Raw genomic sequence first — 115343 nt, 5'->3', positions numbered from 1 at the left:
ATACCCGACAGTGCCGCATCAACCTGTTCCGGAGTCGGCTCGGGGATGGACTCCTCGCTCCACTGCGGCGCATCCGGCACAACGCTGCCTGGCGTAGGCAGGGGCATCGGCGGCAACTCGGGCGGCTCACCGACGGTGTCCAGCACCGACTCAGGCGCAGCCTCGACCTCGATCACCGGTACTGACGGCTCGTTCCAGGGCAAGTCCTTTTCTGGCACGGCAGGCGCCTTGGGAGGCTCCACAGCCGCAGGAGAGATCACGGGCTCTGCAACCTCGACAACCGGCGTGGGCGCAACAGCAGGCGCAATGACTACTGGCGCAACAGGTGTTGCAGCCGCCAGGGTTTGGGCGGAATCAACTGTGGCCTGGCTGATCCCCACTGGCTTTAGCGGCTGACTCGGCGCATTGCCGGTATCTGCCGGGCGGAAGGCCAGCATTCGCAGCATGACCATTTCAAAGCCACCACGCGGGTCTGGCGCCAGCGGCAAATCACGCCGGCCAATCAGGCCCATCTGGTAATAAAACTGGACGTCTTCGGCCGGCAGCGCCTTGGCCAGGGCCAGCACGCGATCGCGGTCGCCGTGACCATTGTCGACGCCATCGGGTAACGCCTGGGCAATGGCAACCCGGTGAAATACGTTAAGAATTTCGGACAGCACGCCACTCCAGTCCGGACCCTGCTCGGCCAGATGACGCACAGCCTCAAGCAGCGCCCGGGCATCGCCTTCGATCAAGGCGTGCAGCAAGTCAAATACCTGACCGTGGTCGAGGGTACCGAGCATGGCGCGCACATCGCCAGCCAGGACCTTGCCTTCGCCAAATGCAATGGCCTGATCGGTCAGGCTCATGGCATCGCGCATCGAACCATCGGCTGCACGACCCAACAGCCACAGCGCGTCGTCTTCAAATGGCACGTTTTCAGCACTGAGCACGTGGGTCAAATGCTCAACCACACGCTCGGGCGTCATGTTTTTCAGGGAAAACTGCAGGCAGCGCGACAGGATCGTGGCCGGCAATTTTTGCGGATCAGTGGTCGCCAGAATGAATTTTACGTAGGGCGGCGGTTCTTCAAGGGTCTTGAGCAGCGCATTGAACGAATGGCTGGAAAGCATGTGCACTTCGTCGATCAGGTAGACCTTGAAGCGCCCACGGCTTGGTGCGTACTGCACGTTGTCGAGCAGTTCACGGGTGTCCTCCACCTTGGTACGGCTGGCGGCGTCGATTTCGATCAGGTCGACAAAACGCCCTTCATCGATTTCGCGACACACCGAGCACTCGCCGCAGGGAGTCGACGTAATACCTGTTTCACAGTTCAGGCATTTGGCGATGATCCGCGCGATGGTGGTCTTGCCGACGCCACGGGTACCGGTAAACAGGTAGGCATGGTGCAGGCGCTGACTGTCCAGGGCATTGATCAGAGCCTTGAGCACATGGGTCTGGCCGACCATTTCGCGGAACGAGCGCGGACGCCATTTACGTGCAAGAACCTGATAACTCATTGATAACCGTCGCGTCTGAAAAGCGGAAGGGGCTAATGCTAGCGGAGCAAGGGCAAAATTGCATCCGATGAGCACTTTTAACTGCTCGCAGTCTCTGCGCAACAGGTTTTACCCACACACGGCAACGCGCCGACAATTCAGCAGAAGGCCTGAAGACAGGATCACACGATTGGGATTTTGACTAAAACCCTGCAGAACTGAGGATTTTTAAAATGGAGGCAACCCCACCAGCCACACCCCGGCACACAATGTTCCCGCTGTGGCTGCTCTTATGGCAACTGCTCAGAGGGCATGAAGACACGTTAGGGTGATCGTTGTAGCCCTTGATTTACGGGGGATTCAGGCTTTTGAGGTTGCTTCCAATCACCCGTACCAACACGTCACACGGGCAGTCAAACATCCGGGGTGCAGTCAGCATTGTTCCACTCGACTGTTCCACTTTGGTGTTCCACTTATGGCCTACATCGTCCGCCGCAACTCCGTTTACTACATGAATCTTCGGCTGCCCAAGCATCTATTCCCTAATCGCCACACCCTACGCTTCAGCCTCAACCTGCGTGAGCGTCAGTCCGCGTTATTCACTGCAAGCCACATTGCTCAAAAGGTGCACGAGCATTTGCTGGAACATCCCCTAGCAGACCTTCAGACGCTCCGTACACTGTGTACTGGGTGGCTAGTGTCTCGAGCGGTTAGTTCATTAGCTTATTCTTCATCACACTCAGCTTTGCCATATGTACCGAGCTGATGATGGCCGCTGCGGTCTTTGTCCACTTGAACGGCTTGGCTGAATGCTCGTTATGAGCAGTAATGAACTGGCGGATCGCGACTTTCAGATCAGTAACACTGGTGAAGACACCTCGATACAGTGCGCGTCTCTCCAGCTGTGAAAACCAGCCTTCCACCGCGTTTAGCCAGGACGCACTGGTCGGCGTGAAGTGCAGCTTGAAGCGCGGATGTTTTTCCAGCCAGGCCTTGATCGCTGGGGTTTTGTGGGTCGAACTGTTATCCAGGATCACATGGAGATCCAACTCGGCAGGCGTGTTCTTATCAATCTGCCGGAGGAAATCCAGGAACTCCTTGGCCCGGTGCCGCTGGGTAATCCGGCCCATTACTTCACCGGTCATGATGTCGAACGCGGCGTACAAGCTCGCCGTGCCATGGCGCTTGTAATCATGGGTTCGCCGCTCGATCTGCCCAGGCCGAAGTTGCAGCATTGGCTGAGTACGATCCAACGCCTGGATCTGAGTTTTCTCGTCAACCGACAGCACCATGGCGTTGTCCGGAGGGCTCAGGTACAGCCCGACCACATCGATGACCTTCTCAGCGAAGTGCGGATCGTTGCTGATCTTGAATGTCTTCAGTCGGTGCGGCTTGAGATCCGACGCAGCCCATATCTGCCGGACTTGCCAGGTGGTAACGCGAGCGTACTTGGCCATCAACCGGACGCTCCAGTGCGTTGCTTCCTTGGGAACCCGGTGCGTTGTCAGGGTCAGGATTTCTTTGACTTTCTCAGCACCCAGCTTCAAAGGCTGACCGCTACGCGGCAGGTCGTTCAGGCCGTCGATGCCCGACGCCAGATAACGCTTTCGCCACTTGAACACGGTCGGTGTCGTGATCAGTAATTGCCCACAGATGGCAATGGGCGTCACCCCTTCATTGAGCAAAAGCAGTATCCGCGCCCGCTGAGCAAGGCTCTGCTCCAGCGTACTCATGCGCAGCCAACCTTGAAGCGTAAGAACGTCGGCGGGCTGCAGTGCAAAGGGAGCAATTGGACGAGGCATGCCTGGAACCATCTCGGGGCGAGGGGTGCACAGTATATCGTGGTACGTTAGAAAATAAACTAACCGCTCACGACACTAGAGCATTACCAAGCAACTTCACATATGACTTGCTAATGTTAAACATCCACTACTCTTCCATGAAATAAATTCAAATAAACTCTAACGAAATGAGCCCCAATATGAATTTACTATATAGCAACATCTCTAAACAGCGTCAATCCGCATGCGCGCATAAACACCAAATTCGTACCACAGGACACTTATCACTTAGACCAAAACATGCAACTATAGTAGCGCCAACATTTAGCAAGATTCATAACCAAGTAGTCACGTAACTATGAATGAAAGGAAGAAGAAACGGGGTTGGCTGTGGGCGTTCAAAAAAATAAAATCATACAACTTCTCAACCCCAAGGGCATGCTATCTTGCTACTCTATACTCTATAAAGGGTGATACCGGCGTATTCGGACTCAAAAACAGTTATACGCGATTTAGATTGCGACGCTAACACAAAAACCAGATAAATTATAAATGGACCTGCATCATGGATGATAAAAACCCTCCACTGGTAATAGCAATCGCTAGTGGCAAAGGAGGCACAGGAAAAAGCACTTTATCAATAAGTCTAGCTATGGCACTGGCCGACCTAGGAAGAAGAGTTGCAGTACTAGATGCAAACTTTGAACTTCCAAGCATTGCAACACTTTTGAATATTTCTCCGACCTACACCATCACAGACTTAATCGAGGGGCGCCAATCAATTCGAGAAGTGATTTGTAATGGTCCACAAGGGATAAATCTAATTCTCGGCAGCAGCCTACCTAAACCAACGAGAAAATTATCGTCTGCTCATCACTACGGTATAGTTAACGCTTTTGATACCATTTCGAAAGAGTTAGATATCCTTATCGTTGACACCGCGCCAGGAATCAACAGCGCATCTCTCAACTTTATACGAGCATCACAAGAAGTGTTGATAGTCACCACCAGCGAACCGACATCCATCGCTAGTGCAAACACGCTCATAAATATCTTACACAAAAGTTACAACTTGCAAAAATTTAGAATTATTATAAATCGAGTCTTTGACACCTACGAAGGGCCTAAGGCGTTTAAAACCCTCGAAAAATTAAACTTTAACAATATCGAAATATTTTTAAGCTACGCTGGACATATTCACGAGCATAAGTCCGCAAGAATTGCAGCCAGCAAAGGTCAAGCCATATATAAAATGTTTCCTAAGGAAACTCTGAAAAAGACTTCCATCTCTGGTGAAATACACGCCTCACACGAACTGAACGGCTGAGCCCCGATGAAACAGATGTCCTTCGCCGATGCCGAGTACGCCGGCAAACGTAAGCAGACCCGCCGCGAGCGTTTCCTGATCGAGATGGATCAGGTCGTGCCCTGGAAGGGTTTGATTGCCTTGATCGAGCCGCATTATCCGAAGGGCGACGGTGGTCGTCCGGCGTATCCGTTGATGGCCATGCTGCGGGTTCATCTGATGCAGAACTGGTTCGGCTACAGCGATCCGGCGATGGAAGAAGCACTTTACGAGACGACGATTTTGCGCCAGTTTTCGGGGCTGCATCTGGATCGGATTCCTGACGAAACCACGATCCTTAACTTCCGACGTCTGTTGGAAAAACATGAGCTGGCCGGCGGGATTTTGCAGGTCATCAACGGCTATCTGGGCGACCGTGGTTTGATGCTGCGCCAAGGTACGGTGGTCGATGCGACGATCATTCATGCGCCAAGTTCGACCAAGAACAAGGACGGTAAGCGCGATCCCGAAATGCACCAGACGAAGAAAGGAAATCAGTATTTCTTCGGGATGAAAGCGCATATCGGCGTTGATGCCGAATCCGGCTTAGTGCATAGCCTGGTGGGCACGGCGGCCAATGTGGCGGACGTGACGCAGGTCGATCAGTTGCTGCATGGCGAGGAGTCTTACGTGTCTGGCGATGCCGGTTACACCGGCGTGGACAAGCGTCCTGAGCATCAGAATCGCAAGATGATCTGGTCGATTGCGGCGCGGCCCAGCAGCTACAAAAAGCACGGAAAACAGAGTTTGATCGGTAGTCTGCGGCGCAAGATCGAATACGCCAAGGCCCAAGTACGCGCCAAGGTTGAACATCCGTTTCGGGTCATCAAGCGTCAGTTTGGCTATACGAAAGTGCGCTTTCGCGGCCTGATGAAAAACACCGCGCAACAGGCCACGCTATTTGCCCTGTCGAACCTGTGGATGATGCGAAAACGGCTGCTGGCTGCGGGAGAGGTGCGCCTGTAATGCGGGAAAAGCGCCTTGAAAAGGCGTTGTTCAAGGGTGAAACGATGAGTTAAGAACAGGAAAGGTCTGATTTCTGACCAAGCCAGCGTTTTTTGAACCTCAACCAAGGAGGGCATCAAAAATCGCTGACTACTTCAGACCTTCCCTAAGTCAGAATTCTCACACGACATTAAAAAATTGTCTCAAGCTATTGAAACTTGGCCTATCAGAATAAACCCACGCGGACATATTGAGTTCTTTATGGAAGAACTCATTGGGAAAGCATCTAAAATTCCAGCTACGGATGAGAAGCCCACACTTAATGGGCCCATCACTTGACTCACTTACAGATTATTCTATCATCTTAAATCATGTAAAATTTTCATGGTGAAACGAAATGACATGGACATTTACAGACCGCTACAACCCAACCAGAAAAATCACTATAGATGCCGAATTCCCCGCACTCCTACAAATGCTAGAAGCAACTTTTTTCGATTTTAGATACCATAACAGTCTAAGCACATCAGCACAAAAAGAATTCATATCAAAAAAAGGTGTTACATTCGCAAAGATTATTTACATCCACACTCAAATCAGCTATTGCTTAGGAACCCATAGTTGCCAAGAAGACTTCTTCTACAATTACTATTGCAAAACAGTGAAAAAGCTATTTGTTGATGTTCACCCTATGTTTGCAATGAAAAAATACGCTGAATATATTTCATTAATTAGAAACGACAATGAAATAATCATGAGAAGACTTAGCGATCATACTGAAGACAATCTCAGTGATGATAAATAAGTATATGAGACATTCACCATAGAACCTCGACAGATATCAAAAGACGTTTAATCCAATAAACATACCAACGAGATAGTCCTTTTCGCTGCGACTCCATTTGGGCTCCTACTCTTAAGTCTAGATTTGGGGGTTTCCTGATTTTCACCTCGCCCTGGTATCACCTCATTACACGTAGGCTTCATGTCTAATCCGTGTCACGGGCAGCTGTCACCGGTAGAGCTTGAAAGGCGCTACACAGCGATCTTGGAGAATACTTAGAAAACCCGGGGCGATTCAAACATATCCAAATCTGGATCACCCAATCTCATAAACCTCAAAACCATAGAATCCAGCGATAACGGTTGCGTGCAAGGTAAGCGCTCCATGAACCCCACATTCAAAGTCACCACCTGTCCCAGGCGCGGCGCCTCATATTTCTCTACCTGTGGCACATAAATAGCTCGCTTACCATTTTGCTGGCATAAGAATGCCAATGTTTGGCTATTTTAGTGGCACGAAAATGTCAAAGTTTGGTTATTTCAGTGGCACAAAAATGCCAAGGCCAGGTATTTCAGCTGGTACAAAAGATCGGCCCCATTTCTGTGGCATTTAAATGCCATTCAAATGCCGCATAAATGCCACGAAAATCCAGAAGTACGCCCTATCTGTGCTCATGTGAGCCATTTTTGACCTGTACCGGGGGTAGGACTATTTTTGTACCGGGGGTAGGATTTTCTGTTTTTACAGGGCTTTGGAGGCCCAAAAAACGTCCCGAATCTATTACGTGCATGGTGGATTTGGCGGTACAGCAAAGGATATCGAAAGGTCTTGATAGCATACGATCCAACCACCCACGATAGGGTCAGGCTTAACGTCGTATCTCTGGCGAACAGTTCCACGGCAGCAGTGCTTCATAGTCCGCCACCGACTGCGCATGTGGTAACTGCTCCAGTACGTGGCGTAGCCACGTATAGGGCTCCTGGCCGTTGACCTTGGCGGTCTCCACCAGACTGTATATCTGAGCACTGGCGGTAGCGCCTTTGGGCGTGTCGCTGAACAGCCACGCCTTACGACCGATAACGAACGGTTTTATCGCCCTTTCGGCCGCATTGTTGTCGATAGGTAAAAAACCGGTTTCCACGTAGCGCTCCAGCCGGCTCCAGTTGCTGGCCAGGTAGTTCACTGCCTTGCCCAGAACACTTTGAGGGGTGACCTGAGGCTGCGTTTTTTCCAGCCAGCCTTTCAACTGGGCCAGGATCGGCAGGCTCTTTTTCTGACGGACAATAAAACGCTGCTCATCACTGGCGTCCTTGAGTTCACGCTCGATGCCGTACAACTTGTTAATCATCGTCAGTGCAATATCGGCGCGACCTGTCTTGCCTTTGGGCTGCACTTTTTGCGCGTCGACGAACTTGCGCCGCGCATGGGCCATGCACGCCAGCCGCTCCACACCCGGCTGCAACGCCAACGCGTTATATCCCGCGTAATCGTCGGTCATCACGTAACCACGATAACTTTCCAGCAGACGCAACGGCACGTCCTGCGCACGGCTGGAGGTGTAGTCGAACAGCACGACTTTTCGGTCTGGCGGCCCGCTGGCCTGCACCCACATCCAGGATTGGCTGGTAGGGTCTCGATCCGGTTCTTTCAGTACCTGAACACGGGTTTCATCGCAGTGGATGACCGGGCTTTCCAGCAACCGGTCGCGCATCAAATTCAGCAACGGTTGTAAGTGCTCGCTGCACTGGATAACCCAGCGAGCGAGAGTCTGACGCGGGATATCGATACCATGCCGGCTCAGAACCGTTTCGAAACGATGCAGGGGTAAGCCATCGACGTACTTCGTGGTCAGCAGCATGGCCAGAACGCTTGGACTGGCCATGCTCTTTTCGATCAGTTGAGCCGGCTTGTCGGCGGTGACCGGTGACGTTTCGCAGCCACGGCAACCGTAAACCTTGCGGATATGTTTGATGACCCGGATCTGCATCGGCACGATATCCAGCTGTTCGCTGATTTCTTCGCTGATCACGTGCTTGCGGCAACCGCAGGCACAGGTCAGTTCGTGCTCGGGCAGTTCGTGGATGACTTCGATGCGCGGTAGATCAGCTGACAGTGGCTTGCGTTTGCCACGACGTGGGGTCGGAGCAACCACTTCTTCGTCAGCGTCGCCGATTGAAGGCATCGGCTCGCTTTCGGGCTCGTTGAATAACGCGAGTTGTGGGGTGTTGGGTTCAACGGTCTGCTCGGATTTACGCCCGAATAAACGGTCGCGCAGCAACTTGATCTGTTCTTTTAGATCGACGATATGAGTCTGGTATGCCTCAGCCGTTACCTGCTGACGGCTGAGTGCCTCAAGCAACATTTGCTTGAGCAGAATAGGGTCATCAGGGAGGTCTTCGGGCATCAAATTCATGCCCGGATTATACCTGTTAAGCGACGAATCTTGGCGTTAAAACCTTGTGAGGACGGTTGCGCCAGAGATCAAATCCATCCAATAGCCAGTTCAGTTCCTGAACGGTCAGCACGATAGCCTCGTCCACCTCATCAGGTGAGATTTTAAAACGCTCGGACTCCAGACGCTTGAGCCAAAGGCAGAAGCCGTTGCGCTCCCAGTACAACACTTTGACGCGGTTACGGTGGCGATTCAGGAAAACAAAGAGCACGGGGTCAAACACCGCGACCTTGATATCCAGTTCGACCAGCGCAGCCAGGCCATCGATGGACTTTCTAAAGTCTACCGGCTTTGGATAGAGGTACACTTTTTCAACGCTGGCATTGGGACGCATCATGGTGATTGGCTCCTGTTGGAAATAGGGAGCACAGCATCGGCCGTCAGCTATCCGCTTGGAATGTGGGGTTCATGGAGCGGATACGAAGCATCACGTTGATGATGCAAGAAGAAGGTGAGCAAATTGGACGGTTTAAGGTACGCAGGCTGATGCGTGAGCTGGAGTTGGTCAGCAAGCAGCCAGGATCACACGCCTATAAAAAGGCGACAGTCGAGCGGCCGGATATCCCAAATATATTGAACCGAGAATTTGATGTCGAAGCGCCCAACCAGGTCTGGTGCGGCGACATCACCTACATCTGGGCACAGGGGAAATGGCACTACCTTGCGGTTGTCATGGATCTTTACGCTCGCCGAGTGGTGGGCTGGGCGTTATCAGAAAAGCCGGATGCAGACTTGGTGATCAAGGCGTTGGATGTGGCTTACGAGCAGCGTGGCAAGCCGCAAGGCCTGCTATTTCACTCAGACCAGGGATCCCAATATGGCAGCCGCAACTTTCGCCAGCGGCTGTGGCGTTATCGCATGCGTCAGAGTATGAGCCGCCGAGGAAACTGCTGGGATAATGCGCCGATGGAGCGGGTTTTTCGCAGCTTGAAAACAGAGTGGATACCAACCACTGGCTACATGACCGGCCACCAAGCTCAGAGAGATATTAGCCAGTACCTGATGCATCACTACAACTGGATCCGACCTCATCAATTTAACGATGGATTGGCCCCAGCGAAAACGGAAGAAAAACTCAAAACCGTGTCCGGGATGAGTTGACCACTACACACGCTGGCGCAATGAGGCTAAAAAATTGAGGGGACTCACTCTTCTACCCCCAGAATCAGGTATTGATCAGATGATCTAAGGTAAGCGTCCGAACTACACCGCCTTGCAACTCAAACCTTAATCCGTTTAAGCCACTGATTCACGCGCTCGCACTCAAATGCCGCCGGATCAAAAACATCGCCATGCCATTCAACCATGTCGTCATGCTCTGGATGATTGGGGTTGCCCATGGCCTCCAGAAAGTCCTCATAACCAGGCCCGCCACCCACGTCTTCCGGTGGGCAAGCATTGGCGCCATCGATGCAGTACGGCACCTGAGGACACGCAACCGCCGGTAACGTCTTTTCGACCTTGATACTGTGATGCCAACTGTCACCAAAGTCGTAGAGATAATTAAATGTCCGCTTTCCGCTCAGCGCCTTGATCAGCGTTTTACGGGCTTCAGGGTTTACCGTCGGCCCCCAACCATCAGGGTCGGGCATGCCGTAATTCTCACCGGCAATTTCAAACTCATGCAGATGGCTATCACTCCAGCCCATCACGACCTGGATGACATGGTGCAGTTTGCCCAAGGTGATGTTTTCAGGCACCGCGAACCGACGCCAGATCGTCGGAGTGATCCACTTCAGCTCAATGTGCAGCAGCAACAGGTCGGGGGCGGGTTTGGGTAAACGGACAGTTTTAACCATGGATCAGGCAGCCTCGCAGAATTCAGTCAGTGTGAGAGAAACGTTCCAGGGCAGCAGTTCGTCGACCCGATTGATTGGGTAGTCGGCGATGCGCTCCAGCACGTGTGTCAAATAGGCTTGCGGGTTCAGGTCGTTGAGCTTGGCCGAACCCACCAGGCTGTAAATCGCAGCCGCTCGTTCTCCGCCGGCATCGGAACCGGCAAACAGGTAGTTTTTGCGGCCCAGCGCGACGGCGCGCAGCGCCCGTTCGGCGGCGTTGTTGTCGATTTCGATTCGGCCGTCATCGCAGTAGCGCGTTAAAGCCTGCCACCGGTTGAGGGCATAGAGGATTGCACCGCCCAATGTCGATTTTTTCGACAGTTGAGCCAGCGTCTGGTTAAGCCACGCGTGCAGGTGCTCCAGCAGTGGACTCGCCCGACTTTGCCGAACCGTTTTTCTATGATCTGGCGGTTGTCCGCGGATCTCGCTTTCGATGGCATACAGGGCCGCAATCCGTTGCAGCGCCTCACTGGCAAGTGGTGAAGCCTGGTCTTTGTAGACATCGTAAAACTTGCGGCGGGCGTGAGCCCAGCAGGCGGCTTCCTGAATGCTGCCTGCAGCATACAGCTGAGCGAAACCGGCGTAGCCGTCAGCCTGCAAGATCCCGCTGAAGCTCTTGAGATGAGCACGGGGATGTTGCCCCTTGCGATCCGGCGAGTAGGCAAACCAGACCGCCGCCGGTGTCGTGTAACCGGCAGGTCGGTCGTCCCGCACGTATGTCCATAGGCGAGCCGTTTTGGTTTTGCCGTTGCCCGGCGCAAGTACACCAATCGGCGTGTCGTCGGCATGAACTTTATGGCCGCTCATGACATGACGCTCAAGGGTGTTGATCAGCGGCCTGAGCAATTGACTGCTCTGGCCGACCCAGTCGGCCAGAGTTGAGCGCTCCAGATCCACGCCCTCACGGGCGTAGATCTCGGATTGCCGATACAGCGGCAAATGGTCAACAAACTTGGAGACCAGCACGTGGGCCAGTAGCCCAGGGCCTGCAAGGCCTCGGGCTATCGGGCGACTCGGTGCCGGCACCTGAGCGATGTGCTCGCAGCAGCGGCAAACCCACTTGGGGCGAACATGGCGGATCACTTTGAAACGCGCTGGGACGTACTCCAGCACCTCAGACACATCCTCCCCCAAATGGCGAAGTTTCCCACCGCAACCGGAGCATTGCGATTCGGGCTGATGGACGTGAATTTCGCGAGGCAGGTGTTCAGGCAACGGCTTGCGCCGAGAGACGACGCGAGGGGGCGGTTCGATTGGTGGTGTCAGTTCAGTCTGGCTGACTTGCAACTCTTCAAGGCTCAACTGGAGTTGGTCGATCATGGCGTCCAGTTGCTCGGAACTGCGACCGAACTGCATACGACGCAGCTTGGCGATCATCATTTTCAAGCGCTCAATCTCTGCCCGCTGGGCAGAGACCAGAGCCTTCAAGGCTTGAAGATCGTTAGGCAAAGAGTCGGTCGCGAGCGTCATGACCGAATGTTACTTGGGATTTTTTCAGCGTGGCAAGTCAGACCGCGAGGATGGGTGCTGTACGAATTGGCCTGCGCCAATCAATGCCTTCCAACAGCATCGACAACTGCGCAGCCGTCAGCGACACGCTGCCGCTGGTTGCTTGCGGCCAGACAAAGCGTCCTTGTTCCAACCGTTTGCAAAACAGACACAACCCGTCGCCGTCCCACCATAGCAATTTGATCCGGTCACCGCGCCGTCCGCGAAAAGCAAAGATCTGACCGGAGAACGGATCGGCTTCAAGCTGAGTCTGCACCAGTGCGGCTAAACCGTCGAAGCCACGGCGCATGTCCGTGACGCCGGCAGCGATCCAGATGCGGGTTCCAGCGGGCGGAGCAATCATCGCAGTAACTGCTGCAAGATGAGTTGCAGGGTCTGCGGGTCAGGCGTGCCAGTGATGCGCAGCTTGGCTTTTCCCGCCTCAACAACGATCACGGAATGACACTCAGGCGGTGACTGAATGACTTGCGGTAAATCTATTGGCGCCTCGATCACCTGGACAGGCAAAAGCGTTGCACTCTGGCTGGCCGGGCCGAACAAGCCCTCTTGATATTGCTGCCGCCAGCGAAAGACCAGGTTGGCATTGACGTCATGCTCACGAGCGATCAACGACACGGAGGCGCCAGGCTGGAACGTGGCTTCGACAACTTTGCGTTTGAACTCTGGCGGGAAGTTGGGGCGACGACCGGGTCGACGGGCTGGGGCAATGATATCCAAGATAGTGTCCACTAAAAAATGGTGTCCACTATCTTGGCCAATTCGGAGGGCTGTCAGCAGAGGGTGCTGGCCGGACGGTTACGATCTAAGATCATTGGACGAAAATTATCCTCTCCAGCAGGAGGCATTTCGAGAACATTAAAATGTATAGATACGTATCCAATTAAGAACCTCCTTGAAGTACGTTCCAAGCGCGGCCCCAAGAACTAGAGTAACCACCCAAAGCAAAGCTGAAACTATCTTTCGAGCCGTTTTACCCTTCTCAGATTGCGTCTCTAATTCTCGTCGCAGGACGGCTTCCATTTCAGATCTGAACGCGGAAAACTGTTCTTTTCCCGTCTTGGCAAGCTCTTCATACTTAGTTGCCAGTTGCTTCTTCTGTTCGATCTCACGCAATACAGCATCTAGGTGTTGCGTTTGGGTTCCAAGCTCAATTTGAAGCTGTGTTATAATATTGCTGGCATGTGAAATATGATCTAACGCCTCCTCCACGCGCTCCCGCGCCACGCGTTCATCGTTTGGTTCCGGGAGAAAATCAGTGAAGTACCTTCCTACTGCATGCTTTGATACCAGACGGATTTGTTCTTGAGTGAATAGTCGCCCAGTTAATATTCGGATTATTTCCGTAGTAATTAATTGTATTATATCTAGAAACATGCTTATCACCTCTTCAAATGAAAATAATGACAGCCCAACAACCATCCAAGTCGACTAAGCAATACTGCACGCAATCTCTCCATCCGGCCATGAACGGTCAGTCGAGACCCATCTAAAGCGGATAAAAATACTCCTAACTAATTATTTTGGGGCGTAAATTACCCTGAGCCAAAGCGCAGCATTAGGATTATCAGGAAATCTCCCTTCACTCAAATCCCGCACTACGAGCTTCGTACCAACAGGGAGGGTAACTTTCGTATCGTCGAATTCGTCAACAACTCTTTTCATGATGGGAGAAATGAGCTTTAGAGAGGTTCCCTTCTTTTTGAAATCGACAATATAAACCTTGCGAGAAACTTTAAGACTTATGGAGTCTCCTATTTCGACAAAGCTTCTCACCCCTCTTTGACCTGTATTTTCAATCAATACATAGGGCCCTTCAATGAAAGTGCCTTTTGCTATATTAAAGTAGCCCGCAAAAATCCAGCCTGTATCTCCTGGTAACGGCGGTGGTGTTTTTTCAAGCAAAGCAGTCTCGTTTGTATGAGGCGTATGCGTGGTGACATAGGTCCAGGACGCAATCCCAGCTAAAGTGATGGTCCCACCCATGACTATAAGAGCAACAATAACTTGATAGGCGTGCTTTTTCGTTAGGATAGGGAAAAGATTTTTTGCAAGGATATCTCTGCCAAGATAAAAAAAAGCACTAATCGCAAGCCCTGCCGGCGCTGCAATTTGTCCAAACGTCTTGAGTGATTCAAAGTCTACCGTTGCGGACATGACATGGTTCCCTCCTCTTAACCCAGCCATAACAGGGTAACTAGACCGTGGGCCAACCGAGATTGAGAATAGTCCAGGCATACCCGAAATCTAGGCAAAAAAAAAACAAACCTCTGGGGAAGGGGGCGAATCGGACTTTAATCAAAATGTGACTAAAGCGATGTGATTTGAAAAAATCGAGTGTGCCTGCCTCCGAGCAGCGCCTTTCCACCGACCCCTATGGGTCGAATGTAGCCCTCATCGAAGGGCCGCTTCTGGCCGATAGCTACATTTTTCGCGAAGGGCAGCAATCGACTCCAAAAGCGGATAGCTGAATATCTGGACGCTCACGCAAGGGATAAGGCCGTAAGATGTGTGCTTCATTTGCCGATAAGGAAATCGCCATGGCACCGAATGCCCTAAGCATTGCCGAGAAGCAGGACACGGCGAAGTCTCGAGAGTCGATTGCAGCTCGTCATTTTCGCGAACCCGAACGCCTTACAAGACCTTTTGCCAGAACATTGCCGCCCCCATCTGCGGATCAAGCTCATATCCCGCAAAATCCATTTTGCGATATGCTGCCTGGGCCGCGACGTTGCCTTCTAGTACTTCAAGGGTCAGTTTGCAGCAGCCTCGCTGACGGGCAATTTTTTCTACCTCGGCCAGCATCTTCTGTGAGATGCCCTTACCGCGAAAAACTTCTAGTACCACCACGTCGTGTATGTTCACCAGAGGCCGGCAGGCAAACGTAGAAAACCCTTCAAAGCAGTTGACCAAACCAACCGGCTCGCCTGCGACAAAGGCCAGTACGCTGAACGCGTGAGGACGCTTACTCATTTCCACTGCTAGGTTTTCGCGCACTTCAGCCGCCAAGCCCTGGCCGCCGCCCATGACATCACGAGCGTATTGATCCAGTAGAAAAGCCAGGGAATTGGCGTGTAAAGGGTTGCTGTAGCTTGCTTGCAGAACCAGTACTTCGGGTGCATACCTATCCATGACCTCGACCATCCCTTCCAAAAAACGGCCTAATGCTTAGCCGAAAAGCTCATGACTTTAAGCGATGTGGTGACTTTCAGAAAGCAGTGGTTGCTCGGTTAAGAAACCTGCAAGCAAATTTCCTAGCGAACGGCTCAAGCCCTTAAAGAGGGCTCATCTATGGACAAAAAAGAACGCCGTCCTGGAACCACTGGATATTCCCGTCAGCGCAGTGGCGGCGATCCGCGCGGTCATCCTTCCCGCAGTCGTAGCGAAGGGTCATCGGATCCACCCGGCGCGCGAAGTGCCCTGGCATGTGGTGATCTTCTCGCTCGGCATGTAGTTCCCGAAGGGCAGCTTAGGGTCGGCAACGGCCCGTCGTTACCTCCCGGACCTGACTTCCTCTACTCTATTTCTGCCTACTGTAGAGTCTCTTCTGAACTGCAGGCGACTCCTGATAAATGGTGCAGTCGTCTTCTGAAAATGACATCAGGGGCGATCCAACCCGTTATTTCGCAGCCAAGAAGCAAATAAAGGACATGGTCAGAGCACTGAACAGCACTATCCCGAGTACCGTATAAGGGGGAAGGGCTAGCAATGAACCTAAGGTGATTGCCAGCGCAGCGCATCCCATCTGCATGAAGCCCAGCAGTGCTGAGGCGACCCCTGCTTGTTTACTGAACGGGTGCAGCGCTATCGCAGTGCCGAGAGGATTAAATAAGCCCATCCCGAACAGGAAAATGCTCAGCCCGAAGCAGAAAAACTTGAAGTCCGATGGCCCCAATAGCAGGGTCACGCTTCCAATCAGTGCTACCAATAGGCCCATGCGGGCAGCGGTCGTCTGACTCCAGCGTTTAGCCAAGCGCGGAGCCAGTATGCCTGATGCAAAAACGATAACTACAGTGGACGCAAAAAACAGTCCGAACTCCATGGTGGTCAATTTAAACCCGGTAAGTAGAATTGCCGGAGCCATTGAGAAAAATGCGTAGAGTGAGCCAATCACCAGGCTCACAGCAATCGCTGGTGCCATCAGTCTTCGGTCACCCAGCAATGCAGCATAGTTACGGGCGACAGCCGACATAGATAGAGGTGAGCGCCTGTCCGGTAAATGAGTCTCCCCCAAGCGCAGGCTGTAATACACAGCCAACACCAAGGCGACCATCGCAATGACAACGAACGTAGCTCGCCACCCTAGGGCTCCATTTAGTGCGCCTCCGAGCAGCGGAGAGAAACCTGGCGCTGCAGCCATTGCCACCATTGTCAACGATAGCGCCCGAGCCAGCTCTTGCCCGTCGAAGAGGTCACGTGCGATGGCACGTGAGAGCACTGCGGTCGCGCACACCCCTAGTGCCTGGATCACTCGGCCGACGATGAGATAGGGCAGAGAGTTGGCCATGGCGCATACCAAGCTGCCGACCATAAATATGACCAATCCAGACAGAATCAATCGCTGCCGTCCGAAGCGATCTGACAGCGGGCCAACGACTAGCTGTCCAATCCCGAAAACCATGAAAAAACTGCTCAACGTTCCACTCAGCTTGTCAATCGACGTACCAAGGTCTTTGGCCATGTCGGGGAAGGTCGGCAATATGATGTTGGTTGCCAGGGCGCCCATCGCAGCAAGTGCAGCCAGCAGGAACACCACGCTCGTCTGGAACGTCGTGGAATTCGATACAGGGCTCGAGGCAGAGGATGGTATAGGGGATGCCTGTGGCATTTGCTCGCCGCTCATGAGCTCAAGGACTCAAGCGACGGATAGTCGGTGTAGCCTTCAGCGCCGCCGCCATAGAAGGTTGCACGGTTGTAAGTGTTCAAAGGCGCTCCGCGACGAACTCGTTCGGGCAAGTCAGGATTGGCGATAAACATACGCCCAAAGGCAACTGCATCGGCTCGACCTGAGGTGATCGCACTATTTGCTGTCTCTGGCGTGTAGTTTCCCGCCGCGATTGGCCCAGCGCCCGAAGGCCAGGAAGAAACTGGTCAGCGTCGCGCTCAGCTCCAGGACCGAGACGCGAAGGTACTCGCCCATCGCGGGAAACGCGGGAAACGCGGGAAGGACGATATTGGTGGCCAATGCCCCCAGGGCTGCCAGCAAGAACAGCACGCCCGCCGTGAGGCGAACGGCGTGCTTGTGATGATGCGCGTGTTACGTTGGTCCTGCTCATCTGCTCATCTGCTCGACGCTTCGAGCGCTGGATAGTCCACATAGCCTTCGGCCCCGCCGCCGTAGAAGGTGGCTCGGGCGTAGGCGTTGAGGTCGGCGCCCTGGCGCGCTCGCTCGGGGAGGTCCGGGTTGGCGATGAACAGCCGCCCGAATGCAATAGCGTCCGCCCGGCCCGCTTCGATTGCTGCAGCCGCAGTGTCGGGGCTGTAGTTCCCCGCCGCGATCAGGACATTCGGCCAATGCGGGCGGAATAGCTCCGATGCGAAGGGCACATTCTGATGATCGACTTCGGCCTGGCCCGCACCGCTGGCGCGTGGCTCGATCAGGTGCAGGTAGGCGAGGTCCAGGCGGGCGAGGCTTTCGATTAGGTAGGTGTACAGTGGCAACGGGGCATCCTCACCGCTGGTATTGGCCACGCCGAACGGCGACAGCCGGATGCCGACACGGTCGGCGCCGAAGACCGCGGAGACCGCAGCGGCAACCTCCAGTACGATGCGGCAGCGATTTTCAATCGACCCGCCATAGGCATCAGTTCGCTGATTGCTCCGGCTCTGTAGGAACTGCTCCAGTAGGTAGCCGTTGGCCGCGTGGATCTCCACGCCGTCGAAGCCGGCCTGCCGCGCGTTACGCGCCGCCTGGGCGTAGTCCTCGACCACCGAGGCGATCTCCGCCGTTTCCAATGCTCTGGGCATCTCAAACGGCGCCCGGTCGAATGTGGCGGTGAACGCATTGCCGGAGGCGACGATGTCGGACGGGGCCACCGGCAATTGGCCGCCCAGGAGTGACGAGTGGGAGATGCGGCCGACATGCCAGAGTTGCAGAAAAATCAAGCCGCCTTGGGAATGAACCGCTTCCGTGACCGCCGTCCACCCTTCGATCTGAGCCTGGCTGTGGATGCCGGGTGTGGCCGGCATCCCCTGGCCGGTGAGCGAGATCTGCGAGCCCTCCGTAATGATCAGCCCACCCCGTGAGGCGCGCTGACGGTAGTACTCCACGTTCAGCGCATGGGGGATATTACCCGGCTGAGCCGCGCGCATGCGGGTCAGTGGTGCCATTACTACGCGATGCTTCAAATCCAGGGATCCGAGGCGCAAAGGAAGAAACAGTTTCTGTGTCATTTAGTAATCCTTGAAAAGTTATGCAGATAGTGATCACTCACCCGATTGCCCGTCAGGATTGCTATCAAGGCATTCGATAAATGTATCGAGTAAATCGTGCAACGCAGCGACACGCTCAACTCCCAACCGTTCGTTGAGTGCCGTTTGTGCCGTTTTCCACGCCCGCTGTCCTTCGGCTTGTTTCGTACGCCCCGCCTCGGTCGCCTCGACCAGGCGGCTCCGAGCATCCTTGCCTGCGCCGATCTCCAACAACCCCTGCGCAGCCAGCGGCTGCAGGTTGCGCGTCAACGTCGAGGCATCCATCTGCATGCGCCTGGCCAGATCCCCTGGCTGGATGGGGCCTATCCTGACCACGTACGACAGCAGTGCGTACTGCGTGTTCTTGAGCCCCGTCTCGGCGACATAGTGATCGTAGTGACGCGTCACCATGCGTGTGAGCTGGCGAAGCTTCAGATTGGTGCAACCCTGTGGCTTTATGATGTTCTTCATGCGCTATATTGTACTTGCAAATATTGCATATACAATTATGTTCGAGGAAGGAGTAGCCGATGGATGTCGATCAGGTTGTGGCGCGTTGGGAGGCGGACGAAGCGCGTGTCCGCACGCGGTTGAGTGCGCCCGGCGCTGAGCCAAAAGCACAGGTCTTTGGTCGCTCGGGCATGGAGATGTTTGAGGCGATCTTCTCCGGTGAGCTGCCAGCAGCGCCAATCGGCGACACGCTCGACTTCGTGCCGATTCACATGGAACCAGGTGCTGCGGTCTTCCAGGGCCGACCGCAGCGCCGGCACTACAACCCACTGGGCACCGTACATGGTGGTTGGTTCGCCACGCTGCTCGACTCCGCTGTCGGCTGTGCGGTGCATTCAACGCTGCCCGCTGGCAAAGGCTTCACCACCTTGGAGCTCAAAGTGAACATGGTTCGCTCCCTGAATGATGGGGTGCCGCTGGTACGCGCCGAAGGCAAGGTGATCCACGCGGGGCGGCAAGTGGCGACGGCCGAGGGCCGCATCGTCGGCCCGGACGGCAAGCTGTATGCGCATGCGACCACGACATGCCTGATCTTCGAGCATTCCGCGGCAGGTTGAGCGGACAAGGCTGATTCGGTTGGGCACTCTTGCATCTCGAGCCCAACCTGACAGGCGAAGCGCTTAGCTATTTCTTCCGTTTTCTCTATCGCCCCCGTATAGGTGTAACGGCTTGCAACGAAAACAGCCGTGCTCGCAATCAGCGCAATTTTCGGCTCAGATTAACTGCAACTGACGGAGCGCCCCGGCTCACATTAGCTGCGAGCGTCTTCTACTGCGTCTGCACACTTAGCTATCTTGCAACGTGCCGTATTAACCACCCGCATCGGAAAATGGACTTACTACCGACGCAACGAGGAGGCGATTGATGATTTTGCGGCTAGGTTGACCATCGAATTGTAATTTATAACCTTTCATTTCGTTATTTCGCGTAATTAGAAAATACAAGGAAACCCCTATGAGCAGCAAAGCAATCTTCGTCCAACCCGGTGGCGGCTATGAAAAGGTTGTCGTTGGCAGCAGCGAAGTCCGAGCCGCAGCGCATGGCGAAATCACCGTGCGCCTTCGCGCCAACTCGCTCAACTACCACGACTTCGCGGTGGTCAGTGGTATGTGGGGCCCTAGCGAAAAACGCATCCCCATGGCCGATGGTGCAGGTGAAGTCATTGCTATCGGCCCAGATGTCACTGAATTCAAGGTGGGTAACTCGGTCGTCAGCACCTTCTTCCCGGAGTGGATCAGCGGTGCACCACTGGTTGAGGGCTTTGTTAGCGTGCCAGGTGATGGCATTGACGGCTACGCTCGTGAGCAAGTGACGGCCAAAGCCACATCGTTCACCCTCGCGCCGACTGGATACAGCCACGCTGAAGCTTCGACGCTTACCACCGCCGGCCTTACTGCATGGCGCGCCCTGATGGCCGATGACTCACTCAAGCCGGGCGACACCGTGCTCGTTCAAGGCACTGGTGGCGTTTCAATTTTTGCCCTGCAGTTCGCTAAAATGGCCGGTGCTACCGTCATCGCTACCTCTTCAAGCGACGAAAAACTTGAACGTCTGAAAGCGCTAGGCGCTGATCATGTGATCAATTACCGCAAAGACCTTAACTGGGGCGAAACTGCACGCGCTCTAACGGGTGGCCGTGGTGTTGACCACATCATCGAAGTCGGCGGCCCTGCGACGCTTGAGCAATCGATGATTGCAATTCGGGTTGCTGGTCACATCTCCGTCATCGGGATATTGAGTGGCGTAAGCGGCGCAATGAATTTTGTACCGGCACTGATCAAGCAAGTGCGTCTGCAGGGTGTGTTGGTGGGTAGCCGCAGCCAGCAGCTAGACATGATTCGAGCCATCAATTCTAATGGCATGCGCCCGATTATTGATCGTCATTTCCCTTTGAGCGAGATTGTCGAAGCGTTCAAGTATCAGGAAACCAACCAGCATTTTGGCAAAATTTGCCTGCATATCTAAGCACGCATGAATGGGCATGATCCGTATGCCTATCTCAAAGATGTGCCGACACTGCTGCCGACGCAGCGGGCGAGTTAGATTGGGCCATTGCTGTCTGTCGCAACCGGCAGCAATTGGCCGATTTCTGCCTATCGCCACCGGCAGTAATGGGCGTTCTCTGTCGGTCATTGCCCCGAGACTTATTGGTCAAATGCAATGCAAATAGCTGGTCAGTCGCAATGCAAAAAGGTGGTTAAGACCATGCAGTTACTCACCGCGAATGTCCAGTTGAGTACACCTCAAGCGGGCGTCAGGTGGTTCACTGGCACCGCGTCAGACTAGGCCGCTTTCTGCATTTTCTGACGCTATGGCGTGCACCTCTACGACCTCAACCTGACAGAAAGAGCGCTTAGCGTACGAAAATTTCCGTTTTCTCTATTCGCCCCATTGAGAATGCGCAGGCCTGGGGGGGGGGGCGGCGGTGAGTGTGGTGATGGTAGTGGCATTGTGGCGTTGTTTGCGAGTGCGGTAGTTCCAAACCCCACAAAAGCCATTACTTGGCTATCACGCATAAGCGTAATAACAATTTATTCCATATTTCTGAAATACGAATTGGATAAAAGAAGTTTGATGTAGGTAAAATCCCGCCTTCTCGAATCACACCCGGGCCAAATGGCCCATTGTCCTTAGGGAAAAAAGGCACAACTTATGCGTATCCTAATTACCGGCGGCGCCGGCTTTATCGGTTCGGCGCTCGTTCGCCATCTGATTGAAAACACCGAGCACGAAGTTCTAAACCTCGACAAGCTGACTTACGCCGGCAACCTGGAATCGCTGAGCTCCATCGCCTCCAATAGCCGTTATGAGTTCGTGCAAGCCGACATTGTCGATCAGGCGAGCGTGAGTGCCTTGCTGGCGCGTTTCCAACCGCACGCCATCATGCACTTGGCAGCCGAGTCTCATGTTGACCGCTCCATCGACGGCCCTTCGGATTTCATCCAAACCAATATCGTCGGCACCTACAGCCTGCTGGAAGCCACCCGTGCCTACTGGCAGGGCCTGGAGCCAGCTGCTCGCGAAGCCTTCCGCTTCCACCATATTTCGACTGACGAAGTGTACGGCGACCTGCACGGCGTCGATGACCTGTTCACCGAAACCACCCCGTACGCGCCAAGCTCGCCGTACTCAGCCAGCAAGGCGGCCTCGGACCACCTGGTTCGCGCCTGGCAGCGCACCTACGGCCTGCCAGTGCTGATCACCAACTGCTCGAACAACTACGGGCCGTTCCACTTCCCTGAGAAGTTGATCCCGCTGGTCATCCTCAATGCCTTGGCCGGCAAGCCGCTGCCGGTATACGGCAATGGCCTGCAAGTGCGTGACTGGCTTTTTGTTGAAGACCACGCCCGCGCGTTGTTCAAAGTAGTGACCGAAGGTGTGGTGGGTGAGACCTACAACATTGGCGGCCATAACGAGCAGAAAAACATCGACGTAGTTCGCGGCATCTGCGCACTGCTTGAAGAGCTGGCGCCAGAGCGCCCAGCCGGCGTTGCAAACTATGCCGACTTGATCACTTTTGTAAAAGATCGCCCGGGCCACGACCAGCGCTACGCCATCGACGCCAGCAAGATCGAGCGCGAGCTGGGCTGGGTACCGGAAGAAACCTTCGAGACCGGCCTGCGCAAGACCGTGCAGTGGTACCTCGATAACCTGGAGTGGTGCGGCCGCGTCCAGGATGGCAGCTATCAGGGCGAACGCCTGGGCAACACCGACCATAAGGATTTGATTGCATGACTAAAGGTATCGTTCTAGCCGGGGGCTCAGGCACCCGTTTGCACCCCATCACCCTGGGCGTCTCCAAGCAGCTGCTGCCGGTGTATGACAAACCGATGATCTACTACCCGATCTCGGTACTGATGCTGGCCGGCATTCGCGACATCCTGCTGATCTCTACCCCAGTAGACTTGCCGCAATATCGTCAGCTGTTGGGCGACGGCAGCCAGTTCGGCGTCAACATCAGCTACGCCGTGCAGCCTTCCCCGGACGGCCTGGCGCAAGCGTTCCTGATCGGCGAAGAGTTTATCGGCAACGACCCTGTCTGCCTGATCCTTGGCGACAACATCTTCCACGGCCAGGCTTTTAGCAGCCAGCTCAAGCGCGCTATAGCCCAACCCAAGGGCGCTACCGTGTTCGGCTACTGGGTGAAAGACCCTGAGCGCTTCGGCGTGGTTGACTTCGATGACCAGGGCCGAGCCTTGTCCATTGAAGAAAAACCGGCAAAGCCAAAATCCCATTACGCAGTGACCGGGCTGTATTTCTACGACAACGATGTCGTTCAGATCGCCAAGGATGTCCAGCCATCGCCACGCGGCGAGCTGGAAATTACCGACGTCAACAATGCCTACCTCAAGCGCGGCGACCTGCAGGTCGAGCGTTTTGGTCGCGGCTTTGCCTGGCTCGATACCGGCACCCATGACAGCCTGCTGGAAGCCTCCCAATACGTGCAGACCATCGAGCACCGTCAAGGCTTGAAAGTCGCCTGCCTGGAAGAAATCGCCTACCACAACGGTTGGATCAGCCACGAGCTGCTGCTTGAGCGTGCAAAAGCGTTCGGCAAGACGGGCTATGGCCAGTACCTGTTCGCGATTGCCGAGGAAAGCAAATGAATGTCATCGAGACATCACTCCCGGGCGTGATGATTATCGAGCCGAAGGTATTCGGTGACGATCGTGGCTTCTTCTATGAAAGCTTCAATGCCAAGGCGTTTGCCGAGGCCACCGGCGTAAAAACCGAGTTCGTGCAGGACAACCATTCACGCTCCGCCCACGGCGTGCTGCGTGGCCTGCATTACCAGATTGAAAACCCACAAGGCAAACTCGTTCGCGTCACTGTGGGTGAAGTCTTGGACGTGGCCGTCGACCTGCGTAAAAGCTCGCCGACGTTCGGCCAATGGACCAGCGTGCGGTTGTCTGCCGAGAACAAGCGCCAGCTGTGGGTGCCGGAAGGGTTTGGCCATGGTTTTGTGGTGCTCAGTGAGTCGGCTGAGTTCCTGTACAAAACCACGAACTATTACACCCCGAGCGCCGAACGCTGCGTGCGTTGGAACGACCCAGACCTGGCGATCGACTGGGAATTTGAAGGCCAGCCGCTGCTGTCCGGCAAAGACCAGGCTGGCAGCCTGCTGAAAGAGGCCAGCCTGTTCCCATGAGCCGACCCCTGAACATCCTGATCAGCGGCCGCCATGGCCAGGTCGCGCAGGAGCTGCAAAAGCAGCTCGGCGACCTAGGCACCCTACATGTGCTGGGTCGCGACCAACTCGACCTTGCCCACCCGGAACGCATTCGCGAGCAGGTCCGTGCCATCAAGCCGGACCTGATCATCATCGCCGCCGCCCACACCGCCGTGGACCAGGCCGAAAGCGAGCCAGAACTGGCCTTCACCATCAATGCCACCGCACCAGGCATCTTCGCTGAAGAAGCCAAGGCGCTGGGCGTGCCGTTGATCCACTACTCCACCGACTACGTGTTCGATGGCAGCAAGGACGGGGCCTACACCGAAGACGACCCAACCAACCCGTTGGGCGTTTACGGGGCGAGCAAACTGGCCGGTGAAAAAGCAATTGCCGCGACAGGCTGCGACCACCTGATCCTGCGCACCAGCTGGGTGTACTCGCTGCACGGCCGTAACTTCTTGCTGACCATGCAGCGCCTGCTGCAAGAGAAGCCAGAGCTGCGCATCGTCGCCGACCAGATCGGTGCGCCGACCTGGGCCGGTGCCATCGTGCAGAGCACCCGCCAACTGATCGAGCGTTGGCGTGATGGCCAGGCAGGCGCGTGGGGTACCTACCACCTGACGGCACAAGGCGAGACCTCCTGGTTTGGTTTTGCCCTCGCCATTGGCGAGCAGTTGAAAGCCCAGGGCAAGCCCTGCGCGCAGCTGTTGCCGATTCCGTCGAGTGATTACCCAACGCCCGCCCAGCGGCCGTTGAACTCACGCCTGGACTGCAGCCGCCTGCAACGGGAATGGCAAGTGAGCCAGGCTGACTGGCACACCGCACTGCTCGAGTGCCTACACGGCTAGAATCACGGCCGGGACACCCGTAGCCGCTGCCGTAGGCTGCGATGCGGCCCGATGGGGCGCCAGTGCGGTCACGCGAATCTGCGCCCGCTTCGCGGTCGATCGCAGCCTATCGGCAGCGGCTACAAATAATCCCCTACCTTCTTCACCAACCCCGCTCTCAAGGGGTTGGCGATGATGTAGCGGGCAACGGTTTTCAAATTTTCTTCCTTACGCAACGCGTGATCATGAAACCCTTTCTGCCAAATGGGGCCGGTCCGCCCGAAATGGCGATTCAGGCCCAGGGTTGAACGCGACTTCATGCGGCCAATGACCCGTGACAGGTCATTAGTTTGAAGCTCAATCAGCCAATGGATATGGTCAGGCATGACAACCCAACAGAGAGACCTGGCTTCGCCCTCCTTTTGAGCCTGTTTGAAGGTATTGATTAGGGGTAGAGCATCGGACCATTCCTGGAAAAAGGCCTGGCGGCCTAGGGTGGTGACCGTGATGTGGTAAATGCGGTTTATGCCTGAGAATCGGCCGAAGCGCAGATTTTTGGCATGGTGTGGGGTGGGCATTCCTTTGCCTCCTTGGGTTTAAAGAGGGAAAGGTATCCGAGGATAAGTAGAGGCAGGCGTGTGGTAATGCAGCAGTATGTGTCCGTGCCTGAGGTAATTGGATGGACTCGCCCAAGCCGAGGCGTCAATGCGCCACGGTGGCAGTCTAAACAGCCAACGACAGCGAGGGCGAGTCCATGAAAAAGCATACTTCGATTGATCAATCATTGTCTTCTGCCGATTTGTCGGCCTGCACTACCGTGGCGGTCGACCTGGCCAAGCATGTTTTCCAGCTTGCCGGCGAAGACGCCCTCGGCAAGGTGCATTACGAGCAGCGGATCAAGTCGCGCGAGGCGTTCTACGAGTTTCTCCGCCAGCTGCCGCCTCATGTCGTGGTCTTGATGGAAACCGGCCCGGGCGCTCAAGCCTGGGCCCGGCAGCTGCAGGATCAAGGCAATCTGGCGCGCATCCTGCCTGCCGGTCTGGTGGCCAAGCATCGCAGCGGCCCTAAAAATGATCGCAACGATGCGCTGGCAATCCTGCGCGCCGGTCGCGACGAAAAGATCTGCGCAGTGCCGGTCAAAACTGTCGCGGCGCTGGCCATGCAGGCATTGCATCGTGCCCGTCAAGGCTACGTGCGTCGCCGCACCGCCGTGAGCAATCAGATGCGTGGCCTGCTGCTCGAACACGGGATTGCGCTGGCACAGGGCGACGTTGCGATCAGCCAGAAAATCCCGCGGATATTGGAGGATGCCACCCAGCCGGTGCCTGCCATGTTGCGTGAGCTGATCGATGAACTGTTGGCCGAGTGGCGCCATTTGGGCGAGCGCATCAACGTCCTGACGGGACGCCTGGAAGTGGCCGCGAACGCCGACAAGACAGCCAAACGGTTGATGACCGTGCGCGGCATCGGCCCAATCACCGCTACGGCGCTGGTGGCCAAGGAAACCAAGCCTGAGCGCTTTGGTGATGCTCGAATGTTCGCCGCGTACTTCGGCATGGTCCCTGATCAGCACAGCAGTGGGAATACGGTTCTGCTGGGGGATATGACCAAGCGAGGCGATAGCTATTTGCGCAGCCTGATGATCCAGGGTGCCCACGCGGTATTGCAGCAGTTGCGACCTGATTCGCAACATCCCGACGACCGCCGTTTGTTGCGCTGGATGAGCCGACTGGGCCGCAAGGACGCAGCGATCAGGTTGGCCAATCGCAACCTGCGCATCGTCTGGGTGCTTTTACAGAATGACCAGACTTATCGTCGCCAGCCCGCCGATGGCCAGCAAGCGACGATGAGCCACTGATCCACCGAGTTCTGCCACCGAGGTACCTACTGACCAACCTGTTGCTAAAAAAACATTGACCCCTGGTAAGACCGGCGTGGATGGATGCCTAAGCTCCTACTGGCCTTCGAGGCCTGACTGTAATCGGCATGCCACGAGCTCTTCCAATTTTGACCAGAAGCCGACGACGGCTTCCTCGAATAGGCCTAATACATAGATGCAACGGGGCGGCAGTTTTTTTGAAAGCGGGTAGACAGTGGGGGCGAGTCCATACATAGGAGCTGGCTTTAGCCGCGATGGGCGCACTGCGGTTTGCCTGATACACCGCATCGTCTGCATCGCAGGTAAACCTGAACCGGTCAAGAGATTTTGGACACCCGTTTAGGTCTTCGCTTTCCGGTCAGCATTGCAACCGAACGAGGGCAGGCTTTGCGGTGGTCAAGTTTTTCCGGACACCTCAATCGGTGATTGTCAGGCAGCCTGCCGCTCATATTGATTAGGCGGCAGGTAACCCAGTGTCGAGTGCAATCGCCCCTCGTTGTAGAACCTCACGATGTAGTCCGTGATGTCCTTGATTGCTTCGCCATGGTTGGCGTAATCCTTCCTCCAGGTGCGCTCCATTTTCAGGTTCAGGAAGAAGCGCTCCATCACCGCATTGTCCCAGCAGTTACCCTTTCGACTCATGCTGCAACGCCTGATAGACCGCACCTGCGTATTGGCTGCCTCGATCCGAATGGGCAATCAGACCAGGTTCAGGCTGCCTCTGCGCGATGGCCAGTTGCATCGCGCTGATCACCAACTCGGCCCGCATATGCGGTGCCATTGCCCAGCCCACGATCTTGCGCGAGAACAGGTCCATGACCGCTGCCAGGTACACCCAACCGCTTCGTGTGCGGATATAGGTGATGTCCGAGACCCATGACTGGTTGATCGCCTCGGGGTTGAACTGGCGGTTGAGTAGATTTTCAGCCACCGGCAAGTTGTGATTACTGTTGGTCGTGTGAACGAACTTGCGCTTCCAGATCGGGCGTAAACCCTGTTGTTTCATGAGACGACGAACCTTGAATCGACCGATGGACATGCCCTCACTGCGCAGCGCGCTCAGCAAGCGACGACTGCCATAGCAGTGCTCTGTTGACTCGAATAGGGTCTTGAGTCTGGCCACTGCCGGGCCGGGCAGGCAGGCTTGTACCACTTCAACTACCGCTTCGACCAATGGGTGTTCCTGCCGGTGGTGCATGGCTACACCTACGTCACCCCAGAACTCCTGCGCAAAGGCGTCAGCAACTTCTTCAACAACCTGGGCGACGTCACCAACCTGCTCAACAGCCTGCTGCAGCTCAAGGGCCAACGCTCGCTGGACATCACCGCCCGGCTGCTGCTCAACACCACCGTCGGCGTCGCCGGCCTGTGGGACCCTGCCGCGAAGATGGGCATCCCGCGCCAAACCGAAGACTTCGGCCAAACCCTGGGCTTTTACGGTTTGCCAGGTGGCCCCTATTTAATGCTGCCAATTTTGGGCCCCTCCAACCTGCGCGACACCGGTGGCTTGGCGGTCGACTTCAGCGCAGAATCGGCCATCAACTTCTTGAACGTATCGGACGTGAGCACCGACCACCCGGAAGTCTGGGTATTGCGCGCCATCGACCGGCGCTACAGCACCACGTTCAAATACGGGCAAACGAACTCGCCGTTTGAATATGAAAAAGTGCGTTACGTGTATACCGAAGCGCGTAAACTGCAAATCGCCGAGTAAAACCCGGCGATCAAAAAATGCAATAACGCCTTGGCGCGCGACAATAGTATGGCGCCAGGTTTAATAACGATATATCTCGCCGCTATATAGGAGCCTTATGAGCTCCTAAGCCTTTAATATCAAGGCCTCCAGCAAAAATACCATCTGAAGCAGCCCACCCTTAAATAGCTGCCAACTCCCTATACTTTGTGACTATATAAAAAAGTAATTATCCCTAGAGCCATTCGTTCTAACGGAAAAATCTTTAATCTTCTTAAGTGATAACAACGGGCCATTTCAGCCCGCCGAGAGAGTGCTCTCTACTCCCCCCGCAAACCTACTCCAGACAAGACGGTGAAGCTCATGACGAAGATCATGGCAATCGTATTTCTAGGAGCGTTAACAGCAGGATGCAACGGCATTGTAAAACCCGAACTCATGGGTAGCGATGCTTACTTCCAGGTCCATTCAGGCTTCCCCCTTCCATACGTCTTCTTGGCTTCGGCCGTGCAGTGGAACGAAGACTACGCCGTCACGGCCAGCCACGTCCCCTTGCTCCCCAATGTGCAACACACCTGCAGCACCGGCTGCGACCTGGTATTTTTCAAGCACAAAGCCAATGGCTACCTCCCCCACTGGCGAGCCCCCAAAACCGGCGAACGCATCACCGCCGAAGGCGCCAGTCCGTACCTTACCAGCGCCAGTGGCCAAGGCCGGGTGTATTCCACGCCCTTCTTCAACACCAACGACAACAGCGGCGACCGCTACGCCATCCACGACGCGCCGCTAATCAAAGGCATGTCCGGTGGCCCGGTCATAGCCGCAGACGGCAGCGTGGTCGGCATCAACATCGGCTACCACAGCATCACCCCAGAAGAACAAGCCAAACACCCCGGCATCAAGGACGCACAGCGCATCAGCGTGTTCCTACCGTATGCCGTCATCCAACGCGAATGGGTGATCCTGCAAGCGAAGCTACACCCACCGGAAGCCCCGAAATACGTCAATTCATGCCCGGATTATACCCAACTACGCGACAAATCGCGGGGCCAAAACTTGATGCGGACGGTTGCGCCACAGATCAAAACCATCGAGTAACCAGTTCAGTTCCTGAACCGTTAGCACAATGGCCTCGTCGGTCACATCGGGGGATGTTTTGAAGCGCTCAGCCTCGAGGCGTTTGAGCCAAAGACAGAAGCCGTTTCGCTCCCAATACAACACCTTGACCCGGTTACGGGTTTTGTTGAGGAAAACGAAAAGCACCGGGTCGAACACCGCGACTTTAATATCCAGCTCGACTAGGAGTCTGTCGGACTTTCCGCGAAAACCCTGAAAATGAGCAAAAAACAACCATAAAATTGAGTACTACGTGAATTCTACGGCATCAAGCTTCTGTGACTTGCTTAGAAATCACGTAGCGTCGCCTGATTTTTCTAAGCCCGACAGGCTCCTAGGGCGGTCAGCCCGTCGATGGATTTTCGGAAGTCCACGGGCTTGGGGTAGAGGTAGACTTTTTCAACTTTGGCGTCGGGACGCATCATGGTGGCTGGCTCCTGAAAGGGATCGGGAGCGCAACATCAGGCTTCTATTAGCAGCTTTGAATGTGGGGTTCGTGGTGCGCTTACCACGGATACGCAAGAGGGCATTGTTGTGGAGATCAGCCAGCGGGGCGTGGCTATCGATGGCAAGGCAAGGAAGGTCGCAATTGTTCGTGAGGGGAATGTACTGAGGCATAGTTGGCTCTCCGCTATGAATGGGTTTTATCCATTTAAAACGAGTCGCCAAACTCGGTCGCCATGCGGGCGACCGACAAAATATAAACCGCCCGTTTCTGCTCGATCAAGCATCGAAACATAGCGACACAAGACAATCGGCTAGAGCTTTCCTATGCCCCGAAGCGGTAAGCTGAACTGATGTTGGCGGTGTAACAGGTTCAACAGCAACACCACCCGCTCATCTCCGTCCATGCGCAGGTAGATAGCCTGCAGGTCGGCAAACGGCCCCTCGACAATCTGCACGGCCTGACCACTCACCAGCTGCAACTCAATTTCACCCGCTTGGGCTTCCTGCAGCCGCAACTGCTCGATCAAGGCATCCGCCACCGCCAGTGGCTGATTACCAAACGCTACCACCCACAGTACCCCGCGAGTAGAACGCAAAGGTCCCCAATTATCCTGATCATCCAAGTGAATAAACAGATAGCCCGGAAACAACGATTCTCTGACCACCGAACGCTTACCTTGGGCAACGCGCTCACGCAGATACTGAGGCCGGAAACAGCTGTACCCCTGCCTAACCAGATTTTCTTCCGCGCGTTCTTCCTGCCGGGACTTGCACTGAATTAAATACCAAACCTTGGCTGTAGATTCCATTTCCTTACTTCCGCCCCAACATTTCAATACTACATACGCCTTGTATCCATCGGCGTACAGCTACATTTTTTGCGAGGCCGGAGTATATCAGCGACACATTTTTTTGCCAGATCGGCATATTCTTGTAACTTTCAAATCAACTGAACAGCCTAACAAAACAGCAACTTATTGACGCCAAATACACTATTTAGATCCAAAGAGAATAGCCCGTAATCAATCTGGCATATGCCAGTCCAAAAAGACTACATTCGGAAACCGCGTCCTGATCACCAACCAGCGCCACCTCGCCACTCGTCGAAAATAAAAAATGCCTCGTTAACGCGCCCTTCCCCTTTGCGTTGCACCACAAGGTGGCGACTCACACTGACCCGAAATCGCTAGTGGGCTGAGCGGTTAATCCATTAATTTATTTTTTATCACGCTCAGCTTTGCTTTATGCACCGAACTAATGATGGCCTCAGCCGTTTTATTCCACTTGAACGGCTTGGCTGAGTGCTCGTTGTGAGCCTCGATAAATTGACGGATAGCCGCCTTTATGTCGGCGACGCTGGTGAAGGCACCCCGGTACAGCGCTCGTCTTTCCAGTTGTGCAAACCAGCCTTCCACGGCGTTGAGCCAAGACGCACTGGTCGGTGTGAAGTGCAATTTCCAGCCACTGATTGATTGCAGCCGTTTTGTGGGTTGAACTGTTATCCAGAATCACATGCAGATCCAGCCCAGCGGGTGTGCTGCGCTCAATCTGTTGCAGGAAAGCCAGAAACTCCTTGGCTCGATGGCGCTGGGTAATCCGTCCGATGACTTGGCCGGTCATGATGTCGAAAGCCGCGTACAGACTCGCCGTACCATGGCGCTTATAATCATGAGTCCGACGTTCTATGTGACTTGGGCGCAGCGGCAACATCGGCTGAGTGCGATCCAACGCCTGGATCTGGGTTTTCTCGTCAACCGATAGCACCAGAGCGTTATCCGGCGGGTTCAGATAGAGCCCAATCACGTCGACCACCTTGTCAGCGAAGTGAGGATCGTTGCTGATTTTGAAGGTCTTCAGGCGATGGGGTTTGAGGTCGGAAGCCGCCCAGACCTGGCGAACCTGCCACGTGGTGACCCGCGCATACTTGGCCATCAAACGAACGCTCCAGTGAGTGGCCTCCTTGGGGACGCGCTGGGTCGTCAGCGTGAGAATTTCGTTGATTTTTTCCGGCCCAAGCTTGAGTGGCTGACCGCTGCGTGGCAGATCTTTCAGCCCTTCGATTCCAGCTTCCAGATAGCGTTTTCGCCACTTGAATACCGTCGGTGGTGTGACCTGCAACTGGTCACTGACGGCTTTGGGCGTCATTCCATCAGCCAGCAGAAGCAGGATGCGAGCCCGCTCGGCAAGGGCCTGTCTCAAGGTACTCATCCTCATCCAACCTTGCAGGGTAATGAGATCAGAAGGCGTTAAAGCGAAGGGAGAAGCTGGCCGAGACATGCGTATAACCAATCCATGAAATTGGGTGCACAGTATATCGTCGCTTGTAGGGAAATGAATTAACCGCTCAGGACATTAGCGTGAAACAGACCGTGAGAATCAAGAATAGTTCGCTTTTCCTGCAGCCCTCTACCCAGATAGGTTGGCGCAAAAATAAAGGTCAGCCTGTGATCTAAAGCAACAAAACACACAACCGTGGAGATTCCCTACAAGATGGCAAAATAGTGGCGTTTTTCACTACCCCAAAAGCTTTCAAGAAGGTGAAAGCCCCCGCAACTTCGGGCTTTCGAGCTTGACACTCTTGTCACAGAACCTTACATTCCCACGCTTCTCACTTTCACCGATGACTCCGCACAAGGAAGGTCGCTTTGTTCCAAAGGGTATTGATCGTGTGCATTGGTAACATCTGCCGTAGCCCTACGGCAGAGCACCTGCTGCGTGGCGCAATCCTCAAAGCCAAGCCTGATTCTGACATTCAGATCAGCTCTGCTGGCTTGGGAGCCCTCGTCGACCACGCCCTTGAACCGACCGCCCAGGAAGTCCTCCAGGAGCGCGGCCACCCGCCGATGGACCATAAGGCTCGCCAGCTACGATCTGCACTGGTCAGCGAATCCGATCTTATTCTTGTCATGGAACAGCGCCATATTGAAGGCGTGCTGCGGATCGCTCCTGAAGCCAGGGGTAAGGTTCTGCTCCTGGGCAAGTGGCAAGACAACCGTGAAATCGACGACCCGTATAAACGAGGCAAGCCTGCATTCGTTCATGCTTATGCGTTGATCGAAGAAGCTGTAAACGCCTGGGCCCAACGTCTCGCACGTTGAGAGCCACTTTCTCGAATTGCAGTACAGATAAAGAAAATCGACTTATGCAGCAAGCGGCTGTAATACACTCAACTGATAGTGATAAGGAAGACCAGATAGACCTGTTTGGGATATTTGGTACCGTAATGGATCATAAATGGCTTGTCGTTGGTATCACCAGCACTTTTACAGCCATTGGTTTAGCTTATGCCTTGCTTGCAACGCCTGTGTATCAAGCTAATGCGATGCTCCAAGTAGAAGCAAAGAAAAGTGACATGTTAGGCTTTTCAGATGTCAATAGCATTCTTGGCAAAGAGTCGCCCTCAACAACTGAAATTGAACTTATAAAATCTCGGGCGATTATCGGAAAAGCCGTAGATAATTTAAGCCTAGATATTACAGCTGAACCTAATAAATTCCCAATAATTGGTGACTTCATATATCGCCGATTCAAACCTAAAACTTCAAATGAGATCGCCGAACCGCTATTTGGCATGCATAGTTATGCGTGGGGCGGGGAAAAAATTGAAATATTTCAGTTAGACTTGCCAAAAAACCTATTGGGCGAAGAATTAACCCTAGTCACAGGCGTCAATGGTAAGTTTAGTTTGCTTGATAGCAAGCAATCGCTCCTGCTTGAGGGTAAAGCTAGTGAAGAAATAGACGAAAACAATATAAAACTACAAATCTCATCTCTTATTGCCAACCCAGGGACTAGATTCACTATTACTCGCAGCCCTAGACTCACTAGCATATTGGAATATCAAAAAAATCTGGATGTTTCTGAACGTGGTAAAGAATCAGGGATCATCGGACTAGCGCTAGAAAGCTCAGAACCAAATCTCGCAATAAAAACTTTAAATGAAATTGCAAAACTCTATGTTAGACAGAATGTTGAGCGTACATCAGCAGAAGCGGCTCAGAGCCTTGAATTTCTGAAAGAGCAGCTACCTCAAGTTCGCAGGGATTTAGAGAAAGCTGAAACCGCTCTCAATAAATACCAAACACAGAGCAAATCCGTAGATATTAGCCTAGAGACTAAAGCAATCCTTGATCAGATTGTTGCTTTGGATACGAGTATTTCTGAGCTTAAACTTAAGCAAGCTGAAATGGATCGAAAATTTACTCGCCAACACCCGGCTTATAGGGCACTACTTACACAGATTAATGAACTGAGCAGCAAACAAGCCGGACTTGCCAAAAAGGTTGAGGGGCTTCCATCAACGCAACAAGAGTTGCTGAGCTTGACACGAGATGTACAAGTTAGCACTGAAATTTACACCCAACTACTAAATAAATCGCAAGAACTCGACGTAATGCGAGCGGGTACCGTTGGTAATGTACGACTTATTGATGTTGCGGACGTAGATCAATCAAAACCAATAAAGCCTAAAAAAGCCTTGATTGTTGTGATCGCCACGTTACTGGGCGCTTTGTTCGCAGTAATTTTGGTTTTTATCCGTAAAAGCCTAAATAGAGGCTTAGAAAACCCCGAAGCTATTGAACAGATGGGGCTGCCTGTATATGCGTCTATTCCTTACAGCTCACTGCAAAAATCGCAAGGCGATAAAAACGAAAGCGGGCGGGGGAGAGCAGTACGAGCCGCTCCGTTACTCGCTATAAGCCACCCTACAGATTTGGCTGTGGAAGCCATTCGGAGCCTTCGTACTAGCTTACACTTTGCGATGCTTGAGGCGACTAATAATCGTCTCATGATCTCGGGCCCGAGCCCTCATGTAGGTAAATCTTTTGTTTCAGCCAACCTGGCCGCAGTTATTGCACAAACTGGTCAGCGCGTTTTGCTGGTTGATGTAGACATGAGAAAAGGGTACCTGCATAAAGTTTTAGGCGGTATTGTCGAAAACGGCTTATCTGATCTATTAATAAATCATTGCGATCTTAATAAAGCCATACAAAAGACTGGGATTGAAGGATTCGATTTTATTTCACGAGGCAAAATTCCACCCAATCCGTCTGAGCTACTGATGCATGAAAATTTCAGTAAATTTCTCGATCAAATTGGTAATCTCTATGATTTGGTAATTCTTGATACTCCTCCACTTCTCGCAGTTACAGACGCTGCGATTGTTGGCCGTCAATCTGGAACCAACCTAATTGTAACTCGTTTCGGCCTCAGTCCAGCGCGAGAAATTGAGCTGACAATGCGGCGATTTGCTCAAAACGGAATTGATCTGAAAGGAGCAATTTTCAATGGCGTGGAGAAACGTGCGTCCGCCAAGTACGGATATGGTGGGTATGGATATTATCAATATGAATATAAATCTGACCAAGCATAATATATTTTTCTAAACACAACACCGACCATGAATAGGATGTGTTTTGTATTTTTCATGAACCGGTATTTTAGACAATAATACGATATGGCGCGAATAGCGCTGGCACAATAATAGCAGGACCCTAAGAAATAAGCGTTCTCACCGTCACGGGAGCCATATCATTATAGTGAATTCGTCCTCAAGAATTAGACGCCTAATCTTGGGGCGGTAGCGTGCCTATTGTTAAAACAAAGGCAAAAAGCACCAATGCAATTGGCAGCTGGCGTCATCCCACTTGTTTTTATAATCAGTTTTGCGCATATGATCATTGACTTAATCCAGGATGCATAATGAGCAAAGGAAATGCTGTAAAAGCGATACTATTATTATGGACGGGGACAATATTTGGAGCAGTTTGCGCTTTTTTAACTCAAGTGATAGCGGCTAGAGCACTTGGCCCAGAGGGTTATGGCGAGCTTTCAGCCGGCATTGCGACAGTAACATTGATATCACCATTAGCCGCATTCGGAATTCAAGGTCTATTATTAAAAATATTTGGTGAAGAAGGTATTTTTGGAAAACGCTGGCTAAAAATTTCTTTTAGACTTTTCTCCATAAGCACAGCAACTACAGCCTTAATAGTTTTGGCATGGTCAAATTTAGGCCCTCACACCACCACGACCTCCAGTCTGTTAAACGTACTGATGGTGCATGTGCTTGGCATTGCAGTAGTCGAGATGGTTAGTGCCAAATATCTCCTGGAAGAAAAGCACAAGCTATTATCTCTCTGGCAAACACTACCAAACCTCTTAAGGCTTATTCTTGTCAGTACAGTGCTATTTAGCGCCGGTAACAATATTGATCCTTTCTACATAGCATGCTGCTATGCCGCAGTATCTGCGCTTATAGTTATAGTCAGCATACGGCCATTAGGTCAGCTATATAAAGGCGATATCGCGCTCCCATATACGCCCTCAAATTTCATCGTTCCCACACCTGCCACCTTTGGTAACTTCTTTAAAAATTGCTTCCCATTTGGAGCTGCGGGTATACTATTCTTAATATACTTCCAAAGTGACATTGCACTTTTAAAATATTTAGTAGGGAATCATTCTGCCGGAATATACAATACCGCATTTACGATCTTGGGAGCGATCTATTTACTACCAAATGTAATCTACGGCAAATATCTTTTACCTAAACTACATCGTTGGGCCAACCATGACAGGACGACCCTCTATAGGGTATACAAGCAGGGAAATAAGATAATGCTCAGCTTGGGGGCACTGTCAGCAGCAAGCCTTTTACTAGTTGCGCCTTTCGCGATACCTATTGTATTCGGCCAAGAGTATAAAACCTCAGTAACTATTGTAATGATCCTTGCTTTCTGCATTCCTTTCCGTTTTCTTTCCACAAGTGTTGGCTCTGTACTTACTACAAACAACCAAATGTCACATAAAGTAAAATGCATGTCCGTAGTAGCCGGTATAAATATTTTACTTAACTTAATTCTTATTCCTTCGTATCAGGAAGCTGGCGCAGCTTATTCAACCTTGGCGTGCGAAGCAATATTACTTATACTTTACTATACCTCAGTAAAAAAACGCGTTTTTTATACTGAACAACAAGAGATTAAACCATGAAACAGATTTATTTGACAGGCGGCTGGGGCTATGGAAATAAAGGAGATAATGCGATACTTGAGGCCATGCTAAAAACCTTAGACTCAAAGCTTAAAACCCATAGTGTACTACTAACATCATACTCCCCTAAAGAAACATTAAAGCAACACAAAATTACAGCAACGCCATCTATTCACAACTTGCTTCACAAGCGGAACCCACTAGCATTATTTCATAATTTTTCTGTCTGGCTTTGGCGAAAAAGCAACCATCGCATACTACTATCACCTCAATTAAAAAAACACTTGTCTGACATGGGAAAATCCGATCTGGTTGTACTAGGCGGAGGTGGATATTTTAATGACGCATGGAGAAGCAAGCTTTCATCTATTTATGTAGAAATAGAGATGGCAGAAGCTGCTAAAACACCAATTATGGTCTATGGACAAACTGTCGGTCCGTTCGACTCAAATTCTATTCAGGGCAAACTTTCGAAAAAGCTTTCATCTTTTTCGAAAATCGCCTATCGCGATATTCAATCTCTTCAAATATTGGAAAAATCACTGGCTAATAAAAACAACTTTGTTTTTACGGCAGACGAAGCAAATTTACTAGAGACATGCGACTACGAGCATTTAAACCGAAAAACCAAAAACAAGATATTGGTCGGTGTAATGACACAAAAATATAGACCTCACTTGGGCGTATATGGCCCCTCACCAACAGGAAAAATAAAAACGTCTGACGAGTATGTGAAGCAGCTAACATTGTCATTAACAAAACTAAGCCAACAAGTTAAAGATATCGAATTCTTATTTATTCCGAGCACAACCTGGGATGAGGAGACTTGTAAAGTTGTATTTAATAACTTAATCACCAATGGCTGCGTGGCCACGTTGATTTCAGACCCAAAAGCAGATGAATTTATTGGGGCATGCCAGTCAGTTGACCTGATGATTAGCACAAATATGCATCCGATAATAATCGCGAGCACTGCGTGCAAGCCCAGCATCGCAATCTCATATCATTACAAGCTTGATGATTATATGAATTCGGTGGGTTTGAGTGAATATACTGTTCGGATTGATGACTTTACTGCTGAAGAACTTTTTAAGAAGAGCGTAGATGCACTCGCACAAACAGAAGTTCTGGCTGAGGTAGTACGCAAAAATCACGCAATTGTAAAAAGCCGTGCCAATAAAAACATTGAAGCAGTAAAAGAAATATTAAACACTGCCCCCTCCCTCAGCTAAGAGCAATTGCTTTGACTTACATCATAGTATTGAACTGGAATGGGGCCAAGGACACTATTTGCTGCCTGAGTAGCCTACTGGCATTAGAACGTACTAAAAACTTCCGCATAGTTATATGTGACAATTTCTCTACTGATAACTCTTACAATACAATTAGAGATTGGCTGTGTAACCCTGGAAATGCGTTATCACAAAATCACTCGCTGGTAGAGCTAACAAAAAACGAAGCTGAAGCTTACCTAGATGATCGCAAAAAAAACGATATATTTCTGATTCAGACTGGTAACAACCTAGGCTTTGCGGGCGGCAACAATGTAGGTATCAGGTTTGCACAAAGACAGGCAAACATGGAATATGTCTGGGTTCTTAATAATGATACGGAAGTCAAACCAAACAGCCTAGTAGAATTAGTCAAAAAATGTTCGGAAGATCCCACGATTGGCCTATGCGGCTCCCGACTGATATACGCACATGATCATAAAAAAATGCAAGGCTTAGGCGGAATATATAACTCTTGGCTTTGTACCACTAAGCACTATGCCGCATATGAGCCTAGCGATTCGCTAATAGATGAGCGTTTTGCCGAAAGCCAGATTGATTACATTATTGGCGCATCGATACTAATGACTAAGGCCTTCATTGAAAAAGTAGGAATCTTCTGCGAAGACTATTTCTTATACTATGAAGAACTTGACCTTTGCTTCAGAGGGCAAACACATTTCAAAATTGGTATTGCTAGCAATAGCCATGTAATTCACAAAGAAGGTGCGAGCACGAACTCTGGAAAAAGCGAAATATCCGAATATTACAAAATAAGAAACAGACTGTTATTTACTAAAAAATTCAACAAACACAAACTACCTATAGTCTGGTCCAGCTTGATTTTAGTGTCACTTATAAGGCTTTATAGGAAGCAGCCAGAAAAAGCAAAAAATATAATAAGAATAATGTTTTCCTCCACATCAAGAAAACATCATAGTCATGTATGAGCTAGCTGTATATTTCGTTTAGAAGAAATCAAATAACGTTTACAGAACTAGATTAGGTTAATTGAGTTTTTTATTTACACAACAGAGCTGATTAAAAATCTAAGGGCAATGAATATGAGTGTTAACGTTCTACCTATAATAATGGCTGGAGGAACAGGCTCCCGCCTATGGCCACTATCGCGGGAACAAAATCCAAAGCAGTTCATTCAGCTTGGTGACGCTAACCATTCAATGTTGCAGGCAACTATTGAACGATTAGAAGGATTGAATACTCGTACTCCTCGTTTGATTTGCAACGAAAGTCATCGCTTTATTGTTGCTGAGCAATTACGGCAAATGCAAATTGACGACTCCGACATATTGTTAGAGCCAATTGGTCGTAATACTGCACCTGCAATTACGCTGGCAGCACTTCAAGCCGTCAACGACAATGATGACCCCATACTACTAGTACTTGCTGCCGATCATTTAATTCAAGAAGCTAATAAATTTACAAACTGTATAGAAAGTGCCATACCTTTTGCAGTCGCCGGGAAGTTAGTCACATTTGGCATAACGCCTACACATGCCGAAACGGGCTATGGCTATATTGAAAAAGGTGTGTCTGTAGGTTCTGAAGGTCACCAAGTCAGTCGCTTCATTGAAAAACCAAATCAAATACTCGCTAAGGAACTTGTAGATAGCAAAAACTATCTTTGGAACAGCGGTATGTTTATGTTCCGAGCGAGCCGCTATCTACAAGAAATAAAAAAATTCCGACCCGATATATTAGATTCATGTAAAAAGTCTCTAGCCGGTGGATCTAAGGATATGTATTTTACCCGACTAGACGAATCAGCTTTTTTCGATTGCCCAGCAGACTCAATAGATTTTGCTGTAATGGAAAAAACTGAAGACGCAGTGGTTGTTGAGTTCAACGCAGGCTGGAGCGATATCGGTTCATGGTCCGCCCTGTGGGATGTAAGCGATAAAGACAGTTCAGGTAACGTTATAAAAGGTGACGTAATCGCAAGTAGCTCGAAAAACAATTATATTCACTCTGATAGTAGACTAATTGCAACATTAGGTATTGAAAATTTAATTATAGTTGAAACAAAGGATTCGATTTTAATTGCGCATAAAGATCACTCACAAAATGTGAAAGCCATAGTTTCTCACCTTAAAGATCACGAGCGAACCGAGCATGTGAACCATCGTGAAGTATATCGTCCATGGGGCATGTACGACTCAATTGATAATGGTCATCGCTATCAAGTTAAACGGATAACAGTAAAACCTGGGGCGAAGCTATCCGTGCAAATGCACCATCATCGTGCTGAACATTGGATTGTTGTAAGTGGCACGGCGAAAGTCACAAATGGAGAAAAAACATATTTAGTGACTGAAAACCAATCAACGTACATCCCTATCGGCCAAGTTCATGCTCTGGAGAACCCAGGCAAAATACCTTTAGAACTTATAGAAATACAATCAGGCGCTTATTTAGGTGAAGATGACATAGTTCGCCTTGAAGATAAGTACGGTAGAATAAAACCAACTGACCCAGCAAAATAAATGTCCAGCCTAGAACTTACATACAGGTCAAGCCTACTTTTAATATGCTGGCTTGCACTACTATATCTTTACTTGCTAGCTTCGAAACGTGAAAAATCCTTCCTCAATATTTTGACACCATTTGTTTTGGTGTTTTCAATCAGGAACTATTTCCTCGAAGGGTGGCGACTGTTCAGAACAGAACCGTGGGGCAGCGATACTTCTTTCACCATGGTCGTGCTTACGAGCACCATCCAAGCAGCTGCGCTCATAATAGGCTTTATGGTAATACGCAAAGATCTATCGTTACGCTTTTTTCAAATTAAAAAGGCAAGTAAAAGCTACTGGCTCGAATCTCTAATTTTTCTTGCGCTAGCTATTTTTGCATTTCTACCAATATATCGTGAATTTGGTCTGCTCGTTATTTTGGACCCTAGAGCCGTTTACATTCAAACTCGAACTGGCTGGGGACTTTCGTACTTTCTTTCAAGTTTTTTTGTATACTTTTCTTTGCTGTTTACACTATTTTCCATAACACCCAAAAAAACAAATATCGCCCTAGTCATATGTTTTTATAGTATTTTGCTATTCGCTCTAGGCTCCAAAGGGAAAATTCTAGGTGCGTGGATGATGGTATTTTTTTGGTATTTAAAAACATTCCAGCCTCGTTTTTCCGCAAAAATATCCTTGGTGGTGCTTGCTGCCTCTTTGCCTTTAGCTGCAATATTCATCAGCACCTTTACAACCGGGGAAAGTAATAATCAGGGAGGAACGCTAACAAAAATTGATTATGCATCATTATACTCCGACTACAATAAGAACGAAGCTCTTGTACTTGATGACAATTTTGACATTGAGTTCGGTAGAATTTTCTTCGAGGATTATGTCGTTTCAAAAATCCCTAGAACTTTGTATCCAGAAAAGCCAAAAGACTTTGGGCAATTCTCGCTGGCAAAAAAATATTATCCTGATTGGTTTTATGGTGATACAGGTTCCCCATCCTTTGGCAAAGCTTCTTATTTTGTAGATTTCGGTTACCTTGCAATATTGATAATACCTTTAGTGTCATTTTTATCAGGCTGCGTCCTATCTCTGCTTTGGAATAACTCGAAAGTAACAAAAGACCCTTATAACTTTTCACTATTCCTACTTTCAAATGGTGTAGCTTTTCTAGCCGCTGGCGCAGGATCTTTTACGATTGAAACACTGATCATTATCACTATTCTTTTTTATATGAGATACCATTACATATCAAAGCCCAAGTTAGCAGCGCTTCGCACTTCAACTCCAGCCTGACCTCCAGTTGTTGGCGGAGTTAAACCTTTTACGGATTGGCATATATGAATAATCGCGAACCCATCATCATCAATCTTGCTCGTTTAGGCAGAAACGGAACCGGAATGTGGCAGTACTCCTTAAAGTTTGTAGAGTGCGTGCATCAAGCAGGCTTGTTAAAAGCTATTATTTGCGAAAAAGAAATATCAAAACACTTTTCACAATATAACTGCGACTTTATTTTCACCCCCGCATGGGTGGCCAATACAAAAAAGATTTCAAAGCTTCGTCCAGTCGTTTGGTTTTTCTATAGTTGGCTTCTAGCACTCAAGATAAAAAAAAGGTTTCCGGGCCATTCTGTAGTTTCAACCACACACCACATCCTTCCTTTAATAAACAACCAAACAGCTACAATACATGACCTCCGCCCATATCATTACCCTGACTCTACTCTTCAAAAAATATATTTCAGGCTGCTATTGCCAAGCGCAGTTCGTAGATGCGAGAAAATAATAACAGTTTCCGAAGCCGTTAAATCCCAAATTGCTGACACCTTAAATTATCCAAAACACAGTATAAGCGTCGTTCCTAATACTGTAGATAGCTCAGAGTTTTATCCAGACTCATCGAATAGAAAAGCATCGTATTTTTTGGCTGTCGGGGCAAACTGGCCACATAAAAATATAGATTCTTTTTTGACTCATCACCAAACATGGCGTGACTCGGCTGAGTTAATTATTGTTTGCGGAAAGACTGGATACTACGACAAGCTTCGTACGATAGTAGAAAGTAATAACCTAAACGAAAAAGTTAAATTTCTTCATGACATTAGCTTTAATGAGCTTAAAATCTTGTATGCCAACGCCTCAGCATTAATATACCCCTCAATTGACGAAGGCTTTGGCATTCCTCCGATCGAGGCTATGGCAAGCGGTACGCCTGCAATTGTGAGTGAGCTTCCTGTTTTCCGCGAAGTTCTCGGTGACAGTGCTATTTATGTTGATCCCCAAAACAGCTCTAGCTGGGAACAGGCACTTTTAACGTTAAGTACGAAAAGAGAAAAGTATGTAGAGTTAGGGCTTAAGAGAGCTCAGCACTACTCATTAAACAACATGGTTAACTCTGTAAAGCGTGCATTCGAACATAAACTTCGCGCAGAAAAAACGGACATCCATAAGGGGGCAGCATGAAATCAGCAGTTATTTTCGGTGGCACGGGGTTTATCGGTATATTTTTCGCAAAATTCTTACTCGACAACACCAAAATAGAAAATGTTTACTTACTTGATCACGAACTTATAGATAACAAAACCAGCGTTTTTAGAAAAAATTTGATCTCATCGGACGCTAGAATAATTCAAATTAAGTGCGACGTCCGCCTAGCCATCGATTGGACTCCACCCGAACAGATTGATCTCATCGCTAATTTTGCTGCGGTGCATAGGGAACCGGGGCACGAAGATTATGAATATTACGAAACAAATTTACTTGGCGCCGAGCACGTGTGTTCATGGGCTGAGCAAAATAAGTGCCCAAAAATAATCTTTACTAGTTCGATCTCACCGTACGGCCCGAGCGAGGAAATTAGAACTGAGCAATCGTTGCCAGTTCCTGCAACTGCTTACGGTGGTTCAAAATTAGCTGCCGAAAAAATCCACCAAACGTGGCAAGCGCGAGACAGTTCCCAACGTCGTTTAGTAATAGTCCGTCCAGGAGTAGTTTTCGGCCCTGGCGAGGGGGGTAACGTTTCCCGCCTTATAAAGGCTGTACTGAAGCGTTATTTCTTCTATATGGGAAACCGTAGAACACGCAAAGCGGGCGTATACGTCAAAGAGTTATGCAACGCCATTTGGTGGGTGCTGCAGCAACAGGAAACAAATGGTGAACGTGTCAGCCTATTCAATATGTCGATGAACCCTGGCCCATCAATTGAGGAATATGTAAATGCCGTCTGTACTGTGGCGAATATTAAACGCAATATTCCGGGCGTCCCCTTCAGCCTTTTACACTCAGCGGCATATATAATTGATTCCGCAGCCAAACCACTAGGTATTAAGCATCCCTTTAGCCCTATACGTATTCGTAAGCTTGTACGCTCAAACAACATTCTTCCTATGTATTTGTCGGACAATGGATATCCATTTATTTATACCTTGGAAAGCGCACTATCTGACTGGAAAAAAAGCTGTCCAGAAGAGTGGCAATAGGAGCAAAAGAGAATGTCCGTTTTAGATATGTCGTCCCTAAACCGCATCGCTTGCATCGTACCAACCTATAACGGCCATGACGATTTAGCTCGTCTGCTGGACTCACTGGACAAACAGAGCGCCACGTTTGATCTATTAGTGGTGGACTCAAGTTCAAAAGACGGAACCAACGAGCTAGCGCAGAAGCGCGTCCGTAACCTCTCGACCATTCCTAGTAGCCAGTTCAATCATGGTGGCACTCGGCAAATGGTAGTCAACCAAAATCCTGATTATGATATTTATGTATTCATGACGCAGGACGCATATCTGGACGATCACGATGCTATCGCACGTTTGATCGCCCCATTTTGCGATAAACGTATTGGGGCCGTGTGCGGTCGACAACTTGCGCACTTGAATGCAAACCCCTTAGCGCAACATGCTAGGCTTTTCAATTACCCAGATAGCTCCCAAATAAAAACAATTTCCGATGCGCCATTTCTTGGTTTGAAAACTGCTTTCATGTCCAACTCCTTTGCGGCCTATCGTGCCGACGCTTTACTAGAAGTAGGAGGTTTTCCAGAGCATGTAATTTTTGCTGAAGACATGTACACAACTGCCAAGATGTTATTGTCTGGTTGGAAGGTAGCCTATGCCGGAGATGCCAGCTGCCGACATTCGCATAATTATACTTTGACAGAAGAATTTCGTCGCTATTTCGATATGGGCGTCTTTCATGCGCGAGAGCCATGGATTCGAGAGCGTTTCGGGAGCGCCGGAGGTGAAGGCCTTCGATACGTTAAATCAGAGCTCCGTTTTCTAGGAACAGCGCGATTTTACCTTTGGCCTTCTGCTATTTTACGTAACGCCTTAAAATTACTAGCGTACAAGATAGGTCAGAAAGAAGAGCGCATTTCTATCAGCATCAAGAAAAAGCTCGGAATGTACAAAGGCTATTGGGATAGCCCTTTTAGAAGAAAGTGCTGACTAGCATTTCTATCATCAATGTTTTTTGTGCTCTTATATGGTGGAGTTCTCTCCAACATGCAAAGCACAGACACCAAATGACGGCAAACTATCTTATACAAACAATCCAAATTTCAAGACCTCGTAGCAAGTTTGCCGCTTTGCTTTTACTTGATTACTTCTTGTTGCGGACATCGGGATAAGCCTCCTTAATATCTCGCTCAGATAAGAAAGCTCATATATCCAGAGGCCGCAGGAACCTGGATATATCAATAGTCTTTAGGCAAAACGAAATACACATTACAAACCCTATTTACTTTAAAGCCCCCCCTTTTACAAAGGCACTATCAACGCACAGATAAGACTTTGACATTAAATTTAGATGCGCCGAGCAATCCTCTCCAGATGGTCTAAATAAAGCTTCTATATCAGGGACAAGTTATTGATGACAGCAATGTAGTATTGATGCTGGGGGAGCGATATTTTTACGGTCAATGCTTCAGCCCCATCCACTAGAAGGCGGCCTATGTAAATCTGGCGACACCGTTTCTTGCTATCACACAACCGATCCGAAGCGGTTCGATGTAATTTAATTCGATCAAAGCGAAAAGCCATCACCATAGAAAACAGCCGAAATCTAATTTCGCAGTTACTATGCATATACTATTACGACAAGAATTTTAGAGAACTTTCCAAAAGAGCGAAGCGCTCACCTCATGGCGCACTGAAGATCACTTTTATCAATAATGGCTATCTCAAATATGGCGACTTGAATGTGAGTCTGCTAGGCCGAAGTTTTGCTTAGTTTGATATTAGCACCCATGATTCGCTTACGGAGACTGGCCCCATTGTGTAAACCACTATGGCGCGCCAACACTCATTTGGATAGCATAAGTAAAGTCAAAATATCGACAATGCCTAGCTTTTCTTGGCTCAGCTAATTACTTGAGACAATTAAGTCTGGGCTGTTTTCCCTTGCGAAATCCTCCCCTAGTCCCTTACCATTCCTCATATCTACGAATCAAAAATCCACACAAAAGGACTTTCACATGAACAAGCTTCTCGCTTCAGCTCTGATGGTCGCCCTCAGCGCCTCCGCAATTGCTGCCGAAGCCCCAGCCACGTCGTCTGCCCCAGAAAACACAGCAGCTGAAACCTCGCTAACCACCGCTACCGAAACCGGACTGATCGGCGGCGTGAGCACTGCCGTTGTCGTAGGTGCAGCCGTAGCTGTGGTTGCCGGTGGCCTTGCCCTATCAAACAGCGGCGGCGGTGGCAGCGGCTCGGGCGGCACCACCGGTACTACTGGCACCACCGGTACCACCGGCACCACTGGTACTACCAACTAAATCTCACTGAAGATTTAGCTCCCCTCAACCACCCAGAATCGTCTGGGTGGTTTTGTTTCGATCAGTATTTTCAAAGCGTCGTCCCATCATGATTCGTAGCACTTCACTTGCGCTGCTTGCGGGCTTTGCCCTGCAAGGCTGTATGTTTTCACCTGGCCAAAATATGGACACCAGTCAACTCGTGCGGGACGGTTCGCCTGAGAGCAGCCGAGTGGAGTTGATCCCGATTACGCCAAAGCTCATCGCTCAAAACGTTGCCACTCAGGTTAAATCCTCCGTGCCAGCAGAGCTTTTAAGCTATAAACCAGGCGCCTACCGCATTGGCGCCAACGACGTGCTGTATATCACCGTCTGGGATCACCCTGAGCTGACCGCTCCTTCTGGTGCCCAGCAGCAGATCGATGCGAACGGGCGCTTGGTTCGTCCAGATGGCACCCTGTTCTATCCTTATGTAGGCAACATCCAAGCTGCAGGCAAAACCATTGAAGAATTGCGCAAGCAGATCTCCGACAGCCTGGCTCAGTTTATTGAAAGCCCGCAGGTCGACCTCAACGTGTTGCGCTTCGCCAGCCAGAAGGTTGTTGTCACCGGCGCAGTACTCAAAGCGGGCCAACAGCCTGTCACCACGTCGCCACTGAGTGTTCTAGAAGCCATTGGTACCGCTGGCGCTGACCCGTTGAACGCTGATCTTTCTGGCTTGGTGTTGACTCGCAATGGTCGGGACTATGTTTTGGACCTGGACGCATTGAACAGCCAAAACTCGCAGCTGCAGGACGTGTACCTTCAAGGCGACGATCAGCTGTTCCTTCCGTACAACGACCGCAAGAAGGTCTACCTGATGGGCGAAGTCAACGCACCTCGCGCTGTCACCTTCAAAATGAGCCGGCTGAATCTGGCTGACGCTGTCGGTACGGTTGGCGGTCTTAATCAGACCACCTCCAACGGTAATGCGCTTTACGTGATTCGTGGCGCTGAAAACCTGGAGACAGAACCCGCCAAGGTCTTCCAATTGGACGCAGAGTCACCAACAGCCTTTGCACTGGCGACTCGCTTTGACCTCCAGCCTCAGGACATCGTCTACGTTGGCCCAGCTGGCGTCACTCGCTGGAACCGCTTGATCAGCCAACTGTTACCTTCGGCCAGCATTTTGGGTACCGGTGCTGCTTCGGTTAACAATCTTAGCGAAACCAGCTCTCGATAAGGCCAAGTCGACTCGTGAAAATCTTGCGTAACCTTGCACTGCTGGCGCTGCCAGCGGTGCTGTCTGGCTGTAGCCCGCTGATGTCGGCCTCCATCGATACCTTCAAAGCGTCCTTCCAAGGGGCTAAATCAATCGACCTGACACAAGCTCAAGTCGACGCTCTGCCCTACGCGCAAATCCAGGTCACGACACCTTCCAGTGAAGGTGTTATGGCGCTTGCGCGCCAGCGCGGTGAGTTGGAGTTCTGGATCGCTTCGGGCAAGCAAACCCTTCTGATACGCAACGGCTTTGTAGTCCGCAGTATTGGTTTGCTGGGTGGCACAGACGGCACACGCTTCGACGGCGAATCTCCGTTCAAACGCGGTTTGCATCAGTTACCAGACGACTACACCAGCACCCGCTGGATTGACCTGTATGAAGGCCAACGTACCGGGCTACCTGTTCACAGTCGTTTTGTTCGCAAGTCGCTGGAAACCGTAGAGATCCTGGATAAAAAGTACGAACTCCTGCGCGTTGATGAGCGCATGAAAATCCCGGACCTGGGCTACAGCGCCACGAATCGCTACTGGGTTGACCCATCCAATGGCGTCATCCAGATAAGCGTGCAACACCTCAGTCCGGATCTTACTTTGAGAGTCATGCGCTTGCCTAAAACCCGGGGGGTTACCCGGTGAGAATCAAAGACTTTATGTGGGCAGGCGTGTTGCTTGTCGCACCGATGCTCAGCCACGCTGCAGTCACCGTGAGCGGCGATGTGCTAAAGCCTGGTCAGTACGAAATGGCTGCAGATGCTCGCCTACTCGATGTTGTTCTCCCTTCCCGCCCTAACGCTGAGAGCTATTGGCTCGCCGCGACCTGGCTGCACAAACCAGAGCTGGAGAAACAACAACGCCTTAAGGTTGGCGTGCTGTTTGACCTGAAGATGGTCGAGCGTGGTGCATTGCTGGACGGTAAAGCGAGTCGGGCTGCGCTTGCCGCCCGCCTATTTGACGAGGTTAGCCGGCTGCCGGTGACCGGTCGCAAGGTCGCCGTGTTGGACCCCATCGCCCTGGAAATTTCGTTTGCCCGTAACTATCCGCTGGCCGATGGCGATCAGTTGATCTACCCCGCTCGCCCCAGCACAGTCGAAGTGCTCGGCGCAATAGGGGAACCTTGTGAGCTTGCGTTTCGACCCATGCTGCAAGCTCGTGATTACCTGGAAAGCTGCACCGTGCTCAAGGATGCAGAAGGCGATTACCTCTGGCTTATCCAACCCAACGGTGAAGTCCAGCGCATCGGTAATGGCGGCTGGAACCGTGAAGACGGCGCTATCGTTGCCGCGGGCAGCAAGATTTTGGTCCCCGTCAAAACCAGCGACATTGATCCGCCTACGCCTGACTTGAACCAGCAATTGGCCGAGTTTCTTGCCACCCAACCGTTGGCGGAGATGGCCCGGTGAAGTTTCGTATTGCTGCTGTACTGATTGTTCCCTGCGGTTTGGCTCATGCAGAGCCGCAGTACACCCAAAGTGATTTTGGTGGTGTAGGTCTTTTGCAAACGCCTACGGCGCGCATGGCGCCCGCGGGTGAGTTGAGCTTTAACGCCAACCGTACCGACCCCTATAGCCGATACAGTTTTTCGTTGCAGCCGTTTGAGTGGCTCGAAGGTTCTTTCCGCTATACGTCGGTCAGCAACCGTGACTACGGCCCTTCTTCGCTCAGCGGTAGCCAAAGCTATAAGGACAAGGCGGTCGACGTCAAAGCCAGGCTATGGCAAGAGAGCCATTGGCTACCTCAGGTAGCGCTCGGCTTCCGCGACATCGGGGGTACCGGCCTTTTCTCCAGCGAATATTTTGTTGCCAACAAACGCTATAAAGAGCTCGACTTCAGCTTGGGCCTTGCCTGGGGCTATATCGGTAATCGCGGTGATTTGGAAAACCCGCTGGGTTACCTCGACGATCGTTTTGATACCCGCCCACCTCCGACCGGAACGGGTGAGGCCAACACCGACAGCTATTTCAGAGGCTCCCCTGCTCTATTTGGCGGTGTGACTTACCAAACTCCTTGGAAGCCCCTGAGCCTCAAGCTTGAGTACGAAGGCAACGACTACCAGAATGAGCCGCAGAACAACAATCAGATCCAGGATTCGCCGGTCAACTTTGGCGCGGTGTTCAAGGTGGGCGACTCGGTTGATCTGAGCGCCGCTTGGGAACGCGGCAACACAGCGATGTTTGGTATCACCATCCATACCAACTTCGTTAGCCGAAAAGCCCCAGCCAAAACCTTCGACCCGCCCGCAGAACCTCTGCCCGCCCAGGCACCGACTACTGCGCCCGACCAAGTGGACTGGGCTGATGTTTCTTCGCGCTTGAAGAAAAACGCCGGCTACAACGTCGAGCGCATCACCCAAAAAGGCGACGAACTCCTCGTCTACGGCGAGCAAACCAAGTACTACTACCCCGCTAAAGGCGTGGGTCGTGCCAGCCGTATCCTTGACAACTGCGTGAACGACGACATCAAGTGGTTCACCGTGGTCGAGGACAAATACGACATGGCCGTCGAAGAAATCAGCGTGCCTCGTGAGCAGTTCCGTGCCGTGGTCAACAACGACATGGACCTGAAAGACCTGCACCGCACCACCGAAATCAATCGACCAGTGCCGCACATCGAAACCACGCTCTACACCCAAAAGCGCGACGCCTTCGACGGCGGTTTTGGCTTGGGCTACAAGCAGAACATCGGTGGCCCGGACGGCTTCATCATGTACCAAGTGTCGGCTGACTACGGTGCGGAATATCGCTTCACGCCCAAAACCTGGCTCAGTGGCAGCGCAAGCCTCAACTTGCTGAATAACTTCGATAAATTCCAATACGACGCCCCTAGTAAAATGGAACGCGTGCGTACTGACTTGCGTAAGTACGTAACAACTTCCGATATTACTATGCCATCACTCCAGTTGAACCATGCAGAACGTTTGGATCAAGATTGGTATGGAATGGTATATGGTGGCTATTTAGAATCAATGTTTGCTGGCGTCGGTAGCGAAGTTCTTTATCGCCCCATGGGCCAACGCTGGTCCGTCGGCGCAGACTTGAACTATGTTCGCCAGCGCGACTTTGATCAGGGCTTTGGCTTGCGGGATTACAAGACAGTTACCGGCCATATCACTACTTATGCTGACTTGGGCTATGACATTACCAGCGCCGTCAGCGTCGGTCGTTACCTGGCCGAGGACTGGGGCACCACCATCGACCTGTCTCGCCTGTTCAACAATGGCGTTCGGTTCGGTGCCTGGGTCACCCGCACCACCGCTTCGGCTGAGGAATATGGTGAAGGTAGCTTCGACAAAGGCATCTACATCTCGATCCCATTCGACGAAGTGCTCTCTGTTTCGACCCTGCGCCGTGCCAACATGGTATGGGCACCGCTGACGCGTGACGGTGGCGCTCGCCTGAGTCGCCAGTACAGCCTGCAGAACTTGACGGACGGGCGTTACACCGATTTGTTCTACACCAACTTCGAGAAGATTACCGAGTGATAAACCTATTCAAACGGATATCTGAACTTCCATTCTGGATGCGTTCGGCCATTTTTATCGTTGTGAGTATGGTGCTTTTGGATGCGGGCTTACGCCCGCAACCCATTCCTCAGGTTTTTGATCAGGAAGATAAGCTCCACCATTTGTTGGGGTTTATGGCGTTGTCGTTCACCTGTGTGCTGGCCTTTCCCAGGATTCGTTTGCGCTGGGTCGCCTTGGGCTGCCTGGTCATCGGTATTTCCATAGAAGCCGCGCAGGGGGTGATGCCGCTGCGCACGGCCTCTCCCTACGACATGCTCGCCAACAGCGCGGGTGTTTTGTTGGGCCTCCTGACTGCTTGGCGGATGGTGCGATAGAGTCCTCATATTTGAGAAGTCTTCTTGAATATTCAGGTGACGCCATTAGTTCGTCGCGGTATAGTCCGTGTCACAAAAAGAAACGACCTTTAGGAATCGCAGAGTTTTTACTCTCGCTGGCCTCCCGGCCGGTTAATTCCTGCCTCTGGACTTCTGCCCCATCAATAGCGCAAATCTATTGCGTTGCGAGGAGTTGCCCGGCGCCCTAAAATTTCTGTTTAGACATTTTTTTGACGAGTTTTGGCAACAAGTTTCTGACACTCGCTAATACATTGATTGGCAAACGCCAACTGAGGCCTATTTCGTGGCCCGTTCCAAACGGAGCGCCCGATATATAGCGGTTGGTCATCGGAAGATAACGAAAGGGATTTCGCCATGGTTCACGTTCGTGTAAATCGTCATCGCGTCCACAAAGGGCTGACCTTCTGGACGCAATGGGCCTTAGCTAATGCCATGACCACCGGGCTGCTGTTTGTGCTGGCCTACAACCAGGATGGCCAGATTGACTCGTCCTACCGGGTGTTGGCGGTGCTCACGCTGCTCGGCTCGGTGCCGGCGTACTCGATGATGCAGGTGTATCACAAGCGCTTGGGCAATTTGACTGGCCTGGCGCGTTTGCTGTGTGGGTGGCTCATAACCCTGGGCGGCATGGCGGTGATCGGCTTTGTCAGCAAGACCAGCGATACGTTCTCCCGTGAAGTGGTGCTGTTATGGGCTGCCCTCGGTTATGTGCTGCAGGCGTTGCTGTACATTCCGATGCACTGGCTGGCGCGCTACTACAGCAACCGTATCAGCAACCGTCAGAAGATTTTGATCGTTGGCACCAACGAGTTGGCCGTCAACCTGGCCGACAAGCTTGCCAAGGTTCAGTACGCGCCGCTGGTAGGCTTGGTGGGGTCGAGCACTGATGAGATCGCCTTCAGCAACACTCACCGGATCGTTGGCCAGCTGGAAGAGCTGCGTGAGCTGATTGCCACCCATAGCATCAGCCGCTTGTATATCGCCCTGTCCCTCAAGAATGCCGAGAAGATAGAAGAGCTGTACATCGACCTGCTCGACTCCAGTGTGGATGTGGTGTGGATTCCAGACTTCAACAGTTTGACCCTGCTGAACCACTCGGTCAGTGAGGTCGATGGCCTGGCGGCGATTCACTTAAACGAGAGCCCGTTGACCAGTTACCCGACTGCGGCCTTGAGCAAGGCTGTGCTGGACCGCGCCATTGCGCTGGTGACGATCGTGACGATCAGCCCGGTGTTGTTGGCGATTGCAACGGCGATCAAGTTCACGTCCGAAGGGCCGGTGTTGTTCAAGCAGAAGCGCACGGGCTGGAACGGTAAGGTGATCAAGGTTTGGAAATTCCGTTCGATGTATGTGCATGACGACACCAAGGTGACCCAGGCCAGCCGTACGGACTCACGCATTACCCCGGTGGGGCGTTTTATTCGCCGCACCTCGCTGGATGAGTTGCCGCAGTTCTTCAACGTGCTGCAGGGGCATATGGCGCTGGTAGGGCCGCGGCCGCATGCGGTGGCGCATAACAACTACTACTCGGACAAGATCATCGCCTATATGGCCCGCCATCGAATCAAGCCGGGGATTACCGGGTTGGCCCAGGTCAGCGGCTGCCGGGGTGAGACTGAGACGATCGAGAAGATGCAGAAGCGGGTTGAGATGGATCTGGACTACATCAACAACTGGTCGTTGTGGTTGGATTTCAAGATTTTGTTTAAGACGCCGTTTACGTTGTTGTCGAAGGATATTTATTAAGGGCTTGGCGTTAGGTAGCGTTGAGGCTTTGATTCGCGGGCAAGCCCGCTGTCATTTTCAGAAGACGACTGCACCATTTATCAGGAGTCGCCTGCACTGTTGACGCCGACGCCGAATTGACCCTCGCGAGATGTCACTGACCCAGTCCGACTCCTCGCGTAACAATGCCTATGCTGGATTTGTGCGGTTTTTTGGAGGTGTCAGTCTTGCGTCGGCACGTAGGTCAATTCGGCGTCGGCGTCACCATGGGTATCAGGTCACCAGTTGGCGTAGGTCAGCTCCAGAACGGCCGCTGGTCCCAGTTGAGCGAAAATCCCATGACCGTTGGAGTCAGTCCAGCCTTGACAAACGCTGCTGTCGGGTATGCAGCTATCAAAACCTTGAACCGGCGTTTCCAGTCCGAAGTGGGATCGATTTCATTGAGTAGAGCAGCGAGGGTCACGGCCTTGGCCATCAACCGCCCGCGGTCGTTGTTAGGCGGATATTCAGCGGCGATACGTGTAGCGTAGATGGGAGTGTCCACCAGACTGTTGGCGTTCCATAGTCTGTTGTGATGAGCACAGCTATTCCGCAGGAGGTTGATGCTCTTAAACCAGCTGACTAAAACTTTCTCGTCATAGGTGAAATATGCGGCGATTTTTTTTCGGTGGTCAATATGAAGACTTGAGAACAGCAGCGACACATCGCCAAAGGTAACGGCTTCCAGGATCGCCCAAATTGGCGGCGTTGAAGGAGAATTGTAGTTATCGTAGTAGTGGCTGATGGGGAGGTTTTTCGTCCTCAATCCAAGAACAGTTCTCATGAAAGCGCGATGTGACTCAGACTTCTCAAAATGCACGCTATCCAAGTAAAAGTGAGGGCCTGCTGCGGGATCTGGGGCTAGGGCATTAATGATGGCCGCACGAATGGCAACCTCAATGCGCTCTATCGCGTCGAGGCAAAGAATACGGAGCGTACGGTCGAAGTCGTATAGCGCCAAGATGTCATCAAAGATGACTCCTTGATAAAACGATTTGGTCTGATGGTCCTGGAGAGGACGCATGTAAATCAATAGTCGATAATAACCAATAAGGTTCAGTGATCTCAGCGCTTTGGCTTGATCGTGTGCCGGAACTGTTAATCCTTTAGCAATGAGATGACTCAGTAGATCTTGAGCCGTTTTTGCTGGTTTTGTATACGGTGTAGGGGCATGAGGCATACGAGCATCCGGCTCACTTTTCGACAGGCAAAAATAAACCCCCTGGTGCGCAGTACGGAACGAGTCCGCCGGAGGCGTGGGGGTTATGCTTAGGACGGAGTCTACCCATAGCTGATTACCCAGTCAATCTCTAGAGGCATACAAAACTATTGATACGATTATCGTTAGGCTTTTTCAGGTAGTGAACCGAGCATGACGCACATCCCGCGCATCCAGGTCACCACGAAGCATGGGACGGCGGCGGCGCATCCGTATCCCCGACGGGGCCCTGCAGGCGCTCGGTCTGGTTGTCGGCGATAGCGCTTAATCTAGACTTTTCCCGAAACCTGTCCGAATTTCACCAATCAGCAACTAGTTGTCGTATCCCTAAGCACGGTGCGCTTATAGCGTCTTGTCTCTTTCACGCAATGTGGCATTTGCGGGGATGCTACTCGACGAAACTGCCGGGCGCCCGCTGCATTGGGGCACGCACATTTCAGCGAGGAGCGCGACCATATGAAATGAAAGCAACTAGCGAACCTGGCGCCAGTGGCCCTGTAGATGAAAGGTGAGAAAAAATACTCTTCGCTGCCTTCACTGTGGCTCTTTAGGCTGTTTTCTAATGCTTTCTACCAGCGCTGCCTGCAGCGCCTGGTGCTGCTCAACCAGTTGCCGGTTGTGTTGTTCCAGCCGGATCAGCGATTGCTCCATCGCTTGCAAGCGACGTAAGCGCTCCATGAACCCCACATTCAAAGTCACCACCTGTCCCAGGCGCGGCGCCTCATATTTCTCTACCTGTGGCACATAAATAGCTCGCTTACCATTTTGCTGGCATAAGAATGCCAATGTTTGGCTATTTTAGTGGCACGAAAATGTCAAAGTTTGGTTATTTCAGTGGCACAAAAATGCCAAGGCCAGGTATTTCAGCTGGTACAAAAGATCGGCCCCATTTCTGTGGCATTTAAATGCCATTCAAATGCCGCATAAATGCCACGAAAATCCAGAAGTACGCCCTATCTGTGCTCATGTGAGCCATTTTTGACCTGTACCGGGGGTAGGACTATTTTTGTACCGGGGGTAGGATTTTCTGTTTTTACAGGGCTTTGGAGGCCCAAAAAACGTCCCGAATCTATTACGTGCATGGTGGATTTGGCGGTACAGCAAAGGATATCGAAAGGTCTTGATAGCATACGATCCAACCACCCACGATAGGGTCAGGCTTAACGTCGTATCTCTGGCGAACAGTTCCACGGCAGCAGTGCTTCATAGTCCGCCACCGACTGCGCATGTGGTAACTGCTCCAGTACGTGGCGTAGCCACGTATAGGGCTCCTGGCCGTTGACCTTGGCGGTCTCCACCAGACTGTATATCTGAGCACTGGCGGTAGCGCCTTTGGGCGTGTCGCTGAACAGCCACGCCTTACGACCGATAACGAACGGTTTTATCGCCCTTTCGGCCGCATTGTTGTCGATAGGTAAAAAACCGGTTTCCACGTAGCGCTCCAGCCGGCTCCAGTTGCTGGCCAGGTAGTTCACTGCCTTGCCCAGAACACTTTGAGGGGTGACCTGAGGCTGCGTTTTTTCCAGCCAGCCTTTCAACTGGGCCAGGATCGGCAGGCTCTTTTTCTGACGGACAATAAAACGCTGCTCATCACTGGCGTCCTTGAGTTCACGCTCGATGCCGTACAACTTGTTAATCATCGTCAGTGCAATATCGGCGCGACCTGTCTTGCCTTTGGGCTGCACTTTTTGCGCGTCGACGAACTTGCGCCGCGCATGGGCCATGCACGCCAGCCGCTCCACACCCGGCTGCAACGCCAACGCGTTATATCCCGCGTAATCGTCGGTCATCACGTAACCACGATAACTTTCCAGCAGACGCAACGGCACGTCCTGCGCACGGCTGGAGGTGTAGTCGAACAGCACGACTTTTCGGTCTGGCGGCCCGCTGGCCTGCACCCACATCCAGGATTGGCTGGTAGGGTCTCGATCCGGTTCTTTCAGTACCTGAACACGGGTTTCATCGCAGTGGATGACCGGGCTTTCCAGCAACCGGTCGCGCATCAAATTCAGCAACGGTTGTAAGTGCTCGCTGCACTGGATAACCCAGCGAGCGAGAGTCTGACGCGGGATATCGATACCATGCCGGCTCAGAACCGTTTCGAAACGATGCAGGGGTAAGCCATCGACGTACTTCGTGGTCAGCAGCATGGCCAGAACGCTTGGACTGGCCATGCTCTTTTCGATCAGTTGAGCCGGCTTGTCGGCGGTGACCGGTGACGTTTCGCAGCCACGGCAACCGTAAACCTTGCGGATATGTTTGATGACCCGGATCTGCATCGGCACGATATCCAGCTGTTCGCTGATTTCTTCGCTGATCACGTGCTTGCGGCAACCGCAGGCACAGGTCAGTTCGTGCTCGGGCAGTTCGTGGATGACTTCGATGCGCGGTAGATCAGCTGACAGTGGCTTGCGTTTGCCACGACGTGGGGTCGGAGCAACCACTTCTTCGTCAGCGTCGCCGATTGAAGGCATCGGCTCGCTTTCGGGCTCGTTGAATAACGCGAGTTGTGGGGTGTTGGGTTCAACGGTCTGCTCGGATTTACGCCCGAATAAACGGTCGCGCAGCAACTTGATCTGTTCTTTTAGATCGACGATATGAGTCTGGTATGCCTCAGCCGTTACCTGCTGACGGCTGAGTGCCTCAAGCAACATTTGCTTGAGCAGAATAGGGTCATCAGGGAGGTCTTCGGGCATCAAATTCATGCCCGGATTATACCTGTTAAGCGACGAATCTTGGCGTTAAAACCTTGTGAGGACGGTTGCGCCAGAGATCAAATCCATCCAATAGCCAGTTCAGTTCCTGAACGGTCAGCACGATAGCCTCGTCCACCTCATCAGGTGAGATTTTAAAACGCTCGGACTCCAGACGCTTGAGCCAAAGGCAGAAGCCGTTGCGCTCCCAGTACAACACTTTGACGCGGTTACGGTGGCGATTCAGGAAAACAAAGAGCACGGGGTCAAACACCGCGACCTTGATATCCAGTTCGACCAGCGCAGCCAGGCCATCGATGGACTTTCTAAAGTCTACCGGCTTTGGATAGAGGTACACTTTTTCAACGCTGGCATTGGGACGCATCATGGTGATTGGCTCCTGTTGGAAATAGGGAGCACAGCATCGGCCGTCAGCTATCCGCTTGGAATGTGGGGTTCATGGAGCGGATACCGTGCAAGGCTGTACGTGCGCCTCTATGACGTACACCCCACTCGCTCAATTCAGTGATGGCAAAACGTCTCATACGTGCTCACAGCAGCTCACTAAGAGCTGATTCTTCCGCGCTATTGGCTTTTCGGTCAGGTTGGTCGCTTGCCAGACCTACTGGTCAAGTTTTGAGCAAAAAAAAAGAGCCGATCCGTAGATCAGGGCTTTTTATCGGTCTATCTTGAAAAATATTTGCTACATATTTTTTAAACCGATCATCGTAAATGATTGATTTATGATGTTTTTAAATGATGGGGGAGAGATAGCGATGCCAACCCTAGGATCCACAAAGGCATAACGGACACTCACCAATGACACGCAATCTAAACAGTTGTGATGGCGAGAGAAAAATGAGCAAGGTAAGATTGCCAGCACTGTGCACCACTTAGGTGTACCTAAACGCTGTCACACTTCGAGATTTTTGACGCGAAAATCCTTGTAAAATCAAGGACTTAGAGAATGGAGGCAACCCCACCAGCCACACCCCGGCACACAATGTTCCCGCTGTGGCTGCTTCCTTCCGGATCTGACCAGGTTCACGGGTAATCGTTGCGGGGGGACCGATAGGGTCACCATAACAACATCCGCCTAGCAGCGAACGGCGCCATTGTACCTGTCTGAGAAAAACTTACAACCGCTGCTGCAATAATAAAAAAATGAATGGGTTCAAGTACTTGGATTCGGGTTGAAACACAGCCTCTCCCCCGGGGCCGATCGTTTTGCGGGAGCGGGCTTGCTCGCTCCCACAACACCCCATACCCAACTACTGGATCGAAATCCCCTTCCCGGCCAGAAACGCCACAAAGGCTTCTTCATCCAGCACCTTGAGCCCAAGTTCATTGGCCTTGACCAGCTTGGAGCCCGCTCCCGGACCCGCAACCACGCAATGGGTCTTGCCGGAAACCGAACCCGAGACCTTGGCCCCAAGGCTTTCCAGCTTGTCCTTGGCAATGTCCCGGCTCATCAATTCCAGCGAGCCGGTCAGCACCCAGGTCTGACCCGCCAGCGGCAAGCCTTCCACGGCCTTTTTCTCGCTTTGCCAGTGCATGCCGAAATCCCGCAGCTGCGCTTCGACTTCGAGGGCCAGACGGGCATTTTCAGGGTGATCGAAAAACTCACGCACGGCCTTGGCTTGCTTTTCAGGTAATGCCTGACGCATATCGAGCCAGTCCGCATTGATCACGCCTTCGAGCGAGCCAAATTTCTCGGCCAGCTTTTGCGCCCCGCCCGGCCCAACCGAAGGAATGTGCAGCTTGTCGATCAGACCACCCAGCGTCGCACTGGCCGCGAACTCGGCACCCAGGTCGCCCTGATCCTGCAATTCCAGACCACGCTCCAGCAATTGAGCAATCACCTGCTGGTTATGCGCATCGCTGAAGAAGCTGTGGATTTCGTGCGCCACTTCCAGCCCGACATCAGGCAAATAGGTGAGCACTTGCGGCAGGGCACGCTGTACCCGCTCCAGAGAGGCCAGGGAGCGCGCCAGCACCTTGGCAGTTTCTTCACCCACATCAGGAATACCCAGCGCGTAGATAAAGCGAGCCAATGTCGGACGCTTGCTGTCGGCGATGGCCTGCAGCAGGTTCTTGCTCGACAACTCGGCAAAGCCTTCAAGATCGACTATCTGCTCGAAAGCCAGGGTGTAAAGATCGGCAGGCGAACTCACCAGCCCCTCATCCACCAACTGCTCGACGCTTTTTTCGCCCAGGCCTTCTATGTCCATCGCACGGCGCGAGACAAAATGAATGATCGCCTGCTTGAGCTGAGCACCGCAGGCCAGACGTCCCACACAACGATAAACCGCGCCTTCGGTGATGGTTTCACGGCCTTTGCTGCGCTTGATCAGCTGCGTGCGCTCGACATGGGAGCCACACACCGGGCAGCTTTCAGGAATATGCACCGCACGGGCATCTTCAGGACGACGCTCCAGCACAACTTGCACCACTTGGGGAATCACATCCCCTGCACGGCGAATAATCACCGTGTCGCCAATCATCAGCCCCAGACGGGCCACTTCATCCATGTTGTGCAGGCTTGCATTGGATACGGTCACACCGGCCACCTTGACCGGCTTGAGGCGCGCCACGGGCGTTACCGCACCGGTGCGCCCGACCTGAAACTCCACATCCAGCAACTCGGTCAGTTCCTCCATAGCCGGGAACTTGTGGGCGATGGCCCAACGCGGCTCGCGCGCCCTGAAGCCCAACTCACGTTGTGACGCCAGGTTGTTGACCTTGAACACCACCCCGTCGATCTCGTAAGGCAGCGCAGCTCGACGCTCGCCAATATCACGGTAGTAATCCAGGCACTCGGCAATCCCGCGGGCCAGTTTCAACTCATGACTGATGGGCATGCCCCATTGCTGCAACTGCTTGAGATTGCCGATATGGGTGTCAGAGAACTCCTCGGATACCTGCCCCAGGCCGTAGCAGCAAAATTCCAGCGGCCGGCTGGCGGTGATCTTGGAATCCAGCTGACGCAAGCTGCCCGCCGCCGCATTGCGCGGATTGGCGAAGGTCTTGCCGCCAGCGGCGAGCTGAGTCTCATTGAGACGCTCAAAGCCGGCCTTGGACATAAACACTTCGCCGCGCACTTCCAACACTGCGGGCCAGCCGCTGCCATGCAGCTTTAAAGGAATATTGCGCACGGTGCGCACATTGACACTGATATCTTCACCCGTGGTGCCATCACCTCGGGTAGCGCCGCGCACCAGATTGCCATCCTGGTACAGCAAGCTCACCGCCAGCCCGTCGAGCTTCGGCTCGCAGCTGTATTCAACTTCGGCGCCACCGCCAAACAGATCCCCGGCGGGCAAATCCAGACCTTCACTGACACGACGATCAAACTCGCGCATGTCGGTTTCATCGAAGGCGTTACCCAAACTCAGCATGGGCACTTCGTGACGCACCTGAGTAAAGGCGGACAGCGCCGCACTCCCCACGCGCTGGGTCGGCGAGTCGGCGGTAACCAGCTCTGGATGTTCGGCCTCCAGGGCTTTCAACTCACGAAACAGGCGATCGTACTCGGCGTCCGGAATGCTCGGTTCATCCAGTACGTGGTAACGGTAGTTATGCTGATCCAGTTCAGCGCGCAGCTCTAAAATGCGGGTATTGGCGGCGGTCATGGGGTGTTCTCTCACAAAGCAAAAGAGCAGCCGAGGCTGCTCCTTGTAGTATTCATTCTGCATGTGCGCGGGAGCAGGCAAGCCCGCCCCTGCATGTTCAGCGTTTTTGAGTCAGGGCGCGACGCTCGAATTCAACGATGCGTTGGCGGTAGTGCTCTATGGTTTGAGCCGTCAACACACTGCGCTGATCGTCTTTGAGCTCGCCATTGAGCTCCTGGGACAGCTTGCGTGCTGCCGCAACCATCACGTCGAAAGCCTGCTTGGGATGACGCGGACCCGGCAAGCCAAGGAAGAAACTCACCGCAGGCGTGCTGAACAGATCAATATCATCCAGATCGAATACGCCCGGCTTTACCGCGTTGGCCATGGAGAACAGGACTTCGCCATTGCCGGCCATGCTTTCGTGACGGTGGAAGATATCCATTTCACCAAACCGCAAACCGCTTTCAAGAATATTCTGCAACAGTGCAGGACCCTTGAACCCGGCAGGGTCACGGCTGATCACGCTGATCACCAGGACTTCTTCAGCCGCCTGCTGCGGTTGCTGCTCTTTGACTTCAACAGCCGACACGCCTGGAGCCGAACGACCACGGGGCTTGGTTTCTTGCGCAAAGTCATCATCGCGGGCGCTGATGCTCGGACCGTCATCCAGGTCAAGATTGAGGTTCAGGTCACCCTGACTCGGCTCGCCGCCACGCTTGCCACGCTTGGTGCCTTTATCTCGCGCCGGCATGCTTACGGATGGCAGGTCGTGCTCGTCAAGCAGCGGCTCTTTATGATTGGGGGTATCCAGAACCCGTGAAGGACCCAGGAGCTCGGGGCTGCTTTCGTCGTCAGGGGCGTTTGAAAAGCTGCGGTCAAGACGAAATTTGAGCTTTCCCTTGCCGCCACGCATACGGCGCCAGCCATCAAAAAGAATACCGGCGATAACCACTATGCCGATGACTATCAGCCACTCGCGCAGACCGATTTCCATGTAATCCCGTGCCCCTAAAAAATGATTCTATGAAGAAGAGCCTAAAGCCCTTTAAAACGTGGCGCCAACTCTATGTTCTGACTGGCGTTTTACCCACGTACAAAATAATTAGACGTTAAATTAACACGACCAAAGATAACTTTACACCGTCTGTCGTACTGAGCTAGGCCCATATAGCCCCCGACTTGTAAGTCATATCGGTCAAATAGTTGATATTTCTCTTACAAGAAGAAAAAAATCGTCCTACATGCTTATAGCTCAAGCGTCGACCATTGCCATCGCCTCCTCGACATCTACCGCTACAAGACGTGAGCAACCAGGCTCATGCATCGTCACACCCATCAGCTGATCCGCCATCTCCATGGCGATTTTGTTGTGGGTGATGTAGATGAATTGCACTGTCTGCGACATCTCTTTCACCAACCGTGCATAGCGGCCTACGTTGGCGTCATCAAGCGGTGCATCGACCTCGTCGAGCATGCAAAACGGCGCCGGATTGAGCTTGAAAATGGCAAACACCAATGCCAATGCCGTCAGGGCCTTCTCGCCACCGGACAGCAAATGAATGGTGCTGTTCTTCTTGCCCGGCGGGCGCGCCATGATGGTCACCCCTGTATCGAGTAAATCTTCGCCCGTCAGTTCCAAATAAGCGCTGCCACCACCGAAAACTTTTGGGAAAAGCGCCTGCAATCCACCATTTATCTGATCAAAGGTGTCTTTAAAGCGGCTCCGGGTCTCTTTGTCGATTTTGCGGATTACGTTTTCCAGCGTATCGAGCGCCTCGACCAGATCGGCATCCTGGGCATCCAGATAGCGCTTGCGCTCCGATTGCTGCTGGTACTCATCGATGGCCGCCAGGTTGATCGCGCCCAAGCGCTGGATTCGCGCCGCAATGCGCTCCAACTCTTCTTCGGCCTGCTGCTCATTGACCTCGCTGTTCAGGGTGGCAAGCACCCCATGCAAATCATAGCCGTCTGCCAGTAACTGATCCTGCAACGCCGTACGCCGCACACTCAGGGCTTGCCACTCCATGCGCTGCTGCTCCAGCTGGCCACGAATCAGCTGCGATTGTTGCTCAGCCTGATTTCGGCGCTTTTCAGCATCCCGTAATTCGCGATCTGCATCTTCAAGTGCGGTCTGGGCAATCTTGAGTTCTTCATCCACGCTCAAGCGCTTGTCGAGCAACTCTTCGAGTTTCAGACGCAACTCTTCAAGCGGCGCTTCGCCCTCCTCCAGATTGAGACTGAGCTGCTCGCGCTTTTCAGCCAGGCGCTCGGCCTGCAGCTCCAGTCGCTCAAGGGCCTGGCGAGTCGAATCGTGCTGCGCTTTCAGCGAGCCCAGACGAACCGCCAACTGATGCGCGTGATCCTTGTGCTGCCGGGCATCCTGCCGCACCCGATCAAGACGCTCGCGCAGGCTGTCGCGCTGGGCCAGCAGCAGCTCGCGCTGCTCAGTGTCGGTGGCCATCGCATCCAGTGCATCCTGCAAGAGCAGGCGCGCCTCGCCCACCTGCTCATGCTCAAGTGCGCGCTGCTCACCCAGCTCGGCCAGCTCTTCATCCAGACGACGACGGCGCAGGGTCAATTGTTCGACCTTGGCTTTGCTGGCGGACAGCCTGGCCTTGATCTCGCCCTGCTGACGCGCCTCGTCCTGCATGCGACGACGAACCTGCTCGCGCGCGTCTTCCTGGGTGAGTTGCTGCTCTCTCAGACGCTGGAGCTGTTCTTCCAGAGTCGCAAGCGTCGCTTCGCGCTCTTCGCGCTCAAGCCCCAGACGCTGGATTTCCTGCCCACGCGCCAAGACGCCACTTTCGGCCTCACTGGCACGGCGCACCCGCAAAAAGTTGCGTCCAACCCAATAGCCGTCACGGCTGATCAGGCTTTGGCCGTCAACCAATTGCGCACGCAATGCCAAGGCCTGCTCAAGGGTCTCGACCGGTTTTACCTGACCCAACCAGGGCGCCAGATCAAAGTCGGCCTCGACCTTTTCCAGCAAACTGCCCGCCAAATGAGAGGCCTGGGCCCCGCCACTGAACAAGCGCAAATCACCCTGGGCAAAACCGGCCAGATCCAGCCGTGCGAAGTCGTCGACCAACACGGCCTGCAAATCGGCACCCAGCACGGTTTCGACCGCCAGCTCCCACCCTGCTTCAACCCGCAAGCCCTCGGCCAGGCGCGGCTGTTCAGCCAGTTGTTGCTGACGCAGCCATTCACCTGCGCCAGTGCCCGGATCGAGCGCTGCCTGTTGCAGGGCTTCAAGGGAAGCCAGGCGACCGTTGAGTCGCTGCAACTCGCCCTGAGCCTGCTGTTGATTCTGTGTCGCCTGGTGCAAGTCGTGGCGCACTTGCTCCAGACGCTCGACCAGTTGTTCTTCGCTGGCGTGTAATGTTTCCTGGGACAACTCGCTGATGGCCAGTTGCTCACTTAACTCAAGGATCGCCGCATCTTCAGGGTCTGCCGCCAGCAAGGCGCGCTCTTCAGCCAACCGACGCTGACGCTCGGCCACACGCTCCATGCTGGTTTCCAGCTGCTGGATGCGAGCCTGCAAGACTTCGGACTGGCGCTGGGGCTCGGCTGAGCGCTGATTGAAGCTGTCCCACTGCTCCTGCCAACCGTGCATGGTGTGCTCGGACACCTCCAGCGCAGCAGCGGCCTCTTCGGCGGCAGCGCTGGTCAGCTCTTGCTCGGGCTCCAGCATGTGCAGCTCTTCACCCAGGGTCGCAAGCATCGTGCGGTCGTGACCCAAATGGGATTCGGTTTCCAGGCGCGAGCGCTCGGCTTCGCGCAGGTCATCCTGCAATTGGCACAAACGCTGCTGACCATGCTGAATGCTCTGCTCGACACGGGCAATGTCCCCCCCTACCGAATAGAAGCGCCCTTGCACCAGATTGAAGCGCTCTGACAGATCGTGGTGCCCGTCACGCAGGCGTTCGATGCTGGCATCCGCATTGCGCTGCTCGGCCACCAGGGCTTCAAAGCTGACTTCCTGATTGCCGATGATCGCTTCGCGCTGCCCCACCTGCTCGTTCAGCGCCTGCCAACGCAAGGCCGACAGCTGTGCCTTGAGCTGACGCTCCTCGGCTTTGTACTCCTGATACTTTTCAGCCGCCTGGGCCTGACGATGCAGGCGCTCAAGCTGACGACCCAACTCGTCTCGCAGGTCGGTCAGACGGGCGAGGTTTTCGTGGGTGCGGCGAATACGGTTTTCGGTCTCGCGGCGACGCTCCTTGTACTTGGAGATGCCGGCCGCTTCCTCGATGAAGTTGCGCAGATCTTCAGGCTTGGACTCGATCAGCTTGGAGATCATGCCCTGCTCGATAATCGAGTAGCTGCGCGGCCCCAGGCCCGTTCCGAGGAAGATGTCGGTGATGTCACGACGACGGCACTTGGTGCCGTTGAGGTAATACGTAGTCTGGCTGTCACGGGTAACTTTGCGCCGAATGGAAATTTCGGCGTAGGCCGCATACTCACCCAGCAGCGTTCCGTCGGAGTTGTCAAAAACCAGCTCGATGCTGGCCTGACTCACCGGTTTGCGAGTGGTGGAACCGTTGAAGATGACATCCGTCATCGACTCGCCACGCAGGTTCTTGGCCGAACTTTCGCCCATGACCCAGCGTACGGCATCGATGATGTTCGACTTTCCGCAGCCGTTGGGACCTACAACCGCAGCCATGTTGCTGGGAAAGGTCACCGTTGTCGGATCAACGAAAGACTTGAAGCCCGCCAGCTTGATACATGTCAGGCGCACGCTCAGGCATCCGTCAAGGCAGACAGCACCAGGGCACAACTGCGCTGGGCATAGTTGCTCAGCACCACGCGAATTTGCACAAGGTCGCGAGCCAGTACGGCTTCGAGTAACTGCGCAAACAACGCCAGATACTCACTCATCTCAGCCTTGCGTTGATCCAGCGCCAGGTAATAGGCGCGGCTCATGGCCGGGTGCAGGTTCTCGACGGTTTCCTGCAAGTAGGGATTGTCGGCAAACGGGTACGCCGCACGCATCACATTGAAGCTGTCTTCAACGAAGCTGCTGATGTCCTGACGCTCGTAGCTGGCAATCAGGCGTTGCTGGATTTGCAGAAACGGCCCCAGATCGGCCTGCACGGCCCAGCGCTGGGCAACGGCATTGCCGAGCAGGATGTACATCTCGCTCATCAGGGTGCACAGGCTCTGCACATTGTGTGCGGTGAGCTCGGTCACATGGGCGCCACGTCTCGGAAGGATGGCGATGAGATGTCGGCGCTCAAGGATCAACAACGCTTCGCGCACAGAGCCGCGACTGACATTGAGCGCCAGCGTCACTTTCTGTTCTTGAATGCGTTCCCCAGGCTTTAGCTCGCCGCGAATGATGCGTTCGGCGAGGTGGTGAGCGATTTGCTCGGCGAGGCTGTCCGGCGCCTTGAACGTCATGTTTTACCTTCAAAATCTTTGATCAGTGCAGGCGGCGCAGTGTAACGCACTTGGTGCGTGCTCGCGCAGAGCATCAGGGGCCGAATATGGCACGAAATAAGCAAATAAATCCCGTGGATTCAAATCACAGGGAAGACCGATCTCTATTTCTTGACCCGTAGGTCAGCTTTAGCTAAATTCAGTACATCCCGCGTTACAACAATAATGATTATGCGAGGCCTTCCGTGATCCAGTTCCTACTTAACCAGACGCTGCGCACCGAGCACACGCTGGACCCGAATTTAACCGTGCTCAATTATTTGCGTGAACACCTGCACAAATCCGGCACCAAGGAAGGTTGCGCGAGCGGCGACTGTGGCGCCTGTACAGTGGTGGTAGGCGAACTGCACACGAATGACCAGGGCCTTGAGCGTGTGCGCTATCGCAGTCTCAATTCGTGCCTGACCTTTGTGTCGGCGTTGCACGGCAAGCAACTGATCAGCATCGAAGACTTGAAGCACAAAGGCCAACTGCACAGCGTGCAGCGGGCAATGGTCGACTGCCACGGTTCACAGTGCGGTTTCTGCACGCCGGGTTTTGTGATGTCCTTGTTCGCCCTGCAAAAAAACAGCACGGGCCAGTCTGATAGCCATCAGGCCCACGAAGCACTGGCGGGCAATCTGTGCCGCTGCACCGGTTACCGGCCGATCCTGGCCGCCGCCGAACAAGCCTGCGGCGCACAACAGCATGACCAGTTTGATGCGTATCAAGACGAAACCATCACCCTTCTCAAGTCCATTTCCCCTACACAGACCGGGGAACTGAACAGCGGTGACAAACGCTGCCTGCTGCCCTTGACCATCAGTGATCTGGCCGAGCTGTATGAGTCCCAACCCCAGGCACGCCTGCTGGCCGGAGGCACCGATCTGGCCCTGGAAGTCACGCAGTTCCATCGCCCGCTGCCGGTCATGATTTACGTCGGCAACGTGGCCGAAATGAAGCTCATCGAGCGCTTCGATGATCGCCTTGAAATAGGCGCGGCCGTTTCGCTGACAGACGCTTACGGCACGCTCAAGGCCGAGTACCCGGACTTCGGCGAACTGCTGCAGCGCTTCGCCTCGCTGCAAATCCGCAACCAGGGAACCCTGGGAGGCAATATCGGCAATGCCTCGCCGATTGGTGACTCACCGCCGCTGCTGATCGCTCTGGGCGCGCAGCTGGTACTGCGCAAGGGCCAAAGCCGACGCACCCTGGCGATCGAGGACTACTTCATCGACTACCGGGTAACCGCGCGCCAGGAAGGGGAATTTATCGAAAAAATCATTATTCCCCGCGCTGACGCCAGCCATTCATTTCGTGCCTACAAGATCTCCAAGCGTCTGGACGATGACATCAGCGCCGTATGTGCGGCATTCAACCTGCGTATCGACAACGGCGTGGTGAGCGGGGCTCGCGTGGCTTTCGGAGGCATGGCCGCCACCTCCAAACGCGCCAGCGCCTGCGAAGCTGCACTGCTCGGCGCAGACTGGAACTCGATCACCATTGAACGCGCCTGCACGGCATTGGCAACAGATTTCACCCCGTTGTCAGACTTTCGCGCCAGCAAGGAATACCGCCTGCTGAGTGCCCAGAACCTGCTGCGCAAGTACTTCATCGAACTGCAGGCTCCACAGCTTGAGACGCGGGTAACAGCTTATGTCTAACCATCACAAGATCGAGCCAACCCAGGCCGAATTGACGGCCCTGTTCCAACAGGACCTGAAAACGGGTGTAGGTCGCAGCGTCAAGCATGACAGCGCCGAAAAGCACGTCTCGGGTGAGGCGCAGTACATCGATGACCGGCTCGAATTCCCCAACCAGCTGCATCTCTACGCACGCCTGTCAGACCGGGCTCACGCCAAAATCATCCGCGTCGACACTGCGCCCTGCTACGCCTTTGAAGGTGTGCGTCTGGTCATTACCCACGAGGACATTCCCGGCCTCAAGGACATCGGCCCGCTGCTGCCTGGCGACCCGTTGCTGGCCATTGACAAGGTGGAATATGTAGGCCAGGCAGTCCTGGCGGTGGCCGCCCATGACCTGGACACCGCACGCAAAGCGGCAATGGCCGCCATTATCGAATACGAAGACCTGGAGCCAGTGCTTGATGTGGTTCAGGCGCTACGCAACAAGCACTTTGTGCTCGACACCCACACCCATGAACGCGGCGACTCAAGCGGCGCGCTGGCGGGGGCCGACAATCGCCTGCAGGGCAGTTTGCATATCGGTGGACAGGAACACTTCTATCTCGAAACACAGATCTCATCGGTAATGCCCACCGAAGACGGCGGGATGATCGTGTACTGCTCAACGCAAAACCCCACCGAAGTGCAAAAGCTGGTGGCTGAAGTACTGGATGTTTCGATGAACAAAATCGTCGTCGACATGCGGCGTATGGGCGGCGGCTTTGGCGGCAAGGAGACGCAGGCTGCAGGCCCTGCGTGCATGTGTGCAGTGGTGGCGCGCCTGACCGGGCAGCCGACCAAAATGCGCCTGCCACGGGTCGAAGACATGCTGATGACCGGCAAGCGCCACCCGTTCTATATCGAGTACGACGTCGGCTTTGACGCCCGTGGTCGGCTGCAGGGCATCAAGCTGGATCTGGCGGGCAACTGCGGCTGCTCACCGGACCTGTCCAACTCCATCGTCGACCGCGCCATGTTCCACGCCGATAACGCTTACTACCTGGGCGATGCCACGATCAATGGCTATCGCTGCAAGACCAATACCGCGTCAAACACCGCCTACCGCGGGTTTGGCGGCCCGCAAGGCATGGTCGCGATCGAAGAAGTCATGGACCACATTGCCCGCCATTTGGGCCTGGATCCCCTGGCCGTGCGCAAGGCCAACTACTACGGCAAAACCGAGCGCAATGTGACTCACTACTACCAGACCGTGGAGCACAACCTGCTGGAAGAAATGACCGCCGACCTGGAAGCCAGCAGCCACTACGCCGAACGCCGGGAGTTAATCAAGGCGTTCAACGCCAATAGCCCCATCCTTAAGAAAGGTTTGGCACTGACTCCGGTCAAGTTCGGAATATCCTTTACCGCCAGCTTTCTCAATCAGGCAGGAGCACTGGTTCACATCTACACCGATGGCAGCATCCATCTCAACCACGGCGGCACCGAGATGGGCCAGGGGTTGAACACCAAGGTCGCGCAAGTGGTGGCCGAAGTGTTTCAGGTGGATATCAGCCGGGTGCAGATCACTGCCACCAACACGGATAAGGTCCCGAATACCTCGCCTACAGCGGCTTCAAGCGGGGCTGACCTCAATGGCAAGGCCGCACAAAATGCAGCCGAGACCATCAAGCTAAGGCTGGTGGAGTTTGCCGCCGGCAAGTATCAGGTCGAGCAACAGGAGGTGATTTTCCACAATGGCCAGGTGCGCGTTGGCGAACAGGTCATCAGCTTTGAAACCTTGATTCAGCAGGCCTATTTCGGCCAGGTGTCGCTGTCGAGTACAGGCTTCTACAAAACGCCAAAGATCTTCTATGACCGCACTCAGGCACGGGGACGGCCGTTTTACTACTTTGCCTTTGGTGCCGCCTGCGCCGAAGTGATCGTTGACACCCTCACCGGCGAATACAAAATGTTGCGCACGGACATCCTGCACGACGTTGGCGCTTCGCTGAACCCGGCCATCGACATCGGCCAGGTGGAAGGCGGCTATATTCAGGGCGCCGGGTGGCTGACCATGGAGGAACTGGTGTGGAACGCCAAAGGCAAATTGATGACCAATGGCCCGGCCAGCTACAAGATACCTGCCGTGGCGGATATGCCACTGGACCTGCGCGTCACGCTGGTAGAAAACCGAAAAAATCCGGAAGACACCGTATTCCACTCCAAAGCAGTCGGCGAGCCGCCGTTCATGCTCGGTATCGCGGCCTGGTGTGCGATCAAGGACGCCGTGGCGAGCTTGGCCGACTATCGAGTACAACCTGCCATTGACGCCCCGGCTACCCCGGAACGGGTCCTGTGGGGCTGTGAGCAAATGCGCAAGGTTTTGTCGGGAGATCAGCATGAATAACTGGATCAGCGCCCTGGCCGAGTTGCAGCAGCAGGGAGAGCCCTGCGTGCTGGTCACCATCATTGAGGAGCAAGGCTCGACACCCCGCAATGCCGGTTCAAAGATGGTGATCTGCGCGCACCAGACATTCGACACCATTGGCGGCGGTCATCTGGAATACAAGGCGATGGAGATTGCCCGCCAGATGCTTGGCAGCGGCAAGCAAGACCCCCATCTGCAACGCTTCAGCCTGGGCGCCAGCCTGGGCCAGTGTTGCGGAGGAGTGACCGTGTTGCTGTTCGAACCCATGGGCCAGGTACAGGCACACATCGCCGTATTTGGCGCAGGTCATGTGGCCCGGGCACTGGTGCCCCTGCTCGCCAGCCTGCCCTGCCGGGTGCGCTGGATTGACTCTCGGGAGCAGGAGTTCCCGGCGCTCATCCCCCAAGGCGTAGAAAAAATCGTCACCGACGAGCCCGTCGACGAGATTCAAGCACTGCCAGCGGGTTGCTACTGCATCGTCATGACGCATAATCACGCCCTGGATCTGGAACTCAGCGCCGCCCTGCTCAAACGCAACGACTTTACCTACTTCGGCTTGATTGGCTCTAAAACCAAACGCGTGAAGTTCGAACACCGTCTGCGTGACCGGGGTATCAGCGCATCACATTTGCAGCGCATGCGCTGCCCGATGGGATTGAGCGAAGTCAAAGGCAAACTGCCTGTCGAAATAGCAATTTCCATCGCAGGCGAAATCATCGCCACCTACAACACCCACTTCGGCCAGCACACCGCCTGTGCCGACAGCGCGTCATCCGAATCCATTAAACAATTGCTGCCGTCTTCACGACGCAGCCATGCCACACACTGAGAATTATCATGACCTGTAAAGCCTACCGCGCCGCCATTTTGCACAGCATTGCCGACCCCGCCGACGTCGGGATCGAGGCCTCCTATGAATACTTCGAAGACGGTCTGCTGGTGGTGGAAAACGGGCAGATCAAAGCGGTCGGGCCTGCCAGCGAACTGCTCACGGCTCTGGCTGGCGACATTGAAGTCACCGAGTACAAGGATGCCCTGATCACACCGGGCTTTATCGATACGCACATCCACTTTCCGCAGACCGGGATGATTGGTGCCTACGGCGAGCAATTGCTCGACTGGCTCAACACCTACACCTTCCCGTGCGAAAACCAGTTCGCCGACAAGGCACATGCTGACGAAGTTGCCGATATTTTCCTCAAGGAACTGCTGCGCAATGGCACCACCACGGCGCTGGTGTTTGGCAGTGTGCATCCGCAATCGGTCGACGCCTTGTTTGAAGCGGCACAGCGACTGGACCTGCGCCTGATCGCCGGCAAAGTGATGATGGACCGCAACGCCCCCGAATACCTGACCGACACCGCCGAAACCAGCTACATCGAAAGCAAGGCGCTGATCGAACGCTGGCATGGGAAAGGCCGCCTGCATTACGCCGTCACCCCGCGTTTTGCACCGACCAGCACCCCGGAGCAATTAACCCTGGCCGGCCAGTTGCTGGGGGAATACCCGGATGTGTATCTGCATACCCATATCAGCGAGAACCTTCAGGAAATCGAGTGGGTCAAGTCGCTCTTCCCTGAGCGCAAAGGCTATCTGGATGTGTATGACCACTACCAACTGCTGGGGGAGCGTTCGGTGTTTGCCCACGGCGTGCATCTATGTGATGAGGAATGTGCTCGCCTGGCCGAAACAGGCTCTGCGGTGGCTTTCTGCCCGACTTCCAATCTGTTTCTGGGCAGCGGCCTGTTCAACCTGCCGATGGCCGAGAAACACAAACTCAATGTGGGCCTGGGAACGGATGTTGGCGCGGGTACCAGCTTCTCGTTGCTCAACACATTGAACGAAGCCTACAAGGTCATGCAGTTGCAAGGCGCTCGTCTGGATCCGTTCAAATCGTTGTATCTGGCCACTCTGGGCGGCGCGCGGGCACTGCGCCTGGAAGACCGGATCGGCAACCTGCAACCGGGTAGCGATGCCGACTTCGTGGTACTGGACTACAACTCAACGCCGCTGATGAGCTATCGCCTGAAGCAATCAAAAAACATCGCTGAAACGTTGTTTGTATTGATGACCCTGGGCGACGACCGCACGGTGCAACAGACCTATGCAGCGGGCAATCTGGTGCATCAGCGCTGAATGAATGGCTACCTTGGCCTGCACACGGTTGCAGGTCATAGAGAGTCAAACCCCTGTAGCAGCTGCTACGGGATTTGACTCGCCTTGCAGACAAGTAGCCACACGATTGCAACGAATCTTAGAGCTTGGCAGCAGGCCGGGGGCCTTTGCTCTTGGTTTGCAGCAAGTGCGAAAACACCGCGTGCAGGTCATCCGAGGCGCTTTCTTCGTCAAGGTTGAGCTTGCTGTCGATGTGATCCATGTGGTGCATCATCAGGTGCACGGCCTGGGAAGCATCACGGGCTTCAATGGCATCGATCAACTGCATGTGTTCGTCGTAGGAGCAATGTGAGCGGTTGCCATTCTCGTACTGGGCAATGATCAACGAGGTTTGCGATACGAGGCTGCGCTGAAAGCTGATCAGCGGCGCATTTTTAGCCGCTTCTGCCAACTTCAAGTGGAACTCGCCTGACAGCCGGATACCCGCGCCACGATCGCCTCGCGAAAAGCTGTCGCGCTCGTCCTGCACCATTTTGCGCAGTTGCGACAAGTCTTCGGCAGTAGCGTGGACCACCGCCAATTCGGTAATGGCCTTTTCAACCAGTCGACGCGCCAGAAACACCTGCCGCGCTTCTTCTACGCTGGGGCTCGCTACCACCGCACCACGATTGGGACGCAGCAGCACAACCCCTTCATGGGCCAGGCGCGACAATGCACGACGAATAATGGTGCGGCTCACCCCGAAGATTTCGCCCAATGCCTCTTCACTCAACTTTGTGCCAGGCGCCAGACGCTGTTCGAGGATCGCCTCAAAAATATGCGCATAGACGATATCGTCCTGGGTTCCACTGCGGCCGGCCTTGCCAGCGCGGGATTGTTTCTTGAGAGGCTGCAACTGTTCGTTCATGGTTACTCGTGTGGGGAAGCGGCGGCGGATGAAGTTACGCTAATACGTAAACGGGCGTCGCTGACTGGTAATTAATGCAAAAAGCAAGACTCATTGTACACAAGCCAGAGTGCCAGTACGACTGTACGGTCATATACGACCCCGTCTGTATCGCAATGAAATGTGACATTTGCGTTTAGGCTTGCGCCTTGCTCTAACTCTTATCAAGAACAAGGAATGCCGCTCCATGACGGACGCCACTCAGCCACGCTTGCACCCTCTGGCAGACACCTCTCCCTCGGCTGTAGTCGCAGGGTTTATCGCCATGATGACTGGCTACACCAGTTCCCTGGTCCTCATGTTTCAAGCAGGTCAGGCAGCGGGACTCACCAGCGGGCAGATCTCGTCATGGATTTGGGCGCTGTCGATCGGCATGGCCATTTGCAGCATAGGCTTGTCTTTGCGCTACCGCACACCGATTACCATCGCCTGGTCAACGCCGGGGGCTGCGCTGCTGATCACCAGCCTGGGCGGTGTCAGCTACCACGAAGCCATCGGCGCCTACATCACTTGTGCGGTGCTGGTGATCATCTGCGGCATGACCGGCAGCTTTGAACGCCTGGTCAAACGTATCCCCTCGTCTCTGGCTGCGGCCTTGCTGGCAGGAATCCTGTTCAAGATCGGCAGCGAAATTTTCGTCGCTGCCCAGCACCGTACCGGCCTGGTCATTGGCATGTTTTTCACTTACCTGATCGTCAAACGCCTGTCGCCCCGCTATGCGGTACTGGCGGCCCTGGTGATTGGCACTCTGATTTCGGGTTTGCTCGGGCTACTGGACTTCAGCGGTTTCGCCCTCGAAGTGGCTGTGCCGGTATGGACCACACCTTCATTCTCGCTGGCCGCAACCATCAGCATCGGTATTCCCCTGTTTGTCGTCGCCATGACGTCGCAAAACATGCCGGGCATCGCCGTGCTGCGGGCCGACGGTTACAGCGTGCCCGCTTCGCCGCTGATCACCACCACCGGCGTGGCTTCACTGCTGCTTGCCCCTTTTGGCTCCCACGGGATCAACCTGGCTGCGATCAGTGCCGCTATCTGCACCGGCCCCCATGCCCACGAAGACCCTAAAAAGCGCTACACCGCGGCCATGTGGTGCGGAATTTTCTATGGCATTGCCGGCGTTTTTGGCGCCACCCTTGCCGCGCTGTTTGCAGCCTTGCCCAAAGAGTTGGTGTTGTCCATTGCTGCACTGGCCCTGTTCGGCTCGATCATCAATGGCTTGACCATTGCCATGAGTGAATCCAGAGAGCGCGAGGCGGCCCTGGTGACCTTCATGGTCACAGCATCGGGCATGAGCCTGTTCTCGATCGGCTCGGCCTTTTGGGGAATCGTCGCGGGTGTACTGACCCTGATAATCCTGAACGTTAAATCACGCTGACTGATCAGATCGCCAGTGCCCCACCATCGACAGCCAACGCATGGCCGGTGGTAAACGCCGCGCCGTCCGAGCACAGGTACAAGACGGCGCTGGCGACCTCCTCAACCTTGCCGATGCGCCCCACAGGGTGAATCGCGGCAGCAAACTCGGCCTTGCGCGGATCGGCTTCATAGGCTCGCCGGAACATATCGGTATCAATCACTGCCGGGCACACCGCGTTCACCCGAATATGCTTTTTCGCATATTCGATGGCTGCTGATTTCGTCAGCCCGATCACCGCATGTTTGGACGCCGAGTAGATGCTCATCTTCGGCGCAGCCCCCAACCCCGCTACCGATGCCGTGTTGACGATTGCCCCACCGCCCTGAGCCAGCATCAATGGCAGCTGATATTTCATGCATAACCAGACACCTTTGACGTTCACTCCCATGATCGCGTCGAATTCGTCCAGCGTGCCATCCGCCAGGCGACCATGCTCGATCTCGATCCCCGCATTGTTGAAGGCATAATCCAGCCGACCGTAGGCGCTGATGACCAGCTCCATCAACTGCCTGACTTGCGCCTCCACGGTGACATCACACCTTACGAAAACAGCACTGCCACCCGCAGCCTCTATCTGCTCGACCGTGTATTCGCCCCCTGCCACATCCAGATCGGCCACCACCACTTTCAAGCCTTCGCCCGCAAATGCCAGAGCCGCGGCTCGGCCGATACCTGCTCCAGCGCCTGTAACCACTGCCACTTGCCCGGCAAACGTCATGCCCATTGTTGTTGTCCTCTGAGGGGTACGCCTGCACCGTGAACGGTTCTGGTGCAGTCATCGACTTATTTATCCGAGTGATACAGGCCTGCATATAACCATCACCACAACTGATAAAAACCTATTCGTGGTCCGGGATTCACTTGCCCTGAGGCTCAAGAAGGTCTATCAACAGACATCATTTTCCAAGGGGTTATTGCAATGACTGACCAGACAAATCGCCAATTCCTGCTCGCCAAACGTCCAGTCGGTGCAGCGACCCGCGATACATTCACTTTTCAGGAAGTTACGGTCGTACAACCTAAAGAAGGACAGATCCTTGTCAGGAACGAGTATCTGTCCCTCGACCCGGCGATGCGCGGCTGGATGAACGAAGGCAAGTCCTATATCCCGCCAGTGGCTCTGGGTGAAGTCATGCGCGCACTGGGTGTAGGCAAAGTCATCGCCTCCGCCCACCCCGGCTTTGCCGTCGGTGATTACGTCAATGGCGCCTTGGGGGTTCAGGATTACTTCGTGGGTGAGCCGCGCGGGTTCTACAAAGTAGACCCCGGACTTGCGCCACTGCCTGTGTACTTGTCCGCCTTGGGCATGACCGGCATGACCGCCTACTTCGCCCTGCTCGAAGTAGGTACCCCCAAGGCGGGCGACACAGTGGTGATTTCTGGCGCAGCAGGCGCAGTGGGCAGCATTGCCGGTCAAATCGCCAAGCTTAAAGGCTGCCGCGTAGTGGGCATTGCTGGCGGGAAAGAAAAGTGCGCGTTGCTGACCCAGGAATTGGGCTTTGACGGCGCGATCGACTACAAAAATGAGGATGTTGTCGCGGGGCTTAAACGAGAATGCCCTAAGGGCGTTGATGTATTTTTCGACAACGTCGGCGGCGATATTCTCGACGCAGTGCTTAGCCGCCTGAACTTCAAGGCTCGTGTCATCATTTGCGGTGCAATTAGCCAGTACAACAACAAGGAGGCCGTGAAAGGCCCTTCCAACTACTTGTCACTGCTGGTCAATCGTGCACGCATGGAAGGCTTTGTAGTGATGGACTATGCCGATCGCTACGTAGTTGCCGGACAGGAAATGGCGGGGTGGCTGGCCAAAGGCCAACTAACAAGCAAAGAACATATTGTCGAAGGGCTGGAAAGCTTTCCGGAAAGCCTGATGAAACTGTTTAGCGGGGAGAACTTCGGCAAGCTGGTTTTGAAGCTCTGAAGCGACATGTTGCTGCGGGAGTTGGCTTGCCAACTCCCGCACACTGCTTTAAGCCAGTTCCGCGACCACTGCAGCCAGCGCTTTGGCTGGATCTGCCGCCTGGCTGATTGGACGGCCGATCACCAGGTAATCAGAGCCGGCATCCAGTGCCTGGCGCGGGGTCAGAATACGGCGCTGATCATCCTGAGCACTGCCGGCAGGACGGATCCCCGGGGTCACCAGTTGCAGAGTCGGGTGCGCGGCCTTCAGCGCTTGCGCCTCAAGGGCAGAACATACCAGGCCATCCATACCGGCCTTCTCGGCAAGGGCTGCAAGTCGCAATACCTGCTCTTGAGGTTCAATATCCAGGCCTATACCGGCGAGGTCTTCGCGCTCCATGCTGGTCAGTACAGTTACGCCAATCAGCAACGGCTGTGGACCGGTACGTTTGTCGAGCACTTCACGACAAGCAGCCATCATGCGCAAACCGCCAGAACAGTGCACGTTAACCATCCATACGCCCATTTCAGCAGCAGCTTTGACCGCCATTGCCGTGGTGTTGGGAATGTCGTGAAACTTGAGGTCCAGGAATACCTCGAAACCCTTGTCACGCAGAGTGCCGACAATTTCCGAAGCGCAGCTGGTGAACAGCTCTTTGCCTACCTTGACGCGGCACAACTTGGGGTCCAACTGATCAGCCAGCTTCAGTGCGGCGTCACGCGTTGGGAAATCCAGGGCGACGATAATAGGAGTCTGGCAGTCGGACATTAGCGGGTTCTCAGGCTGGTCGAAATCGGCGCGCATTGTAGCGGAACCAGCCGCCAACCGGCACCCGATGATCGTAAATTCATGATTTTAGTCATTACCGGGGTAATAACGCGCGCTACCGTATAAGCGGCCTACAATGGAACTAGTAGACTCCTACAGACATAAACAGTAATGCACTGCGCAATCCCTGCCCAGTGAAGTTCGAACCAAGGAGAACGCGATGCCGTGGTATGCCTGGTTAATACTTATTGTCGCCATCGGTGCCATCGTGGGTGGTCTGATGACCCTGCGTGACACTGCCAACAAAGTGGAACTCACCGATGAGCAACGTAAGCGCGTAGCCGAACGCAACGCAGAAATGGACGCCAAAGAATCCAAGGACCGGTAAACACCTGATTTGGTCAGGAGCTGAATCACAAGGAACGGGTTCCAAAGGCAAAAAGCTACACACCCTTACATGAACATCCAATGCATCGCCTTTGAGCTCAACGCTATGATGGTCCATTGCATAAAGAGACATGTGTCATGCGCTACTCACAAGATCATAAAGCCCAAACCCATCAGCGCATCGTTAAGGAAGCATCAGGCCTGTTCCGTCGAGACGGCATTGGTGCGACGGGCCTGCAGCCACTGATGAAATCCCTGGGCCTCACCCACGGCGGTTTTTATGCTCACTTCTCATCCAAAAACGACCTGGTAGAAAAAGCATTGCAGCACGCCGCTGGACAGGTTGACGGAATTTGCGCCGAACTGTTCAGCCAGCCACAACCTCTGCACGCATTCATTGATGCATATTTGTCCGAGTGGCACCTGACCTCCCCCCACGAGGGTTGCCCGTTACCAACCATGTCAGCAGAAATGGCACAACAGGGGCAGGCTAGCTCGACCACAGACTACGTGATCGATGCAAGGCTCAAACAGATCCAGGCCACACTGCAAGGGCCAGATGCCGAAGACCAAAGCATTGTCATTTTCGCGACTCTGGTCGGAGCACTGGTTCTAGCACGCGGGGCTGAGAGCACGGCGTTAAAGGACAAGATCCTCGACATAACGCGTAGCGCCTTGAAGCAATGTAAGCGCTCCATAAACCCCACCAACTTAAAGATGGGTAACGCGCCTAGTTAGGCGACACCAGCGAGCAGTTCCACGGCAACAGCGCTTCGTAATCTTCAACCGAGGTCGCCAGTGGCAGCCGTTCTAATGCGTGGCGCAGCCACGCATAGGGCTCTTGGCCGTTGGCTTTGGCAGTCTCGACCAAGCTGTAAAGTTGAGCACTGGCCGTCGCGCCTTTGGGGGTGTCGCTAAACAACCAGTTCTTTCTTCCGATGACGAAGGGCCTGATCGCACGCTCGGCGGGGTTGTTGTCGATCGGCAAATAGCCTTCCTCGGCGTACCGTTCCAGTTTGTTCCAGTTACTCGCCAGATAGCCGATGGCCTTGCCCAAGGCGTTCTGAGACGTAACTTGTGGCTGCGTCTTTTCCATCCAGCTTTTTAACTGAGCCAGCACTGGCAGACTCCGATCATGACGGCCAGTTTTACGATCGTCGTCGCACGCATCCTTCAGATCACGCTCTACACCATAGAGTTTGTTGATCAGGTTCAGCGCGATGTCAGCACGTCCCGTCTTGCCTTTCGGCTGTACTTTTTGGGCTTCAACAAACTTGCGCCTTGCGTGCGCCCAGCAGCCCAAACGTTCGACTCCGGCCTGCGCGCCCAACGCGTTATAACCGGCGTAATCATCGGTCATCACATAGCCACGATAACCATCGAGCAGGCGTGTCGGCACCTCCTGCGCGCGGCTGGTGGAGTAGTCAAAAAGGATCACTGGTTTATCTGGCGGGCCGCCGGTTTGCACCCACATCCAGGACTGGCTGCTTGGATCTCGGTCAGGCTCTTTCAACACCTGTACCCGTGTTTCATCGCAGTGGACAACACGGCTGCCCAACAGGCTATCGCGCATTAAATTCAGCAGCGGCTGAAAGTGTTCACCGCACTGGATAACCCAGCGTGCCAACGTCTGGCGCGGGATATCGACACCATGGCGGCCCAAGACTTTTTCGAAACGGTGAAGCGGTAGTCCATCGACGTACTTGGTGGTCAGCAGCATCGCCAGAACACTTGGGCTGGCCATGCTTTTTTCAATCAGTTGAGCCGGCTTGTCAGCAGTGACCGGCGCCATCTCGCAGTCGCGGCAACCGTAAACTTTGCGAACGTGTCTGATCACACGGATCTGCATCGGCACGATTTCAAGCTGCTCGCTGACTTCTTCGCCAATAGTGTGTTTGCGGCAGCCGCAGACGCACGTCAGTTCATGTTCGGGAAGTTCGTGGATAATCTCGATGCGCGGCAGGTCGGCGGGCAGTGGCTTGCGTTTGCCGCGGCGCTTGATCGGGGCAACGACTTCTTCAGATGAGGCTTCGTCCACAGGCTCGACGACGCTTTCTACTTCATTGAAGAGGGCCAGTTGCGGCGTTGCCGCATCAGCTGTTTGCTCGGACTTACGTCCGAACAGACGCTGAAGCAGGAGGGCATTCTGCTCTTCGAGCCGAACAATCTTTCCCTTGTCCAACTGACGCTCGTCGAGCATCTGCCCAAGCATTTGCTTGAGCAGCACGGGATCATCGGGAAGGTTTTCGGGCATGGAATTCATGGCCCGGATTATACCGAATCAGGCTACGAATCGCGGTGTCAAAACTTGGTGAGGGCGGTTACGCCAGAGGTCAAAGCCATCGAGCATCCAGTTGAGTTCCTGGACGGTCAGAACGATCGCCTCGTCGGTGGAGTCCGGCGATGTTTTGAATCGTTCGGACTCGAGGCGCTTGAGCCAAAGGCAGAAGCCGTTGCGCTCCCAATACAATATCTTCACTCGGTTGCGGGGCTTGTTGAGGAAAACGAAAAGCACAGGGTCGAATACTGCGACTTTAATATCCAGCTCGACCAGCGCAGCCAAGCCGTCGATGGATTTTCGGAAGTCCACCGGCTTGGGGTACAGATACACTTTTTCGACTTTGGCATCGGGTCGCATCATGGCGAGCTGGCTCCTGAGGGAATCGGGAGCACAGCATCCGGGATCAGCTAAGCGCTTTGAATGTGGGGTTTATGGAGCGCTTACCTTCGTGGTCAGCAGCATGGCCAGAACGCTTGGACTGGCCATGCTCTTTTCGATCAGTTGAGCCGGCTTGTCGGCGGTGACCGGTGACGTTTCGCAGCCACGGCAACCGTAAACCTTGCGGATATGTTTGATGACCCGGATCTGCATCGGCACGATATCCAGCTGTTCGCTGATTTCTTCGCTGATCACGTGCTTGCGGCAACCGCAGGCACAGGTCAGTTCGTGCTCGGGCAGTTCGTGGATGACTTCGATGCGCGGTAGATCAGCTGACAGTGGCTTGCGTTTGCCACGACGTGGGGTCGGAGCAACCACTTCTTCGTCAGCGTCGCCGATTGAAGGCATCGGCTCGCTTTCGGGCTCGTTGAATAACGCGAGTTGTGGGGTGTTGGGTTCAACGGTCTGCTCGGATTTACGCCCGAATAAACGGTCGCGCAGCAACTTGATCTGTTCTTTTAGATCGACGATATGAGTCTGGTATGCCTCAGCCGTTACCTGCTGACGGCTGAGTGCCTCAAGCAACATTTGCTTGAGCAGAATAGGGTCATCAGGGAGGTCTTCGGGCATCAAATTCATGCCCGGATTATACCTGTTAAGCGACGAATCTTGGCGTTAAAACCTTGTGAGGACGGTTGCGCCAGAGATCAAATCCATCCAATAGCCAGTTCAGTTCCTGAACGGTCAGCACGATAGCCTCGTCCACCTCATCAGGTGAGATTTTAAAACGCTCGGACTCCAGACGCTTGAGCCAAAGGCAGAAGCCGTTGCGCTCCCAGTACAACACTTTGACGCGGTTACGGTGGCGATTCAGGAAAACAAAGAGCACGGGGTCAAACACCGCGACCTTGATATCCAGTTCGACCAGCGCAGCCAGGCCATCGATGGACTTTCTAAAGTCTACCGGCTTTGGATAGAGGTACACTTTTTCAACGCTGGCATTGGGACGCATCATGGTGATTGGCTCCTGTTGGAAATAGGGAGCACAGCATCGGCCGTCAGCTATCCGCTTGGAATGTGGGGTTCATGGAGCGGATACGATACAGCGGCAAATGGTCAACAAACTTGGAGACCAGCACGTGGGCCAGTAGCCCAGGGCCTGCAAGGCCTCGGGCTATCGGGCGACTCGGTGCCGGCACCTGAGCGATGTGCTCGCAGCAGCGGCAAACCCACTTGGGGCGAACATGGCGGATCACTTTGAAACGCGCTGGGACGTACTCCAGCACCTCAGACACATCCTCCCCCAAATGGCGAAGTTTCCCACCGCAACCGGAGCATTGCGATTCGGGCTGATGGACGTGAATTTCGCGAGGCAGGTGTTCAGGCAACGGCTTGCGCCGAGAGACGACGCGAGGGGGCGGTTCGATTGGTGGTGTCAGTTCAGTCTGGCTGACTTGCAACTCTTCAAGGCTCAACTGGAGTTGGTCGATCATGGCGTCCAGTTGCTCGGAACTGCGACCGAACTGCATACGACGCAGCTTGGCGATCATCATTTTCAAGCGCTCAATCTCTGCCCGCTGGGCAGAGACCAGAGCCTTCAAGGCTTGAAGATCGTTAGGCAAAGAGTCGGTCGCGAGCGTCATGACCGAATGTTACTTGGGATTTTTTCAGCGTGGCAAGTCAGACCGCGAGGATGGGTGCTGTACGAATTGGCCTGCGCCAATCAATGCCTTCCAACAGCATCGACAACTGCGCAGCCGTCAGCGACACGCTGCCGCTGGTTGCTTGCGGCCAGACAAAGCGTCCTTGTTCCAACCGTTTGCAAAACAGACACAACCCGTCGCCGTCCCACCATAGCAATTTGATCCGGTCACCGCGCCGTCCGCGAAAAGCAAAGATCTGACCGGAGAACGGATCGGCTTCAAGCTGAGTCTGCACCAGTGCGGCTAAACCGTCGAAGCCACGGCGCATGTCCGTGACGCCGGCAGCGATCCAGATGCGGGTTCCAGCGGGCGGAGCAATCATCGCAGTAACTGCTGCAAGATGAGTTGCAGGGTCTGCGGGTCAGGCGTGCCAGTGATGCGCAGCTTGGCTTTTCCCGCCTCAACAACGATCACGGAATGACACTCAGGCGGTGACTGAATGACTTGCGGTAAATCTATTGGCGCCTCGATCACCTGGACAGGCAAAAGCGTTGCACTCTGGCTGGCCGGGCCGAACAAGCCCTCTTGATATTGCTGCCGCCAGCGAAAGACCAGGTTGGCATTGACGTCATGCTCACGAGCGATCAACGACACGGAGGCGCCAGGCTGGAACGTGGCTTCGACAACTTTGCGTTTGAACTCTGGCGGGAAGTTGGGGCGACGACCGGGTCGACGGGCTGGGGCAATGATATCCAAGATAGTGTCCACTAAAAAATGGTGTCCACTATCTTGGCCAATTCGGAGGGCTGTCAGCAGAGGGTGCTGGCCGGACGGTTACGTTTATGGAGCGCTTACGAAGCAATCAACACCACACACCTGAATACGTGCGCCACGAATAAAAAAAAGCCAGTCAATGACTGGCTTTCTTCGCTTAACTGCCCGGGTTACTTGACCGCAACCTTATCCCGATTCTTTTCAAAGATGGCTTTGCCTATCCCTTTGACCTCAAGCAACTCATCGGCTGACGTGAAGTCACCGTTAGCCTCGCGGTAAGCCACGATCGCCTTGGCTTTAACAGCACCAACACCTGAGAGTTCACGTTGAAGCGTCGCCTCATCCGCGGTGTTGAGATTGATCGTCACCACTTGCGCATCTGATGCAACTTGCGCAGCGACAACCGGCTCAGTTGCCTCTACCGACGGGGCAGCATGAATCACGCTCGAAAAACCCACCATCAAAGCCAAAAAAATCGAAGAGATAAAAGCGATACGCATAAGTGACACTCCATTACATCGTTAAGTGGAATACAGCTCTCCTGAGCTGTATTCCAAACGTAGGCGATGGAGGTCGAGTGTCAAAAATCAGTGCATTGCAGAGTATGTAGTCAGGAAAACTCGCTGCGACGCTGCTGATGGATCCAGTCCACGATTTCACCCTCGGGCGCATAACCACTGACGGTCTCACGCAACAACTGGCGTACCCGGACATAGTCATCCATATCAACAGCATCAAGCAGTTGAGACAAACGCTCTTTCAACTCATCCCAAGGCAACATGTCCTCGTTCGCGCACATGATCATTGGATGACGAGTTGCGACTACGTTGTCACCAATCAGTAACTCTTCGTAAAGCTTTTCGCCAGGACGCAAGCCAGTGAACTCAATTTCTATGTCGCCATGCAGGTTTTTATCAGAGCGAACACTCAAACCGGAGAGGTGAATCATCTTTTCGGCCAACTCGACAATGCGCACAGGCTCGCCCATGTCCAGGACAAAGACATCGCCACCTTGCCCCATCGAGCCGGCCTGAATGACCAACTGCGCGGCCTCAGGGATAGTCATGAAATAGCGGGTAATCTTGGGGTGGGTCACTGTCAGCGGACCACCGGCCTTTATCTGCTTATGGAAAAGCGGAATCACAGACCCGGAAGAGCCCAGTACATTACCGAAACGAACCATAGTGAACCGGGTCTTGTTAACCCGTGACACATTAGCGGCATCGTCAAATAGCACAGGCGCAATCTCGCGACTGAGTGCCTGCAACGTCATTTCGGCCAAGCGCTTGGTGCTACCCATCACATTCGTCGGTCGCACAGCCTTGTCAGTTGAAATCAGTACAAAGTTCGCGACACCAGACTGCAGAGCCGCCTGGGCGGTATTGAGCGTGCCCATGACATTATTGAGTACACCTTCGGCGATATTGTGCTCAACCATGGGCACATGCTTATAAGCCGCTGCGTGATAGACCGTATCGACATGCCAGGTCTTCATCACATCCAGTAATTTATGCGGGTTACGCACCGAACCCAAAATCGGTAGCACCTTCACCGAAAGGGACTCGCGACCAACCCGCTGTTCCAGCTCGCCATAAATACTGTAAAGATTAAATTCGCTATGCTCGTACAGCAACAAAGTAGTCGGTCTAAGAGCCAGAATCTGGCGACACAGCTCCGAGCCGATGGAACCACCTGCCCCCGTCACCAGGACACACTGACCTTTAATGCAGTGCTCCAGCAGCTCACCCTGGGCCGGAACCGGATCACGCCCCAGCAAATCGGCTATGTCCACTTCCTGAATGTCATCAACCTTGACCCGCCCACTGGCCAAATCCATAAAGCCAGGAACACTGCGAACATGGAGCGGAAAGCCCTCAAGCAAACTCAGGATCTCACGACGCCGACCGCGGGACGATGAAGGAACCGCCAACAGCACTTCCTGGGCTCCCGTACGATCAATCATCAGCTGAATGTGCTCGGGTTTGAATACCTGCAAGCCGGAGATGATGCGATCAGCAATCCCCTCATCATCATCTATGAACGCCACAGGCCGCATGGCCCGCCCCATTCTCAAGGCAGCAACCAGCTGATTACCTGCTGCACCGGCACCGTAAATGGCTACGCGCGTCAGGCCATCATCACGACTGGCGAAAGGCACATGTTGAGCAGCCGAGAACCAGTCACCCAAAAAGTACTGACGCATAGCCAGGCGCAAACCACCGAGCATTACCAGGCTCAGCCACCAATAATTAAATATGATCGAGCGCGGGACGGCATTGGCGGGAGTGCTGTACCAGTACATCACAACAGCCAAGACCAACGAAGAAAGGCTGACGGCCTTGATAATTGCGATCAAGGCATCGTTGCCAAAATATCGCATCACGGCGCGATACATGCCGAAGCGAATAAAAAAGGGGATGGAAACTATTGGTGCAACTACAAATACCCAAAAGTGCAATTTGACCGGATTGATCATCTCGTCGATGCCAAGACGCACAACGAACGCAAGCCACAAAGCAAGCCAAACGAGGACCACATCTGCTGTGACTTGAATAATGCGTTTCTGTCGCCGCGAAAGGCTGAGTAAGTAAGCTCGAACTTTATCCATAAATCCCATGACACCTTTGCTGCTCTAAAAAACCATCAGCACTTTGCGGCCCGGTACTCCGAACCAACACCGCAAGGTTACACCTCACACCAACGAAGCTAGCTGAACAACCTCGCTGATCACTTTGCAGGTCAACGCGATTTCTTGCGCGGTCAATGTTGGATGAACCATGAACATCATACTCGTCTCACCCAGTTCTCTCGCATTAACCAGACGCTGCACGGGACGCCAGTCAGTATTGTCGAAAGCTTTTTCCAGATAAACCTCTGAGCATGAGCCAGCAAAAGCTGGTACTCCCCGCGCGGAAATTTCATTGAGAATCCGGTCTCGGGACCAATCAGACTTGAGGCAATCAGGACGAACAAATACATAACATTTATAGGCTGCGTGCACCGCATCGTCAGGCAACACGGGAACGCGAAGTGCCGGGAGCTGCCGGGCAGCTTTCCAGATGGACTGGGCATTATTCAGGCGAGCGCGGTGCCAGTCCTGCATGCGACGCAACTGAATCCGTCCGATGACAGCCTGAACTTCAAGCATCCGCCAATTGGTACCGAAACTTTCATGCAGCCAGCGAAATCCTGGAGCGTGCTCACGCTCGTAGACGGCTTCCCAGCTCTTGCCATGGTCTTTATAAGCCCACATGTCAGCCCAAAGCTGACGATCATTGGTGGTGACCATGCCGCCCTCGCCTCCAGTGGTCATAATCTTGTCCTGACAGAATGACCAGGCACCAATATGGCCAATAGAACCGACCGGACGACCTTTATAGTGAGCACCGTGAGCCTGGGCACAATCCTCGATCACTTTCAGGCCATACTCGTTAGCCAAGGCCATGATCGGATCCATATCACATGGCCATCCCGCCAAATGAACACAGATCAAAGCTTTAGTGCGAGGAGTCAAAACCGCCTGGATGGTTTGCGCTGAAAAGTTCTGCGAGTCCAGATCAACGTCAGCAAAAACAGGGATCGCTCCAGCATTGACAATGCTCGAAACCGACGCCAGGAAAGTACGTGACGTTACGATAACCTCATCCCCGGCGCCAATTCCGAGTGCTTTCAACGCCAGATCAAGGGCCACGGTGCCATTAGCCAGGGCAACGGCATAGTCAGTGCCCGACCACTCGGCGAACTCTTTTTCAAAAGATCGCGTTTCCTGACCTGTCCAGTAGTTGACCTTGTTTGACAAGATGACATCACGTGCGGCATCGGCTTCTTCTTCCGTGAAAGAAGGCCAAGGAGAAAATGGGGTATTCAACACAATTCAGTTCCCATAATTTGAATATTGCGAAAATCAGCCCGAGCACGTCCGGGATGACATAAGCCTGATAAAAAAGAACACATCCAGGCGATTATTGTTTAGACAAAGCTTTGGCAGGAACACCAACAACGGTCAGACCATCGGCAATATTATTAATCACTACGGCGCCGGCACCCACCGTGACCTTGGCACCGATCCTGATTTCTTGTCTGACGCAGGCACCAATTCCAATCCAGCTCATATGTCCAACCTGGACAGCCCCCGCAATTCTCGCGCCAGGGCTTACATGAACACAGTCATCCAAAACACAATCATGATCAATACTGCAGGCCGTGCTCAGAATGACTCCATCGCCAATCTTAACACCGGCATTAACAACAACCCCTGCAAAAGCCACGACCCCCTCCCCAAGAGTAGCGTATCGACTGATCGTTGCCGATGGATGGACCAAAGAGTTACAAACAATACCGCTCTTGCTGAGTTCATCCATTTTTAAACGTCGAACTTGATTATTACCGATAGCAACGATGACGCCGTCAAATTCCTTGAAGCGTGCCAAGAGCGTTTGAGTATCGCCGACAACCGGCCAATGGCCCGAAAATTTAGTCGAAGGCCAGCAGTCATCAAAAAACTCTATATCTGTCCAGCCGCAGCATTCGGCTGTATCGGCAACCACTCTCGAGTGACCTCCAGCCCCTAGAATTGCGAATTTTACTTGAGGCTTTTCACCCAAAAATTTTGACATGGTTACCTCCCCCTCAGCGCTAATACCTTCACGCACAAACACTTTTTTGAGAGTCAAGGCAATGATCTTGCAATCCAACCAAAATGACCGGTTTTCAACATACCAGATGTCGTATTGGAACTTCTGCTCCCAGCTTATGGCATTACGGCCATTAACTTGTGCCCAGCCAGTAATACCCGGCTTCACATCATGACGTCGTGCCTGTTCAGGACTATAAAGCGGGAGGTACTCAACCAATAAAGGCCTGGGCCCCACCAGACTCATATCACCTTTCAATACGTTCCAGAGCCCTGGCAACTCATCAAGACTGCTGGAACGTAAAAAACTGCCCAACCTTGTCATTCGATCGCTATCAGGCAGCGGGTTTCCTGAATGATCAAATGCATCCCGCATGGTTCTGAACTTAATCATTTCGAACAGTTTGCCATGCATACCTGGACGTACCTGACGAAAAAGAACCGGGGATCCAAGATTCCGCCTGACTAACCAGGTAACCAACAGCAGGACGGGGGACAATAAAATCAATGCAACCAAAGAAACAACAACGTCAAATAAACGCTTAACCATAAACCTCACCTGCACCCTGTCCAACTCTCAGCCATCAATATGACGATCAAGAACAATGTTCTATTTATTCGCAAGAAGGTTAAAAGCCCTCGAAAATTTCAAGATCCCTTGATCAAGCGATAAGTGTTTGCGATAAAAATCACGCCCTTGTTTAGACATCAGCGCGAGTTCTTCAGCAGTGGAATCCAACAGCTTTTCCACACCCGAGACAAGTGAGTCTACATTTTCGGACTCGACAACCACTCCACAGCCACTCTCCCTCACAAGATCAGCAGCATCACCATCGACAGCCATTAATAATGGTCTGCCAACCGCCATGTAAGCTTGCGTTTTGGAAGGGATCGTGATTTTGAACAACGGATCTTTTTTAAGGTGCACCAAGAGGGCATCTGCAGCTTTCAGATACCCTCCGACTTCAGCCATGGGAACAGCAGGTAAGAAGGTAACGTTTTTGAGTGACTTTTCAACAGCCATTCGTTTTAGTGCGTCAACTTCAATCCCCCCACCGAGAAATATGAATTCAACTGGCCTGTTACGTGATTGCAAGGTGTACGCCGCATCCAAAACAACATCCAATGCTTGAGCTTTGCCCATATTCCCAGCAAAGAGGATGCGGAAATTTGAGTGATCAGAAAAAGAATAATTGGGCTCGGCACTCGTGGTGATTTGTTCTTCAGCACACCAATTATAAATAACTTCAATCTTCTCTTCCGGAACTCCCCGTTGAATTAATGTTTTTTTAAACCCTGGAGAAAGCACAACCAGCTTATCGACATGCCCATACACCCAATCACAAACTCGAGACACAACACCTAGCAGTTTCTCATTGGAAAACATGCCGGTGGCCTTGAGTGTATCCGGCCACATGTCCTGAATATCGTACAGTACAGGCACACGTCTAAAGAAACGGATAATCGAGGCCGCGATACCCACTGTCAACGGTGGATGGTACGCATAAATAACACTAGGCCGTTTCGCGAAGAAAACACCATAAAAAAGACTGGCTGCCGCGAAACTCATATAATTAGCAACTCGACCTACCCCGCTTTGCCCATGGCTGGGATATAAAGGAAGCCTGGTTACTTTAACGCCGTCAATAATTTCCTTTTGAAACAATTTAAGCTTAAATCCTGGGTATATTTTGCCACCTGGGTAATTAGGAAATCCCGTTACCACCTCGACTTCAAACCCTTGTTTGACCAACGCCCTTGCAAACACAAGCCCTTTGAATGTGGGTTCGGGATCAAACCATTGAGTCAACAGTAAAACACGGACTCCCATTAACTTAATACCTTTTCCAGACCACACGCATGACATAGTCGCGATAGCTGTGAATGATACGAACAATTTTGTCGGCGACATTTGGCATGCTGTAATCCTCTACCAGGCGAAACGACCGATCCGCGCCACGCTGCTGGCTGTCCAGCAACTCCAGTGCTTGCATCACTCGCTCAACCTCCAAGCCCACCATCATGACTGCGGCTTCTTCCATACCCTCTGGGCGCTCATGAGCTTCACGCAAGTTCAGCGCCGGAAAATTGAGAATTGATGACTCTTCATTAATAGTGCCGCTGTCGGACAAAGCCGCTTTCGAGTCAAGTTGCAGTTTGTTGTAGTCTTTGAAACCCAACGGTTTAAGCAAACGCACATTTTCGTGAAATGTAACGCCCATGGCATCAACACGTTTTTGCGTCCGTGGATGAGTTGACACAATCACCGGATACCCATAATGCTCGGCAACTGTGTTCAAGACATCAACCAGCTTCAAAAAATTTTTATCGGAGTCGATATTTTCTTCGCGGTGCGCACTGACAACAAAAAATTTGCCTGCCTCAAGTCCCAATCGTTTAAGTACGTCAGAGGCATCGATACCTGAACGATAGTAGTTGAGCACTTCGAACATTGGACTTCCGGTCTTTATTACCATATCTGGCGACAGACCTTCACGGAGCAAATAGTCACGTGCAATCGTGCTGTAGGTCAGGTTGATATCTGCCGTGTGATCGACTATGCGGCGATTGATTTCTTCAGGGACGCGCATATCGAAACAACGATTACCCGCTTCCATATGGAACGTAGGAATTTTGCGACGCTTTGCTGGAATCACAGCCATACAACTATTGGTATCGCCCAAAACGAGTAATGCTTCAGGCTCTACTTCAGCAAGAACACGATCAACGGCAATGATGACATTCCCGATAGTTTCGGCACCTGTACTACCTGCTGCGTTTAAAAAATAATCTGGCTTACGGATGCCGAGGTCATCAAAAAAAATCTGATTGAGTTCATAATCGTAGTTTTGACCTGTATGAACCAGTATGTGTTCACAGCTCGCGTCCAATGCAGCCATCACCCTTGACAAGCGTATAATTTCAGGACGTGTACCGACAACAGTAACTACTTTCAATTTTTTCATGACAGACTCTGATTAAAATATAAATTAGGCTTTGATACCAACAGGCATTGTGTAGGTATCAGGGTGCTCACGATCAAATATTTCATTAGCCCAAAGCATGACCATCATTTCATCGCTGCCAATATTGGTGATATCGTGGGTCCAGCCAGGAACAGTTTCAACAATTTCTGGCTTCTCACCCGAAGTGAACAACTCGTAAAACTCGCCTGATACAACATGCCGAAAACGAAAACAGGCATTACCCTTGATGACCAAAAACTTCTCAGTCTTTGAGTGATGGTAATGTCCGCCTCGCGTGATCCCTGGGTGAGCCGTAAAATAAGAAAATTGACCCGCGTCACGGGTCTTCAGCATTTCAACGAATACGCCACGAGCATCCCCATATTTTGGAACCTCATAGGTAAATCGTTCAGGAGGTATATAGCTGAGATACGTGGAATAAAGTGCGCGTGTCAGCCCTGTCCCAACCGCCTCCGTTATCAAGTTATGGCGGCTATCGCGAAATGCAGCGAGCTGCTCTGCCAACTGCCCGACCGTTACCGAATAAGTAGGTTCGACCGCGACAAACGGAGTGACCTGCACTGCCCCATCCATAACGGAAATGAAATGAGCAATGACATCATCAATATAGACCAGTGTAATAACCGCATCAGGATTATTGATCTGAATGGGTTGATTGCGCGCTATATTATGGCAAAAAGTGGCTACCGCAGAATTGTAATTCGGTCTAGCCCACTTGCCGAACACATTAGGCAAGCGAAATAGATACACTGGTATATTCCGCTTAGCGGAAAAATCCATAAGCGCTTTTTCAGCCGCTAACTTACTTATGCCGTAGTCATTCTGTAATACAGCCTGACTTGAAGAAGTATATAGAACGGGTATCTTCCTGCCGCTTGCAACGATTCCATCACACACGGCCTGTGTAAGGTCCACATTGCCAGATGTATAATCTTTTGGATTTTCAGGTCGGTTAACACCTGCAAGATGAAACACAAAATCCGCTTGCAAGAGCATTTCCTGCAGTGACAACAAACTGTCCTCACGAGAGAATCGCAAAATCTCTATATCCTTGCGTTCGCGCAACTGGACATATAAATTTTGTGCAACAAAACCATTCGCCCCTGTGATAAGAACTTTCACGGCTTACTCCTCAGGCGTGACGTGTTCGCCACGCTGGATGGCCTGCATGAATGATAGCTTTAAAAGCAACCGCTGCATGCCATCCACATCAAGTCGTTCGGTATTGTGAGAGTTGTAATCTTCCATTCTGGATATTTTTTCTTCGCCTTGCTCAACATATTTGCTGTAGTTCAGGTCACGCAAATCTGGCGGCACTCGGAAGTACTGTCCACGGTCTTCAGCGCACGCCATTTCCTCTCGACTCAGAAGCGCTTCAAATAATTTTTCACCATGGCGAGTGCCAATGACCTGTATAGGATGCTCTGGCAAGCCCATCATAGTAACCAAAGCACGAGCCAAGATTTCTACCGTTGCTGCCGGTGCCTTCTGAACAAACAAGTCACCGTTGTTACCGTGCTCGAATGCGTACAAAACAAGATCAACTGCATCCGCCAAAGTCATCATGAAGCGGGTCATGTTCGGATCGGTAATTGACAGTGGCTTTCCCGCTCGAACTTGTTCAATAAAGAGCGGAATGACTGAACCTCGGGAGGCCATGACATTCCCGTAGCGCGTACCACAAATGACCGTTTTGCTTTCATCGACATTTCGTGACTTGGCAACCATCACTTTTTCCATCATAGCCTTGGAAATACCCATGGCATTGATGGGATACACCGCTTTATCCGTGCTAAGACAAACTACACGCTTAACTTCATTCTGGATGGCAGCTTCCAGCACATTGTCAGTGCCTATGACGTTTGTCTTGACTGCCTCCATCGGATGAAACTCGCATGATGGTACTTGTTTCAGTGCCGCAGCATGGAATATATAATCAACTCCCCGAGTAGCATTAAGCACACTTTGATAATCGCGGACATCGCCAATATAAAATTTTAACTTGGCATTATTATAATGCTTGCGCATATCATCTTGTTTTTTTTCATCACGGCTGAAAATCCGGATTTCTCTAATATCGGTAGATAAAAACTTTTTAAGTACCGCATTCCCAAAAGATCCCGTACCACCTGTAATTAGAAGCGTTCTACCTTTAAACATAATGACCTCACTTGCGAAAATTGTTAATTTTCTATGCCTTTATTCTTGGACGTAAACAACCAGATAAAGAACCAAAACAAAAACGCATAATATGAATCCAGCGCTTGTGTTAATTGGTTATTTGCCGGCATATAAAAAACAGCCAAGGACAGAAATAAAAAAACCAAAGTACCGACATCGCTGTTGTATACAACAGCACTCTTCCAAGAACTACCCCAGAAAAACCCGAAGACAACCATTAATACAGGAATCGAAGGAAAGCCAACATCGCTGGCAATCCATGGGAACATGCTCGACCACTGAGCTTTGTCATTCCAACCAGCCTGACTAACCTTGTAAAGATAACTTCTCTTATATATCGAGTCATCAAAGTATTTTGTGTACGCACTCATAATAAAAGATGAGTGCCCCAAGCCATACGTTGAAGTAAAATCTTCCTTAAGCGCTAGGGAAAGACCATAGTAACCCTGAGAAACATAAGCTGTAAGCATTTCGAAAGCGAATGCACTTCCTTTAAAAAGCTCTGTTTCTCTCGCGTCGCGCTCTGAACAAACAACACCTTTCGCAATACAAAAGCTTTCTGCCCCTCCCATCCTTGACTCCTTACGCTCGATAAAGAGCGTAAGCGTAAAGATAAAAACTGCACTTAATAAGAACAAGATAGCGACAACGCGAGAAATCTTGAATGGAAATCGGCCATATTTAACGGCTAGTCGAGCGACAACAACAATCGACGCCATCATCACATAAACCAACAAGTCACCCGTCTCGCGGTCTGTTCCACGCATAAGCGAAAAAACGAGAATGGCACCAATATGAGTAATCAGTAACAGAACATCTAGCTTTTGGAGTTCTTTCCATTTCAAAATTGCAAAGGGAATTACGCAAAACACAAAAGGGGCAAAAATAGCCTTCACTATCGCCAGATAGCCTCTAATACCTGATTCATCAGCTTCAAGTGCCACCAACATATCTTCATAAGCAAGCCCTTGATTTTTCAAAACACTGAAGATTTCCCAAGGCCATTTCCCCGTGTATACCCATGTTGCCGGGAAAACCAATACAATACTGGCAATAGCACCAACTCGATAAAAAGTCCTCCAGGAACTCAATTCTCTGCCTGAACCTTTCTTTACTACACCGATAAAAAAACCAAGACCAATAGCAAAAAAACTAACAATCAAAAAAACTAACAGCACACTTCCGTTGTCCACTGGCCAGTCAAATACGCCTTCAAAAAAAAGAGCTACGGTCAAGAACAAATACCCTAACCCGCAAATCAAAGGCAAATACTGAATCCTTTCAAAGTTAACCTGCATTCAACACCCACTATGCCAATTAATTTGCAGAAATAACTTTTAAAGCATTTGATACAACACTATCGACTTCAAAATTCTCCCTAAAGCAGATGGGACCTTGGGTCTTCATCGCCGCCATACGTGCTGGATCTTTCAGCAACTCATCAATTACACGCAAAAGTTCTTCAGGTTTACCCGCCTCGGTGTAAACACCTACACCCAGTGCGGCAAGATGTTCGCCATAGTCTGTTGTTTTTTCCACTGAAGCGACTATTGGAAGTCCAACTCTCAAGTAATCGATAGTTTTTGATGGGTAGCTCGGCACATCGACATCCCGCACGGTACACACCAGGGACAAGTCGCAAGTCGCAATAATTTCTAGATATTCTTGGCGTGGCACATGTGCGAGTCTTACCACGTTGGAATTTTCTTGGGAAATATAATCATCCACCAGGCACTCTAATAACCCACTGCCTATAATCAAGAAAGTAGCTGGGCAGGATTGAATTTTTGCGAGCCTGGCAGTTTCCAAAATGTCTTCGATACCTCTTCCTTGCACCAACTGTCCACCAAAAACAATAATCGGTTGGTCATTGGGAAGCCCGTATTTCTCTCGCACTAAAGAACGATCACTTTTAGGTAATTGACTAGCAGCCCCCCAAATAGGCAGCGTAAAAACCGTCTGTTCTTGACGAATAGGATAGTGTGATCGCAAATAGGAAATGTTAGCGGGAGACATACATCCTATATATTTGAAGCGACTAATAAGGAAACCTTCCACTTTCCTTGCCACATTAAATATCAAACCGGACGGCATCATTCCAATCTGGCGTTGATGATAAGGAAAAAAGTCCCACTGAATAAGCAAGGACTTTTTCTTCATCAGCCCTGCCAACAAAATGGCAGGAAGCGACATAGTTACTAATGGTGAGAAGCATATAACTAAATCATAGCTATTTTTTTTTTCTAACTTAGAAACCAGTAAGGAGGCTACGCAAGATGACCCCCCCCACTTAAACAGCTTGGACAGTAGAGGAAATCGAGAAAATACAGCCACCGGTTTCTCGATAAATACTTCAGTGCCCGACGACGTGATATAAAACGTGCTTTTTTTGCTACTAAGACTCCCCGACCAGTCCAGACAAACCACTGATACTTTATTGCCAGCACGCTGCAATGATCCGGCTAGCTCGTTAGTCAGCCAAGGATCATTTTCATCCATGGAAAATTTCGTGCACAACAATAAAATATTCACTGGGCCTCTCTTCTAAGTTCAAACCAAAAAATCACAGACATAATCACTGCAAGTAAACCATAGGTGGCCACATGAGCATAAGCAGGCGCCATAGCCGCAAACTGACCGATAAAACAATAAAAAATAACGACTAAAAGAAGCCCCTGAAGCAACTCAAAAAGTATCGAAATTTTTATTATTCCCCGCGCCATGAGAGCATAGGAAATCCCCGCAGCAACGGTCCTGAATATATCGCCTGCCATTTGCGGAATGAAATAATCCGACATACCCAAAAACTCGCCAGAAAAAACCAACCTAATAACAATGTCCTTTATGAAATAAAGCACAAAAAAACCGGCCATCAAGGCGATAACAAGCCAAAATACAATACTTGCTACTTCTTTCCCCGACTCTCTGTCCGTTTTCGCGGCAGCACAGCGAGGTAACGCATAGTTTGCAAGGACAACACCCACAAACTGCATATATACATCGGATAACTTTACAACCCCCTGCCACAGCCCCACCTGCGACCATCCAAATTGCTGCGCCATAACATCACGAATAATGATTTGGGCGAGAGGTATTGACAGCGCCCCAACAAAAGTCACAACTGAAAATGATAACAACCACTTTACTTTGTACGACTCTAACGAGCACTTTAGATATTGAAACACATCCACTCGCTTGAAGAAGAGCGCCAGCGCCACGACCCCAAAAAAAGAAGGCATAATTGCTATTGAATAAGCAGCCCCAGGAAACCCAAAGTAGGTAACCGCAAAATAAAGTACCGTTACCCCGATGACAGTTCCTACTATATTCACCTTCGCATAAAATCCCGTTTCACCACGACTACTGGCTTCAGATTGCGCAAGATTTCCATAACCAACAACAACTTGGCCAATGGCCAAAAAAACGAAAATGGCAGCAAAACCACCCAGCATTAATCGATCAAGGAAAAATTCAGACAGCACTACAAGACCGATAGCTACTAGAAGTGCAGCAATGGTGGATATTGTGAACGCCGTTGCAAACCAGGAGGCCCCTTCAACTGTTGTTATCGGCGTTTTCGCCAAGGCCTTGGTCAAGCCGTTAGCCACGCCTCCACCCGCGAACATACTTGTAATTGCAACAAGCGTCATCAACTGGCTTAACTGACCGAACCCATCAGGTCCAAGCTGTACAGCAAGGAGTTTTATAACAATCAAACCTGCGACAGTCTTGATGAGCGTTGCCGACGCAAAATGAATACCAGCTCTCAGCTTTGTCAAAGGCACTCCCGGTCAAACATTCCAAACCACAAAAAACTGAGTTGTATTTATTAACCAGCAAGCTATTGTCGAGCCCGCACAAATACAAACGAACCGCTTCCGTTGCCGCCTAATATCTGGCCGGAAGCCTATTCAACTCACGAGTACTATTAACCCCCATTACTCACAAGATACTTTTGGGCCTCTTGATCCTTTTGATTAATAATAAAACTCTCCATAAAAGGCCAATTTATTTTAAAAGCCTCATCATCCCATCGCAACGAACGCTCTGAACCCGGATTATAATAATCAGTTGTCTTATATAATAAATGCGTTTCATCTTCCAACGCCAAGAAACCATGTGCAAAGCCTTCAGGAATCCACAACATTTTCTTGTTACAGCTACTTAACTCAACACCGACCCATTCTAGATATGTTGATGAAGTTTCACGAATATCAACGGCAACATCAAACACTGAACCTTGCACAACTCGCACAAGCTTCCCTTGGGCATATGGGGCAGTTTGATAATGCAATCCCCTGAGGACACCTTTTTTTGAGCATGATTGATTGTCTTGTACAAACGATTTGGGGGCGGGAATATTCAGAGACCTCAAGCTTTCAAAAAAGTCTCTTTCGTTGAAGGTTTCCATAAACCAGCCCCGCGAATCCTTAAATACAACTGGCTCTATGACCAGCACATCCGGAATATTGGTTCTCGTAATTTTCATTTCTGTTTAGCTTCCAAGAGCATATTCAACAGATACTGCCCATACCCTGTCTTTTCGAGTCTTTTCCCCTGTATTTCCAACATCTCAGGGGTTATCCACTCCTTATTAAAAGCAATCTCCTCCAGGCAAGCTACTTTCAAACCCTGACGCTGCTCGATGGTGTGCACAAAATGACTGGCCTCCAGCAGAGACTCATGAGTACCGGTATCCAGCCATGCAAAACCACGTCCCAGTATTTCAACCGTCAGCGTGTTTTGCTCAAGATAAGCGCGATTGACATCGGTGATTTCAAGCTCACCTCGCGAAGATGGCTTGATATTTTTTGCAATTTCAACAACCTGATTGTCGTAGAAATATAACCCCGTCACGGCGTAGTTTGATTTTGGCTTCGCAGGCTTTTCTTCAATGCTTAACGCACGGCCGGTGCCATCAAACTCAACGACACCAAAACGCTCCGGGTCCGACACATGGTAGCCAAATACCGTGGCGCCCTTTTCTTGGGACATGGCCGCACGCAGGTTCCCAGAAAAATTCTGACCATAAAAAATATTGTCACCGAGGATCAGGCAGACCGGGTCTTTACCAATAAACTCTTCACCAATGATAAAGGCTTGCGCCAATCCATCGGGACTCGGCTGTTCCGCGTAGCTCAACTCAATACCGTACTGACTACCGTCACCCAGCAATTTCTTGAAGCACGGCAAGTCTTCGGGTGTTGAGATAATCAGAATTTCTTGCATGCCCGCCAGCATCAGTACTGACAGCGGATAGAAGATCATTGGTTTGTCGTAGATCGGCAGCATCTGCTTTGACACACCCAACGTAAGTGGATGCAGGCGCGTACCTGAACCGCCAGCGAGGATGATGCCTTTACGTTTGAGGGAGGTCATGGTTAAAGCACTTCCTTAACTTGTAGGGTGCATCGCCTGTAACTTGGACAGGCGATGACTGAATTCTGTCTGAAACAAACACGCTACCGCCCCAGGATTCACCGTCAATTTCCTGAGAACGCGCTTTGTTGTCTTTGCCCCGGCTGTGGCCAGGGTTTTACTCAATGATTGCTAATACTCGCCAACGGCAAACTGATTTGTTGCTGCCGGTTCATTAAATTGATAAGCAAAATAACTCGTTCTTCGCCGTCCATAGTCATGAATATGGACTCAATACCTGCAAAGCCTTGATCAAGGATGGTGACTTTTTCACCGGGCTTGAACGCGGTGATGATGTGACTGTCTGCACGGTCTTGTAATTGAGTTACTAACTCATGACTGACTGCCAGGGGACGGCCGCCAAAGGCCACAACCCGTGCTACGCCGCGTGTAGATCGCAACGGAGCCCAGTTGGCACCTTGAGGCATGTGGATAAAAAGATAGCCAGGAAAGAGGGATTCCTGGACGTGTTGCATCTGGCCGCGCAGCAGTCGCTCGCGGCGGCAGGCCGGACGTGAGCACTTATAGCCCTGGCGCAGAAGGTTCTCCTCTGCCCGCTCGTCCTGTCTTGGCTTGCATTGCACCAGATACCAGTCGCCGGATCGGGATGCAGCCGGGTCCTGGGTTGCTGCGCTGCTTGTCATATGCATGGGTGATTCATTAATAGGTTCTTCCGTGTTTACCATCGAGCAGCGCATGTGCCAATGGCAGCAGTTGAGTTCTCATTATCGCTACGAGCGTTGAATCGCAGCAGGGCCATTAGCCCGAAATCTATCTATTGTGCGGTCTGTCCAGACCCGGTAACTCTTTAGCTAATATCTGTTTTGCTCGTCACTCACAATCCACCAAACTTACTTGCTCAGGTCATGTCCCTATTCCCGAAACGAAGTTGAGCACACTTTTCTGGTTCGCATGGGCAGAGCAATCGTCCAAAACATACACGCCTGGGCGAATGATACAGCGCTCCCCCTCCATTTCAACAAAACCACCTCACAGGTCGTATTTTTGTATCACGGCGACAGGTATTCCATATGCCCAGAAGCCTGGATAGAGCACATTGTTACCCAGCATGGCCCTGAGGGAATTGACTATGCGACCACTGGCGCACAACCAGACGAGCGCATGGCAACCTGTGCTTACGCCCTTCTAGAAGGAAAGCTAGCACGATCCAGAAGACAAGCCCACGGACACAGGGAGCCCAGAATGCCCGTCGATTCCAGGGCAATGTGCGCAAATTGAGCCTCAAGGGATTTATCCTCACCGATACAAGCTGCTGCTAATTTAAAGACAGCTATGGCCACCCATATGCAATGTATGACACCAATCATATGAATTGGCTGGAGGACCAGGAAGGAGAAGCACCTTGCACACCGACCGTTAAGCCCGATCGATATATCGGCTTACTCAGAATTTCAGATGGGAATACCGTAGATACTTGTCTGAAAATAGGGAACCGGCCGCTATACAGCCACAACATGCAGAACTACAGTCGTAACGTTTATCCTGAATGAAATACAACTTTGACAAGATGAGCAGCATCACCTAATCAGACAATACCCTAATGAAACATAAGCACTGCAGATTGAAACCGAAGGAAGCCTCAGAACAAAAATGAAAAATCGAACAGCAAAAACCCTGAACAGACTCGAAATTATCGATTTTTAACATCCGACGCAAATATCAATGAGCGCACGAGTACGCGCCAAGTACTGAGAGTCGAGCACTCTGCCAGATCCACTAAACAATGCAAGCTAGCAACTTGTAGGAAATATCCCAAATTACAAGCCCCGCCAGATTGCGGCGCTTACTTTTCGGATATCAGTCGACGTACAAAAGCCTCTCACACTATCCATATGAGAGACCTAGAAAGACAGCCTTAAGACTCGACCAACAGCTTGCGCTTCAATCTGGCAGCTTTGCGCTTGTAGGCCACAAAACCCATTGCAGGCCCGATAGCCATACCAACCAGTAAAGCACCGATAAAGAACAGTGATTGCGGAAGTTGCGCAGTGTGCCAACCCAAAAATACCAGTGCTGTGGGCTGCTGGTTTTCGAGGATAAAAATCACGATTCCGAAAATGACAATCAGGGCAAACACGACTAACACTGCACGTTTGACGCTATGCATCGGCAACTCCTGCTCCACGAAGGATTAAATGTCGTCTTCCTCATCTTCATTTACTCGATCCCGTAGCTCTTTGCCCGGCTTGAAATGAGGAACAAATTTTCCATCCAGACTGACTGACTGACCGGTCTTGGGATTGCGGCCAACTCGAGGGGCTCGGTAATGCAACGAGAAGCTGCCAAAACCACGGATCTCAATCCGATCACCGGTCGCCAGGCATTGGGACATTTGTTCAAGCATAGTCTTGATGGCCAACTCTACATCCTTGGATGAGAGCAGCCCTTGATGGGTGACAATTCGTTCGATCAACTCCGACTTCGTCATATTTTTCCCTTCTTTTTCAAGCAGCTAGATCAGCGCTTCAAAGGTTTTAGCATGATCGATAGATTTTGAACAGCCCAAGGATTGACTTATCTTTGCAAAGTTTGTCGCCCCCTCCAAACTTCCATCAGGCCAAGTAATAACCATAGCCCACGGCAGCCACCTCCCAAGCCTTCACACAGCTCGCTCGACATAAACCCCCGCCCCTTCCCTAGCCAATCATAAGCGACCTGCAAACACGCCTACACAAGAACTCATGGACGGAAGCTATCCTGGCCATCAAATCTCAGACACAAAAAAGGGCGACCTAAGTCGCCCTTTTTTATGGTCAATCAGAACTTAGTTCTGTTTTTCCATTTGTGCACGCAGCAGGTCGCCCAAAGTGGTCGGACCAGCAGCGATCTCAGAGGTAGCTGGCTTGTCGCGCAGGCTCTGGATTGCTTCCTTCTCGTCTTCAACGTCTTTCGACTTGATGGACAGTTGGATTACGCGGCTTTTGCGATCAACGCTGATGATCTTGGCTTCTACTTCTTCGCCTTCTTTCAGAACGTTACGTGCATCTTCGATGCGGTCACGGCTGATTTCGGATGCTTTCAGAGTAGCTTCGATATCGTTGGCCAGAGTGATGATGGCGCCTTTAGCATCAACTTCTTTCACGATGCCCTTAACGATTGCGCCTTTGTCGTTCTCTTGTACGTACTCGGAGAACGGATCGCTTTCCAGCTGCTTGATACCCAGGGAGATACGCTCACGCTCTGGATCAACAGACAGGATAACGGTGTCAAGCTCGTCGCCTTTCTTGAAACGACGTACGGCTTCTTCGCCAACTTCGTTCCAGGAAATGTCGGACAGGTGAACCAGGCCGTCGATGCCGCCGTCCAGACCAATGAAGATACCGAAATCGGTGATCGACTTGATGGTGCCGGAGATTTTATCGCCCTTGTTGAACTGGCCAGAGAAATCTTCCCATGGGTTAGATTTGCACTGCTTGATGCCCAGGGAGATACGACGACGCTCTTCGTCGATGTCCAGAACCATAACTTCCACTTCGTCGCCGACTTGTACGACTTTCGAAGGGTGGATGTTTTTGTTGGTCCAGTCCATTTCGGAAACGTGTACCAGACCTTCAACGCCTTCTTCCAGCTCAGCGAAGCAGCCGTAGTCGGTCAGGTTGGTTACACGAGCGGTAACGCGAGTGCTTTCTGGGTAACGGGCTTTGATAGCAACCCATGGATCTTCGCCCAGTTGCTTCAGGCCCAGGGAAACACGATTGCGTTCGCGATCGTACTTCAGAACCTTGACATCGATCTCGTCGCCAACGTTGACGATTTCGGAAGGATGCTTGATACGCTTCCAAGCCATGTCGGTAATGTGCAGCAGGCCATCGACGCCACCCAGATCGACGAATGCGCCGTAATCGGTGAGGTTTTTGACGATACCTTTGACTTGCTGGCCTTCTTGCAGGGATTCCAGCAGAGCTTCACGCTCAGCCGAGTTCTCTGCTTCAAGAACGCTGCGACGCGAAACAACAACGTTGTTGCGCTTCTGGTCAAGTTTGATGACCTTGAATTCCAGCTCTTTGCCTTCCAGGTGCGTGGTGTCGCGCACTGGACGAACGTCAACCAGAGAACCTGGCAGGAACGCACGGATGCCGTTAACGTCGACAGTGAAGCCGCCTTTAACCTTACCGTTGATAACGCCCTTGACCACTTCTTCTGCTGCGAAGGCTGCTTCCAGAACGATCCAGCATTCAGCGCGCTTGGCTTTTTCACGGGACAGTTTGGTTTCGCCAAAGCCGTCTTCGACCGCGTCCAGCGCAACGTGAACTTCATCACCGATGTTGATGTTCAGTTCGCCAGCGTCGTTGTGGAACTGCTCCAGCGGGATGAGGCCTTCCGACTTCAAACCAGCGTGAACGGTAACCCAACCAGCTTGGTAATCGATATCAACGATGATAGCGGTGATGATCGAGCCAGCCTGAAGATTCAGGGTTTTTAGGCTTTCTTCAAAGAGTTCTGCAAAGCTTTCGCTCATTTTAATTCCTGTTGATCAAGGGCGAAGGAATACGCCCATCTGCCACATTCCAGACAATGTGGGTTACGTTTATATAAAAGAAGGCATGCAGGACTATTTCTGGTCTCCTGCACGCTTTCTTGGTCATCAGGCAATATCGCGAAGTGCGATTTCACTCATGATGCGTTCCAGCACCTGTTCGATGGATAACTCCGTAGAGTCCAGCTGTATGGCATCAGCCGCCGGTTTAAGCGGGGCTATTGCACGCTGCGTATCACGCTCATCGCGGGCACGAATCTCATCTAGCAGACCTGAGAGACTAACATCATCGCCCTTTGCCTTCAACTGCAAGTAACGGCGACGGGCCCTCTCTTCAGCGCTGGCCGTCAGAAAAACCTTCAACGGGGCATCAGGAAATACCACCGTACCCATGTCACGACCATCGGCAACCAGGCCTGGCAACTCCTGAAATGCACGCTGACGCTGCAACAAAGCATCACGAACAGCCGGCAAAGCCGCGACTTTGGAGGCTCCAGCTGCCACAGCCTCACTGCGGATAGCGTGAGTCACTTCGTCGCCTTCGAGAATGATGCGAGCGGGCTTGCCGTCGGTCGCCCCGACGAACTGCACATCAAGATGTGCAGCCAGTTTCTCCAGCAGCGCCTCGTTATCGAGGGCAACACCGTGATTGCCCGCAGCAAAAGCCAGCAAGCGGTACAGGGCACCGGAGTCCAGCAAATTCCACCCCAGGCGCTTGGCCAGGATCCCGGCAACGGTACCTTTACCGGAACCACTAGGGCCATCGATGGTAATAACCGGTGCCGAAATCACGAGTTCGCCTCTTGAGCTACACGCATGCCCACCTGCTTGCACAGCGCAAGGAAGTTCGGGAACGAGGTTGCCACGTTGGCGCAATCGTGAATACGGATTGGAGCGGTTGCACGCAACGAAGCCACGCTGAAGGCCATCGCAATACGATGATCGCCATGCCCATGAACTTCACCTCCACCGATAGTACCGCCATCAATGATGATGCCATCTGGTGTCGGCTCGCACTTCACACCCAGCGCCAGCAAACCGTCCGCCATCACTTGAATCCGGTCGGACTCCTTGACGCGCAACTCTTCTGCCCCACGCAGGATCGTACGACCTTCGGCAACAGCCGCCGCCACGAACAGTACCGGGAACTCATCAATCGCCAGCGGCACCAGCTCTTCAGGAATCTCGATTCCCTTCAGCTTCGCGGCACGTACACGCAGATCAGCTACCGGCTCGCCGCCCACTTCACGCTGATTCTCAAGGGTGATATCCGCACCCATAAGACGCAAAATGTCGATTACGCCAGTACGGGTAGGATTGATCCCCACATGCTCCAGCAGCAGATCAGAGCCTTCTGCGATAGAAGCGGCAACCAGGAAGAACGCTGACGAAGAAATATCGCCAGGGACTTCAATATGCGTCGCAGTCAGCTTGTGACCCGACTCAACCGAAGCTGTAGGGCCATTAACAGTTACGGGGTAGCCGAAACCCTGCAGCATGCGCTCGGTGTGATCGCGAGTCGGAGCTGGCTCGGTGACCGACGTCTTGCCTTCTGCATACAAGCCCGCCAGTAACAAGCAAGACTTAACCTGAGCACTGGCCATCGGCAAGGTGTAGTTCATGCCTTTAAGAGCGTGGCCACCGCGAATGGTCATCGGCGGACGACCTTCTGCAGCGGTCTCGATCACGGCGCCCATTTCGCGCAATGGATTAGCCACACGATTCATCGGACGCTTGGTCAGCGAAGCGTCGCCGGTCAGGGTGGTATCGAAGGTTTGTGCGGCCAGCAGGCCAGACAAAAGACGCATCGAAGTACCCGAGTTACCCAGATAAATTGGGCCAGGCGGAGCTTTCAAGCCATGCAGGCCAACACCATGAATGGTCACACGACCATGGTGAGGACCCTCGATGACCACACCCATGTCACGGAATGCCTGCAACGTTGCCAGGGCATCTTCACCCTCAAGGAAACCTTCCACCTCGGTCGTGCCTTCGGCCAGTGAGCCGAGCATGATCGAGCGGTGAGAAATGGATTTGTCGCCTGGTACGCGGATCCGGCCAGTAACTTGACCACCAGGATTTGCCAAAAAAATCAGATCGTTGGAATTCATAGCGTCCACATATGCCCGGCGGGCCAGGATTTTACTGAAATGCTCGCGGGCAACCCGGGCGCGCGTAAAGACGCCCAGCAATTGATGCCCATCCCCTGCATCGACCGCGTCGCGCAAAGCGTCGAGATCACTGCGAAATGTATCCAATGTGCGCAGCACTGCCTCGCGATTCGCGAGAAAAATGTCATGCCACATTACCGGCTCGCTACCCGCGATTCTTGTGAAATCACGAAAGCCACCCGCTGCGTAACGGAAGATATCCAGATTCTCGTTGCGCTTGGCAAGAGAGTCCACCAGCCCGAAAGCCAGCAGATGAGGCAAATGGCTGGTTGCAGCCAAAACCTCGTCATGACGCTCGACCTGCATATGCTCGACGTCCGCACCCAAGGCGCGCCACATGCCATCGACCAGATCCAGAGCGTCAGCATCGGTTTGCGCCACTGGCGTCAAAATAACTTTGTGACGCTCAAACAGGCTGGCGTTCGAGGCCTCGACACCGCTCTGTTCAGAACCGGCAATCGGGTGACCCGGAACGAAACGTGCGGGCATACCGCCAAAGGCATGGGCTGCAGCGCGCACGACATTGCCTTTGGCACTGCCAACATCAGTGATCACCGCCTGTCCAAGATCCATGCCCGCCAAAAGGCCAAGCATTTTCTCCATGGCCAGAATCGGCACTGCCAACTGAATCACATCAGCGCCCGCACAAGCGGTTGCCAGATCAGCCTCGCAGCGGTCGACCACCCCCAACTCCACAGCCATTGCACAAGACTTGGGGTCGAGATCAACACCAACCACTTCGCCGCACAGCCCGCTCTCGCGCATACCCTTGGCGAAAGAGCCGCCAATCAGCCCCAAGCCGACAACAACCAAACGACCCAGAACAGGCTTTACCGATTGCACAGACATTACATCAACCACGAGCAAGCACCTTGGCCAGCGCCTCAAGCAAACGGATATTTTCCGCAGGCAAACCAATAGTGATACGCAAATGGTTCGGCATTCCGTAGTTAGCAACCGGACGCACGATCACGCCCTCCCGCAGCAGTCCCTGATAAACGGGAGCCGCCTCCTGACCGAGGTCCAGAGCAATGAAGTTGCCTTTGGATGGAATCCAGCTCAGGCCAAGTTCGCGAAAACCGTCCTGCAACTGCTGCATGCCGGCCTCGTTAAGACGCCGGCTCTGGTTCAGGTAATCAGTATCTTTAAGGGCCGCACAAGCGGCTGCCAAGGCCAGGCTGTTGACGTTGAATGGCTGACGCACGCGATTCAGCACATCTGCAACGATTGCCGTCGACAGGCCATAGCCCACCCGCAAAGCGGCCAGGCCGTAAGCCTTGGAGAACGTGCGCGAAACCAGCAAATTGGGATACGCCGACAAAAACTCAAGACCGTCTGGCAGATCACCACCTTGGGCGTACTCGATATAGGCTTCGTCCAGCACAACGAGCACGTGCTCAGGAACATCCTGCAAGAACTCGTTCAGCGCATCGACGCCAAACCAGGTTCCGGTCGGGTTATTCGGGTTGGCAATGAAAACCACACGGGTATTGCTGTCGATAGCGTCAAGCATGGCAGGCAAGTCATGCCCCCAATCCTTGGCGGGCACTACTCGTGCCTGCGCACCTACCGCTTGGGTAACGATCGGATATACGGCAAACGCGTGCTCGCTGAACACGGCATTCAGGCCTGGCGCCAGATAAGCACGCGCAACCAGTTCAAGAACATCGTTTGAGCCGTTACCCAGCGTCACCTGATCAATCTGCACCGCACACTGCTCAGCCAACAGGCTTTTGAGGGCGAAGCCGTTGCCGTCCGGATAGCGCGTCAGTTCGGCCAGCTCAGCACGGATGGCTTCCAGTGCCTTGGGGCTCGCACCCAAAGGATTTTCATTGCTGGCCAGCTTCACAATTGTGGCTGGATCCAGATCCAGCTCACGGGCCAGCTCGTCCACAGGCTTGCCCGGGACATAAGGCGAAAGTTGTTGCACGCCCGGCTGTGCCAGGGCGAGGAAATCACCGCTCATGTTTTATCGCCTCAAAGAACCGCTTTCGGGTAAGAACCCAGCACTTTAAGCGCTACGGCTTCTTGACTGATCTGCTCCAGAACACTCTTGACCAGAGGGTCGCGGTGATGGCCAGCAAAGTCGATGAAAAACACATAAGTCCATTTACCGCTACGCGAAGGACGAGTCTCGATACGCGTCAGATCGATCCCGTTTTCATGAAACGGAACCAACAATTCATGCAGCGCACCAGGACGGTTGCTCATCGAGACGATGATTGAAGTCTTGTCATCCCCGGTAGGCGGGACTTCCTGGCTACCAATCATCAAGAACCGCGTGGAGTTATCCGGACGATCTTCGATTTTCTCAGCCAGTCGGGTCAAGCCGTAAAGGCCCGCAGCCATATCGCCGGCAATGGCAGCAGAATTCCACTCACCCTTGACCCGCTTGGCGGCTTCGGCATTGCTCGACACTGCAATACGCTCGACATTCGGGTAATGCGCATCCAGCCACTTGCGGCACTGGGCCAACGACTGCGCATGGGAATAGATACGGCTGATGCTGTCAGTCTTGGTGTTTTCGCCAACCAGCAGATGATGGTGGATGCGCAGCTCGACTTCGCCACAAATCACCATGTCATGCTCAAGGAAGCTGTCGAGCGTGTGGTTGACTGCGCCTTCGGTGGAGTTTTCCACCGGCACCACACCAAAATTCACTGCACCCGCTGCAACTTCACGGAACACTTCATCAATAGCGGCCATTGGCTTGCTGATGACCGCATGGCCAAAGTGCTTCATGGCGGCTGCCTGGGTAAAAGTACCTTCCGGACCGAGATAAGCCACTTTCAGCGGCTGCTCCAGGGCCAGGCAAGAAGACATGATTTCGCGGAACAGTCGCGCCATCTCTTCGTTGCCCAATGGGCCTTTGTTGCGCTCCATGACACGCTTGAGCACCTGAGCCTCACGCTCAGGCCGGTAAAATACCGGCACTTCGCCTTCAGCCAACGAAGCCATTTTGACTCGCGCCACTTCCTGAGCGCAGCGCGCGCGCTCGCTGATCAGCTCCAGAACTTTTTCGTCCAGGCTGTCGATGCGCAGTCGCAGCGCCTTGAGTTCTTGTTCGGACATTAGCCGTGTTCCTTTTCGAACTCTGCCATGTAAGCCACCAATGCGTTAACTGCATTGATGTCCACAGCGTTATAGATCGAAGCACGCATGCCACCTACCGAGCGATGCCCTTTGAGGTTCAGCAGCCCGCGCGCTTCGGCACCCGCCAGAAAAGGCTTGTCGAGGCGGTCGTCAGCCAGGCGGAACGGTACGTTCATCCAGGAGCGGTCAGAAATATTGATCGGGTTGCTGTACAGGCCGCTGGCATCGATGAAATCGTACAAAGTACGTTTTTTCACTTCATTGAGCTTGCCGATAGCCTCGACACCACCCTGCTCTTTCAGCCACTCGAACACCAGGCCGGACAAGTACCAGGCCAGCGTCGGCGGCGTGTTGTACATCGAGCCGTTGTCAGCAGCGACCTTGTAATCAAGCATGGTCGGGCAGATCGAGCGCGCACGACCCAGCAGGTCCTCACGAACGATGTTGACCACAATTCCGCTCGGACCGATGTTTTTCTGGGCGCCTGCGTAGATCATGCCGAAACGGGAAACATCAACCGGACGCGACAGAATGTCCGAGGACATGTCTGCGACCAGAGGCACATCGCCAGTTTCCGGAATCCAGTCGAACTCCAGGCCGCCAATGGTTTCGTTTGGCGCGTAGTGAACGTAGGCCGCGTCTTTCGACAGGTTCCACTCGTTCTGGCCTGGAATCGCAAAGTAATCGTAAGGCTTGGCGCTGGCTGCCACATTGATGTGACCGAAGCGCGAACCTTCTTCAATGGCCTTTTGAGACCAGATACCGGTATCAATGTAATCCGCCCTGCCATTTTCAGGCAGCAGATTCAACGGGATCTGTGCAAATTGCTGGCTTGCGCCGCCTTGCAGAAACAGGACTTTGTAGTTCGAGGGAATAGACAGCAGGTCACGCAAATCCTGCTCAGCCTTGGTCGCAATGGATACGAACTCATCGCTGCGATGGCTCATCTCCATGACCGAGAGGCCCTTGCCATGCCAGTCGAGCAACTCGGACTGGGCACGCAACAGGACAGCTTCAGGTAGCGCAGCAGGACCTGCGCAGAAGTTATAGGCTCGTTTGCTCACTTCCACTCTCACTCTGATTTGGTGGTCACGCAATAAATCAACACTCGACACGGTGTTCCTTGTGGAACCAGGTTCGCTCACGATACGGGCAGCAGGGTCTATTGATATACCGTGCCAATGCTATCGCGAGCAAGCCCGCCCCCACTGGGCCACGAAGTGTCGCAAACTTTCATGCCGGACATACAACAAGGGGGCGAATTCTCATCCGCCCCCTGTGTGTCCGCTTATTCTTGCGGTTCTTCGTCAGCGCCAGCCTCTAGCGGCTGCTCGTCGTCAACGCCATCATGGATGGCCTCACCGTCGAACTCTGCACCGCCTTCACCCTCACCTTCAAGCTCTTCACCTTCAACTTCCGAAGGCTCCTGAACCCGCTCAAGCCCTACCAGCGTTTCGTCGCTGGCCAGCTTGATCAAGGTGACGCCCTGGGTGTTACGACCCAGGCTCGATACTTCATCGACCCGCGTGCGCACCAGGGTGCCCTGATCCGAAATCAACATGATTTCTTCACCGTCCTGCACCTGAACCGCACCGACCAGACGGCCATTACGCTCGTTGCTGACCATGGCAATAACGCCCTGACCGCCACGCTTGTACTCAGGGAACTCGCTGATTGCCGTGCGCTTGCCATAACCACGCGCCGAAGCGGTGAGGATCTGACTGCCTTCTTCAGGGATCAGCATCGAAATCAGCTTCTGACCTTCTGGCAGACGCATGCCGCGTACGCCGCGGGCTGTACGACCCATTGCACGGACATCGGACTCTTTGAAGCGAGTGACCTTGCCACCAGCGGAGAACAGCATGACTTCGCGCTCGCCATCGGTGATCGCGGCGCTGATCAGCACGTCGCCTTCGTCCAGCTCCAGCGCGATCAAGCCTACGCTGCGCTGACGGCTGAAGGATTCCAGCGGGGTCTTCTTCACGGTACCGTTAGCGGTTGCCATGAAGATGAAGTGACCTTCGGTGTAGTCCTCGACCGGCAACATGGTGGTGATGTATTCACCCTCACCCAGCGGCAGCAGGTTGACCAGCGGACGACCACGGGCAGCGCGGGATGCTTCGGGAATCTCATAAGTCTTGAGCCAGTACACCTTGCCTTTGCTGGAGAACAGCAGCAGCGTGGTGTGACTGTTGGCAACCAGCAGGTGAGCGATGTAGTCCTCATCCTTAACGCCAGTAGCCGATTTACCTTTACCGCCACGACGCTGGGCCTGGTACGCAGCCAACGGCTGAGTCTTGGCATAGCCACCATGGGAAATGGTTACAACACGCTCTTCTTCCGGAATCATGTCGCCCAGTGTCAGGTCAAGACGGTGATCCAGGATTTCAGTACGGCGCACGTCACCGTATTCAGCACGAATGACTTCCAGTTCCTCACGAATCACTTCCATCAAGCGCTCGGCGCTGTTCAGGATGCGGATCAGCTCACCAATCTGGTTGAGGATCTCCTGGTACTCGGCCAGCAGCTTCTCGTGCTCAAGGCCGGTCAGACGGTGCAAGCGCAACTCAAGAATGGCCTGAGCCTGCTCTGGCGACAGGAAGTACTTGCCTTCGCGCAGACCGTATTGCGGGTCGAGGTTGTCGGGACGGCACGAATCGGCACCGGCACGTTCAACCATCGCCACCACCGCACTCGACTCCCAAGGCGTGCTGATGAGCGCTTCCTTGGCTTCAGACGGGGTTGGCGAAGCCTTGATCAACGCGATGACCGGGTCGATGTTGGACAGGGCAACCGCCTGGCCTTCAAGGATGTGACCACGTTCACGGGCTTTGCGCAGTTCGAAAACAGTACGGCGGGTAACCACTTCACGACGGTGACGGACGAAGGCTTCCAGCAGATCCTTAAGGTTAAGGATGCGTGGACGGCCGTCGATCAGCGCAACGATGTTGATACCGAAAACACTTTGCAGCTGGGTCTGGGCGTAAAGGTTATTCAGGATAACCTCCGGCACTTCACCGCGGCGCAGCTCGATCACGACGCGCATACCGTCTTTATCTGACTCGTCGCGAAGCTCGGTGATGCCTTCGAGCTTCTTCTCTTTAACCAGCTCGGCGATCTTCTCGATCAAACGCGCCTTGTTCAGCTGGTAAGGAAGCTCAGTGATCACGATCTGCTGGCGACCACCGACCTTGTCGATATCTTCGATCATCGAGCGGGCGCGCATGTAAATGCGACCACGACCGGTGCGGTAGGCTTCGATGATGCCGGCGCGACCGTTGATGATCGCAGCCGTCGGGAAGTCCGGGCCAGGGATGAACTGCATCAGTTCATCGATGCTCAGCTCCGGGTTATCGATCAGCGCCAGGCAACCGTCGATGACTTCGCCCAGGTTGTGCGGCGGGATATTGGTGGCCATGCCCACAGCGATACCGCTGGAACCGTTGACCAACAAGTTGGGAATTCGTGTCGGCATGACAGCCGGGATCATTTCCGTGCCGTCGTAGTTCGGCACCCAATCCACGGTCTCTTTGTGCAAGTCGGCCAGCAGCTCGTGGGCCAACTTGGTCATGCGCACTTCGGTGTATCGCATCGCCGCGGCATTATCGCCGTCGACCGAACCGAAGTTGCCCTGACCGTCTACCAGCAGGTAGCGCAGGGAGAATGGCTGAGCCATTCGAACGATGGTGTCGTAAACGGCGGTATCACCATGCGGGTGATACTTACCGATCACGTCACCGACCACACGGGCAGATTTCTTGTACGGCTTGTTCCAGTCGTTGTTCAGTTCGCTCATCGCAAACAGCACACGCCGGTGCACGGGCTTCAAGCCATCGCGTGCATCAGGCAGTGCCCGCCCGACAATTACGCTCATCGCGTAGTCGAGGTAGGACTGTTTCAGCTCGTCTTCGATATTGACCGGGAGGATTTCTTTGGCCAGTTCGCCCATGAGAAGCCTGATTCCTTTTTCGGGTGAAACTTCGCCACATCCATTCGGGACGAACGAAGCTCGCCGCCGCTGGCCACGTGCCATGCAACGACTTACGACAAATCAACAAGTTATGTCACGGATTTGCGCAGTAAGGGCAACCCTTGCGGGCGACCCTGGAAACCGCCGAATGTTATCACAATCGCCGCCACGCACCTATCCCTCAGATGCGCATGGAGCGTAGTAATTGCGACGCCTGTCGGCGTGAAGGGGCTCAGAGGGACTCTGAAGGCGATTTGAAGGCCGTAGTCGCTGCCGAAGGCTGCGAAGGGTTGCGTAGCAACCCGTTAATCTGGAGCCCCCGCGATTCTCTTTGCAACAACCCTCGCAGCCGCCTTTACCGCCTTCGGCAGCGACGACAGAATTGCGTTTCAGTGCAATCGCTTGCGACACATCAACTGGGCCAACTTGGCGGCATCCGGACGCTCAACCACGCCCTTCTCGGTCACGAGCACATCAATCAGGTCGGCAGGCGTCACGTCAAAGACCGGATTGAACGCCTGCACATCGGCACCGACCCGCTGGCCACCCACCTCCAGCACTTCGCTACCGTCACGCTCCTCAATAGGAATGTCATCACCCGTGGCCAGTTCCATGTCGATCGTCGAGCTGGGGGCCACGACCATAAAGCGCACACCATGGTGCATGGCATTGACCGCCAGTTGGTAAGTGCCGATCTTGTTCGCCACATCACCATTGGCCGCGATCCGGTCAGCCCCCACGATTACCCAGGTCAAACCCTTGGTTTTCATGATGTGTGCCGCGGCGGCATCCACATTGAGCACCACCGGGATGCCTTCATTGGCCAGTTCCCACGCCGTGAGGCGCGAGCCCTGCAGCCAGGGCCGGGTCTCATCGACGTACACCTGCTCGATCATGCCCTCCAGCCAGGCAGCCCGGATCACCCCCAGCGCCGTACCAAAGCCGCCCGTGGCCAACGCACCGGTATTGCAGTGGGTCAGTACGGCCTGCGCATTGCCCTGGTGGCGGCGGATCACATCGACTCCCAACTGCGCCATCGTCAGGTTGGCATCACGGTCACTTTCATGAATGGCGACAGCTTCGGCTTCAAGCACCTGCAAGACATCTTTACGGGTTTTGGCGCGGGCCAATCTGTCACGCATGCGATTCAATGCCCAAAACAGATTGCCCGCCGTAGGACGCGAGCCTGCCAGCAGGGTGAAATCTTCCTCCAGCGCCAGCAACCAGTCCCCACCCTCAGCCTTGCGCGCCCGGGCAGCCAGCACTACACCATAGGCCGCCGCAATACCAATCACCGGGGCACCACGCACGACCATATCGCGAATGGCTTGAGCAACACCCTCGACACAGGTGTAGGCCAGCCAGTTCTCTTCAAGGGGCAAGCTGCGTTGATCCAGCAGATACAGGGCGTCGTCCCGCCAATCGATGGCCTTAACCTTTTCCGCAGCCAACAGTCGATCGCGCATGCCTTTCCCCATCACCCGGTAACAAAGCCGCCGATTATAGCGAGCCCACCCATAAGACGCTCGGGTATACTTCGCCTCCTTTTACACGCACTGGAAACTGTTTTCGATGCCGACTCCGACCCTGCCCCTGGACTTATTGCTGCTACCCACCTGGCTGGTGCCTGTAGAGCCGGCCGGTGTCGTACTCAAGGAGCATGGCGTAGGCATTCGGGACGGACGCATTGTTTTCATAGGTCCGCGCCAGCAGGCCCTTAAGCTCACGGCCATCGAAACCCGCGAGCTGCCTGACATGCTGCTCAGCCCCGGGCTGATCAATGCCCACGGCCACGCCGCGATGACACTGTTCCGCGGCATGGCGGATGACCTGCCACTGATGACCTGGCTGGAACAGCATATCTGGCCCGCAGAGGCCAAATGGGTTGATGAAGACTTCGTGCGCGACGGCACCAACCTTGCGATCGCCGAGCAACTCAAAGGCGGTATCACCTGTTTCAGCGACATGTACTTTTTCCCGAAAGTTGCCAGTGAGTGCGTACACAAGAGCGGGATTCGCGCGCAAATCGCCATTCCGATTCTCGACTTCCCGATCCCCGGCGCCAGCAACACAGACGAGGCCCTGCGCCAGGCCGTCGAGCTGTTCGCCGACCTGAAGTTCCACCCGCGGATCAAAATTGCTTTTGGCCCCCACGCGCCCTACACCGTCGGCGACGAAAACCTGGAAAAAATCCGGGTCATCGCCGATGAACTGGACGTAGCGATTCACATGCACGTACACGAAACCGCCTTTGAAGTGCATCAGGCCGTCGAGCAGCATGCCGAGCGCCCCGTCGCCCGCCTCGCACGCCTGGGCTTGCTGGGCCCGCGCTTCCAGGCCGTACACATGACCCAGATCAGCGATGACGACCTGGCAATGCTGGTAGAAAGCAACTCCAGCGTGATTCATTGCCCGGAGTCCAACCTGAAACTGGCCAGCGGCTTCTGCCCGGTGGAGCGCTTGTGGCAAGCAGGTGTCAATGTGGCGATCGGCACCGACGGTGCCGCCAGCAACAATGACCTCGACCTGCTCGGCGAAACCCGCACTGCAGCCCTGCTGGCCAAAGCCGTCGCAGGCTCGGCCACCGCACTTGACGCGCACCGCGCACTGCGCATGGCGACACTCAACGGCGCACGCGCCCTGGGCATTGAAAACGACACTGGCTCCATAGAAGTCGGAAAAGCCGCTGACATGGTTGCATTTGACCTCAGCGGACTGGCCCAACAACCGGTCTACGACCCCGTCTCACAGCTGATCTACGCCACAGGCCGAGAGTGTGTGAAACATCTGTGGGTTGCAGGCAAACAACTACTGGACGACCGGCGCCTGACCCGACTGGACGAGCAACAGCTCAGCGCAACAGCCAGGTCCTGGGGTGAGCGCATAAGCGGCCATACTCATTGATTCAGTACCTTCGGGCCTGCACCCGGAGCTTTACCAGATTATTAGGCTTTAGAGGATTTACCCATGAGCAACGTTGACCACGCCGAGATCGCAAAATTCGAAGCGCTAGCCCATCGCTGGTGGGACCGTGAAAGCGAGTTCAAGCCGCTGCACGACATCAACCCGCTGCGCGTCAACTGGATTGACGAGCGCGTGCAACTGGCCGGCAAAAAAGTCCTCGACGTCGGTTGCGGCGGCGGCATTCTCAGCGAGTCCATGGCTCAGCGCGGTGCAACCGTGATGGGTATCGACATGGGCGAGGCCCC

The 115343-nt window shown here is 52.9% G+C and carries 93 protein-coding genes, 1 other RNA gene and 15 pseudogenes (2 of these 109 only partly in view); 44 read left to right on the top strand and 65 right to left on the bottom strand.

Annotated features, from left to right (window positions below; genetic code table 11):
- Positions 1–1499 carry the 5' portion of a DNA polymerase III subunit gamma/tau gene (dnaX, locus tag V6P94_RS12065; RefSeq protein ID WP_133077146.1) on the bottom strand. Its footprint begins 553 nt before the window's first position, so the window shows 1499 of its 2052 coding nt (coding positions 1–1499); the start codon lies at positions 1497–1499; the stop codon falls past the left edge of the window.
- A gap of 454 nt (positions 1500–1953) precedes the next feature.
- Between dnaX and V6P94_RS12060 the strand changes: the two are divergent.
- Positions 1954–2172, top strand: a pseudogene (locus tag V6P94_RS12060) (DUF6538 domain-containing protein); the annotation flags it as partial.
- Positions 2173–2188: 16 nt separating this feature from the next.
- Here V6P94_RS12060 and V6P94_RS12055 read toward each other — a convergent pair.
- Complete coding sequence (locus V6P94_RS12055; RefSeq protein WP_044272157.1) at positions 2189–3280, bottom strand: IS630 family transposase; 1092 nt, start codon at positions 3278–3280, stop codon at positions 2189–2191.
- 544 nt (positions 3281–3824) lie between these two features.
- Between V6P94_RS12055 and V6P94_RS12050 the strand changes: the two genes are divergently transcribed.
- The 3 genes from V6P94_RS12050 (at position 3825) to V6P94_RS12040 (ending at position 6354) form a co-directional block, all read left to right on the top strand.
- Positions 3825–4586, top strand: a complete 762-nt coding sequence (locus tag V6P94_RS12050) for a P-loop NTPase (RefSeq protein WP_338649403.1) — start codon at positions 3825–3827, stop codon at positions 4584–4586.
- 6 nt (positions 4587–4592) lie between these two features.
- Complete coding sequence (locus V6P94_RS12045) at positions 4593–5570, top strand: IS5 family transposase (protein ID WP_338646790.1); 978 nt, start codon at positions 4593–4595, stop codon at positions 5568–5570.
- A 376-nt stretch (positions 5571–5946) separates the two neighbouring features.
- The gene (locus V6P94_RS12040) at positions 5947–6354 is read left to right on the top strand and encodes a hypothetical protein (protein ID WP_338649402.1); all 408 of its coding nucleotides are present in this window, start codon (positions 5947–5949) and stop codon (positions 6352–6354) included.
- An 847-nt stretch (positions 6355–7201) separates the two neighbouring features.
- On the opposite strand, the gene tnpC (V6P94_RS12035) is transcribed toward V6P94_RS12040, so the two are convergent.
- Both tnpC (V6P94_RS12035) and tnpB (V6P94_RS12030) read right to left on the bottom strand, forming a co-directional pair.
- Entirely contained in the window at positions 7202–8746 is a 1545-nt protein-coding gene (gene tnpC, locus V6P94_RS12035; protein ID WP_338649358.1) for an IS66 family transposase, read from the bottom strand.
- 16 nt (positions 8747–8762) lie between these two features.
- The gene (gene tnpB / locus V6P94_RS12030; RefSeq protein WP_252117532.1) at positions 8763–9122 is read right to left on the bottom strand and encodes an IS66 family insertion sequence element accessory protein TnpB; all 360 of its coding nucleotides are present in this window, start codon (positions 9120–9122) and stop codon (positions 8763–8765) included.
- 83 nt (positions 9123–9205) lie between these two features.
- Here tnpB (V6P94_RS12030) and V6P94_RS12025 point away from each other — a divergent pair.
- A pseudogene (locus tag V6P94_RS12025) lies at positions 9206–9886 on the top strand (IS3 family transposase); the annotation flags it as partial.
- Positions 9887–10005: 119 nt separating this feature from the next.
- Here V6P94_RS12025 and V6P94_RS12020 read toward each other — a convergent pair.
- The 7 genes and pseudogenes from V6P94_RS12020 to V6P94_RS11990 all read right to left on the bottom strand — a co-directional run bounded on the left by V6P94_RS12020 (position 10006) and on the right by V6P94_RS11990 (position 15261).
- Positions 10006–10584, bottom strand: a complete 579-nt coding sequence (locus V6P94_RS12020; protein ID WP_082136488.1) for a plasmid pRiA4b ORF-3 family protein — start codon at positions 10582–10584, stop codon at positions 10006–10008.
- Positions 10585–10587: 3 nt separating this feature from the next.
- A complete protein-coding gene (tnpC, locus tag V6P94_RS12015; protein WP_153380244.1) occupies positions 10588–12093 on the bottom strand; it encodes an IS66 family transposase in 1506 nt (501 codons plus the stop codon).
- 37 nt (positions 12094–12130) lie between these two features.
- A complete protein-coding gene (gene tnpB, locus V6P94_RS12010; RefSeq protein ID WP_048351026.1) occupies positions 12131–12475 on the bottom strand; it encodes an IS66 family insertion sequence element accessory protein TnpB in 345 nt (114 codons plus the stop codon).
- A pseudogene (locus V6P94_RS25065) lies at positions 12472–12777 on the bottom strand (transposase); the annotation flags it as partial. The gene tnpB (V6P94_RS12010) and the pseudogene V6P94_RS25065, both read right to left, overlap by 4 nt.
- Positions 12778–12987: 210 nt before the next feature.
- Entirely contained in the window at positions 12988–13506 is a 519-nt protein-coding gene (locus V6P94_RS12000) for a hypothetical protein (RefSeq protein WP_338649401.1), read from the bottom strand.
- A 141-nt stretch (positions 13507–13647) separates the two neighbouring features.
- Positions 13648–14286 (bottom strand): hypothetical protein, encoded by a 639-nt coding sequence (locus V6P94_RS11995; protein ID WP_338649400.1) that lies wholly within the window; start codon positions 14284–14286, stop codon positions 13648–13650.
- Between the two features lie 477 nt (positions 14287–14763).
- On the bottom strand, positions 14764–15261 hold the full coding sequence (locus tag V6P94_RS11990; protein ID WP_338649442.1) for a GNAT family N-acetyltransferase: 498 nt from the start codon (positions 15259–15261) through the stop codon (positions 14764–14766).
- Between the two features lie 178 nt (positions 15262–15439).
- On the opposite strand from V6P94_RS11990, the pseudogene V6P94_RS11985 reads away from it, so the two are divergent.
- A pseudogene (locus tag V6P94_RS11985) lies at positions 15440–15580 on the top strand (arsenical efflux pump membrane protein ArsB); the annotation flags it as partial.
- Between the two features lie 168 nt (positions 15581–15748).
- Here the strand turns inward: V6P94_RS11985 and V6P94_RS11980 are convergent.
- The 5 genes and pseudogenes from V6P94_RS11980 to V6P94_RS11960 form a co-directional block, all read right to left on the bottom strand.
- Positions 15749–16972: a multidrug effflux MFS transporter gene (locus V6P94_RS11980; RefSeq protein ID WP_338649399.1), complete on the bottom strand. Its 1224-nt coding sequence runs from the start codon at positions 16970–16972 to the stop codon at positions 15749–15751.
- Positions 16969–17187: pseudogene (locus tag V6P94_RS11975) on the bottom strand (alkene reductase); the annotation flags it as partial. The gene V6P94_RS11980 and the pseudogene V6P94_RS11975, both read right to left, overlap by 4 nt.
- Complete coding sequence (locus V6P94_RS11970) at positions 17150–17335, bottom strand: hypothetical protein (RefSeq protein WP_338649398.1); 186 nt, start codon at positions 17333–17335, stop codon at positions 17150–17152. The pseudogene V6P94_RS11975 and the gene V6P94_RS11970, both read right to left, overlap by 38 nt.
- Positions 17336–17409: 74 nt before the next feature.
- Positions 17410–18522 carry an alkene reductase gene (locus V6P94_RS11965; RefSeq protein ID WP_338649397.1) on the bottom strand — a complete coding sequence of 371 codons (1113 nt, stop codon included), beginning with the start codon at positions 18520–18522 and terminating at the stop codon, positions 17410–17412.
- 33 nt (positions 18523–18555) lie between these two features.
- Positions 18556–19011 carry a MarR family winged helix-turn-helix transcriptional regulator gene (locus V6P94_RS11960; RefSeq protein ID WP_338649396.1) on the bottom strand — a complete coding sequence of 152 codons (456 nt, stop codon included), beginning with the start codon at positions 19009–19011 and terminating at the stop codon, positions 18556–18558.
- A gap of 59 nt (positions 19012–19070) precedes the next feature.
- Here V6P94_RS11960 and V6P94_RS11955 point away from each other — a divergent pair, with 59 nt between their 5' ends.
- From V6P94_RS11955 to rfbD, 8 genes and pseudogenes are all read left to right on the top strand, one after another.
- Positions 19071–19607 carry a PaaI family thioesterase gene (locus tag V6P94_RS11955; RefSeq protein WP_338649394.1) on the top strand — a complete coding sequence of 179 codons (537 nt, stop codon included), beginning with the start codon at positions 19071–19073 and terminating at the stop codon, positions 19605–19607.
- 204 nt (positions 19608–19811) lie between these two features.
- Positions 19812–19949: pseudogene (locus V6P94_RS11950) on the top strand (transcriptional regulator); the annotation flags it as partial.
- A 55-nt stretch (positions 19950–20004) separates the two neighbouring features.
- Positions 20005–21015: an NAD(P)-dependent alcohol dehydrogenase gene (locus V6P94_RS11945; RefSeq protein ID WP_338649393.1), complete on the top strand. Its 1011-nt coding sequence runs from the start codon at positions 20005–20007 to the stop codon at positions 21013–21015.
- Positions 21016–21093, top strand: a pseudogene (locus tag V6P94_RS11940) (transposase domain-containing protein); the annotation flags it as partial.
- Between the two features lie 609 nt (positions 21094–21702).
- Positions 21703–22785 carry a dTDP-glucose 4,6-dehydratase gene (gene rfbB / locus V6P94_RS11935; RefSeq protein ID WP_338649392.1) on the top strand — a complete coding sequence of 361 codons (1083 nt, stop codon included), beginning with the start codon at positions 21703–21705 and terminating at the stop codon, positions 22783–22785.
- Positions 22782–23657 carry a glucose-1-phosphate thymidylyltransferase RfbA gene (rfbA, locus tag V6P94_RS11930; protein WP_338649390.1) on the top strand — a complete coding sequence of 292 codons (876 nt, stop codon included), beginning with the start codon at positions 22782–22784 and terminating at the stop codon, positions 23655–23657. Before rfbB ends, rfbA (V6P94_RS11930) begins: the two co-directional genes overlap by 4 nt.
- Complete coding sequence (rfbC, locus tag V6P94_RS11925; protein WP_338649389.1) at positions 23654–24199, top strand: dTDP-4-dehydrorhamnose 3,5-epimerase; 546 nt, start codon at positions 23654–23656, stop codon at positions 24197–24199. Before rfbA (V6P94_RS11930) ends, rfbC (V6P94_RS11925) begins: the two co-directional genes overlap by 4 nt.
- Positions 24196–25071 (top strand): dTDP-4-dehydrorhamnose reductase, encoded by an 876-nt coding sequence (gene rfbD / locus V6P94_RS11920; protein ID WP_338649387.1) that lies wholly within the window; start codon positions 24196–24198, stop codon positions 25069–25071. Before rfbC (V6P94_RS11925) ends, rfbD begins: the two co-directional genes overlap by 4 nt.
- 119 nt (positions 25072–25190) lie before the next feature.
- On the opposite strand, the gene V6P94_RS11915 is transcribed toward rfbD, so the two are convergent.
- Complete coding sequence (locus V6P94_RS11915) at positions 25191–25628, bottom strand: REP-associated tyrosine transposase (RefSeq protein WP_338649386.1); 438 nt, start codon at positions 25626–25628, stop codon at positions 25191–25193.
- Positions 25629–25849: 221 nt separating this feature from the next.
- On the opposite strand from V6P94_RS11915, the gene V6P94_RS11910 reads away from it, so the two are divergent.
- On the top strand, positions 25850–26908 hold the full coding sequence (locus V6P94_RS11910; RefSeq protein ID WP_338649441.1) for an IS110 family transposase: 1059 nt from the start codon (positions 25850–25852) through the stop codon (positions 26906–26908).
- Positions 26909–27358: 450 nt separating this feature from the next.
- Here V6P94_RS11910 and V6P94_RS11905 read toward each other — a convergent pair.
- Positions 27359–28040 (bottom strand): annotated as a pseudogene (locus tag V6P94_RS11905) (IS3 family transposase); the annotation flags it as partial.
- Positions 28041–28073: 33 nt separating this feature from the next.
- Between V6P94_RS11905 and V6P94_RS11900 the strand changes: the two are divergent.
- Positions 28074–28643: pseudogene (locus tag V6P94_RS11900) on the top strand (VacJ family lipoprotein); the annotation flags it as partial.
- 342 nt (positions 28644–28985) lie between these two features.
- Positions 28986–29720 (top strand): trypsin-like peptidase domain-containing protein, encoded by a 735-nt coding sequence (locus V6P94_RS11895; RefSeq protein ID WP_338649385.1) that lies wholly within the window; start codon positions 28986–28988, stop codon positions 29718–29720.
- Here the strand turns inward: V6P94_RS11895 and tnpB (V6P94_RS11890) are convergent.
- From tnpB (V6P94_RS11890) to V6P94_RS11880, 3 genes and pseudogenes are all read right to left on the bottom strand, one after another.
- Positions 29652–29885 (bottom strand): IS66 family insertion sequence element accessory protein TnpB, encoded by a 234-nt coding sequence (tnpB, locus tag V6P94_RS11890; protein WP_338649439.1) that lies wholly within the window; start codon positions 29883–29885, stop codon positions 29652–29654. The genes V6P94_RS11895 and tnpB (V6P94_RS11890) overlap by 69 nt on opposite strands.
- Before the next feature lie 611 nt (positions 29886–30496).
- A complete protein-coding gene (rfaH, locus tag V6P94_RS11885) occupies positions 30497–30994 on the bottom strand; it encodes a transcription/translation regulatory transformer protein RfaH (protein WP_338649384.1) in 498 nt (165 codons plus the stop codon).
- 393 nt (positions 30995–31387) lie between these two features.
- Positions 31388–32462, bottom strand: a pseudogene (locus tag V6P94_RS11880) (IS630 family transposase).
- A 368-nt stretch (positions 32463–32830) separates the two neighbouring features.
- Between V6P94_RS11880 and V6P94_RS11875 the strand changes: the two are divergent.
- The 17 genes from V6P94_RS11875 to V6P94_RS11795 all read left to right on the top strand — a co-directional run bounded on the left by V6P94_RS11875 (position 32831) and on the right by V6P94_RS11795 (position 53550).
- Positions 32831–33283: a low molecular weight protein-tyrosine-phosphatase gene (locus V6P94_RS11875; RefSeq protein ID WP_338649383.1), complete on the top strand. Its 453-nt coding sequence runs from the start codon at positions 32831–32833 to the stop codon at positions 33281–33283.
- Positions 33284–33327: 44 nt separating this feature from the next.
- Positions 33328–35559, top strand: a complete 2232-nt coding sequence (locus V6P94_RS11870; RefSeq protein ID WP_338649381.1) for a polysaccharide biosynthesis tyrosine autokinase — start codon at positions 33328–33330, stop codon at positions 35557–35559.
- 329 nt (positions 35560–35888) lie between these two features.
- Positions 35889–37181 (top strand): oligosaccharide flippase family protein, encoded by a 1293-nt coding sequence (locus V6P94_RS11865; protein ID WP_338649379.1) that lies wholly within the window; start codon positions 35889–35891, stop codon positions 37179–37181.
- A complete protein-coding gene (locus V6P94_RS11860; RefSeq protein WP_338649378.1) occupies positions 37178–38413 on the top strand; it encodes a polysaccharide pyruvyl transferase family protein in 1236 nt (411 codons plus the stop codon). Before V6P94_RS11865 ends, V6P94_RS11860 begins: the two co-directional genes overlap by 4 nt.
- A gap of 11 nt (positions 38414–38424) precedes the next feature.
- The gene (locus V6P94_RS11855; protein WP_338649376.1) at positions 38425–39402 is read left to right on the top strand and encodes a glycosyltransferase family 2 protein; all 978 of its coding nucleotides are present in this window, start codon (positions 38425–38427) and stop codon (positions 39400–39402) included.
- 114 nt (positions 39403–39516) lie between these two features.
- Positions 39517–40956: a mannose-1-phosphate guanylyltransferase/mannose-6-phosphate isomerase gene (locus V6P94_RS11850; protein ID WP_338649374.1), complete on the top strand. Its 1440-nt coding sequence runs from the start codon at positions 39517–39519 to the stop codon at positions 40954–40956.
- A complete protein-coding gene (locus V6P94_RS11845; protein ID WP_338649372.1) occupies positions 40957–42231 on the top strand; it encodes a hypothetical protein in 1275 nt (424 codons plus the stop codon).
- A 44-nt stretch (positions 42232–42275) separates the two neighbouring features.
- Positions 42276–43400, top strand: coding sequence for a glycosyltransferase family 1 protein (locus tag V6P94_RS11840; RefSeq protein WP_338649370.1), 1125 nt, complete (start codon positions 42276–42278; stop codon positions 43398–43400).
- Positions 43397–44416, top strand: a complete 1020-nt coding sequence (locus V6P94_RS11835; protein ID WP_338649369.1) for an NAD(P)-dependent oxidoreductase — start codon at positions 43397–43399, stop codon at positions 44414–44416. The genes V6P94_RS11840 and V6P94_RS11835 overlap by 4 nt, the downstream gene beginning before the upstream one ends.
- Before the next feature lie 27 nt (positions 44417–44443).
- Positions 44444–45382: a glycosyltransferase family 2 protein gene (locus tag V6P94_RS11830; RefSeq protein ID WP_338649438.1), complete on the top strand. Its 939-nt coding sequence runs from the start codon at positions 44444–44446 to the stop codon at positions 45380–45382.
- 1028 nt (positions 45383–46410) lie between these two features.
- Complete coding sequence (locus tag V6P94_RS11825) at positions 46411–46710, top strand: hypothetical protein (protein ID WP_338649368.1); 300 nt, start codon at positions 46411–46413, stop codon at positions 46708–46710.
- Between the two features lie 88 nt (positions 46711–46798).
- Positions 46799–47911, top strand: coding sequence for a polysaccharide biosynthesis/export family protein (locus tag V6P94_RS11820; protein ID WP_338649366.1), 1113 nt, complete (start codon positions 46799–46801; stop codon positions 47909–47911).
- Between the two features lie 14 nt (positions 47912–47925).
- On the top strand, positions 47926–48585 hold the full coding sequence (locus V6P94_RS11815) for a YjbF family lipoprotein (RefSeq protein WP_338649365.1): 660 nt from the start codon (positions 47926–47928) through the stop codon (positions 48583–48585).
- The gene (locus V6P94_RS11810) at positions 48582–49349 is read left to right on the top strand and encodes a capsule biosynthesis GfcC family protein (RefSeq protein ID WP_405046743.1); all 768 of its coding nucleotides are present in this window, start codon (positions 48582–48584) and stop codon (positions 49347–49349) included. Before V6P94_RS11815 ends, V6P94_RS11810 begins: the two co-directional genes overlap by 4 nt.
- The gene (locus tag V6P94_RS11805; protein ID WP_338649364.1) at positions 49346–51427 is read left to right on the top strand and encodes a YjbH domain-containing protein; all 2082 of its coding nucleotides are present in this window, start codon (positions 49346–49348) and stop codon (positions 51425–51427) included. Before V6P94_RS11810 ends, V6P94_RS11805 begins: the two co-directional genes overlap by 4 nt.
- Positions 51424–51783: a VanZ family protein gene (locus V6P94_RS11800; RefSeq protein WP_338649363.1), complete on the top strand. Its 360-nt coding sequence runs from the start codon at positions 51424–51426 to the stop codon at positions 51781–51783. The genes V6P94_RS11805 and V6P94_RS11800 overlap by 4 nt, the downstream gene beginning before the upstream one ends.
- A 375-nt stretch (positions 51784–52158) precedes the next feature.
- Entirely contained in the window at positions 52159–53550 is a 1392-nt protein-coding gene (locus tag V6P94_RS11795) for an undecaprenyl-phosphate glucose phosphotransferase (protein WP_338649361.1), read from the top strand.
- Between the two features lie 274 nt (positions 53551–53824).
- Here the strand turns inward: V6P94_RS11795 and V6P94_RS11790 are convergent, their stop codons facing one another.
- The 9 genes from V6P94_RS11790 to V6P94_RS11750 form a co-directional block, all read right to left on the bottom strand.
- Positions 53825–54748, bottom strand: a complete 924-nt coding sequence (locus V6P94_RS11790; RefSeq protein ID WP_338649360.1) for an Abi family protein — start codon at positions 54746–54748, stop codon at positions 53825–53827.
- A 573-nt stretch (positions 54749–55321) separates the two neighbouring features.
- Positions 55322–55465 carry a hypothetical protein gene (locus V6P94_RS11785; protein WP_338649359.1) on the bottom strand — a complete coding sequence of 48 codons (144 nt, stop codon included), beginning with the start codon at positions 55463–55465 and terminating at the stop codon, positions 55322–55324.
- Between the two features lie 482 nt (positions 55466–55947).
- Positions 55948–57492: an IS66 family transposase gene (gene tnpC, locus V6P94_RS11780; RefSeq protein WP_338649358.1), complete on the bottom strand. Its 1545-nt coding sequence runs from the start codon at positions 57490–57492 to the stop codon at positions 55948–55950.
- Positions 57493–57508: 16 nt separating this feature from the next.
- Complete coding sequence (gene tnpB, locus V6P94_RS11775; RefSeq protein ID WP_252117532.1) at positions 57509–57868, bottom strand: IS66 family insertion sequence element accessory protein TnpB; 360 nt, start codon at positions 57866–57868, stop codon at positions 57509–57511.
- Between the two features lie 589 nt (positions 57869–58457).
- An RNA gene (gene ffs / locus V6P94_RS11770) (signal recognition particle sRNA small type) lies at positions 58458–58554 on the bottom strand.
- Between the two features lie 197 nt (positions 58555–58751).
- A complete protein-coding gene (gene ligA / locus V6P94_RS11765; RefSeq protein WP_338649357.1) occupies positions 58752–61112 on the bottom strand; it encodes an NAD-dependent DNA ligase LigA in 2361 nt (786 codons plus the stop codon).
- 97 nt (positions 61113–61209) lie between these two features.
- Positions 61210–62088: a cell division protein ZipA gene (gene zipA / locus V6P94_RS11760; RefSeq protein ID WP_133077133.1), complete on the bottom strand. Its 879-nt coding sequence runs from the start codon at positions 62086–62088 to the stop codon at positions 61210–61212.
- 258 nt (positions 62089–62346) lie between these two features.
- On the bottom strand, positions 62347–65835 hold the full coding sequence (gene smc, locus V6P94_RS11755; RefSeq protein ID WP_133077132.1) for a chromosome segregation protein SMC: 3489 nt from the start codon (positions 65833–65835) through the stop codon (positions 62347–62349).
- 2 nt (positions 65836–65837) lie between these two features.
- Positions 65838–66497 carry a GntR family transcriptional regulator gene (locus V6P94_RS11750; protein WP_133077131.1) on the bottom strand — a complete coding sequence of 220 codons (660 nt, stop codon included), beginning with the start codon at positions 66495–66497 and terminating at the stop codon, positions 65838–65840.
- 224 nt (positions 66498–66721) lie between these two features.
- On the opposite strand from V6P94_RS11750, the gene xdhA reads away from it, so the two are divergent.
- Genes xdhA through guaD form a run of 4 tightly spaced genes read left to right on the top strand, consistent with a single transcriptional unit; the run spans position 66722 to position 72704 of the window.
- Positions 66722–68179, top strand: a complete 1458-nt coding sequence (gene xdhA, locus V6P94_RS11745) for a xanthine dehydrogenase small subunit (RefSeq protein ID WP_133077130.1) — start codon at positions 66722–66724, stop codon at positions 68177–68179.
- The gene (gene xdhB, locus V6P94_RS11740) at positions 68172–70547 is read left to right on the top strand and encodes a xanthine dehydrogenase molybdopterin binding subunit (protein ID WP_133077129.1); all 2376 of its coding nucleotides are present in this window, start codon (positions 68172–68174) and stop codon (positions 70545–70547) included. Before xdhA ends, xdhB begins: the two co-directional genes overlap by 8 nt.
- Complete coding sequence (xdhC, locus tag V6P94_RS11735) at positions 70540–71397, top strand: xanthine dehydrogenase accessory protein XdhC (RefSeq protein ID WP_133077128.1); 858 nt, start codon at positions 70540–70542, stop codon at positions 71395–71397. Before xdhB ends, xdhC begins: the two co-directional genes overlap by 8 nt.
- Before the next feature lie 8 nt (positions 71398–71405).
- Positions 71406–72704: a guanine deaminase gene (gene guaD / locus V6P94_RS11730; protein WP_219261528.1), complete on the top strand. Its 1299-nt coding sequence runs from the start codon at positions 71406–71408 to the stop codon at positions 72702–72704.
- 118 nt (positions 72705–72822) lie between these two features.
- Here guaD and V6P94_RS11725 read toward each other — a convergent pair whose 3' ends face one another.
- The gene (locus V6P94_RS11725; RefSeq protein WP_133077126.1) at positions 72823–73590 is read right to left on the bottom strand and encodes an FCD domain-containing protein; all 768 of its coding nucleotides are present in this window, start codon (positions 73588–73590) and stop codon (positions 72823–72825) included.
- Between the two features lie 226 nt (positions 73591–73816).
- On the opposite strand from V6P94_RS11725, the gene V6P94_RS11720 reads away from it, so the two are divergent.
- A complete protein-coding gene (locus tag V6P94_RS11720; RefSeq protein ID WP_133077125.1) occupies positions 73817–75007 on the top strand; it encodes a benzoate/H(+) symporter BenE family transporter in 1191 nt (396 codons plus the stop codon).
- A 4-nt stretch (positions 75008–75011) separates the two neighbouring features.
- Here the strand turns inward: V6P94_RS11720 and V6P94_RS11715 are convergent, their stop codons facing one another.
- Positions 75012–75773 carry an SDR family oxidoreductase gene (locus V6P94_RS11715; RefSeq protein WP_133077124.1) on the bottom strand — a complete coding sequence of 254 codons (762 nt, stop codon included), beginning with the start codon at positions 75771–75773 and terminating at the stop codon, positions 75012–75014.
- A 195-nt stretch (positions 75774–75968) separates the two neighbouring features.
- Between V6P94_RS11715 and V6P94_RS11710 the strand changes: the two genes are divergently transcribed.
- A complete protein-coding gene (locus tag V6P94_RS11710) occupies positions 75969–76973 on the top strand; it encodes an NADP-dependent oxidoreductase (RefSeq protein ID WP_338649356.1) in 1005 nt (334 codons plus the stop codon).
- A gap of 48 nt (positions 76974–77021) precedes the next feature.
- On the opposite strand, the gene pyrF is transcribed toward V6P94_RS11710, so the two are convergent.
- Positions 77022–77720: an orotidine-5'-phosphate decarboxylase gene (gene pyrF, locus V6P94_RS11705; RefSeq protein ID WP_326399106.1), complete on the bottom strand. Its 699-nt coding sequence runs from the start codon at positions 77718–77720 to the stop codon at positions 77022–77024.
- A gap of 220 nt (positions 77721–77940) precedes the next feature.
- Between pyrF and V6P94_RS11700 the strand changes: the two genes are divergently transcribed.
- A complete protein-coding gene (locus V6P94_RS11700; protein WP_019826736.1) occupies positions 77941–78108 on the top strand; it encodes a DUF2897 family protein in 168 nt (55 codons plus the stop codon).
- A 137-nt stretch (positions 78109–78245) separates the two neighbouring features.
- Positions 78246–78845 carry a TetR/AcrR family transcriptional regulator gene (locus V6P94_RS11695; RefSeq protein WP_338649355.1) on the top strand — a complete coding sequence of 200 codons (600 nt, stop codon included), beginning with the start codon at positions 78246–78248 and terminating at the stop codon, positions 78843–78845.
- On the opposite strand, the gene tnpC (V6P94_RS11690) is transcribed toward V6P94_RS11695, so the two are convergent.
- The 32 genes and pseudogenes from tnpC (V6P94_RS11690) to mtnA all read right to left on the bottom strand — a co-directional run bounded on the left by tnpC (V6P94_RS11690) (position 78838) and on the right by mtnA (position 113600).
- Entirely contained in the window at positions 78838–80370 is a 1533-nt protein-coding gene (tnpC, locus tag V6P94_RS11690) for an IS66 family transposase (RefSeq protein WP_338649312.1), read from the bottom strand. The two genes, V6P94_RS11695 and tnpC (V6P94_RS11690), sit on opposite strands and share 8 nt — an antisense overlap.
- 18 nt (positions 80371–80388) lie before the next feature.
- On the bottom strand, positions 80389–80748 hold the full coding sequence (tnpB, locus tag V6P94_RS11685) for an IS66 family insertion sequence element accessory protein TnpB (RefSeq protein WP_317757738.1): 360 nt from the start codon (positions 80746–80748) through the stop codon (positions 80389–80391).
- An 84-nt stretch (positions 80749–80832) separates the two neighbouring features.
- Positions 80833–81405: pseudogene (locus tag V6P94_RS11680) on the bottom strand (IS66 family transposase zinc-finger binding domain-containing protein); the annotation flags it as partial.
- A gap of 16 nt (positions 81406–81421) precedes the next feature.
- Positions 81422–81781 carry an IS66 family insertion sequence element accessory protein TnpB gene (gene tnpB / locus V6P94_RS11675; RefSeq protein ID WP_252117532.1) on the bottom strand — a complete coding sequence of 120 codons (360 nt, stop codon included), beginning with the start codon at positions 81779–81781 and terminating at the stop codon, positions 81422–81424.
- 82 nt (positions 81782–81863) lie between these two features.
- Positions 81864–82409 (bottom strand): annotated as a pseudogene (locus V6P94_RS11670) (IS66 family transposase zinc-finger binding domain-containing protein); the annotation flags it as partial.
- Positions 82410–82446: 37 nt separating this feature from the next.
- Positions 82447–82791 carry an IS66 family insertion sequence element accessory protein TnpB gene (tnpB, locus tag V6P94_RS11665; RefSeq protein WP_048351026.1) on the bottom strand — a complete coding sequence of 115 codons (345 nt, stop codon included), beginning with the start codon at positions 82789–82791 and terminating at the stop codon, positions 82447–82449.
- Positions 82788–83093 (bottom strand): annotated as a pseudogene (locus V6P94_RS25060) (transposase); the annotation flags it as partial. The gene tnpB (V6P94_RS11665) and the pseudogene V6P94_RS25060, both read right to left, overlap by 4 nt.
- Positions 83094–83353: 260 nt before the next feature.
- Positions 83354–83683 (bottom strand): helix-hairpin-helix domain-containing protein, encoded by a 330-nt coding sequence (locus V6P94_RS11655; protein ID WP_133077120.1) that lies wholly within the window; start codon positions 83681–83683, stop codon positions 83354–83356.
- Between the two features lie 110 nt (positions 83684–83793).
- Positions 83794–85791 carry a polysaccharide biosynthesis protein gene (locus tag V6P94_RS11650; protein ID WP_133077119.1) on the bottom strand — a complete coding sequence of 666 codons (1998 nt, stop codon included), beginning with the start codon at positions 85789–85791 and terminating at the stop codon, positions 83794–83796.
- Between the two features lie 84 nt (positions 85792–85875).
- Positions 85876–87054, bottom strand: a complete 1179-nt coding sequence (locus V6P94_RS11645; RefSeq protein ID WP_133077118.1) for a DegT/DnrJ/EryC1/StrS family aminotransferase — start codon at positions 87052–87054, stop codon at positions 85876–85878.
- A 91-nt stretch (positions 87055–87145) separates the two neighbouring features.
- A pseudogene (locus V6P94_RS11640) lies at positions 87146–87754 on the bottom strand (acetyltransferase); the annotation flags it as partial.
- Positions 87755–87775: 21 nt separating this feature from the next.
- Positions 87776–88366 (bottom strand): annotated as a pseudogene (locus V6P94_RS11635) (sugar transferase); the annotation flags it as partial.
- 60 nt (positions 88367–88426) lie between these two features.
- A complete protein-coding gene (locus tag V6P94_RS11630) occupies positions 88427–89647 on the bottom strand; it encodes a glycosyltransferase family 4 protein (RefSeq protein ID WP_338649354.1) in 1221 nt (406 codons plus the stop codon).
- Positions 89648–89651: 4 nt separating this feature from the next.
- Positions 89652–90782 (bottom strand): non-hydrolyzing UDP-N-acetylglucosamine 2-epimerase, encoded by a 1131-nt coding sequence (gene wecB, locus V6P94_RS11625; protein WP_326398245.1) that lies wholly within the window; start codon positions 90780–90782, stop codon positions 89652–89654.
- Positions 90783–90806: 24 nt separating this feature from the next.
- Positions 90807–91925 carry a UDP-2-acetamido-2,6-beta-L-arabino-hexul-4-ose reductase gene (locus V6P94_RS11620; RefSeq protein ID WP_133077114.1) on the bottom strand — a complete coding sequence of 373 codons (1119 nt, stop codon included), beginning with the start codon at positions 91923–91925 and terminating at the stop codon, positions 90807–90809.
- Between the two features lie 3 nt (positions 91926–91928).
- Positions 91929–92963 (bottom strand): polysaccharide biosynthesis protein, encoded by a 1035-nt coding sequence (locus tag V6P94_RS11615; protein ID WP_133077113.1) that lies wholly within the window; start codon positions 92961–92963, stop codon positions 91929–91931.
- A 23-nt stretch (positions 92964–92986) separates the two neighbouring features.
- Positions 92987–94219: a hypothetical protein gene (locus V6P94_RS11610; RefSeq protein WP_338649353.1), complete on the bottom strand. Its 1233-nt coding sequence runs from the start codon at positions 94217–94219 to the stop codon at positions 92987–92989.
- An 82-nt stretch (positions 94220–94301) separates the two neighbouring features.
- Positions 94302–95483, bottom strand: a complete 1182-nt coding sequence (locus V6P94_RS11605; RefSeq protein ID WP_338649352.1) for a glycosyltransferase family 4 protein — start codon at positions 95481–95483, stop codon at positions 94302–94304.
- A 29-nt stretch (positions 95484–95512) separates the two neighbouring features.
- A complete protein-coding gene (locus V6P94_RS11600; protein WP_338649351.1) occupies positions 95513–96769 on the bottom strand; it encodes an O-antigen translocase in 1257 nt (418 codons plus the stop codon).
- Positions 96770–96912: 143 nt separating this feature from the next.
- Positions 96913–97473, bottom strand: coding sequence for a dTDP-4-dehydrorhamnose 3,5-epimerase (rfbC, locus tag V6P94_RS11595; RefSeq protein ID WP_133077109.1), 561 nt, complete (start codon positions 97471–97473; stop codon positions 96913–96915).
- Complete coding sequence (gene rfbA, locus V6P94_RS11590) at positions 97470–98363, bottom strand: glucose-1-phosphate thymidylyltransferase RfbA (RefSeq protein WP_133077108.1); 894 nt, start codon at positions 98361–98363, stop codon at positions 97470–97472. The genes rfbC (V6P94_RS11595) and rfbA (V6P94_RS11590) overlap by 4 nt, the downstream gene beginning before the upstream one ends.
- 161 nt (positions 98364–98524) lie before the next feature.
- Positions 98525–99052, bottom strand: a complete 528-nt coding sequence (gene rfaH, locus V6P94_RS11585; RefSeq protein WP_133077107.1) for a transcription/translation regulatory transformer protein RfaH — start codon at positions 99050–99052, stop codon at positions 98525–98527.
- A gap of 1226 nt (positions 99053–100278) precedes the next feature.
- A complete protein-coding gene (locus V6P94_RS11580; RefSeq protein ID WP_133077106.1) occupies positions 100279–100530 on the bottom strand; it encodes a LapA family protein in 252 nt (83 codons plus the stop codon).
- Positions 100531–100554: 24 nt separating this feature from the next.
- Positions 100555–100851: an integration host factor subunit beta gene (gene ihfB, locus V6P94_RS11575; protein ID WP_003447108.1), complete on the bottom strand. Its 297-nt coding sequence runs from the start codon at positions 100849–100851 to the stop codon at positions 100555–100557.
- A 336-nt stretch (positions 100852–101187) separates the two neighbouring features.
- Positions 101188–102882, bottom strand: a complete 1695-nt coding sequence (gene rpsA, locus V6P94_RS11570) for a 30S ribosomal protein S1 (RefSeq protein WP_019826775.1) — start codon at positions 102880–102882, stop codon at positions 101188–101190.
- 126 nt (positions 102883–103008) lie between these two features.
- Positions 103009–103692 carry a (d)CMP kinase gene (cmk, locus tag V6P94_RS11565; RefSeq protein ID WP_374105694.1) on the bottom strand — a complete coding sequence of 228 codons (684 nt, stop codon included), beginning with the start codon at positions 103690–103692 and terminating at the stop codon, positions 103009–103011.
- Positions 103689–105920 (bottom strand): bifunctional prephenate dehydrogenase/3-phosphoshikimate 1-carboxyvinyltransferase, encoded by a 2232-nt coding sequence (locus V6P94_RS11560; RefSeq protein ID WP_338649350.1) that lies wholly within the window; start codon positions 105918–105920, stop codon positions 103689–103691. The genes cmk and V6P94_RS11560 overlap by 4 nt, the downstream gene beginning before the upstream one ends.
- Before the next feature lie 4 nt (positions 105921–105924).
- The gene (gene hisC / locus V6P94_RS11555; protein ID WP_133077104.1) at positions 105925–107037 is read right to left on the bottom strand and encodes a histidinol-phosphate transaminase; all 1113 of its coding nucleotides are present in this window, start codon (positions 107035–107037) and stop codon (positions 105925–105927) included.
- A gap of 11 nt (positions 107038–107048) precedes the next feature.
- Complete coding sequence (gene pheA / locus V6P94_RS11550; RefSeq protein ID WP_016780245.1) at positions 107049–108143, bottom strand: prephenate dehydratase; 1095 nt, start codon at positions 108141–108143, stop codon at positions 107049–107051.
- Positions 108143–109228: a 3-phosphoserine/phosphohydroxythreonine transaminase gene (serC, locus tag V6P94_RS11545; RefSeq protein WP_133077103.1), complete on the bottom strand. Its 1086-nt coding sequence runs from the start codon at positions 109226–109228 to the stop codon at positions 108143–108145. The genes pheA and serC overlap by 1 nt, the downstream gene beginning before the upstream one ends.
- 224 nt (positions 109229–109452) lie before the next feature.
- Positions 109453–112113, bottom strand: a complete 2661-nt coding sequence (gene gyrA, locus V6P94_RS11540; RefSeq protein ID WP_338649349.1) for a DNA gyrase subunit A — start codon at positions 112111–112113, stop codon at positions 109453–109455.
- A 410-nt stretch (positions 112114–112523) separates the two neighbouring features.
- Positions 112524–113600: an S-methyl-5-thioribose-1-phosphate isomerase gene (gene mtnA / locus V6P94_RS11535; protein WP_133077101.1), complete on the bottom strand. Its 1077-nt coding sequence runs from the start codon at positions 113598–113600 to the stop codon at positions 112524–112526.
- A 106-nt stretch (positions 113601–113706) separates the two neighbouring features.
- Between mtnA and V6P94_RS11530 the strand changes: the two genes are divergently transcribed.
- Positions 113707–115038: a TRZ/ATZ family hydrolase gene (locus V6P94_RS11530; protein WP_133077100.1), complete on the top strand. Its 1332-nt coding sequence runs from the start codon at positions 113707–113709 to the stop codon at positions 115036–115038.
- A gap of 63 nt (positions 115039–115101) precedes the next feature.
- A protein-coding gene (ubiG, locus tag V6P94_RS11525; RefSeq protein WP_133077099.1) for a bifunctional 2-polyprenyl-6-hydroxyphenol methylase/3-demethylubiquinol 3-O-methyltransferase UbiG crosses the window boundary here: on the top strand, positions 115102–115343 show its 5' end (the start). 457 nt of this gene lie beyond the right edge of the window; the window shows 242 of its 699 coding nt (coding positions 1–242); its start codon is at positions 115102–115104; its stop codon lies off the right edge, out of view.

The organism is Pseudomonas sp. ML2-2023-3, from assembly GCF_037055275.1.
Taxonomy (GTDB): domain Bacteria; phylum Pseudomonadota; class Gammaproteobacteria; order Pseudomonadales; family Pseudomonadaceae; genus Aquipseudomonas.
The sequence above is the reverse complement of the archived record's forward strand: the minus strand, read 5'-3'. Positions and strand labels throughout refer to the sequence as shown.

What these genes read in the sequence shown, in the direction of transcription:
- V6P94_RS12055 (WP_044272157.1), bottom strand. Translation starts at nt 3,280, where the DNA reads ATGCCTCGTCCAATTGCTCCCTTTGCACTGCAGCCCGCCGACGTTCTT.
- V6P94_RS12050 (WP_338649403.1), top strand. Translation starts at nt 3,825, where the DNA reads ATGGATGATAAAAACCCTCCACTGGTAATAGCAATCGCTAGTGGCAAA.
- V6P94_RS12045 (WP_338646790.1), top strand. Translation starts at nt 4,593, where the DNA reads ATGAAACAGATGTCCTTCGCCGATGCCGAGTACGCCGGCAAACGTAAG.
- V6P94_RS12040 (WP_338649402.1), top strand. Translation starts at nt 5,947, where the DNA reads ATGACATGGACATTTACAGACCGCTACAACCCAACCAGAAAAATCACT.
- tnpC (WP_338649358.1), bottom strand. Translation starts at nt 8,746, where the DNA reads ATGAATTTGATGCCCGAAGACCTCCCTGATGACCCTATTCTGCTCAAG.
- tnpB (WP_252117532.1), bottom strand. Translation starts at nt 9,122, where the DNA reads ATGATGCGTCCCAATGCCAGCGTTGAAAAAGTGTACCTCTATCCAAAG.
- V6P94_RS12020 (WP_082136488.1), bottom strand. Translation starts at nt 10,584, where the DNA reads ATGGTTAAAACTGTCCGTTTACCCAAACCCGCCCCCGACCTGTTGCTG.
- tnpC (WP_153380244.1), bottom strand. Translation starts at nt 12,093, where the DNA reads ATGACGCTCGCGACCGACTCTTTGCCTAACGATCTTCAAGCCTTGAAG.
- tnpB (WP_048351026.1), bottom strand. Translation starts at nt 12,475, where the DNA reads ATGATTGCTCCGCCCGCTGGAACCCGCATCTGGATCGCTGCCGGCGTC.
- V6P94_RS12000 (WP_338649401.1), bottom strand. Translation starts at nt 13,506, where the DNA reads ATGTTTCTAGATATAATACAATTAATTACTACGGAAATAATCCGAATA.
- V6P94_RS11995 (WP_338649400.1), bottom strand. Translation starts at nt 14,286, where the DNA reads ATGTCCGCAACGGTAGACTTTGAATCACTCAAGACGTTTGGACAAATT.
- V6P94_RS11990 (WP_338649442.1), bottom strand. Translation starts at nt 15,261, where the DNA reads ATGGATAGGTATGCACCCGAAGTACTGGTTCTGCAAGCAAGCTACAGC.
- V6P94_RS11980 (WP_338649399.1), bottom strand. Translation starts at nt 16,972, where the DNA reads ATGAGCGGCGAGCAAATGCCACAGGCATCCCCTATACCATCCTCTGCC.
- V6P94_RS11965 (WP_338649397.1), bottom strand. Translation starts at nt 18,522, where the DNA reads ATGACACAGAAACTGTTTCTTCCTTTGCGCCTCGGATCCCTGGATTTG.
- V6P94_RS11960 (WP_338649396.1), bottom strand. Translation starts at nt 19,011, where the DNA reads ATGAAGAACATCATAAAGCCACAGGGTTGCACCAATCTGAAGCTTCGC.
- V6P94_RS11955 (WP_338649394.1), top strand. Translation starts at nt 19,071, where the DNA reads ATGGATGTCGATCAGGTTGTGGCGCGTTGGGAGGCGGACGAAGCGCGT.
- V6P94_RS11945 (WP_338649393.1), top strand. Translation starts at nt 20,005, where the DNA reads ATGAGCAGCAAAGCAATCTTCGTCCAACCCGGTGGCGGCTATGAAAAG.
- rfbB (WP_338649392.1), top strand. Translation starts at nt 21,703, where the DNA reads ATGCGTATCCTAATTACCGGCGGCGCCGGCTTTATCGGTTCGGCGCTC.
- rfbA (WP_338649390.1), top strand. Translation starts at nt 22,782, where the DNA reads ATGACTAAAGGTATCGTTCTAGCCGGGGGCTCAGGCACCCGTTTGCAC.
- rfbC (WP_338649389.1), top strand. Translation starts at nt 23,654, where the DNA reads ATGAATGTCATCGAGACATCACTCCCGGGCGTGATGATTATCGAGCCG.
- rfbD (WP_338649387.1), top strand. Translation starts at nt 24,196, where the DNA reads ATGAGCCGACCCCTGAACATCCTGATCAGCGGCCGCCATGGCCAGGTC.
- V6P94_RS11915 (WP_338649386.1), bottom strand. Translation starts at nt 25,628, where the DNA reads ATGCCCACCCCACACCATGCCAAAAATCTGCGCTTCGGCCGATTCTCA.
- V6P94_RS11895 (WP_338649385.1), top strand. Translation starts at nt 28,986, where the DNA reads ATGACGAAGATCATGGCAATCGTATTTCTAGGAGCGTTAACAGCAGGA.
- rfaH (WP_338649384.1), bottom strand. Translation starts at nt 30,994, where the DNA reads ATGGAATCTACAGCCAAGGTTTGGTATTTAATTCAGTGCAAGTCCCGG.
- V6P94_RS11870 (WP_338649381.1), top strand. Translation starts at nt 33,328, where the DNA reads ATGCAGCAAGCGGCTGTAATACACTCAACTGATAGTGATAAGGAAGAC.
- V6P94_RS11865 (WP_338649379.1), top strand. Translation starts at nt 35,889, where the DNA reads ATGAGCAAAGGAAATGCTGTAAAAGCGATACTATTATTATGGACGGGG.
- V6P94_RS11860 (WP_338649378.1), top strand. Translation starts at nt 37,178, where the DNA reads ATGAAACAGATTTATTTGACAGGCGGCTGGGGCTATGGAAATAAAGGA.
- V6P94_RS11850 (WP_338649374.1), top strand. Translation starts at nt 39,517, where the DNA reads ATGAGTGTTAACGTTCTACCTATAATAATGGCTGGAGGAACAGGCTCC.
- V6P94_RS11845 (WP_338649372.1), top strand. Translation starts at nt 40,957, where the DNA reads ATGTCCAGCCTAGAACTTACATACAGGTCAAGCCTACTTTTAATATGC.
- V6P94_RS11840 (WP_338649370.1), top strand. Translation starts at nt 42,276, where the DNA reads ATGAATAATCGCGAACCCATCATCATCAATCTTGCTCGTTTAGGCAGA.
- V6P94_RS11835 (WP_338649369.1), top strand. Translation starts at nt 43,397, where the DNA reads ATGAAATCAGCAGTTATTTTCGGTGGCACGGGGTTTATCGGTATATTT.
- V6P94_RS11830 (WP_338649438.1), top strand. Translation starts at nt 44,444, where the DNA reads ATGTCGTCCCTAAACCGCATCGCTTGCATCGTACCAACCTATAACGGC.
- V6P94_RS11825 (WP_338649368.1), top strand. Translation starts at nt 46,411, where the DNA reads ATGAACAAGCTTCTCGCTTCAGCTCTGATGGTCGCCCTCAGCGCCTCC.
- V6P94_RS11820 (WP_338649366.1), top strand. Translation starts at nt 46,799, where the DNA reads ATGATTCGTAGCACTTCACTTGCGCTGCTTGCGGGCTTTGCCCTGCAA.
- V6P94_RS11795 (WP_338649361.1), top strand. Translation starts at nt 52,159, where the DNA reads ATGGTTCACGTTCGTGTAAATCGTCATCGCGTCCACAAAGGGCTGACC.
- V6P94_RS11790 (WP_338649360.1), bottom strand. Translation starts at nt 54,748, where the DNA reads ATGCCTCATGCCCCTACACCGTATACAAAACCAGCAAAAACGGCTCAA.
- V6P94_RS11785 (WP_338649359.1), bottom strand. Translation starts at nt 55,465, where the DNA reads ATGGAGCGCTTACGTCGCTTGCAAGCGATGGAGCAATCGCTGATCCGG.
- tnpC (WP_338649358.1), bottom strand. Translation starts at nt 57,492, where the DNA reads ATGAATTTGATGCCCGAAGACCTCCCTGATGACCCTATTCTGCTCAAG.
- tnpB (WP_252117532.1), bottom strand. Translation starts at nt 57,868, where the DNA reads ATGATGCGTCCCAATGCCAGCGTTGAAAAAGTGTACCTCTATCCAAAG.
- ligA (WP_338649357.1), bottom strand. Translation starts at nt 61,112, where the DNA reads ATGACCGCCGCCAATACCCGCATTTTAGAGCTGCGCGCTGAACTGGAT.
- zipA (WP_133077133.1), bottom strand. Translation starts at nt 62,088, where the DNA reads ATGGAAATCGGTCTGCGCGAGTGGCTGATAGTCATCGGCATAGTGGTT.
- V6P94_RS11750 (WP_133077131.1), bottom strand. Translation starts at nt 66,497, where the DNA reads ATGACGTTCAAGGCGCCGGACAGCCTCGCCGAGCAAATCGCTCACCAC.
- xdhB (WP_133077129.1), top strand. Translation starts at nt 68,172, where the DNA reads ATGTCTAACCATCACAAGATCGAGCCAACCCAGGCCGAATTGACGGCC.
- xdhC (WP_133077128.1), top strand. Translation starts at nt 70,540, where the DNA reads ATGAATAACTGGATCAGCGCCCTGGCCGAGTTGCAGCAGCAGGGAGAG.
- guaD (WP_219261528.1), top strand. Translation starts at nt 71,406, where the DNA reads ATGACCTGTAAAGCCTACCGCGCCGCCATTTTGCACAGCATTGCCGAC.
- V6P94_RS11725 (WP_133077126.1), bottom strand. Translation starts at nt 73,590, where the DNA reads ATGAACGAACAGTTGCAGCCTCTCAAGAAACAATCCCGCGCTGGCAAG.
- V6P94_RS11720 (WP_133077125.1), top strand. Translation starts at nt 73,817, where the DNA reads ATGACGGACGCCACTCAGCCACGCTTGCACCCTCTGGCAGACACCTCT.
- V6P94_RS11715 (WP_133077124.1), bottom strand. Translation starts at nt 75,773, where the DNA reads ATGGGCATGACGTTTGCCGGGCAAGTGGCAGTGGTTACAGGCGCTGGA.
- V6P94_RS11710 (WP_338649356.1), top strand. Translation starts at nt 75,969, where the DNA reads ATGACTGACCAGACAAATCGCCAATTCCTGCTCGCCAAACGTCCAGTC.
- pyrF (WP_326399106.1), bottom strand. Translation starts at nt 77,720, where the DNA reads ATGTCCGACTGCCAGACTCCTATTATCGTCGCCCTGGATTTCCCAACG.
- V6P94_RS11700 (WP_019826736.1), top strand. Translation starts at nt 77,941, where the DNA reads ATGCCGTGGTATGCCTGGTTAATACTTATTGTCGCCATCGGTGCCATC.
- V6P94_RS11695 (WP_338649355.1), top strand. Translation starts at nt 78,246, where the DNA reads ATGCGCTACTCACAAGATCATAAAGCCCAAACCCATCAGCGCATCGTT.
- tnpC (WP_338649312.1), bottom strand. Translation starts at nt 80,370, where the DNA reads ATGAATTCCATGCCCGAAAACCTTCCCGATGATCCCGTGCTGCTCAAG.
- tnpB (WP_317757738.1), bottom strand. Translation starts at nt 80,748, where the DNA reads ATGATGCGACCCGATGCCAAAGTCGAAAAAGTGTATCTGTACCCCAAG.
- tnpB (WP_252117532.1), bottom strand. Translation starts at nt 81,781, where the DNA reads ATGATGCGTCCCAATGCCAGCGTTGAAAAAGTGTACCTCTATCCAAAG.
- tnpB (WP_048351026.1), bottom strand. Translation starts at nt 82,791, where the DNA reads ATGATTGCTCCGCCCGCTGGAACCCGCATCTGGATCGCTGCCGGCGTC.
- V6P94_RS11655 (WP_133077120.1), bottom strand. Translation starts at nt 83,683, where the DNA reads ATGCGTATCGCTTTTATCTCTTCGATTTTTTTGGCTTTGATGGTGGGT.
- V6P94_RS11650 (WP_133077119.1), bottom strand. Translation starts at nt 85,791, where the DNA reads ATGGATAAAGTTCGAGCTTACTTACTCAGCCTTTCGCGGCGACAGAAA.
- V6P94_RS11630 (WP_338649354.1), bottom strand. Translation starts at nt 89,647, where the DNA reads ATGGGAGTCCGTGTTTTACTGTTGACTCAATGGTTTGATCCCGAACCC.
- wecB (WP_326398245.1), bottom strand. Translation starts at nt 90,782, where the DNA reads ATGAAAAAATTGAAAGTAGTTACTGTTGTCGGTACACGTCCTGAAATT.
- V6P94_RS11615 (WP_133077113.1), bottom strand. Translation starts at nt 92,963, where the DNA reads ATGTTTAAAGGTAGAACGCTTCTAATTACAGGTGGTACGGGATCTTTT.
- V6P94_RS11605 (WP_338649352.1), bottom strand. Translation starts at nt 95,483, where the DNA reads ATGGATGAAAATGATCCTTGGCTGACTAACGAGCTAGCCGGATCATTG.
- rfbC (WP_133077109.1), bottom strand. Translation starts at nt 97,473, where the DNA reads ATGAAAATTACGAGAACCAATATTCCGGATGTGCTGGTCATAGAGCCA.
- rfbA (WP_133077108.1), bottom strand. Translation starts at nt 98,363, where the DNA reads ATGACCTCCCTCAAACGTAAAGGCATCATCCTCGCTGGCGGTTCAGGT.
- rfaH (WP_133077107.1), bottom strand. Translation starts at nt 99,052, where the DNA reads ATGCATATGACAAGCAGCGCAGCAACCCAGGACCCGGCTGCATCCCGA.
- V6P94_RS11580 (WP_133077106.1), bottom strand. Translation starts at nt 100,530, where the DNA reads ATGCATAGCGTCAAACGTGCAGTGTTAGTCGTGTTTGCCCTGATTGTC.
- ihfB (WP_003447108.1), bottom strand. Translation starts at nt 100,851, where the DNA reads ATGACGAAGTCGGAGTTGATCGAACGAATTGTCACCCATCAAGGGCTG.
- rpsA (WP_019826775.1), bottom strand. Translation starts at nt 102,882, where the DNA reads ATGAGCGAAAGCTTTGCAGAACTCTTTGAAGAAAGCCTAAAAACCCTG.
- V6P94_RS11560 (WP_338649350.1), bottom strand. Translation starts at nt 105,920, where the DNA reads ATGTCTGTGCAATCGGTAAAGCCTGTTCTGGGTCGTTTGGTTGTTGTC.
- hisC (WP_133077104.1), bottom strand. Translation starts at nt 107,037, where the DNA reads ATGAGCGGTGATTTCCTCGCCCTGGCACAGCCGGGCGTGCAACAACTT.
- pheA (WP_016780245.1), bottom strand. Translation starts at nt 108,143, where the DNA reads ATGTCCGAACAAGAACTCAAGGCGCTGCGACTGCGCATCGACAGCCTG.
- gyrA (WP_338649349.1), bottom strand. Translation starts at nt 112,113, where the DNA reads ATGGGCGAACTGGCCAAAGAAATCCTCCCGGTCAATATCGAAGACGAG.
- mtnA (WP_133077101.1), bottom strand. Translation starts at nt 113,600, where the DNA reads ATGCGCGATCGACTGTTGGCTGCGGAAAAGGTTAAGGCCATCGATTGG.
- V6P94_RS11530 (WP_133077100.1), top strand. Translation starts at nt 113,707, where the DNA reads ATGCCGACTCCGACCCTGCCCCTGGACTTATTGCTGCTACCCACCTGG.